This window comes from Streptomyces sp. NPDC103540, from assembly GCF_055584445.1.
This window is the reverse complement of the sequence record NZ_JBVJMA010000005.1, coordinates 57,672-169,916: the sequence shown is the minus strand read 5'-3', so window position 1 is coordinate 169,916 and position 112,245 is coordinate 57,672. Positions and strand designations below refer to the sequence as shown.

Annotated in this window: 106 protein-coding genes, 5 tRNA genes and 1 pseudogene (1 of these 112 cut by a window edge); 74 read left to right on the top strand and 38 right to left on the bottom strand. The window is 71.9% G+C overall.

All coding sequences use genetic code 11. The annotated features are described in order from the left end of the window. A protein-coding gene (cimA, locus tag ACZ6ZI_RS14150; protein WP_469519869.1) for a citramalate synthase crosses the window boundary here: on the top strand, positions 1-332 show its end. 1,291 nt of this gene lie to the left of the window's left edge; 332 of the gene's 1,623 nt are visible here — the last part of the coding sequence; its start codon lies beyond the left edge, outside the window; it ends in the stop codon at positions 330-332. Positions 333-407: 75 nt separating this feature from the next. Continuing rightward, complete coding sequence (locus ACZ6ZI_RS14145; protein WP_469519866.1) at positions 408-1,796, top strand: hypothetical protein; 1,389 nt, start codon at positions 408-410, stop codon at positions 1,794-1,796. A gap of 60 nt (positions 1,797-1,856) precedes the next feature. Here ACZ6ZI_RS14145 and ACZ6ZI_RS14140 read toward each other — a convergent pair whose 3' ends face one another. Continuing rightward, positions 1,857-2,471 carry a YceI family protein gene (locus ACZ6ZI_RS14140; RefSeq protein WP_469519863.1) on the bottom strand — a complete coding sequence of 205 codons (615 nt, stop codon included), beginning with the start codon at positions 2,469-2,471 and terminating at the stop codon, positions 1,857-1,859. A gap of 257 nt (positions 2,472-2,728) precedes the next feature. Here ACZ6ZI_RS14140 and ACZ6ZI_RS14135 point away from each other — a divergent pair, with 257 nt between their 5' ends. Both ACZ6ZI_RS14135 and ACZ6ZI_RS14130 read left to right on the top strand, forming a co-directional pair. After that, positions 2,729-4,312: an acyl-CoA carboxylase subunit beta gene (locus tag ACZ6ZI_RS14135; RefSeq protein WP_363063508.1), complete on the top strand. Its 1,584-nt coding sequence runs from the start codon at positions 2,729-2,731 to the stop codon at positions 4,310-4,312. Positions 4,313-4,335: 23 nt separating this feature from the next. Beyond that, complete coding sequence (locus ACZ6ZI_RS14130; RefSeq protein ID WP_363063510.1) at positions 4,336-4,527, top strand: acyl-CoA carboxylase subunit epsilon; 192 nt, start codon at positions 4,336-4,338, stop codon at positions 4,525-4,527. 223 nt (positions 4,528-4,750) lie between these two features. Here the strand turns inward: ACZ6ZI_RS14130 and ACZ6ZI_RS14125 are convergent, their stop codons facing one another. The 8 genes from ACZ6ZI_RS14125 to ACZ6ZI_RS14090 all read right to left on the bottom strand — a co-directional run bounded on the left by ACZ6ZI_RS14125 (position 4,751) and on the right by ACZ6ZI_RS14090 (position 15,169). Next, positions 4,751-5,335, bottom strand: coding sequence for a GTP-binding protein (locus ACZ6ZI_RS14125; protein ID WP_007266770.1), 585 nt, complete (start codon positions 5,333-5,335; stop codon positions 4,751-4,753). Next, positions 5,316-5,858 carry a DUF742 domain-containing protein gene (locus ACZ6ZI_RS14120; RefSeq protein ID WP_363063512.1) on the bottom strand — a complete coding sequence of 181 codons (543 nt, stop codon included), beginning with the start codon at positions 5,856-5,858 and terminating at the stop codon, positions 5,316-5,318. The genes ACZ6ZI_RS14125 and ACZ6ZI_RS14120 overlap by 20 nt, the downstream gene beginning before the upstream one ends. 93 nt (positions 5,859-5,951) lie before the next feature. Then, positions 5,952-6,365 carry a roadblock/LC7 domain-containing protein gene (locus ACZ6ZI_RS14115; RefSeq protein ID WP_030037347.1) on the bottom strand — a complete coding sequence of 138 codons (414 nt, stop codon included), beginning with the start codon at positions 6,363-6,365 and terminating at the stop codon, positions 5,952-5,954. A gap of 10 nt (positions 6,366-6,375) precedes the next feature. Next, on the bottom strand, positions 6,376-9,582 hold the full coding sequence (locus ACZ6ZI_RS14110; RefSeq protein WP_469519859.1) for a sensor histidine kinase: 3,207 nt from the start codon (positions 9,580-9,582) through the stop codon (positions 6,376-6,378). A gap of 291 nt (positions 9,583-9,873) precedes the next feature. Beyond that, positions 9,874-10,458, bottom strand: a complete 585-nt coding sequence (locus ACZ6ZI_RS14105; RefSeq protein ID WP_100660867.1) for a GTP-binding protein — start codon at positions 10,456-10,458, stop codon at positions 9,874-9,876. Then, positions 10,439-10,831: a DUF742 domain-containing protein gene (locus tag ACZ6ZI_RS14100; protein WP_267012008.1), complete on the bottom strand. Its 393-nt coding sequence runs from the start codon at positions 10,829-10,831 to the stop codon at positions 10,439-10,441. The genes ACZ6ZI_RS14105 and ACZ6ZI_RS14100 overlap by 20 nt, the downstream gene beginning before the upstream one ends. Positions 10,832-10,978: 147 nt before the next feature. Next, positions 10,979-11,392, bottom strand: coding sequence for a roadblock/LC7 domain-containing protein (locus ACZ6ZI_RS14095; RefSeq protein ID WP_008739864.1), 414 nt, complete (start codon positions 11,390-11,392; stop codon positions 10,979-10,981). 9 nt (positions 11,393-11,401) lie between these two features. After that, entirely contained in the window at positions 11,402-15,169 is a 3,768-nt protein-coding gene (locus ACZ6ZI_RS14090) for a nitrate- and nitrite sensing domain-containing protein (protein WP_469519857.1), read from the bottom strand. A 583-nt stretch (positions 15,170-15,752) separates the two neighbouring features. Between ACZ6ZI_RS14090 and ACZ6ZI_RS14085 the strand changes: the two genes are divergently transcribed. The 10 genes from ACZ6ZI_RS14085 to ACZ6ZI_RS14040 all read left to right on the top strand — a co-directional run bounded on the left by ACZ6ZI_RS14085 (position 15,753) and on the right by ACZ6ZI_RS14040 (position 20,428). Beyond that, on the top strand, positions 15,753-15,941 hold the full coding sequence (locus ACZ6ZI_RS14085; protein WP_363057598.1) for a hypothetical protein: 189 nt from the start codon (positions 15,753-15,755) through the stop codon (positions 15,939-15,941). A 98-nt stretch (positions 15,942-16,039) separates the two neighbouring features. Then, positions 16,040-16,846: a fumarylacetoacetate hydrolase family protein gene (locus ACZ6ZI_RS14080; RefSeq protein WP_363057596.1), complete on the top strand. Its 807-nt coding sequence runs from the start codon at positions 16,040-16,042 to the stop codon at positions 16,844-16,846. Next, complete coding sequence (gene gltX / locus ACZ6ZI_RS14075) at positions 16,839-18,314, top strand: glutamate--tRNA ligase (RefSeq protein ID WP_469519853.1); 1,476 nt, start codon at positions 16,839-16,841, stop codon at positions 18,312-18,314. The genes ACZ6ZI_RS14080 and gltX overlap by 8 nt, the downstream gene beginning before the upstream one ends. A gap of 122 nt (positions 18,315-18,436) precedes the next feature. Further along, positions 18,437-19,108, top strand: a complete 672-nt coding sequence (locus tag ACZ6ZI_RS14070) for a DUF4241 domain-containing protein (RefSeq protein WP_469519851.1) — start codon at positions 18,437-18,439, stop codon at positions 19,106-19,108. Positions 19,109-19,118: 10 nt separating this feature from the next. Next, the gene (locus ACZ6ZI_RS14065; RefSeq protein ID WP_469519849.1) at positions 19,119-19,847 is read left to right on the top strand and encodes an HAD family hydrolase; all 729 of its coding nucleotides are present in this window, start codon (positions 19,119-19,121) and stop codon (positions 19,845-19,847) included. An 85-nt stretch (positions 19,848-19,932) separates the two neighbouring features. Then, positions 19,933-20,004, top strand: a tRNA-Gln gene (locus ACZ6ZI_RS14060). A 27-nt stretch (positions 20,005-20,031) separates the two neighbouring features. Beyond that, a tRNA-Glu gene (locus ACZ6ZI_RS14055) sits at positions 20,032-20,104 on the top strand. Between the two features lie 61 nt (positions 20,105-20,165). Then, positions 20,166-20,238 (top strand) — tRNA-Glu (locus ACZ6ZI_RS14050). A 24-nt stretch (positions 20,239-20,262) separates the two neighbouring features. After that, a tRNA-Gln gene (locus ACZ6ZI_RS14045) sits at positions 20,263-20,334 on the top strand. A 21-nt stretch (positions 20,335-20,355) separates the two neighbouring features. Next, positions 20,356-20,428: transfer RNA gene (locus ACZ6ZI_RS14040), tRNA-Glu, on the top strand. A gap of 173 nt (positions 20,429-20,601) precedes the next feature. Here the strand turns inward: ACZ6ZI_RS14040 and ndgR are convergent. Continuing rightward, on the bottom strand, positions 20,602-21,318 hold the full coding sequence (gene ndgR, locus ACZ6ZI_RS14035) for an IclR family transcriptional regulator NdgR (protein ID WP_007266782.1): 717 nt from the start codon (positions 21,316-21,318) through the stop codon (positions 20,602-20,604). Between the two features lie 185 nt (positions 21,319-21,503). Between ndgR and leuC the strand changes: the two genes are divergently transcribed. The 4 genes from leuC (at position 21,504) to ACZ6ZI_RS14015 (ending at position 24,733) form a co-directional block, all read left to right on the top strand. Next, complete coding sequence (gene leuC, locus ACZ6ZI_RS14030; protein ID WP_363057588.1) at positions 21,504-22,928, top strand: 3-isopropylmalate dehydratase large subunit; 1,425 nt, start codon at positions 21,504-21,506, stop codon at positions 22,926-22,928. Between the two features lie 6 nt (positions 22,929-22,934). After that, positions 22,935-23,528, top strand: a complete 594-nt coding sequence (gene leuD, locus ACZ6ZI_RS14025; protein ID WP_363057586.1) for a 3-isopropylmalate dehydratase small subunit — start codon at positions 22,935-22,937, stop codon at positions 23,526-23,528. Between the two features lie 137 nt (positions 23,529-23,665). Then, positions 23,666-23,893: an SCO5555 family protein gene (locus ACZ6ZI_RS14020; RefSeq protein WP_008739877.1), complete on the top strand. Its 228-nt coding sequence runs from the start codon at positions 23,666-23,668 to the stop codon at positions 23,891-23,893. 144 nt (positions 23,894-24,037) lie between these two features. Beyond that, positions 24,038-24,733: an HU family DNA-binding protein gene (locus ACZ6ZI_RS14015; protein WP_469519844.1), complete on the top strand. Its 696-nt coding sequence runs from the start codon at positions 24,038-24,040 to the stop codon at positions 24,731-24,733. A gap of 306 nt (positions 24,734-25,039) precedes the next feature. On the opposite strand, the pseudogene cofC reads toward ACZ6ZI_RS14015, so the two are convergent. Continuing rightward, positions 25,040-25,726: pseudogene (gene cofC / locus ACZ6ZI_RS14010) on the bottom strand (2-phospho-L-lactate guanylyltransferase); the annotation flags it as partial. A 168-nt stretch (positions 25,727-25,894) separates the two neighbouring features. Between cofC and ACZ6ZI_RS14005 the strand changes: the two are divergent. Genes ACZ6ZI_RS14005 through ACZ6ZI_RS13995 form a run of 3 tightly spaced genes read left to right on the top strand, consistent with a single transcriptional unit; the run spans position 25,895 to position 28,851 of the window. Continuing rightward, a complete protein-coding gene (locus tag ACZ6ZI_RS14005; protein WP_469519841.1) occupies positions 25,895-26,647 on the top strand; it encodes a lysophospholipid acyltransferase family protein in 753 nt (250 codons plus the stop codon). Beyond that, on the top strand, positions 26,644-27,654 hold the full coding sequence (locus ACZ6ZI_RS14000; protein ID WP_469519839.1) for an NAD(P)H-dependent glycerol-3-phosphate dehydrogenase: 1,011 nt from the start codon (positions 26,644-26,646) through the stop codon (positions 27,652-27,654). The genes ACZ6ZI_RS14005 and ACZ6ZI_RS14000 overlap by 4 nt, the downstream gene beginning before the upstream one ends. A gap of 39 nt (positions 27,655-27,693) precedes the next feature. Beyond that, positions 27,694-28,851, top strand: coding sequence for a D-alanine--D-alanine ligase family protein (locus ACZ6ZI_RS13995; RefSeq protein ID WP_363057578.1), 1,158 nt, complete (start codon positions 27,694-27,696; stop codon positions 28,849-28,851). Between the two features lie 116 nt (positions 28,852-28,967). On the opposite strand, the gene ACZ6ZI_RS13990 is transcribed toward ACZ6ZI_RS13995, so the two are convergent. Both ACZ6ZI_RS13990 and ACZ6ZI_RS13985 read right to left on the bottom strand, forming a co-directional pair. Further along, positions 28,968-29,459 (bottom strand): DUF3515 domain-containing protein, encoded by a 492-nt coding sequence (locus tag ACZ6ZI_RS13990; protein ID WP_469520571.1) that lies wholly within the window; start codon positions 29,457-29,459, stop codon positions 28,968-28,970. A 23-nt stretch (positions 29,460-29,482) separates the two neighbouring features. Further along, positions 29,483-29,716, bottom strand: coding sequence for an Lrp/AsnC family transcriptional regulator (locus ACZ6ZI_RS13985; protein ID WP_363057574.1), 234 nt, complete (start codon positions 29,714-29,716; stop codon positions 29,483-29,485). A gap of 245 nt (positions 29,717-29,961) precedes the next feature. Between ACZ6ZI_RS13985 and ACZ6ZI_RS13980 the strand changes: the two genes are divergently transcribed. Next, positions 29,962-30,945 carry a thiamine-phosphate kinase gene (locus ACZ6ZI_RS13980; protein ID WP_363057572.1) on the top strand — a complete coding sequence of 328 codons (984 nt, stop codon included), beginning with the start codon at positions 29,962-29,964 and terminating at the stop codon, positions 30,943-30,945. A 95-nt stretch (positions 30,946-31,040) separates the two neighbouring features. After that, complete coding sequence (gene thiD, locus ACZ6ZI_RS13975; RefSeq protein WP_469520569.1) at positions 31,041-31,823, top strand: bifunctional hydroxymethylpyrimidine kinase/phosphomethylpyrimidine kinase; 783 nt, start codon at positions 31,041-31,043, stop codon at positions 31,821-31,823. A gap of 158 nt (positions 31,824-31,981) precedes the next feature. Here the strand turns inward: thiD and rpmB are convergent, their stop codons facing one another. Next, on the bottom strand, positions 31,982-32,167 hold the full coding sequence (gene rpmB / locus ACZ6ZI_RS13970; RefSeq protein WP_007266795.1) for a 50S ribosomal protein L28: 186 nt from the start codon (positions 32,165-32,167) through the stop codon (positions 31,982-31,984). Positions 32,168-32,409: 242 nt separating this feature from the next. Between rpmB and ACZ6ZI_RS13965 the strand changes: the two genes are divergently transcribed. The 9 genes from ACZ6ZI_RS13965 (at position 32,410) to mutM (ending at position 41,561) form a co-directional block, all read left to right on the top strand. Then, positions 32,410-34,086 (top strand): DAK2 domain-containing protein, encoded by a 1,677-nt coding sequence (locus tag ACZ6ZI_RS13965; protein WP_469519835.1) that lies wholly within the window; start codon positions 32,410-32,412, stop codon positions 34,084-34,086. 26 nt (positions 34,087-34,112) lie between these two features. After that, positions 34,113-36,305, top strand: a complete 2,193-nt coding sequence (recG, locus tag ACZ6ZI_RS13960; RefSeq protein WP_469519832.1) for an ATP-dependent DNA helicase RecG — start codon at positions 34,113-34,115, stop codon at positions 36,303-36,305. A 121-nt stretch (positions 36,306-36,426) separates the two neighbouring features. After that, positions 36,427-37,005 carry a 16S rRNA (guanine(966)-N(2))-methyltransferase RsmD gene (rsmD, locus tag ACZ6ZI_RS13955; RefSeq protein WP_469519830.1) on the top strand — a complete coding sequence of 193 codons (579 nt, stop codon included), beginning with the start codon at positions 36,427-36,429 and terminating at the stop codon, positions 37,003-37,005. Between the two features lie 29 nt (positions 37,006-37,034). Continuing rightward, on the top strand, positions 37,035-37,514 hold the full coding sequence (gene coaD, locus ACZ6ZI_RS13950; protein WP_363057618.1) for a pantetheine-phosphate adenylyltransferase: 480 nt from the start codon (positions 37,035-37,037) through the stop codon (positions 37,512-37,514). Positions 37,515-37,644: 130 nt separating this feature from the next. Continuing rightward, the gene (locus ACZ6ZI_RS13945; protein WP_469519827.1) at positions 37,645-38,787 is read left to right on the top strand and encodes an ATP synthase F0 subunit B; all 1,143 of its coding nucleotides are present in this window, start codon (positions 37,645-37,647) and stop codon (positions 38,785-38,787) included. Between the two features lie 142 nt (positions 38,788-38,929). After that, positions 38,930-39,577, top strand: a complete 648-nt coding sequence (locus ACZ6ZI_RS13940; RefSeq protein ID WP_363057616.1) for a YceD family protein — start codon at positions 38,930-38,932, stop codon at positions 39,575-39,577. A 2-nt stretch (positions 39,578-39,579) separates the two neighbouring features. Beyond that, complete coding sequence (rpmF, locus tag ACZ6ZI_RS13935; RefSeq protein ID WP_003965982.1) at positions 39,580-39,753, top strand: 50S ribosomal protein L32; 174 nt, start codon at positions 39,580-39,582, stop codon at positions 39,751-39,753. Positions 39,754-39,772: 19 nt separating this feature from the next. Beyond that, positions 39,773-40,597, top strand: coding sequence for a ribonuclease III (rnc, locus tag ACZ6ZI_RS13930; RefSeq protein WP_363057562.1), 825 nt, complete (start codon positions 39,773-39,775; stop codon positions 40,595-40,597). Between the two features lie 94 nt (positions 40,598-40,691). Next, positions 40,692-41,561, top strand: a complete 870-nt coding sequence (mutM, locus tag ACZ6ZI_RS13925; RefSeq protein WP_469519823.1) for a bifunctional DNA-formamidopyrimidine glycosylase/DNA-(apurinic or apyrimidinic site) lyase — start codon at positions 40,692-40,694, stop codon at positions 41,559-41,561. Here mutM and ACZ6ZI_RS13920 read toward each other — a convergent pair. Continuing rightward, positions 41,534-41,938: a winged helix-turn-helix transcriptional regulator gene (locus ACZ6ZI_RS13920; protein ID WP_469519819.1), complete on the bottom strand. Its 405-nt coding sequence runs from the start codon at positions 41,936-41,938 to the stop codon at positions 41,534-41,536. The two genes, mutM and ACZ6ZI_RS13920, sit on opposite strands and share 28 nt — an antisense overlap. A gap of 134 nt (positions 41,939-42,072) precedes the next feature. Here ACZ6ZI_RS13920 and ACZ6ZI_RS13915 point away from each other — a divergent pair, with 134 nt between their 5' ends. Beyond that, on the top strand, positions 42,073-42,684 hold the full coding sequence (locus ACZ6ZI_RS13915) for a flavodoxin family protein (protein ID WP_363057556.1): 612 nt from the start codon (positions 42,073-42,075) through the stop codon (positions 42,682-42,684). A 45-nt stretch (positions 42,685-42,729) separates the two neighbouring features. Here ACZ6ZI_RS13915 and ACZ6ZI_RS13910 read toward each other — a convergent pair whose 3' ends face one another. After that, positions 42,730-43,680, bottom strand: a complete 951-nt coding sequence (locus tag ACZ6ZI_RS13910; protein ID WP_469519816.1) for a CAP domain-containing protein — start codon at positions 43,678-43,680, stop codon at positions 42,730-42,732. Positions 43,681-43,810: 130 nt separating this feature from the next. On the opposite strand from ACZ6ZI_RS13910, the gene ACZ6ZI_RS13905 reads away from it, so the two are divergent. The 4 genes from ACZ6ZI_RS13905 to ACZ6ZI_RS13890 all read left to right on the top strand — a co-directional run bounded on the left by ACZ6ZI_RS13905 (position 43,811) and on the right by ACZ6ZI_RS13890 (position 50,139). Beyond that, a complete protein-coding gene (locus ACZ6ZI_RS13905) occupies positions 43,811-44,092 on the top strand; it encodes an acylphosphatase (protein WP_363057552.1) in 282 nt (93 codons plus the stop codon). A gap of 349 nt (positions 44,093-44,441) precedes the next feature. Then, the gene (locus tag ACZ6ZI_RS13900; RefSeq protein ID WP_030227372.1) at positions 44,442-44,657 is read left to right on the top strand and encodes a hypothetical protein; all 216 of its coding nucleotides are present in this window, start codon (positions 44,442-44,444) and stop codon (positions 44,655-44,657) included. A gap of 155 nt (positions 44,658-44,812) precedes the next feature. Next, positions 44,813-48,502 carry an AAA family ATPase gene (locus ACZ6ZI_RS13895; RefSeq protein ID WP_469519812.1) on the top strand — a complete coding sequence of 1,230 codons (3,690 nt, stop codon included), beginning with the start codon at positions 44,813-44,815 and terminating at the stop codon, positions 48,500-48,502. Positions 48,503-48,708: 206 nt separating this feature from the next. Next, positions 48,709-50,139 (top strand): sugar porter family MFS transporter, encoded by a 1,431-nt coding sequence (locus ACZ6ZI_RS13890; protein ID WP_469519810.1) that lies wholly within the window; start codon positions 48,709-48,711, stop codon positions 50,137-50,139. Positions 50,140-50,184: 45 nt separating this feature from the next. On the opposite strand, the gene ACZ6ZI_RS13885 is transcribed toward ACZ6ZI_RS13890, so the two are convergent. Further along, on the bottom strand, positions 50,185-51,171 hold the full coding sequence (locus tag ACZ6ZI_RS13885) for an LLM class flavin-dependent oxidoreductase (protein WP_363057546.1): 987 nt from the start codon (positions 51,169-51,171) through the stop codon (positions 50,185-50,187). A 61-nt stretch (positions 51,172-51,232) separates the two neighbouring features. After that, a complete protein-coding gene (locus ACZ6ZI_RS13880; RefSeq protein ID WP_469519807.1) occupies positions 51,233-52,732 on the bottom strand; it encodes a cytosine permease in 1,500 nt (499 codons plus the stop codon). Between the two features lie 132 nt (positions 52,733-52,864). Here ACZ6ZI_RS13880 and ftsY point away from each other — a divergent pair, with 132 nt between their 5' ends. After that, positions 52,865-54,082: a signal recognition particle-docking protein FtsY gene (gene ftsY / locus ACZ6ZI_RS13875; protein WP_363057542.1), complete on the top strand. Its 1,218-nt coding sequence runs from the start codon at positions 52,865-52,867 to the stop codon at positions 54,080-54,082. Positions 54,083-54,259: 177 nt separating this feature from the next. On the opposite strand, the gene ACZ6ZI_RS13870 is transcribed toward ftsY, so the two are convergent. Next, complete coding sequence (locus ACZ6ZI_RS13870; RefSeq protein ID WP_469519803.1) at positions 54,260-54,928, bottom strand: bifunctional DNA primase/polymerase; 669 nt, start codon at positions 54,926-54,928, stop codon at positions 54,260-54,262. Positions 54,929-55,334: 406 nt separating this feature from the next. On the opposite strand from ACZ6ZI_RS13870, the gene nsdA reads away from it, so the two are divergent. From nsdA to ftsH, 6 genes are all read left to right on the top strand, one after another. Further along, positions 55,335-56,834, top strand: coding sequence for a transcriptional repressor NsdA (gene nsdA / locus ACZ6ZI_RS13865; protein ID WP_363057538.1), 1,500 nt, complete (start codon positions 55,335-55,337; stop codon positions 56,832-56,834). A 255-nt stretch (positions 56,835-57,089) separates the two neighbouring features. Next, entirely contained in the window at positions 57,090-58,436 is a 1,347-nt protein-coding gene (locus ACZ6ZI_RS13860) for an ammonium transporter (RefSeq protein ID WP_469519800.1), read from the top strand. Next, positions 58,433-58,771 carry a P-II family nitrogen regulator gene (locus ACZ6ZI_RS13855; protein ID WP_249768000.1) on the top strand — a complete coding sequence of 113 codons (339 nt, stop codon included), beginning with the start codon at positions 58,433-58,435 and terminating at the stop codon, positions 58,769-58,771. Before ACZ6ZI_RS13860 ends, ACZ6ZI_RS13855 begins: the two co-directional genes overlap by 4 nt. A 17-nt stretch (positions 58,772-58,788) precedes the next feature. Next, positions 58,789-61,230 carry a [protein-PII] uridylyltransferase gene (locus ACZ6ZI_RS13850; RefSeq protein WP_469519797.1) on the top strand — a complete coding sequence of 814 codons (2,442 nt, stop codon included), beginning with the start codon at positions 58,789-58,791 and terminating at the stop codon, positions 61,228-61,230. Between the two features lie 137 nt (positions 61,231-61,367). Beyond that, positions 61,368-62,936 (top strand): signal recognition particle protein, encoded by a 1,569-nt coding sequence (ffh, locus tag ACZ6ZI_RS13845; protein WP_363057532.1) that lies wholly within the window; start codon positions 61,368-61,370, stop codon positions 62,934-62,936. A gap of 192 nt (positions 62,937-63,128) precedes the next feature. Then, on the top strand, positions 63,129-65,045 hold the full coding sequence (gene ftsH / locus ACZ6ZI_RS13840) for an ATP-dependent zinc metalloprotease FtsH (protein ID WP_469519794.1): 1,917 nt from the start codon (positions 63,129-63,131) through the stop codon (positions 65,043-65,045). 27 nt (positions 65,046-65,072) lie between these two features. Here the strand turns inward: ftsH and ACZ6ZI_RS13835 are convergent, their stop codons facing one another. Continuing rightward, entirely contained in the window at positions 65,073-65,762 is a 690-nt protein-coding gene (locus ACZ6ZI_RS13835; protein ID WP_363057531.1) for a methyltransferase type 11, read from the bottom strand. Positions 65,763-65,893: 131 nt separating this feature from the next. Here ACZ6ZI_RS13835 and proS point away from each other — a divergent pair, with 131 nt between their 5' ends. The 18 genes from proS to ACZ6ZI_RS13745 all read left to right on the top strand — a co-directional run bounded on the left by proS (position 65,894) and on the right by ACZ6ZI_RS13745 (position 80,850). After that, the gene (gene proS, locus ACZ6ZI_RS13830) at positions 65,894-67,306 is read left to right on the top strand and encodes a proline--tRNA ligase (RefSeq protein ID WP_469519791.1); all 1,413 of its coding nucleotides are present in this window, start codon (positions 65,894-65,896) and stop codon (positions 67,304-67,306) included. Positions 67,307-67,509: 203 nt separating this feature from the next. Continuing rightward, positions 67,510-68,106 (top strand): hypothetical protein, encoded by a 597-nt coding sequence (locus ACZ6ZI_RS13825; protein ID WP_363057527.1) that lies wholly within the window; start codon positions 67,510-67,512, stop codon positions 68,104-68,106. Between the two features lie 294 nt (positions 68,107-68,400). Next, positions 68,401-68,838, top strand: a complete 438-nt coding sequence (gene rpsP / locus ACZ6ZI_RS13820) for a 30S ribosomal protein S16 (RefSeq protein ID WP_363057525.1) — start codon at positions 68,401-68,403, stop codon at positions 68,836-68,838. 2 nt (positions 68,839-68,840) lie between these two features. After that, positions 68,841-69,080 carry an RNA-binding protein gene (locus ACZ6ZI_RS13815; protein WP_030011889.1) on the top strand — a complete coding sequence of 80 codons (240 nt, stop codon included), beginning with the start codon at positions 68,841-68,843 and terminating at the stop codon, positions 69,078-69,080. An 80-nt stretch (positions 69,081-69,160) separates the two neighbouring features. Further along, positions 69,161-69,754 carry a ribosome maturation factor RimM gene (rimM, locus tag ACZ6ZI_RS13810; RefSeq protein ID WP_469519786.1) on the top strand — a complete coding sequence of 198 codons (594 nt, stop codon included), beginning with the start codon at positions 69,161-69,163 and terminating at the stop codon, positions 69,752-69,754. Further along, positions 69,754-70,575, top strand: coding sequence for a tRNA (guanosine(37)-N1)-methyltransferase TrmD (gene trmD / locus ACZ6ZI_RS13805; protein ID WP_469519784.1), 822 nt, complete (start codon positions 69,754-69,756; stop codon positions 70,573-70,575). Before rimM ends, trmD begins: the two co-directional genes overlap by 1 nt. Before the next feature lie 133 nt (positions 70,576-70,708). Further along, on the top strand, positions 70,709-71,059 hold the full coding sequence (rplS, locus tag ACZ6ZI_RS13800) for a 50S ribosomal protein L19 (RefSeq protein ID WP_007266830.1): 351 nt from the start codon (positions 70,709-70,711) through the stop codon (positions 71,057-71,059). 44 nt (positions 71,060-71,103) lie between these two features. Beyond that, complete coding sequence (gene lepB, locus ACZ6ZI_RS13795; RefSeq protein WP_469519782.1) at positions 71,104-71,832, top strand: signal peptidase I; 729 nt, start codon at positions 71,104-71,106, stop codon at positions 71,830-71,832. A gap of 187 nt (positions 71,833-72,019) precedes the next feature. Then, entirely contained in the window at positions 72,020-72,916 is an 897-nt protein-coding gene (gene lepB / locus ACZ6ZI_RS13790) for a signal peptidase I (protein WP_469519780.1), read from the top strand. 115 nt (positions 72,917-73,031) lie between these two features. Further along, the gene (gene lepB, locus ACZ6ZI_RS13785) at positions 73,032-73,928 is read left to right on the top strand and encodes a signal peptidase I (RefSeq protein WP_363057612.1); all 897 of its coding nucleotides are present in this window, start codon (positions 73,032-73,034) and stop codon (positions 73,926-73,928) included. 44 nt (positions 73,929-73,972) lie between these two features. Next, on the top strand, positions 73,973-74,764 hold the full coding sequence (lepB, locus tag ACZ6ZI_RS13780) for a signal peptidase I (RefSeq protein ID WP_469519778.1): 792 nt from the start codon (positions 73,973-73,975) through the stop codon (positions 74,762-74,764). Positions 74,765-74,870: 106 nt separating this feature from the next. Beyond that, positions 74,871-75,452, top strand: a complete 582-nt coding sequence (locus tag ACZ6ZI_RS13775; RefSeq protein WP_469520565.1) for an NUDIX hydrolase — start codon at positions 74,871-74,873, stop codon at positions 75,450-75,452. A 55-nt stretch (positions 75,453-75,507) separates the two neighbouring features. Next, positions 75,508-75,816, top strand: a complete 309-nt coding sequence (locus ACZ6ZI_RS13770) for a DUF2469 domain-containing protein (RefSeq protein WP_003965949.1) — start codon at positions 75,508-75,510, stop codon at positions 75,814-75,816. A 153-nt stretch (positions 75,817-75,969) separates the two neighbouring features. Beyond that, positions 75,970-76,341 carry a YraN family protein gene (locus ACZ6ZI_RS13765; RefSeq protein ID WP_469519775.1) on the top strand — a complete coding sequence of 124 codons (372 nt, stop codon included), beginning with the start codon at positions 75,970-75,972 and terminating at the stop codon, positions 76,339-76,341. Continuing rightward, positions 76,341-77,966 (top strand): YifB family Mg chelatase-like AAA ATPase, encoded by a 1,626-nt coding sequence (locus tag ACZ6ZI_RS13760; RefSeq protein ID WP_469519773.1) that lies wholly within the window; start codon positions 76,341-76,343, stop codon positions 77,964-77,966. Before ACZ6ZI_RS13765 ends, ACZ6ZI_RS13760 begins: the two co-directional genes overlap by 1 nt. Then, complete coding sequence (gene dprA / locus ACZ6ZI_RS13755) at positions 77,963-79,156, top strand: DNA-processing protein DprA (RefSeq protein ID WP_469519771.1); 1,194 nt, start codon at positions 77,963-77,965, stop codon at positions 79,154-79,156. Before ACZ6ZI_RS13760 ends, dprA begins: the two co-directional genes overlap by 4 nt. A 209-nt stretch (positions 79,157-79,365) precedes the next feature. Then, a complete protein-coding gene (gene whiG / locus ACZ6ZI_RS13750) occupies positions 79,366-80,202 on the top strand; it encodes an RNA polymerase sigma factor WhiG (RefSeq protein ID WP_469519769.1) in 837 nt (278 codons plus the stop codon). A gap of 90 nt (positions 80,203-80,292) precedes the next feature. Continuing rightward, positions 80,293-80,850 (top strand): TetR/AcrR family transcriptional regulator, encoded by a 558-nt coding sequence (locus tag ACZ6ZI_RS13745; protein WP_469520562.1) that lies wholly within the window; start codon positions 80,293-80,295, stop codon positions 80,848-80,850. A gap of 13 nt (positions 80,851-80,863) precedes the next feature. Here the strand turns inward: ACZ6ZI_RS13745 and ACZ6ZI_RS13740 are convergent, their stop codons facing one another. Then, positions 80,864-81,484, bottom strand: coding sequence for a M23 family metallopeptidase (locus tag ACZ6ZI_RS13740; protein WP_469519767.1), 621 nt, complete (start codon positions 81,482-81,484; stop codon positions 80,864-80,866). Positions 81,485-81,735: 251 nt separating this feature from the next. On the opposite strand from ACZ6ZI_RS13740, the gene rpsB reads away from it, so the two are divergent. The 9 genes from rpsB (at position 81,736) to ACZ6ZI_RS13695 (ending at position 91,619) form a co-directional block, all read left to right on the top strand. Further along, positions 81,736-82,620, top strand: a complete 885-nt coding sequence (gene rpsB, locus ACZ6ZI_RS13735; RefSeq protein ID WP_469519765.1) for a 30S ribosomal protein S2 — start codon at positions 81,736-81,738, stop codon at positions 82,618-82,620. Positions 82,621-82,755: 135 nt separating this feature from the next. Beyond that, on the top strand, positions 82,756-83,592 hold the full coding sequence (gene tsf, locus ACZ6ZI_RS13730; RefSeq protein WP_469519762.1) for a translation elongation factor Ts: 837 nt from the start codon (positions 82,756-82,758) through the stop codon (positions 83,590-83,592). Between the two features lie 162 nt (positions 83,593-83,754). Next, positions 83,755-84,534: a UMP kinase gene (pyrH, locus tag ACZ6ZI_RS13725; RefSeq protein ID WP_363057501.1), complete on the top strand. Its 780-nt coding sequence runs from the start codon at positions 83,755-83,757 to the stop codon at positions 84,532-84,534. Positions 84,535-84,628: 94 nt separating this feature from the next. Next, positions 84,629-85,186: a ribosome recycling factor gene (gene frr, locus ACZ6ZI_RS13720; protein ID WP_363057499.1), complete on the top strand. Its 558-nt coding sequence runs from the start codon at positions 84,629-84,631 to the stop codon at positions 85,184-85,186. Further along, positions 85,186-86,262, top strand: coding sequence for a phosphatidate cytidylyltransferase (locus ACZ6ZI_RS13715; protein ID WP_469519758.1), 1,077 nt, complete (start codon positions 85,186-85,188; stop codon positions 86,260-86,262). The genes frr and ACZ6ZI_RS13715 overlap by 1 nt, the downstream gene beginning before the upstream one ends. Before the next feature lie 169 nt (positions 86,263-86,431). Then, a complete protein-coding gene (gene rlmN / locus ACZ6ZI_RS13710) occupies positions 86,432-87,547 on the top strand; it encodes a dual-specificity RNA methyltransferase RlmN (protein ID WP_363057495.1) in 1,116 nt (371 codons plus the stop codon). 252 nt (positions 87,548-87,799) lie between these two features. After that, the gene (locus ACZ6ZI_RS13705; RefSeq protein ID WP_363057493.1) at positions 87,800-88,900 is read left to right on the top strand and encodes a thiamine ABC transporter substrate-binding protein; all 1,101 of its coding nucleotides are present in this window, start codon (positions 87,800-87,802) and stop codon (positions 88,898-88,900) included. A gap of 59 nt (positions 88,901-88,959) precedes the next feature. Further along, positions 88,960-90,576 carry an ABC transporter permease gene (locus ACZ6ZI_RS13700; RefSeq protein WP_469520559.1) on the top strand — a complete coding sequence of 539 codons (1,617 nt, stop codon included), beginning with the start codon at positions 88,960-88,962 and terminating at the stop codon, positions 90,574-90,576. After that, on the top strand, positions 90,576-91,619 hold the full coding sequence (locus tag ACZ6ZI_RS13695) for an ABC transporter ATP-binding protein (protein WP_469519755.1): 1,044 nt from the start codon (positions 90,576-90,578) through the stop codon (positions 91,617-91,619). Before ACZ6ZI_RS13700 ends, ACZ6ZI_RS13695 begins: the two co-directional genes overlap by 1 nt. Before the next feature lie 126 nt (positions 91,620-91,745). On the opposite strand, the gene ACZ6ZI_RS13690 is transcribed toward ACZ6ZI_RS13695, so the two are convergent. The 10 genes from ACZ6ZI_RS13690 to ACZ6ZI_RS13645 all read right to left on the bottom strand — a co-directional run bounded on the left by ACZ6ZI_RS13690 (position 91,746) and on the right by ACZ6ZI_RS13645 (position 101,477). After that, positions 91,746-92,999 carry a cytochrome P450 gene (locus ACZ6ZI_RS13690; protein WP_469519754.1) on the bottom strand — a complete coding sequence of 418 codons (1,254 nt, stop codon included), beginning with the start codon at positions 92,997-92,999 and terminating at the stop codon, positions 91,746-91,748. Positions 93,000-93,008: 9 nt separating this feature from the next. After that, positions 93,009-94,403: an NAD(P)/FAD-dependent oxidoreductase gene (locus ACZ6ZI_RS13685; RefSeq protein WP_469519752.1), complete on the bottom strand. Its 1,395-nt coding sequence runs from the start codon at positions 94,401-94,403 to the stop codon at positions 93,009-93,011. Further along, positions 94,393-94,623 carry a ferredoxin gene (locus tag ACZ6ZI_RS13680; RefSeq protein ID WP_363057485.1) on the bottom strand — a complete coding sequence of 77 codons (231 nt, stop codon included), beginning with the start codon at positions 94,621-94,623 and terminating at the stop codon, positions 94,393-94,395. The genes ACZ6ZI_RS13685 and ACZ6ZI_RS13680 overlap by 11 nt, the downstream gene beginning before the upstream one ends. A 127-nt stretch (positions 94,624-94,750) precedes the next feature. Further along, on the bottom strand, positions 94,751-95,371 hold the full coding sequence (locus ACZ6ZI_RS13675; protein WP_469519748.1) for a hypothetical protein: 621 nt from the start codon (positions 95,369-95,371) through the stop codon (positions 94,751-94,753). 108 nt (positions 95,372-95,479) lie between these two features. Further along, a complete protein-coding gene (locus tag ACZ6ZI_RS13670) occupies positions 95,480-96,385 on the bottom strand; it encodes a DMT family protein (protein ID WP_469519746.1) in 906 nt (301 codons plus the stop codon). Between the two features lie 80 nt (positions 96,386-96,465). Further along, positions 96,466-97,560, bottom strand: coding sequence for an LOG family protein (locus ACZ6ZI_RS13665; RefSeq protein WP_469519743.1), 1,095 nt, complete (start codon positions 97,558-97,560; stop codon positions 96,466-96,468). A 26-nt stretch (positions 97,561-97,586) separates the two neighbouring features. Continuing rightward, complete coding sequence (locus ACZ6ZI_RS13660; RefSeq protein WP_469519739.1) at positions 97,587-98,657, bottom strand: hypothetical protein; 1,071 nt, start codon at positions 98,655-98,657, stop codon at positions 97,587-97,589. Next, positions 98,639-99,394, bottom strand: a complete 756-nt coding sequence (locus ACZ6ZI_RS13655) for an ABC transporter ATP-binding protein (RefSeq protein ID WP_469519737.1) — start codon at positions 99,392-99,394, stop codon at positions 98,639-98,641. The genes ACZ6ZI_RS13660 and ACZ6ZI_RS13655 overlap by 19 nt, the downstream gene beginning before the upstream one ends. Positions 99,395-99,608: 214 nt before the next feature. Beyond that, positions 99,609-100,970: an aspartate aminotransferase family protein gene (locus tag ACZ6ZI_RS13650; protein ID WP_361597958.1), complete on the bottom strand. Its 1,362-nt coding sequence runs from the start codon at positions 100,968-100,970 to the stop codon at positions 99,609-99,611. 3 nt (positions 100,971-100,973) lie between these two features. Further along, complete coding sequence (locus tag ACZ6ZI_RS13645) at positions 100,974-101,477, bottom strand: Lrp/AsnC family transcriptional regulator (protein ID WP_007266859.1); 504 nt, start codon at positions 101,475-101,477, stop codon at positions 100,974-100,976. A 170-nt stretch (positions 101,478-101,647) separates the two neighbouring features. Here ACZ6ZI_RS13645 and ACZ6ZI_RS13640 point away from each other — a divergent pair, with 170 nt between their 5' ends. Next, positions 101,648-103,087 (top strand): gamma-aminobutyraldehyde dehydrogenase, encoded by a 1,440-nt coding sequence (locus tag ACZ6ZI_RS13640; RefSeq protein WP_469520556.1) that lies wholly within the window; start codon positions 101,648-101,650, stop codon positions 103,085-103,087. A 94-nt stretch (positions 103,088-103,181) separates the two neighbouring features. Beyond that, positions 103,182-104,360 carry a polyamine ABC transporter substrate-binding protein gene (locus tag ACZ6ZI_RS13635; RefSeq protein WP_469519732.1) on the top strand — a complete coding sequence of 393 codons (1,179 nt, stop codon included), beginning with the start codon at positions 103,182-103,184 and terminating at the stop codon, positions 104,358-104,360. A gap of 19 nt (positions 104,361-104,379) precedes the next feature. On the opposite strand, the gene ACZ6ZI_RS13630 is transcribed toward ACZ6ZI_RS13635, so the two are convergent. The 7 genes from ACZ6ZI_RS13630 to ACZ6ZI_RS13600 all read right to left on the bottom strand — a co-directional run bounded on the left by ACZ6ZI_RS13630 (position 104,380) and on the right by ACZ6ZI_RS13600 (position 110,518). Then, entirely contained in the window at positions 104,380-105,588 is a 1,209-nt protein-coding gene (locus tag ACZ6ZI_RS13630) for a serine hydrolase domain-containing protein (RefSeq protein ID WP_469519729.1), read from the bottom strand. Between the two features lie 261 nt (positions 105,589-105,849). Then, the gene (locus ACZ6ZI_RS13625) at positions 105,850-106,527 is read right to left on the bottom strand and encodes a response regulator (protein WP_469519726.1); all 678 of its coding nucleotides are present in this window, start codon (positions 106,525-106,527) and stop codon (positions 105,850-105,852) included. Then, on the bottom strand, positions 106,524-107,693 hold the full coding sequence (locus ACZ6ZI_RS13620; RefSeq protein ID WP_469519723.1) for a sensor histidine kinase: 1,170 nt from the start codon (positions 107,691-107,693) through the stop codon (positions 106,524-106,526). Before ACZ6ZI_RS13620 ends, ACZ6ZI_RS13625 begins: the two co-directional genes overlap by 4 nt. After that, the gene (locus ACZ6ZI_RS13615) at positions 107,690-108,388 is read right to left on the bottom strand and encodes a glycerophosphodiester phosphodiesterase (RefSeq protein ID WP_469519720.1); all 699 of its coding nucleotides are present in this window, start codon (positions 108,386-108,388) and stop codon (positions 107,690-107,692) included. Before ACZ6ZI_RS13615 ends, ACZ6ZI_RS13620 begins: the two co-directional genes overlap by 4 nt. Positions 108,389-108,401: 13 nt before the next feature. Then, a complete protein-coding gene (locus tag ACZ6ZI_RS13610; RefSeq protein WP_469519716.1) occupies positions 108,402-109,427 on the bottom strand; it encodes an adenosine deaminase in 1,026 nt (341 codons plus the stop codon). A gap of 120 nt (positions 109,428-109,547) precedes the next feature. Further along, entirely contained in the window at positions 109,548-109,967 is a 420-nt protein-coding gene (locus tag ACZ6ZI_RS13605) for an NUDIX hydrolase (protein ID WP_469519714.1), read from the bottom strand. Next, positions 109,964-110,518: an NADAR family protein gene (locus ACZ6ZI_RS13600; RefSeq protein ID WP_469519711.1), complete on the bottom strand. Its 555-nt coding sequence runs from the start codon at positions 110,516-110,518 to the stop codon at positions 109,964-109,966. The genes ACZ6ZI_RS13605 and ACZ6ZI_RS13600 overlap by 4 nt, the downstream gene beginning before the upstream one ends. Positions 110,519-110,700: 182 nt before the next feature. On the opposite strand from ACZ6ZI_RS13600, the gene ACZ6ZI_RS13595 reads away from it, so the two are divergent. Next, complete coding sequence (locus ACZ6ZI_RS13595; RefSeq protein ID WP_469520553.1) at positions 110,701-112,218, top strand: gamma-aminobutyraldehyde dehydrogenase; 1,518 nt, start codon at positions 110,701-110,703, stop codon at positions 112,216-112,218. Positions 112,219-112,245 lie beyond the last annotated feature (27 nt).

Sequence of the window (112,245 nt, the reverse complement as noted above, 5' to 3'; positions counted from 1 at the left end):
CCACGGTCAAGCTGTGGGCCAAGGGCGAGCGGATCGTCGCCACGGCGGAGGGCAACGGCCCGGTCAACGCCCTCGACCGCGCGCTTCGGGTGGCCCTCGAACGCTTCTACCCCCAGCTGGCCAAGTTCGAGCTGGTGGACTACAAGGTCCGCATCCTGGAGGGCAAGCACGGCACGGAGTCCACGACCCGGGTGCTGATCTCCACGACGGACGGCACCGACGAGTGGAACACGGTCGGCGTGGCCCCGAACGTCATCGCGGCCTCCTGGCAGGCCCTGGAGGACGCCTTCACCTTCGGGCTCCTGCGCGCGGGCGTGGAGCCGGCCGAGTAGCGGGCCGAGTCGCGGGCCCGGCGGCTTTATGTCCGACTCGCACGGGAAAAGGGCGGTTCGGGTAGCGTCGTAGGCATGAGGACCAGGCTGATATCCACCCGCTTCCGCTCACTGTCGGCCGGTCTGCTGCTGGCCGTCTCGGCGTCGATGTCGGTGACCGCGTTCGCGGCCGCCCCGCGGGCGGTGGCCGCCGCGCCGGCCGCCACCGGGGTCGCCGCCGTGGGGGAGGCCCTCAAGAAGGGTCCCGTCTACGTCGACCCCGCGGCGCGGGACCAACTGTCGCCGGAGCGGGCCGAGGCGCTGGCCGAGAAGATCAAGGACGCCGGGAAGCCGGTCTTCGTCGCGGTGCTGCCCACCGGAGCGCAGTTCCCCCCGAAGGAGGTGCTCGGTGCCGTCCGCGCCCAGACCGGGATCACCGGCCTGTACGCGATCCGGCTCGGCGACGGCTTCTCGGCCGGCGCCGACCCGACCGTCATGCCGACGAACGCCGTGCGCAACCTCGCGGACGCCGTGAAGGTGGGCTCGCCCGACGCCGCCACCCAGCTCGACAACTTCGTCGACCAGGCCCTGAGTCAGGCCAAGGGATCGGCGCCCGCCTCCTGGGGCGGCGCCGCCTCGGACCGGGGCTCCTCCGCCGGCGCGCTGATCGGCCTCGGCGCGGTGGCGCTGATCGGCGGCGGTGGCGCGTACGCGCTGGTGCGCCGGGGACGCAGGAAGAAGGAGGAGGCCCGCCGCGAGGCGGTTGCCAAGCTCTCCGTCGTCGTCGACGAGGACATCACGGCCTTCGGCGAGGAGCTGGAGCGCCTGGACTTCCATCCCGGTGAGCCCGGCGCCGACGACGCGATGCGCGAGGACTACGCGCAGGGCCTCGACTCGTACGAGAAGGCCAAGCAGATCATGGGCTCCGTCCGGTACCCCCATGAGGTCCGGGGCGTCACCCAGGCGTTGGAGGACGGGCGCTTCGCCCTGGCCCGGCTGGACGCGCGTCGGCAGGGGCGGCCGCTGCCGGAGCGCCGTTCGCCCTGTTTCTTCGACCCGCGCCACGGGCCGAGCACCGAGGACGCGACCTGGGCACCGCCGGCGGGTGCGGCCCGTACCGTCCCGGTCTGCGCGGCGGACGCCGTACGGCTGCGCGAGGGCCTGGAGCCCGAGGTCCGTACGGTCGACACCGAACACGGTCGGCGCCCCTACTACGACGCCGGCCCGGCGTACGGTCCCTGGGCCGGCGGGTACTTCGGCGGCGGCATCCTCCCGGGGCTGCTGATGGGAACGATGCTCGGATCGATGATGTCCACCCCGGCCTACGCCTCCGACTTCGGTGCCGGAGCGATGGACGGGGGAGGCTTCGAGGGAGGAGAGGTCTCCGGGGCCGACTTCGACCCGTCGGCCTTCGGCGGCGGGGACTTCGGCGGGGGAGGCGGTTTCGACGGGGGTGGCGGGTTCGACGGCGGGGGCGGCTGGTGACCGCCCCCGGACTTCCGGTCGGGTCCGCTCGACGGGGCCCGCGCGCCGGCGGGCCCGCGGTCAGGCCTGCTTGATCGCCGAGATGTCGAAGGTCAGCTTCACCTTGTCGCCGACCATCACGCCGCCGGCCTCCAGGGCTGCGTTCCAGGTCAGGCCCCAGTCGGAGCGCAGGATGTGCGCGGAGCCCTCGAAGCCGACGCGCTCGTTGCCGTAGGCGTCGGTCGCGGAGCCGCCGAACTCCAGGTCGATGGAGAGCGGGCGGGTGACGTCCTTGATGGTCAGGTCGCCGGAGATGCGGTAGGTGTCGCCGCCGACGTGGGTCGCCGAGGTGGACCGGAAGGTCATCCGGGGGAAGGCCTCCGCGTCGAAGAAGTCGCCGCCGCGCAGGTGGGCGTCGCGGTCGGCGATGCCGGTGGAGATCGAGGCGATCGTGACGTCGATGGCGGCGGTCGAGCGCGAGGGGTCGCTCCCGTCGAGGTGGAGGGTGCCCTCGTGCTCGGTGAAGGCGCCGCGGACGTTGGTCACCATCGCGTGGCGCACGGTGAAGCCGATGCTGCTGTGGCTCGCGTCGATCACGTAGTCGCCGGTGAGCGCGGCGAGCGCCGGGTCCGCTTCGAGGGTGGCGACGGCGGCCGTGGTCGCGGTGTCCTGGTGACGGCGGGTGAACAGACCCATGACTTCCTCCTGGAGAAGAACCTGCTGCGAAGTGGTTGAAGCTTGAACAAGAATGACGGTAGACCCATTCCGTTCAATTTTCAACTTCCTTGGATCGTGTCGCAGGGTTTTGTAGGACTCGCACAAAGCCCCGTCGCCCCGACTGGGGGAGTCCGTACATCCCCCGGCGGTTCTGTCCGGGCCACACAGCGGAACGCGCCCGAGACTGTGTAGAACCAACGGAGGGTTTTGATGGCGCGACTTCGTAAGGTCGGTACATGACCGTTGTGGACCAGACCTCGAGCGAGCCGACGGACGCCCGCGGGCGCGTGGCCGAGCTGCACTCCCTCCGCGAGGACGCCCGGCGCGGCCCGAGCGACCGCGCCACCGAGGCGCAGCACGCCAAGGGCAAGCTGACCGCGCGTGAGCGCATCGCGCTCCTCCTCGACGAAGGTTCCTTCAAGGAGGTCGAGCAGCTGCGCCGGCACCGGGCCACCGGTTTCGGTCTGGAGGCGAAGAAGCCCTACACCGACGGTGTCATCACCGGTTGGGGCACCGTCGAGGGCCGCACGGTCTTCGTCTACGCGCACGACTTCCGCATCTTCGGCGGCGCGCTGGGCGAGGCCCACGCCACGAAGATCCACAAGATCATGGACATGGCCATCGCGGCCGGTGCCCCTCTGGTCTCCCTCAACGACGGTGCGGGCGCCCGCATCCAGGAGGGCGTCTCCGCCCTCGCCGGCTACGGCGGCATCTTCCAGCGCAACACCAAGGCCTCGGGCGTCATCCCGCAGATCTCGGTCATGCTCGGCCCCTGCGCCGGCGGCGCCGCGTACTCCCCGGCCCTGACCGACTTCGTGTTCATGGTCCGCGACACCTCGCAGATGTTCATCACCGGCCCGGACGTGGTCCGCGCGGTGACCGGCGAGGAGATCACCCAGAACGGCCTCGGCGGCGCGGACGTCCACGCCGAGACCTCCGGCGTCGCGCACTTCGCGTACGACGACGAGGAGACCTGCATCTCCGAGGTTCGCTACCTCATCACGATGCTCCCCTCCAACAACCGCGAGAACCCGCCGGTCCACGAGAGCGACGACCCCAAGGACCGCCGCTCCGACGTGCTGCTGGACCTGGTCCCGGCCGACGGCAACCGCCCCTACGACATGCTCAAGGTCATCGAGGAACTCGTCGACGACGGCGACGTCCTGGAGATCCACGAGCGCTGGGCCCGCAACATCATCTGCGCCCTGGCCCGCATGGACGGCCAGGTCATCGGCATCGTCGCCAACCAGCCCGGCCACCTCGCCGGCGTCCTGGACATCCACGCCTCCGAGAAGGCCGCGCGCTTCGTCCAGATGTGCGACGCCTTCAACATCCCGATCGTCACCCTCCTCGACGTCCCCGGCTTCCTGCCCGGCGTCGACCAGGAGCACGGCGGCATCATCCGCCACGGCGCCAAGCTGCTGTACGCGTACTGCAACGCCACCGTCCCGCGGATCTCGCTGATCCTGCGCAAGGCCTACGGCGGCGCCTACATCGTCATGGACTCCCAGTCCATCGGCGCCGACCTCACCTACGCCTGGCCCACCAACGAGATCGCAGTGATGGGCGCCGAGGGCGCGGCCAACGTCATCTTCCGCAAGCAGATCGCGGACGCCGAGGACCCCGAGGCGATGCGCGCCCGCATGGTCAAGGAATACAAGGCCGAGCTGATGCACCCGTACTACGCGGCCGAACGCGGCCTCGTGGACGACGTCATCGACCCCGCCGAGACGCGCGAGACGCTCATCAGCGCCCTCGCGATGCTCCGCACCAAGCACGCCGATCTGCCGTCTCGCAAGCACGGCAACCCGCCGCAGTAACGACCGAAGGAGACCTGCCAACGATGAGCACCGACACCCTGCTGAAGGTCGAGAAGGGCAACGCCGCGCCCGAGGAGCTGGCCGCGATCACCGCGATCCTGCTCGCCCGCGCCGCCGCCACCCCCGAGGCCGCCGCCAGCCCCCGCTCCACCGCCGGCTGGCGCCGTCTGGAGCGCAGCCGCGGCTTCCAGGCCCCCCACAGCTGGCAGGGCTGACCCGCCCCACCCCCGCACCACCTCCCACGGCCGCTCGGCCGATCCGGACCTCGACGCCCCGCGCGTCGGGGACCGGGTCCACCGGGCGGCCGCGGGCGTTCCCGCTCCCGGAGCGGGAGCGCCGGAGCGCCCGAACCCCGCGACGAGGTGACCCCGGAACGACGGAACGCCGGGAACCCTTACGGGATCCCGGCGTTCCGGTGTGGAGAGGGGGAGCGGTCCGCTACCGCAGGCGCGCCATCAGGGCGTGCTCGACGAGCGTGATGAGGGCGCTCTTGGCGTCCGCGCGGTGGCGGGCGTCGGTGGTGATGATGGGGGCGTCCGGGCCGATCTGCAGGGCCTCGCGGACCTCCTCCGGCGTGTACGGCTGGTGGCCGTCGAAGCCGTTGAGGGCGATCACGAACGGCAGACCGCTGTTCTCGAAGTAGTCGACCGCCGGGAAGCAGTCCGCGAGGCGGCGCGTGTCGACGAGGACCACGGCGCCGATGGCGCCGCGTACGAGGTCGTCCCACATGAACCAGAAGCGGTCCTGTCCGGGGGTACCGAAGAGGTACAGGATCAGGTCCTGGTCCAGGGTGATGCGGCCGAAGTCCATGGCGACCGTGGTGGTCGTCTTGTCACCGGTGTGGGTGAGGTCGTCGATCCCCGCGGAGGCGGAGGTCATGACGGCTTCGGTGCGCAGCGGGTTGATCTCGGAGACCGCGCCGACGAACGTGGTCTTGCCCACGCCGAAGCCGCCCGCCACCACGATCTTCGCGGAGGTGGTGGAGCGGGGAGCCGCTCCGCCGTTAGAGCTTGCGAAGTCCACTGAGCACCCTTTCGAGCAGTGTCACGTCTGGCTGGCCGCCGGCAGACTCGTCGCCGCCGGGCTGGTGAATGGCGACAAGGCCCGCCTCCGCCAGGTCGGCGACGAGGATGCGGGCGACACCAAGAGGAATGGAGAGGAGTGCCGAGATCTCCGCGACGGATTTGATCTCTTGGCACAGGCGGCAGATGCGCTGGTGCTCGGGCAACTGCCCTTGCAACCGCGCGGGATCGGCCGTGGTACTGACCAGCGCCTCGATGGCGAGCTGGTAGCGCGGCCGGGTACGGCCGCCGGTCATCGCGTACGGACGCACCAGCGGGTTGTGCGCCTTCGGGGCCTGCGGCTGCGAGGGGCGCGCGGGTCGGTAGGGCTGCTGGGGCTGCTGGGGTCGGCCGTACGACTGCTGCTGGTACGGGTCGTGCTCCGGCACGGGCCGGCTGGGAGTGGAGGGAAAGTTGAAGCGGTTCTGGTCGTGCCCACCCTGCGGCTGCTGGCCGCCATAAGGATGTCCTCCGGGTGTTGTCACGTTTCCTCCTCCGACTCCAAGAACGCAGTACTCCCTGTGGAACCGCGCCACCGCACCTTACGGTGCGATGACGCGAAACACACTGCCTGTCTGCTAGTTGAGAAGACTTCCCTGCAGTTCCGCGCGCAGATCCGGAGTCAGGACACTGCCGGCGCGATCCACGAGAAGGGCCATCTCATAGCCCACGAGACCGATGTCGCACTCGGGGTGCGCGAGCACCGCGAGGGAGGATCCATCGGACACCGACATGAGGAAGAGGAACCCTCGGTCCATCTCGACGACGGTCTGGTTGACGGCGCCACCCTCGAAGATGCGGGAGGCTCCGGCGGTGAGCGACGTCAAACCGGAGGCCACGGCCGCCAGCTGGTCGGCGCGGTCGCGCGGGAATCCGTCGGACATCGCCAGAAGAAGGCCGTCGGCGGAGACCACCACGGTGTGGGACACCCCGGGGGTGTTGTCCACGAAGTTGGTGATCAACCAGTTCAGGTTCTGTGCCGCCTGGCTCATCGGGCTCACACTAACGCTCCTGGTCATAGCTGTTACTTGACTGCTCGGAACCCGCGCTGCGTCCCTGCTGGACACCGCGTCGCAGGTTGCTCAACCTGCCACGGACGTCCTCCGGGGCGCGGGAGACCTGGGGGCCGCCCTGCGGGGTCGTCTCCGCAGCACCCTCGACCAGGTTGGCCTTGGGTACCCGCCGAGGGAGACCGGACGGGGTGACCCCGCCCGCCTTCGGCTCACGGAGCTTGGCGGCTTGCTGCCAGCGCTCGTCGTTGTTGGAGCGCCAGGCGTCGCCGCCTTCCTCGTCCCGCTCCGCGGCGGCGGGCTGCCGGCGCGGCGACCGCTGCTCGAAGAGGGATCCGGGGGACTCCGCTTCCTGCTGTGCCGGCTGCCACTGCTGCTGGCTGCCGCGTCGCGGCAGGCCCGCTCCGGTCATCTGGTGACCGGTGTCGGCAGCGGCGCCCGGACGGTCGAAGCCTACGCGTTCCTGGGCCGGTTCGGGAGCGGACTGCGGTTCCGATTCGGTCTGGTAGTCCTGCTGGTAGGTACCCGAGTACGTGTTCTGCTCGGGCCACCCGGCCTGCGGGGACTGCTCCTCGTAGCCGCTCTCGTACGTCTGAGCGGACTGCTGACCGTCCTGGTAGCCATCTTCCGGATAGGCATAGCCCTGCTCGGGGTACGCCTCGTAGGCCTGGGGCTGCGCCGGAGAATCGTACGCCCCTTCGTAAGAAGGTGCGGACGCCTGTTCGTATCCCTGGTACGGCTGGTATCCGTGTTCGGGCTGAGGTTCCGGATACTCCTGCGCCTGCGCGGGGTACTCGGCCATCGGGGCCGCCGGCTCCTGCTGGACCTGGGCCTCCAGCGCCGCCCGCCGGTCCTTCTGACCCAGCGAGCGGGCCATCGGGTCGAGCGGGGCGCCGTCGGGCCCCTGGCCGCCGGTGGCGTCCTTGCCGCCCTGGGCGTCGTAGCGGGAGTCGTCGAAGCCGAGCTCGGCGGCGGTGCGCAGCGGGGGCGCCTGCTGGGCCTGTTGCTGCGGGATGATCGAGGAGACCGTGAAGTCGTCGTCCGGGATGCCCTCGCCACCGCCACCGTGGGTGATGGCGTCGGGCAGCATCACCAGCGAGGTGGTGCCCGCGGCCTCGCCCGAGGGGCGCAGCTGGACGCGGATGCTGTGGCGGTCCGCCAGCCGGCCGACCACGAACAGACCCATGCGCTGCGAGATCGCGGCGTCCACGGTCGGCGGGTTGGCCAGCTTGTGGTTGATGTCCGCGAAGTCCTCGGCGGTGAGGCCGATGCCCTTGTCGTGGATCTCGACCATCACGCGGCCGTCGGGCAGACGGGTCGCGTTGACGCGGACCTTGGTCTGGGGGGAGGAGAACGTGGTGGCGTTCTCCAGCAGCTCGGCGAGCAGGTGCACGAGGTCGGTCACGGCCTGGCCGTGGATCTCGGCCTCGGAGACGCCCGCGAGTTCGATGCGCTCGTACTGCTCCACCTCGGAGGAGGCGGCGCGCAGGACGTCGACGAGGGGCACCGGCTGGTCCCAGCGGCGGCCCGGGTTCTCACCCGCGAGGATGAGCAGGTTCTCGCCGTTGCGGCGCATACGGGTGGCCAGGTGGTCCAGGCGGAAGAGGTTCTCCAGCTGGTCCGGGTCGGCCTCGTTGTTCTCCAGGTCGGTGATGAGGGTCAGCTGGCCCTCGATCAGCGACTGGTTGCGCATGGAGAGGTTCGTGAAGATCGCGTTGACGTTCCCTCGCAGGAGCGCCTGCTCGGCGGCGAGCCGGACCGCTTCCCGGTGGACCTGGTCGAAGGCGCGGGCGACCTCGCCGATCTCGTCCCGGGAGTTGATCGGGATCGGGGCGACACGGGTGTCGACCTTGCCCGGGTCGGTGCGCGAGAGCTGGTCGACGAGCATCGGCAGGCGCTGCTCGGCGACGTCGAAGGCGGAGGAGCGCAGGCGGCGCATCGAGCGGCTCATCTGGCGCGCCATCATCCCGGCCAGGATGAAGGCGGTCGACAGGGCCACGACGACGATGGCGCCGGTGATGATGGCGTCGTTGCGGGCCTCGTCGGAGACCTTCACGGCCTCGTTGACGGCCTTGTCGAGGAGGTCCTTCTCGATCTCGGCGTAACCGTCGAACTTGGCGGTGGCCGCGGCCTGCCAGGCCTGCGGGGTGGTGCCGTTCAGGGCGAGCTTGGTGTTCTTCTCGCCGCCGGCTATCGCCTCGGTCATGCCGGTGAGGGCGGAGCCGTTCACGACGGGCGGGGCCTTGAACGGCGTACCGGCCTGCTCGGAGGCCTGCTTGGCCTGGGCGAGCTTGGCGGCGCCCTCCTGGGACTTCTTGCCCATGACCTCCTTGAGCCGGTTCACGTCCTCGTCGGTGCCGGCGGCGACGTACTCGCCGATGGCTATCTCTTCGAGGTAGGCGTAGGAGGAGAAGGCGACGAGCTGGGCCTTGCGGGTGTCCTCGTTCTCGCTCGGGCGCACCAGCAGGTGCGTACCGACCGAGCGCTGGAGGGAGTTCGCGGCCTTGGCCAGCTCGACCGCGTAGACCATGCGGCCGTAGCTGGTGACGTTCCCGGTGCCCAGACCCAGTTCGTTGGAGAACTGCATGAGGTAGTGCTGGACCAGCACGTACCCCTCTTCGGTCGGGATGGGGCCGGCCTGCGCGGGGAGGTTCTTCTTGGGGGTCTCGGGGATGGCGTACGCCGTCTTGCGGACCTGTTCGAGCTTCGGTTCCTCCTGGCGGAAGAGCTCCAGGCGGCGCTCCAGGCCCTGCTTGGCCGGCAGGTCCTTCGCGGCGGTGGCGAACTTGGCCTTGGCGGCGTCGGTGGCGGCGTAGGCCTTGGCGACGGCGTCGTTGTTGCGGTCGCCCTTGAGGAGCGGCTCGGCCGTGAGGTCGCGCTCGTTGAGGAGGGCCTGGCCGTACTCGGCGGCCGCCTGCACGATCCGCGCGGTCTTCTCGGCGTCCTTCGCCTCGTTCCAGGTGTCGACCGAGCCCTTCACCTGGAAGCCGCCCATGACCAGTCCGACGAGGACGGGCACGAGGAGGATGGCGTTCAGGCGGGTCGGCACGCGCCAGTTGCGCGGCGAGAGCTTGCTGGTGCTGCCCCCGCCGGTGGACGGTTCCACGGGCACGTCGACGGGCGACGTGGCCCCGCGCGGCGGCGGGGTGAAGTTGCCGCGCGCGGGTTCATCCGCGGGGCTCGAGTTGCTTCGCCTCACTCGACCAACAACCTCTCGGCGGTGCTACTAGCTAGTTCGTTGAATTCCAGCACGGGCAGCGGCCGTGGTCCAAACAGTTGGAACCGGCCATTCCAAGAGCCTTACGCCCCACATAAAACGGACATAAAGAGCGAGCTGCGGCAAAAACGGGGCCAGTTGTGCGCACAGCGGCACCGCGCGAACGCGGGCCGTGTCCAACTGGCGGCAATTCTCTGTCGAAACGTTATGAACGACAGGGGCGGGCCGTGTCCGAAGACACAACCCGCCCCGACGAACCGATGGGGAGGACGGCTACTTGAGCCGCGCCATCAGGGCGTGCTCGACGAGCGTGATGAGGGCGCTCTTGGCGTCCGCGCGGTGGCGGGCGTCGGTGGTGATGATGGGGGCGTCCGGGCCGATCTGCAGGGCCTCGCGGACCTCCTCCGGCGTGTACGGCTGGTGCCCCTCGAAGCCGTTGAGGGCCACGACGAACGGCAGACCGCTGTTCTCGAAGTAGTCCACGGCGGGGAAGCAGTCGGCCAGCCGGCGCGTGTCGACCAGCACGATGGCGCCGATGGCGCCGCGTACGAGGTCGTCCCACATGAACCAGAAGCGGTCCTGTCCGGGGGTACCGAAGAGGTACAGGATCAGGTCCTGGTCCAGGGTGATGCGGCCGAAGTCCATGGCGACCGTGGTGGTCGTCTTGTCACCGGTGTGGGTGAGGTCGTCGATCCCCGCGGAGGCGGAGGTCATGACGGCTTCGGTGCGCAGCGGGTTGATCTCGGAGACCGCGCCGACGAACGTGGTCTTGCCGACACCGAAGCCGCCCGCCACCACGATCTTCGCGGAGGTGGTGGAGCGGGGAGCCGCTCCGGCGTCAGAGCTTGCGAAGTCCACTGAGAACCCTCTCGAGCAGCGTTACGTCCGGCGTTCCGCCGGCCTCTCCATTGCCCGGCTGGTGGATGGCCACCATTCCGGCCTCGGCCAGGTCGGCCACGAGGATCCGGGCGACACCGAGCGGCATCGACAACAGTGCGGAGACCTCCGCGACCGACTTCACCTCACGGCACAGCGTGCAGATGCGCTGGTGCTCGGGCAGGAGGTTGGACAGGTGCATCGGATCGGCCGTGGTGCTGACCAGGGCCTCTATGGCGAGCTGGTAGCGCGGCCGGGTGCGGCCGCCGGTCATCGCGTACGGACGCACCAGCGGCTGGTCGCCTTCCGAGTACGAGTCTCCGTACGCGTCGGGATAGGCGGGGGGCGGGGTCATTGATCCTCCGGGCTGGACAGCAGTGGTCAGCGTGCCGTCTGACGGGGCGGCCGGTGGGGGGACATGACGGCCTGTCGGGGGTACTGGAATCCGGGAGTGCGGTCCCGGACCCCCGGCCGGAAGTACCGTCCGGCCGGGGGGTGGGTGTCAGATGAGCAGGCTTCCCTGAAGCTCCGCGCGCAGGTCCGGGGTCAGGACGCTGCCGGCGCGGTCCACGAGGAGGGCCATCTCGTAGCCCACGAGGCCGATGTCGCACTCGGGGTGCGCCAGGACGGCCAGCGAGGAACCGTCGGAGACGGACATGAGGAAGAGGAATCCCCGGTCCATCTCCACGACGGTCTGGTTGACGGCGCCGCCCTCGAAGATCCGGGAGGCCCCGGCGGTCAACGAGGTCAGGCCGGAGGCCACGGCCGCCAGCTGGTCGGCGCGGTCACGGGGGAATCCTTCGGACATCGCCAGAAGGAGTCCGTCGGCGGAGACCACCACGGTGTGGGACACCCCGGGGGTGTTGTCCACGAAGTTGGTGATCAACCAGTTCAGGTTCTGTGCCGCCTGGCTCATCGAACTCAACTATCGCTCCTGCTGGTAAGTGGGGTCGATGTGGTAACTGCCGGTCGCGGGGCCGGTGGTGCCGGCCTGACGGCCCTGCTGGATACCGCGTCGGAGGTTGGTGAGACGACCGCGGACGTCGTCCGGGGCGCGCGAGACCTGCGGACCGGCCTGCGCTTCGGACTGCTGCTGCGCGGTGCCGGCCACGAGGTTCGCCCGCGGTACCCGGCGCGGCAGCCCCGAGGTGGTGATCCCGCCGGCGGCGGGCTGACGCACCCGTTCGGCCTGGCGCATCAGCTCGTCGTTCGGCGACGAGCGCCAGCTGACCGTCGGCGTGCTGCCCGTGACCGCCGCGGCGGGCTCGGCCGGACGCTCCTGGCCGCGCTGCGGCAGCGCGGGCTGGGGACCGGTCGGCTGCTGCGGAGCCGGGGCCTGCGGCTGCTGGGGCACGGACGGCGCCTGCGCGGCGGGCTGCTCGCCCTGCTGCGGGTACCAGTTCGACTCCAGCGTGTCGAAGATCGGGCTGCGCAGCTCGCCACCGGCCTGACGGTCCGGCGCCGGCGGCAGGGCCTCCGGCTGGTGCGCCTGCGGCAGTCGCGGAGCCTCGGCCCGCGGGGCCGGGGCGTACGAAGCCTGCGGGGGCTGCTGCTGACCGTAGCCCGCACCCACACCGGGCCCGCCCGGGCGGGCGAACTGGCCGGTCTGGGAGGGGTCCAGCGGACCGGCCGGCTGCGGGCGCTCGAACTGCCCGGTGGTCGACGGGTTCTGCGGGGCCTGCGGCTGCTGCGGGCGCTCGAACTGCCCGGTCGTGCTGTTGGCGGGGTGGCCGCCGGTGTTCTGCGGGGGCGGACCGTTGAAGTCCGGGCGGGCGAACTCCGCCGTGGACCCGGGGCCCGACAGCTCGTCGTGCCCGCGCGGGACGTCCTGGCCCTGGCCGGAGCCCCAGCTGGTGCCCTGCGGCAGCCCGGCGGGCGAGGCGCCCGTACCCGGGAGCTCCGCGAGCGGGGCGCCACCGCGCGCCGGCAGCTGCGGCCGACGACGCTTGACCGGCTGCTGCGGACCGCCCTGCGGGGACTGCCCGCCGGGACCGCCCTGCTGCGGCTGACCGGGCTGACCGGGCTGCCCCGGCTGCTGCGGACGCTCGAAGCCGTTGCCCTGCGGGAATCCGCCGGGGCCGGACGCGCCCGGCGCGGCCGTCGGCCGGGCCTGCGGCCCACCGCCGAGGAGGCCGCCCGACTGCTGCTGCGACTGCTGGCCGCGCGCCGGAAGCGGGGCGCCGGAGCCGAAGCCGCCCTGACCCGCCGCGGCACCGGGGCCGCCCTGCGGACGCTGCTGCCCACCGGGAGCACCGGGGCCGCCCGGCGCACCGGGACCGCCCTGGCCCGGCAGGGCCGGACGCTGGCCGCCGGAGACCTGGCCGCGCTGCTGGCCGGCGCCCACGGGAGGACGCGCGCCCGCACCGGGACCGCCCTGGCCGCCCTGGCCCACCTGGCCGCCGGGACCGGCCTGGCCGGCCGCGGGGCCGCCCTGACCGCCCTGGCCCGGCATCGGACCCGGCTTCTTGCCGCCCTGGGCGACGTCCACCGGCAGCATGACGAGGGCGGTCGTACCGCCCGAGTCGGAGGGGCGCAGCTGGATGCGGATGCCGTGTCGCAGGGACAGGCGGCCGACCACGAACAGACCCATGCGGCGGGAGACGGAGACGTCCACGGTCGGCGGCGACGCGAGTCGCTCGTTGATCGCGGCGAGGTCCTCGGGGGAGAGGCCGATGCCCGTGTCGTGGATCTCGACGAGCACGCGGCCGTCGGGCAGCGCGTGACCGGTGACCTTGACCTTGGTCTGCGGGGAGGAGAACGAGGTGGCGTTCTCCAGCAGCTCGGCGAGGAGGTGCACGAGGTCGTTGACGACGCGGCCGGCGACGTCGGTGCCGGGCACCGACGCGAGTTCGATGCGCTCGTACTGCTCCACCTCGGACGCCGCGGCGCGGAGCACGTCGACGAGCGGGACGGGGCGGGTCCACCGGCGACCCGGCTCCTCGCCCGCGAGGACGAGGAGGTTTTCGCCGTTACGGCGCATTCGGGTGGCGAGGTGGTCGAGCTTGAAGAGGGAGGACAGCTGGTCCGGGTCGGCCTCGCGCGACTCCAGTTCGGAGATGAGCGAGAGCTGACGCTGGATGAGGCCCTGGGAGCGGCGCGAGAGGTTGGTGAACATCGCGTTGACGTTGCCCCGCAGGAGGGCCTGCTCGGCGGCGAGGCGGACGGCCTCGCGGTGCACGTCGTCGAAGGCCGCGGCCACCTGGCCGATCTCGTCGCGGGTGTGCAGACCGACGGACTCCACGGAGGTGTCGACGTCCTGCGGGTCCGACTCCGAGAGCTGCTTGACGAGCTCGGGCAGACGGTCCTGGGCGACGCGCGTCGCGGTGTCCTGCAGGCGGCGCAGCGAGCGGATCATGGACCGGGCCATGACGAAGGCGCCGACGAGCGACACGCCGAGGACGAGGAGGATCAGGGCACCGTTGATGATGGCGTCCTGCTGCGACTCGTTCTTGAGCTCGCGGGCCTTCTGCTCCATGTCCTCGAGCAGGGTCAGCTCGATGACCTTCATCGCCTGGAGCTTGGTGTCGTCGGCGTCGTACCAGTCCATCCAGGACCGGTTCTTCTCCTTGGCGAACTGTCCCTGGGTGCTCAGCACGCGACGGGCGTAGTGGTCGGCGCTGCCGATCTCCGTGTTGCCGTCGCCGAGCGCCGCGAGGAGCTCCTCGGGCTTGCCCTGGTAGACGAGTTCGAAGGTCTTCTTCGCCTGGCTCTCGCCGCGGAGCGCGGAGAGGGCGTAGAGGCGGTCGTTCTCCTCCAGCTTGCCCGGCTTGTCGCCGCTCTCGGGGAGCGAGGCGGCGATGATCGCGCGCTGGATGGAGGCGTACTCCTTGGCGGAGGAGAACGCCGCCAGGGCACGGGTGCGCTTGATCATCTCGGGGCTGGAGGTGGCCTGGGCCATGTCCTGCGAGAGGGAGAGCAGCGAGACGATGAGGGCGTTGTACTCGGTGACGGTCTGCTGGGCGCCGTTCTGGTACGCCTTCTTGCGGATGTCCTCGATGCCGGTGAGCTGACGGCCGATCTGCAGGATGTTGTTGCGGATCGACTTGAGCGTCTCGTCCTTGTCCTCCGCGTTGTCGACCTTGTCGGTCGCGGCGGTGAAGGCGTTGGCGGCGGCGTCGGTCTGGTCGCGGACACCCTGGACGAGGCTGTTGGTCTTGCCGTCCTTGGCGATCGACATCGGACCGGCCGACTTGTCCCGCTCCTCCTGGAGCATGGCGGCCAGGTTGGTGGCCTGCCGGGTCATCGTCGTCAGCAGCTGCATGTGCTCCAGCTGCGCGATGTCGTTCATCGAGTCGTTGATGCGGAAGCCACCGAGCGTGGTGGCGGCGACGACCGGCAGGGTCAGCAGCGACACGAGTCGCGTGCTGATGCGCCAGTTCTGCATGGCGAGACGGGAACCGGGCCCACTGGGGGCCTTCGGTATCGCCTGTGCCTCGTCGGTCTCGATCGGCTCGGTCTTGCCCTTGGCCCGACCCGGCTTCGCGGCCTTGCCGGACTTCCCGCGGCCCTTGCCCTTCACCGGGGGAGCGGACTGGGGTCCGGTTCCCTCGATGGCCGGCCCGCGGTTCTGGGCGTGCTGGGCCGAGGGACCACGGTCGGTCCCGCCGCGCGGGTCCTGCTCCGCCGCGGCATCCCCACGTCCCTGGCGGGCCTGGGGAGACCCCTTGCCATCCCTCTTGAATCGTCCCTGCACTAGCGTCGCAACCTCTGGACCAGGCGTTCCGCCGTTGACCGGCGAAACGGTGTCGAGTCGTGGGGCACTGACGGCCCCATGGTGGTCGTCGGTGACCGGCGCGTCTCCCTCTCTTGCCACCGCGCTCGGCGCCTTCTGGCGCCCGCTGCGCGCCGGCTGATACCCGCGGCGGTCCCGCGAATTCCAGCACAGTGGGGGATCTCCAACAAGGTGCGCGTGTCGGCCCGGCGAGCCGGTCACGAGCCGTGACGGGGACGTCACGGGACGTGGAAGCACTATCGGGATGAATCGGACTTACGTCAATCAAAGCTTGCGTCTGGCAAGGTGTCCCAGTCGAGATGATCAGGAGCGGAATGGCGCATTCAGTGGCGCAATGTCCGTTTGGTCGGGCGGAATTGACCGCCTGTTATGTCCGGAATGCCGGCTGAGTGGTGAGCAAACTCACACGGTCGTGGCCATTACTTCCCGGTTCGGTCAGGGATTCAGATGTTTAGCCTTGCCCTTTGAAGGGTTGGGTGCCCGCCGCACGCGACGCGCACCCGACAGCCCCATCCACCGACCGAGCCGAGGGCCCGAAACTCCGATGAAGACGACGATGATGTTCCGCAACATAGCCAACCCCCGTCGCACCACCCTCGCGCACCTGAAGGACGCCGAGGAACTGCAGGCGGCGCCGGCCACCCCGGAGCACTCCGTCGACCTGCCGGCCCAGACCGCGAACCCGCGCCGCACCGTCCTCATGGACGCGCCGGTCGCCGCCGCCGCGCAGTAGGTCCGCGCGCCGCGGAGCGCGAGGCGTCGCCGCCCGCCGCGTTAGCCTGGAGTCCGCAGACTCCAGCAGCGGCAACACAAGAGGGGCAGACGCAACACGTGCGCATCGCCAGGTTCTCGATCGACGGCAACGTCGCGTTCGGCGCGGTCGAGGGCAGCAGCGCCCCCGGTGACGAGTCGACGCTCGTGCTCGACATCATCAAGGGCATCCCCTTCGCGGACTTCGAGCTCTCCGGCACGAAGGTCCCGCTGAGCAAGGTCCGCCTGCTCCCGCCCGTGCTCCCGAACAAGGTCGTGGCCGTCGGCCGCAACTACACGGAGCACGCGGCGGAGCTCGGGCACGAGATCGTCGACGAGCAGGGCCGCCCCGAGCCGCCCCTCGTCTTCTTCAAGCCCTCCACCTCGGTGGTGGGCCCCGGCGACCCCATCGCGTACCCGTCCTTCTCCCAGGAGCTGCACCACGAGGCGGAGCTCGCCGTGGTGATCGGGCGGATGTGCCGCGAGGTCCCGAAGGAGCGCGTCAAGGACGTCATCCTCGGCTACACCTGCGCCAACGACGTCACCGCGCGCGACATTCAGCGCCGCGAGAAGCAGTGGGCGCGGGCCAAGGGCTTCGACAGCTCCTGCCCCCTCGGCCCCTGGATCGAGACCGACCTCGACCCGAGCGACCTGACCGTCCAGTGCACCGTCAACGGCGAACAGCGCCAGCTCGGCCGCACCGGCGAGATGATCCGCTCCATCGAGGACCTGGTCGTGCACATCAGCGAGGCGATGACCCTCCTCCCGGGCGACGTCATCCTCACGGGGACCCCGGCCGGAGTCGGCCCCCTCAACGTCGGCGACGAGGTCGCCGTCACCATCGAAGGCATCGGCACTCTCACCAACAAGGTGATCAAGCGTGGTTAACGGACCTGTCCGCGTACGTTTCTGTCCCTCCCCGACCGGCAACCCCCACGTGGGCCTGGTCCGCACCGCCCTCTTCAACTGGGCGTTCGCGCGCCACCACGGCGGCACGTTCGTCTTCCGCATCGAGGACACCGACGCGGCCCGCGACTCCGAGGAGTCCTACGGCCAGCTGCTCGACTCGCTGCGCTGGCTCGGCTTCACCTGGGACGAGGGCCCCGAGGTCGGCGGCCCCCACGCCCCGTACCGCCAGTCCCAGCGCATGGACATCTACGCGGATGTCGCGAAGAAGCTCCAGGACGGCGGCTACGCCTACCACTGCTACTGCACCACCGAGGAGCTCGACCAGCGCCGCGAGGCCGCCCGCGCGGCCGGCAGGCCCTCCGGCTACGACGGCCAGTGCCGCGACCTCACCGACGCGCAGAAGGCCGCGTACGAGGAGGAGGGCCGCCCCTCCATCGTCCGCTTCCGGATGCCCGACGAGGCCATCACCTTCACCGACCTCGTCCGCGGCGAGCTGACCTTCACCCCGGAGAACGTGCCGGACTTCGGCATCCTGCGGGCCAACGGCGCCCCCCTCTACACGCTCGTCAACCCGGTCGACGACGCGCTGATGGAGATCACGCACGTGCTGCGCGGCGAGGACCTGCTGTCCTCCACCCCGCGCCAGATCGCCCTGTACAAGGCGCTCATCGAGCTGGGCGTGGCCAAGGGCATCCCCGAGTTCGGCCACCTGCCGTACGTGATGGGCGAGGGCAACAAGAAGCTCTCCAAGCGCGACCCCGAGTCCTCGCTCAACCTCTACCGCGAGCGCGGCTTCCTGCCCGAGGGCCTGCTGAACTACCTCTCGCTCCTCGGCTGGTCCTTCTCCAAGGACCAGGACATCTTCTCGATCGAGGAGATGGTGGCGAAGTTCGACATCCCGGACGTCAACGCCAACCCGGCCCGCTTCGACCTGAAGAAGTGCGAGGCGATCAACGCCGACCACATCCGACGCCTCGACCCCAAGGCCTTCGCGGACGCCTGCGCCCCCTGGCTGCGCGCCCCGCACGCCAACTGGGCGCCCGAGGACTTCGACGCCGACGCCTGGGACCGGATCGCCCCGCACGCCCAGACCCGCGTGACCGTCCTGTCGGACATCACCGCGAACGTCGACTTCCTCTTCCTCAAGAGCCCCGTCGAGGACCAGGCGTCCTGGGACAAGGCCATGAAGGGCGAGCCCGCGGCCCTGCTGACCACCGCCCGCGAGAAGCTCGACGCCGCCGACTGGTCGGACCCCGAGTCCCTCAAGCAGGCCGTCCTGACCGCCGGCGAGGCCCACGGCCTCAAGCTCGGCAAGGCCCAGGCCCCCGTCCGTGTCGCCGTCACCGGCCGCACGGTGGGTCTGCCGCTGTTCGAGTCCCTGGAGATCCTGGGCAAGGAGCGCTCGCTGGAGCGCATCGACGCGGCCCTGGCGAAGCTCTCCGCCTGACGACCCGCATCCCCCGAAGGGGCGGCCGCCGACCCGGCGGCCGCCCCTTCGGCGTTGTCGGCCCGACCCCCTAGGGTGCGTGCTGTCGATCAACCGTCCCCCTGCCCGTGGAAGGCCCCCGCATGCCCATGACCGCCCCCGACTACGCCCGCTACTTCACCCCGGGGCACTCCTTCACCTACGAGAGCGGCCGGCGCGGCACGCTCCACGTGGCCGTCGCCGGCGAGCTGTGGCTCCCCAGCGGCCAGGTCACCGCCTGCGACCCCTTCATCGGCCTCGGCTCGGGCGAGGCCGAACCCTTCACCGCCCGGGTGGCCCCGGGCCGCTACCGCGTCGAGACGGCCATAGCCACCCTGGTCACCCCGGGCGAACCGACCTCCGACACCCCGCACCTGCGCACGGCCGCGGCCCGTCTGGTGATCTCCGACACCGAGACGGTGAGCTGGGAGCAGGCGCTCCTGGCCGGCCAGGACGCGGCGGCCCTCGGGGAGGACGAGTACTACGGCTACGGCGTCGACGCGGGCGCGGGCTGCTTCTACGACGTGACCGCCGACGAGTCCTTCCCGCTGTGCGAGGGCGACGAGGGCCCCCTGTGGGACGCCTTCGAGGAGAACGACCACGGCCCCGGCCCCTACCTCGTCGCGGGTGAGCAAGGACACAACCTCGCCGCCTTCTCCTCCGGCTGGGGCGACGGCTCCTACCCGACCTGGGTCGGCCGCGACCGCGACGGCGCCGTCACCTGCTTCGTGACCGACTTCTTCGTCGTGCCCACCGAGGAGGACGGCGCGGCGTAGGCTCGGCCCCATGCCGATCCGCGCCGTGCTGTGGGACATCGACGACACCCTCTTCGACTACACGGGTGCCGACACGGCCGGACTCGCCCGCCACCTCGTCGACGAGGGCCTCGCGGAGCGCTACGGCTCCCCCGACGAGGCCCTCGCCCTGTGGCGCCGGCTCACCGAGCGCCACTGGGAGCGCTTCTCCGCCGGCGAGGTCACCTTCCCCGGTCAACGCCGCGACCGCGTACGGGAGTTCCTCGCGCTCCCCGACATGGCGGACCCGGACGTCGACGCCTGGTTCACGCGCTACGTCGCCCACTACGAGGCCGCCTGGACCCTCTTCCCGGACGTCCTGCCGGCCCTCGACGCCCTCGCCGGGCTCTACCGCCACGGGGTGCTCTCCAACTCCTCCGTCGCCAACCAGGACCCCAAGCTGCGCCGGCTCGGCGTACGCGAACGCTTCGAGGTGCTGGTGTGCGCCGCGGAGCTCGGGGTGAGCAAACCGGAAGCGGGAGCCTTCCTGGCCGCGTGCGAGGCGCTGGGCCTGCCGCCGCACGAGGTGGCCTACGTGGGCGACCAGCCGGAGATCGACGCGCGCGGGGCCCGGGACGCGGGCCTGACGGCCGTCTGGCTGGACCGGGACGGCCGGCGCGGCCCCGCCCCGACCGGGGTACACCGCATCGCGGGCCTTGACGGACTGCCGGAGCTGCTGGCCGCCGATACCCGTTTTGGAGCACGGTCAGGCATCCGGTAATGTTCTTTCTGCGCCGCCGAGCGGGCCGAAAGGCCGAAACGGAGGCGCTAACCAAACGAAAGCCCCCCAGGGGGTTGAAGTTCGGTGGGCTATAGTGTAATTGGCAACACGAGGGTTTCTGGTTCCCTTATTCTAGGTTCGAGTCCTGGTAGCCCAGCGCAGTGCAGCAGTAACGCAGTGCTTTGCCCCCGTTGTGTAGCGGCCTAGCACGCCGCCCTCTCAAGGCGGTAGCGCCGGTTCGAATCCGGTCGGGGGTACAGATCCTTCCCGCGAGATCTCCAGGGTCGCACCCGGACGTCTTGATGCAGGATCGCTAGGGCCCCCGTTGTGTAGCGGCCTAGCACGCCGCCCTCTCAAGGCGGTAGCGCCGGTTCGAATCCGGTCGGGGGTACTGTGTCTAGCAGGTCTAGACCTTTGGGCTATAGTGTAATTGGCAACACGAGGGTTTCTGGTTCCCTTATTCTAGGTTCGAGTCCTGGTAGCCCAGCGCAGTACCGCAGTAAAGCTAGCCCCCGTTGTGTAGCGGCCTAGCACGCCGCCCTCTCAAGGCGGTAGCGCCGGTTCGAATCCGGTCGGGGGTACGTAACAGGAGAGGCCCTCCGCGATCATCGCGGAGGGCCTCTTCCGTATGCCCGCGCGCGGAGGCGGGCAGTGCGGACAAGTGCGGGCCCGGCGGCGCGAGTTCGGACGTGTGCGGCGTCGTACGCGCCCCCGGGCCCGGGGGTGGATGGGGATCGAAGACCTGGGGCGCCGCTCAGCCGGAGCGGCGCAGCGCCTCCGTCAGTCGGGCGGCCGCGTCGATGACGGCCTGGGCGTGCATGCGCCCCGGGTGGCGCGTCAGGCGCTCGATCGGCCCGGAGACCGACACGGAGGCCACGACGCGGTTGGAGGGGCCGCGTACGGGCGCGGAGACGGACGCCACGCCGGGCTCCCGCTCGCCGATCGACTGGGCCCAGCCGCGGCGTCGTACGCCGGACAGGGCCGTGGCCGTGAAGCGCGCGCCCTGCAGACCGCGGTGGAGCCGCTCGGGCTCCTCCCAGGCCATCAGGATCTGCGCCGCCGAACCCGCCTTCATCGGGAGCGTGGAGCCCACGGGGACGGTGTCCCGCAGGCCCGACAGCCGCTCGGCGGCCGCCACGCAGATGCGCATGTCGCCCTGACGCCGGTAGAGCTGCGCACTCTCGCCGGTCACGTCACGGAGGTGTGTGAGCACCGGTCCGGCCGTTGCCAGCAGGCGGTCCTCGCCGGCCGCGGCGGCAAGCTCTGCCAACCGCGGGCCGAGGATGAACCGGCCCTGCATGTCCCTCGCCACCATCCGGTGGTGTTCCAGTGCCACGGCAAGGCGATGTGCCGTGGGTCGTGCGAGCCCTGTCGCCGCGACCAGCCCGGCGAGGGTGGCCGGACCGGACTCCAGTGCGCTCAATACCAGAGCTGCCTTGTCGAGAACGCCGACGCCGCTAGAGTTGTCCATGAAACGATATTCACGTCTCACACTGTGAAACGCAAGTTCAAATTTTCCAAGAACGAGCGAGTCTGTATGTGCGGGTCCACGAACCAATGGGTCCGAGCCGTCGTTTCGCAGGTGGGGTAGCGGGCGATCAGGCGCAACAGATCTCTAGGAAGCGCCGGTCCCACGGGCCGGCCGGAGGGAAAGCGATGGGTAGGACACTCGCGGAGAAGGTCTGGGACGACCATGTCGTCCGGCGCGCCGAGGGCGAGCCCGATCTCCTCTTCATTGATCTCCACCTGCTGCACGAGGTGACCAGCCCGCAGGCCTTCGACGGGCTGCGGCAGGCCGGCCGCAAGGTCCGGCGGCTGGACCTCACCATCGCGACCGAGGACCACAACACCCCCACCCTCGACATCGACAAGCCGATCGCGGACCCGGTCTCCCGGGCCCAGCTGGAGACGCTGCGCAAGAACTGCGCCGAGTTCGGTGTCCGCCTGCACTCCCTGGGCGACGTCGAGCAGGGTGTCGTCCACGTCGTGGGCCCCCAGCTGGGGCTGACCCAGCCGGGCACCACCGTGGTCTGCGGCGACTCGCACACCTCCACGCACGGCGCCTTCGGCGCGCTGGCGTTCGGCATCGGCACCAGCCAGGTCGAGCACGTGCTGGCCACCCAGACGCTGCCGCTGGCCCGCCCGAAGACGATGGCCATCACCGTCACCGGAGAGCTGGCCGAGGGCGTCACCGCCAAGGACCTGATCCTGGCGATCATCGCCCGGATCGGTACCGGCGGCGGCCAGGGCTACATCCTGGAGTACCGCGGCGAGGCCGTCGAGAAGCTCTCGATGGAAGCCCGCATGACCATCTGCAACATGTCGATCGAGGCCGGCGCCCGTGCGGGCATGATCGCCCCCGACCGGACCACCTTCGACTACCTCCAGGGCCGCGACCACGCCCCCGAGGGCGAGGACTGGGACGCGGCGGTCGCGTACTGGAAGACGCTGCGCACCGACGACGACGCGGTCTTCGACGCCGAGGTCGTCATCGACGGCTCCGAGCTGTCCCCGTTCGTCACCTGGGGCACCAACCCGGGCCAGGGCGCACCCCTGTCGGCGAACGTCCCCGACCCCGCTTCGTACGAGGACGCTTCGGAGCGCCTGGCCGCCGAAAAGGCCCTGGAGTACATGGGGTTGACCGCCGGGCAGCCGCTGCGCGAGATCAGGGTGGACACGGTCTTCGTAGGTTCCTGCACCAACGGCCGCATCGAGGACCTGCGCGCCGTCGCCGGGATCATCGAGGGCCGCAAAGTCGCCGACGGCGTACGGATGCTGGTCGTCCCCGGCTCGGTCCGCGTCGCGCTCCAGGCCGTGGAGGAGGGCCTGGACAAGGTCTTCAAGGAGGCCGGCGCCGAATGGCGGCACGCGGGCTGCTCGATGTGCCTGGGCATGAACCCGGACCAGTTGGCCCCCGGTGAGCGCTCCGCGTCCACCTCCAACCGCAACTTCGAGGGCCGCCAGGGCAAGGGCGGGCGCACCCACCTGGTCTCGCCGCAGGTGGCCGCAGCCACCGCGGTCCTGGGCCACCTGGCCTCGCCCGCCGACCTGTCCGACGCCCACGCGACCGCCGGAGTCTGATCACCCATGGAAGCCTTCACCACCCACACCGGCCGGGCCGTCCCGCTGCGCCGCAGCAACGTCGACACCGACCAGATCATCCCGGCCCACTGGCTGAAGAAGATCACCCGCGACGGGTTCGAGGACGGCCTGTTCGAGGCCTGGCGCAAGGACCCGGACTTCGTCACGAACCGCCCGGAGCGCGCCGGCGCGACCGTCCTGGTCGCGGGCCCCGACTTCGGTACGGGTTCCTCGCGCGAACACGCCGTCTGGGCCCTTCAGAACTTCGGGTTCAAGACGGTCATCTCCGCCCGCTTCGCCGACATCTTCCGCGGCAACTCGCTGAAGAACGGCCTGCTGACCGTCGTCCTGCCCCAGGAGACCGTCGATCGGCTGTGGGAACTGACCGAGGCCGACCCGACCGCCGAGATCACCGTCGACCTGGTCGACCGGAAGGTCCGAGCGGAAGGTGTCGAGGCGGAGTTCGAACTCGACGACAACGCCCGGTGGCGTCTGCTGGAGGGGCTGGACGACATCTCGCTCACCCTTCAGAACGAAGCCGACATCGACGCCTACGAAAGCACCCGCCCGGCCTTCAAGCCGCGAACGATTCGGGCTTGATTCCGGCCTGATCAGCGCTTATTCGCCTTCGGGTGATCACATCGGCAAGACTGTGCCCCCCGCCTTCCGGCGGGGGGCACAGCCGTATGTTGAGGCCCCGTGAGGCGACAACTCGCCCCAGATGGCACAATCTGTGCATGGAACGCGACAGTCAACTCGAGCTCTACGAACTCGTCGCGGACCGGTTGAAAGAAGCACACACAAGGGTGCGCACACTGCAAGTCCCGGAGGGCGTAAGGATGGCGCTGTCCCGGAAGCTGTTGGTCGTCACCGCCGCGGCGAAGCATGATCTCGCCGACGCGGCAAGGCGCCTGGACAGGTTGATGAAGGACCTCGACGAGGGTCGATTCCCTGAAGGCGACTGATGCGAAGGAACTCCGTAACGGCCTACATCGTTGCGGCACTAGGGTGATTAGCCCGTTTCGTGTTTGATTTGCGGTATATATCCGCCTAACGTGCGAAATAAGCTTGAACACATTCGTTCTGGCGATGTCTCCGAAGGGGAAGACGTGAACAAGGCGCAGCTCGTAGAAGCGATTGCCGACAAGCTCGGCGGCCGTCAGCAGGCCGCGGACGCTGTCGACGCGGTCCTGGACGCCATGGTCCGCGCGGTCGTCGCGGGCGACCGGGTCTCGGTCACCGGCTTCGGCTCGTTCGAGAAGGTCGACCGGCCGGCACGGTACGCCCGCAACCCGCAGACGGGTGAGCGCGTCCGGGTCAAGAAGACCTCCGTCCCCCGCTTCCGCGCGGGTCAGGGCTTCAAGGACCTGGTCAGCGGCACCAAGAAGCTCCCCAAGGGTGACGAGGTCGCCGTCAAGAAGGCCCCCAAGGGCAGCCTGACCGGCGGGGCTTCCGCCACCGTCAAGAAGGCCGCCGCGAAGAAGGCCACCACGGCCAAGAAGGCCGCCGCGAAGACCGCCGTGGCCAAGAAGGCCGCGGCCACCGCGAAGAAGACCACGGCGCGCAAGGCCGCCACGACGACCGTCAAGAAGACGGCCGCGAAGACCACCGTCGCGAAGAAGGCCGCGACGACGGCCAAGAAGGCGGCCCCGGCCAAGAAGGCCGCCACGACCGCCAAGAAGACCACCGCCACCGCGAAGAAGACCGCCCCGGCGGCCAAGAAGGCCACCGCGACGAAGGCGCCCGCCAAGAAGACGGCGACGCGCAAGGCCACCGCGAAGAAGACCACCGCCCGCAAGAAGTAACCACCAAGGGCACGAGTCACACACGCCGGGCCGGCTTCCCCCGTGGGGAAGCCGGCCCGCGGTGCGTTCTTCGCAGGTCAGAGCCCCTGTCGGCGCCCGCCCGTCGGAGGATCAGAAGGTCTGTAGGGTCACCAGGGTGATGCGCAGGGCCGCGCCCTCGCCGTCCGTCTCGACGCGCACCCGCTGCCCCGGGCGCAGCAGGCGCAGACCGCCCGCGTCGAAGGCCGCCGCCTCGAAGGGCACCGGGGTGCCGTCGTCGAGCAGCACACTGCCGCTGCGGGTCTGGGAGTCGTACGTGTACGCGGTCGCCTGCATACGCGCACTGTATCGGGCGGTGTGCCGCCCCACCCCGAGGGACAGCGCCCTGCGCAGGTCCGCTCCGGTGTCCACGTCCCGACGTACGCTCTCCACGTCCGACAGGGCGATTTCCACCGCTCCCGAGGCCGAATGGCGGGCGCGGGAGGGGCCTCCGAACGAGGGATCCAATTCCCTGCCCGGGCCCGCGGAAAGCAGGGTCGTCCCGATTCCGGCCGCATCCGCCAGAAATGCCCGAGGAAATGTCGAGGCGTTTTCGAGCACGCGTAGCAATTCCGACGGACGCAGCGCGGGCAGGTCCGCGTTCAGCGCGGCCACCGCGGCGCGGGGCCGCCCCGCCCGCACCGCCCGCGCACCGTGCTCCAGCGCGGCGTTCAACCCGGCGCCCGGGGTGTCCGCGAGGACCCGCGCCCCGAGCCTCGCCAGCTCCGCGCCGGCCGCCGCGTCGTCCGTGACGACCACCACATCCGCCACCGAAGCGCAGGCCAGAGCCCCTGCGACGGTGTCCTGGGCGAACGCCAGGGCCAAGGCGGGACGGGAGGCGCCCACCGCCGCCGCCAGCCGGCTCTTGGCCACGCCCAGCGGCTTCAGGGGGACCACCAGACTCCAGACGGCGTTCGTGACGGACCCCTTCCCTCCGGTGCGCTCGCGCACCCGCCCGGACCAACGGCAGGTCATGGCCCGGTCATCAGTCGGCCCATTGTCGCCCCCCGCCGGCTTCCGGGGGGACCGCCGGGGCGAGCGGGGCGTACGGTGTCCTCGACAGAGACCGGACCTGGGGCGACACTTGTCCGGCCGTAGACGGTGCCCAATGCCGCGCACCGGTCCTTAGAGGAAGGTGTCCGAGTGTCCCGCCGCAGAATCGGCTTCTGGTACCGCCTGGCGGCGGTCATCGCGAAACCGCCGCTGGTAGTGCTCTTCAAGCGGGACTGGCGGGGAATGGAGCACATTCCGGCCGACGGGGGATTTATCACCGCCGTCAATCACAACTCGTATCTGGACCCGCTGTCCTACGCGCACTTCCAGTACAACACCGGCCGGGTGCCCCGATTGCTCGCGAAGGCCGGCCTCTTCAAGGTGCCTTTCGTCGGCATGATCCTGCGCGGCTCCGGGCAGATCCCCGTCTACCGCGAGACCACGAACGCCCTGGACGCATTCCGGGCCGCCGTCGACGCCATCGAGCGCGGTGAATGCGTGGCCTTTTACCCGGAGGGCACCCTCACCCGCGATCCCGACATGTGGCCGATGGCCGGCAAGAGCGGCGCGGCCCGCGTGGCATTGATCACCAAGGCCCCCGTCATTCCGGTGGCCCAGTGGGGCGCGAACCTCGCGATGCCGCCCTACGCCAAGGAGAACAAGGTCCGCCTGTTGCCCCGCAAGACCCTCCAGGTGCTCGCGGGACCGCCCGTGGACCTCTCGGCGTACTACGACCGGGAACCCACGCCGGAGGTCCTCAAGGGCGCCACCGAGGCCATCATGGCCGACATCACCAAGCTCCTGGAGGAGCTGCGCGGCGAGAGCGCTCCCGCGCAGCCGTACGACCACCGCAAGGCCAGGGCACAGCAGCGGCGCGACGCCGCGGGGGAGGGCAAGAAGTGACGCGTCCCGTGAAGGCGGCCGTCTTCGGAACCGGCTCGTGGGGCACGGCGTTCGGCATGGTCCTCGCCGACGCCGGCTGCGAGGTGACCCTCTGGGGCCGGCGCCCCGAGGTGGCCGACGCCATCAACACCGGTCGGACCAACCCGGACTACTTCCCCGGCGTCGAACTGCCCGCGAACATGCGGGCCACCACGGACGCGGCCGAGGCCGCCCGGGACGCCGATTTCGCGGTCCTCGCCATCCCCTCCCAGACGCTGCGCGCCAACCTCGCCGCGTGGGCGCCGCTGCTGCCCGACCACGCCGTGCTGGTCTCCCTCATGAAGGGCATCGAACTCGGCACCGCCAAGCGGATGAGCGAGGTCATCGAGGAGGTGGCCAAGGTCCCCGCCGAGCGCGTCGCCGTCGTCACCGGCCCCAACCTGGCCCGCGAGATCGTCGCCCGCCAGCCCGCCGCCTCCGTCGTGGCCTGCGTGGACGAGTCCGTGGCCCGGCGCCTCCAGGCCGCCTGCCACACCCCGTACTTCCGCCCGTACACCAGCACCGACGTCATCGGCTGCGAGCTCGGCGGCGCCGTCAAGAACGTCATCGGCCTCGCCGTCGGCATCGCGGACGGCATGGGCCTGGGCGACAACACCAAGGGCTCACTCATCACCCGAGGCCTGGCCGAAGCCACCCGCCTGGGCCTCGCGATGGGGGCGGACCCCCTCACCTTCTCCGGCCTCGCGGGCCTCGGCGACCTCGTCGCGACCTGCTCCTCGCCGCTCTCCCGGAACCACACCTTCGGCACCAACCTGGGCCGCGGGATGACCCTGGAGGAGACCATCGCGGTGACCCGACAGACCGCCGAGGGCGTCAAGTCCTGCGAGTCGGTGGCGGATCTGGCACGGCGCCACGGGGTGGACATGCCCATCACGGACACCGTGGTCGACATCGTGCACCACGGCAAGCCGCCGCTGGTCGCCCTGAAGGAACTCATGGGGCGCAGTGCCAAACCGGAACGTCGCTGAGTCCTTTCCGGACGCTTGAGCGGGTACCCTCGTGGCGATATGAGCAGCGAGAACCTCCCCCAGACCCCTGAGCAGCAGGGCCGCAAGCCCCGCGTGGCCGTCGTGTTCGGCGGCCGCAGCTCGGAACACGCCATCTCGGTCGTCACGGCGGGCGCGGTCCTGCGCTCCATCGACCGCGCCAAGTACGAGGTGCTGCCCATCGGCATCACCACGGACGGCCGGTGGGCCCTGACGGCCGACGAACCCGAGCGCATGGCCATCGCCGACCGCGCCCTCCCGAACGTGGAGGCGCTCGCGGAGTCCCCGGACGGCACCGTCGTGCTGTCCGTGGACCCCGCCAGCCGCGAGGTCGTCTACACCGAGCCGGGCGCCGTCCCCAAGGCCCTGGGCGAGGTCGACGTCGTCTTCCCCGTGCTCCACGGCCCCTACGGCGAGGACGGCACCCTCCAGGGCCTCCTGGAGCTCTCCGGGATCCCCTACGTGGGCTCCGGCGTCCTGTCCTCGGCCGTCGGCCAGGACAAGGACTACATGAAGCGGGTGTTCACCTCCTTCGGTCTGAAGGTGGGCCCCTACCTCACCGTCCGCCCCCGCGAGTGGGACGCCGACCGTGAGGGCGCCCGCGGCCGGATCCTGGACTTCGCCGCCGAGCACGGCTGGCCGCTGTTCATCAAGCCCGCCCGCGCCGGCTCCTCCATCGGCATCACCAAGGTCGACGACGCCTCCGGCCTGGACGAGGCCATCCGCGAGGCCCGCCGCCACGACCCGAAGATCATCGTGGAGGCGCTGCTGCGCGGCCGCGAGATCGAGTGCGGCGTCCTGGAGTTCGAGGACGGGCCGCGCGCCAGCGTCCCCGCCGAGATCCCCCCGGTCTCCAGCCACGACTTCTACGACTTCGAGGCGAAGTACATCGACTCCGCCTCCGGGATCGTGCCCGCCCCGCTCACCGAGGAGCAGACGGCCGAGGTGCGCCGGCTCGCGATCGAGGCCTTCGAGGCGGCCTCCTGCGAGGGCCTGGTGCGCGCCGACTTCTTCCTCACCGAGGACGGCGAGTTCGTGATCAACGAGATCAACACCATGCCGGGGTTCACCCCGATCTCCATGTACCCGCGCATGTGGCAGGAGTCGGGCATCGAGTACCCGGAGCTGGTCGACCTCCTGATCCAGGCCGCCCTGCGCCGCCCGACCGGACTGCGCTAGACGGCCCGGCCCGGGTCCGCCCCGTACAGCCGACCGCCCGCCGACCCCGCCCGCGAGGGCGGCGCCGGCGGGCGGCGGTGTGAGCGGACGCGGTGCGCGCCGGTGCCCGGCGGGACTCAGTACGAGGAGATGCCGACGGGGACGGCCTTCGCCACGGCGGCGGACAGATCGACGAGCAGGCCCGCGTCCGTGGCATGCTCCTTGTCGACCCGGACCTCCGTGTACGCCAGCCGCGAGCCGGTGACGAACCGGAAGCCGCCGTCCGGCGCCTTCTGCAACAGCCAGCCGACGCCGTTCACCTCCACGCCCTCCTGCCGGGGATCCGCCATCTCGGGGGGCTTGGGGATACCGCACCGCAGTACGATCGCCGAGCCGCCCCACGCGGCGGTCAGGTCGGACGCCGGTTCGGTGGTGGTCCGCGCCAGCCCCGCCACCGACCGCGGGAGCTCCTCGTGCAGTGCGGCACAGAGCTTCGCGACCTCGGCGGGCGGAGCGGGCGGCGGTTCCACCCGGGCTTCGGAATCCCCCGGGGCGCAGCCCGCGAGGGCCACGAGGACCGGAGCGGCGGACAGGACCAGGAGACGGAACGGCCGGCGGTGCGAAGACATCACCGGCCAAGAGTAGACGGGGGCTACAGATGGACCACGGGGCAGGTCAAGGTGCGGGTGATGCCCTCCACCTGCTGGACCTTCGCCACGACCATGCGGCCGAGCTCGTCCACGGTGTCGGCCTGGGCGCGCACGATCACGTCGTACGGGCCCGTCACGTCCTCGGCCTGGATCACCCCCGGGATCTTGCTGATGGACTCGGCGACGAACGACGCCTTGCCCACCTCGGTCTGGATGAGGATGTACGCCTGTACCACGGAACCTCCAGGGCGGCCACGAGGATCATTTCCCCTAATCTTCGGGTGGGCCCGGGGACAGCGGGTGGGCCCGGGGAAGAAGGGACGCCACGGTACCGCGTCGTCGTGCGCCACGGGGAGACCCACGGGCCCGGCGCCACGCACAGCGGGGCGTACGCAGAGCAGAAGTTGACGTATCTGTTGACGGTACCCAGAGCTGTGACGGCTCGCGACCGCAAGCGGACTTGCCAAGAAGGGGCACAGCGATGAAGGGCACTGTGGGCGAGCTGGGGGAGTTCGGGCTCATTCGAGAGCTCACCTCACGGCTCACCACCACCCCGGCGGTCCGGCTCGGACCCGGTGACGACGCCGCCGTGGTCTCGGCCCCCGACCGGCGGGTCGTGGCGAGCACGGACATCCTCCTGGAGGGCCGGCACTTCCGCCGAGACTGGTCGACGGCGTACGACGTCGGCCGCAAGGCCGCCGCGCAGAACCTGGCGGACATCGCCGCCATGGGCGCGGTGCCGACCGCGCTCCTGCTCGGCCTGGTCGTACCGGCCGAACTGCCGGTGACCTGGCCCACCGAACTGATGGACGGCATCCGCGACGAGTGCCAGGTCGCCGGGGCCGCCGTGGTCGGCGGGGACGTGGTGCGCGGGGACGCCATCACCGTCGCCATCACCGCGCTCGGGGACCTGCGCAACCACGAACCCGTCCTGCGCTCCGGCGCCCGCCCCGGGGACGTCGTCGCGGTCACCGGATGGCTCGGCTGGTCCGCCGCCGGCTTCGCGGTGCTCTCGCGCGGCTTCCGCTCGCCGCGGGCGTTCGTCGAGGCGCACCGCCGCCCCGAGCCGCCCTACCACGCGGGCCCGGCGGCGGCCGGCCTCGGCGCCACCGCCATGACCGACGTCAGCGACGGACTGATCGCCGACCTCGGACACATCGCCGAGGCCAGCAAGGTCCGGATCGACGTGCGTTCGGGCGCCGTGGACATCCCGACGCAGATGCACGACATCGGGCAGGCCGTCGGCGTGGACCCGCTCCAGTGGGTGCTCACGGGGGGAGAGGACCACGCCATCGTGGCGACCTTCCCGCCCGACGTGAAGCTCCCGGCCCGCTGGAAGGTCATCGGCGAGGTCCAGCACCGCTCCGCGCTGCCCCAGGTGACCGTGGACGGCGCCCCGTGGACCAGCACCGGCGGCTGGGACCACTTCGGCGCCGATCCGGCCGTCGAGGAGACCACCCGGTGACCGCGCCGGTGAACGGGTCGGCGAGCGAGCCCGGGAGCGAGCCCGGGAGCGCGCCCGCGCACGACGCGGAGCGGCCCCCGGCGGCCCGGCCGCCGCTGTGCCTGACCGTCGCCGGATCCGACTCCGGCGGCGGTGCGGGCATCCAGGCCGACCTCAAGACGATGCTCGCCCTCGGCGTGCACGGCATGAGCGTGATCACGGCGGTGACCGCCCAGAACTCCCTCGGTGTGCGGGGGGCGTGGGAGCTCCCCGCCGAGGCCGTCACCGCCCAGTACCGGGCCGTGGTGGACGACATCGGGGTCGACGCCGTCAAGACCGGCATGCTCTCCTCCACCCCCCTGGTGGAGACGGTGGCCGCCCTGCTGGCCGACACCGCGGCCCCCGCGGTCGTGGACCCCGTCGGCGTCTCCAAGCACGGGGACGCCCTGCTGGCCGCCTCCGCGCTGGACGCCGTCCGCAAGGAACTGCTGCCCCGGGCGACGGTGGCCACGCCCAACCTCGACGAGGTGACGCAGCTGACGGGCCTCGTCGTGGAGAGCGAGGACGACATGCGGCGGGCCGCCGACGCGATCCTGGGCTACGGAGCGCGCTGGGCCCTCGTCAAGGGCGGACACCTCGACACCGGCGGGCCCGAGGCCGTCGACCTGCTCACCGACGGCGCCACCGAACTGTGGCTGCGCGCCCCCCGCCACGACAACCGCCACACCCACGGCACCGGCTGCACCCTCGCCAGCGCCGTCGCGGCCGGACTCGCCAGGGGCCTGCCCGTACCGGAGGCCGTCACCGAGGCCAAGGCGTACGTCACCGGCGCCATCGCCGCCGGCTTCGCGCTCGGCGGCGGCATCGGCCCCGTGGACCACGCCTGGCGCACGCGCTGACGACACCGGCCGCCCCCTCGGGGGCGGCCGGTGTCGGGTCCCGACCTCACGCGGACCTCACGCGCTCGCGGCTCCGGGAAAGGCAAAAGGCCGGTTCACCAGAGGTGAACCGGCCTTCTTGGCAACCGGAAAGGGCTGCGCTACGACGACGAGAGGCGTCAGCGCGAGACCTTGCCGGCCTTGATGCACGAGGTGCAGGCGTTGAGGCGCTTCGGCGTCCCATTGACCACGGCACGGACGCGCTGGATGTTCGGGTTCCAGCGACGCGAGGTGCGGCGGTGCGAGTGGGAGATGTTGTTGCCGAAGCTCGGCCCCTTGGCGCAAACGTCGCAGTTGGCAGCCACAGGTCACTCCAAAGACTTCAGATGCAATTACAGTGAAATCCGGCGCACCGGAATCAGAGATCTGAAGTGGCTTGCCGGATGAATGTCCCGACTCTCGACGGGCAACCTGAGCAGCATACAACGACTGCTTCGGTCCAAGAAAACTACCATGTCCGGACCGGGCTCCGCCCCGGGGTCCCGGCTCGGCCGGAACCCTTCGTTACCCTGCGGTGAACCCTGGCCCGCACAAGGAGGAACGCCCGGTGGCGCACGAGTCCGAGCCGCACACCCTCGACGCCGAAGCCGTGCGCACCTGGAGCTCGCTGGCCCTGGCCGCACTGGGCCGGGCCCGCGAGGACATCGACGCCATCAACGTCTACCCCGTCGCGGACTCCGACACCGGCACCAACCTCTACCTGACCGCCGAGGCCGCCGACCGCGCCCTGGCCGGCGCCTGCCGGGCCGCCGGGAGCGCCCCCCGGGCGACGGACTCCGTGACCGAGGACACAGCCGCGCCGCTCTCCCTCGCCGAGGCCGTACGGGCCTACGCGCACGGCGCGCTCATAGGCGCCCGGGGCAACTCCGGGACGATCCTCGCCCAGCTGCTGCGCGGCGTCGCCGACGTCCTCGGCTCCGCCCCCGGCGACCGCGCCCCCGGCCCGCTGCTGGCGCGGGCCCTGGAACGCGCCGCCGAGGAGGCCTACCGGGCCGTCGCACACCCCGTCGAGGGGACCATGCTCACCGTCGCCGGCGCCGCCGCCCGCGCCGCCGGGGCGGCGGACAGGGCCGCCGCCGGCGTCGCCGAGGTCGCCCACGCCGCCTACGAGGGGGCCCGTACGGCCCTCGCCGAGACCCCCGGACAGCTGGCCGCGCTGGGCCGGGCCGGCGTGGTCGACGCCGGCGGCTGCGGGCTGGTCGCCGTACTCGGGGCCCTGTGGCAGGCGCTGTCCGGGCGGGAGCCCGACGCGCGGGCCGTCCCCGGCCGCCTGGTGCCCGTACCGGGCGAGGGCCCGGCGTGCGCCGAGGACGAGGGCGGACCGGCGTACGAGGTCGTCTACCTGCTGGAGGCCGCCGAGGCCGCCGTCGACACCCTGCGCGAGACGCTCGACGGGCTCGGCGACTCCCTGGTGGTGGTCGGCGGCGACGGCCTGTGGAACGTCCACGTGCACGTCGACGACCCCGGCGCGGCCGTCGAGGCCGGGGTCGTCGCCGGGCGCCCCCACCGCATCCGCATCACCCACTTCGGCGACGAACGCCGCCGGACCGCGGCCCCGCGCGCCCAGCGGGCCGTCGTCGCCGTCGTCCCCGGCGAGGGACTGGCCGCGCTGTGCGGCGAGGCCGGCGCCACCACCGTCCTCGCCCGCCCCGGCGAGCCGCCCGCCGTCGCCGAACTGGTCGACGCCATCCACCGGGCGCACGCCCGCGAGGTGGCCCTGCTGCCCGGCTCCGCCGACCTGCGGGCCGCCGCCTCCGCCGCCGCCGAGAAGGCCCGCGCCGACGGCGTACGGGTCGCCGTGATCCCCACCCGCTCCGCCGTCCAGGGCCTCGCCGCGCTCGCCGTCCACGACCCCGACGCCAGCTTCGACGAGGACGTGGTCGCCATGACCGCCGCCGCCGGCGCCACCCGCTACGGGGAACTGGCCGTCGCCGAAAGGCAGTCCTTCACCTCCGCCGGCATCTGCCAGGCCGGGGACGTCCTCGGCCTCATCGACGGCGACGTCGCCGTCATCGGATCCGGCCTCCCCGAGACCGCCGAGGCCGTCCTGCGGCGCATGCTCGGCTCCGGCGGCGAACTGGTCACCCTCGTCCTCGGACCCGAGGTCCCCGACACCCTCGCCGGGCGCCTGGAGGCCTACGTCCAGCACGGCCACCTCGCCGTGGACACCGTCACCTACCGCGGCGGGCGCTACTCGGCCCCCCTGCTCATCGGGGTGGAATAGCGGGCTTGTCGGCGCCATGGTGTGCAATGGAACACGTGCCCGCGCTCGACGAAGACCTCAAGAAGACCCTCGGCCCCGCCACCGCCAAGGTGCTGGCCGAACAGCTCGGCCTGCACACGGCCCTGGACCTGCTCCACCACTACCCGCGGCGGTACGCGGAGCGCGGCGAGCTGACGCCGCTCGTCGAGCTCTCCGACCAGCTCGACGAGCACGTGACGGTCGTCGCCCAGGTCGCCGACGCCCGGATCCTGACCTTCAACGGCGGGCGCGGCAAACGCCTGGAGGTCACCATCACCGACGGCAACGGCCGCCTCCAGCTGGTCTTCTTCGGAGCGGGCGTCCACAAGCCGCACAAGGACCTGCTGCCCGGCACCCGCGCGATGTTCGCGGGCAAGGTGGGCATGTTCAACCGCAAGCTCCAGCTCTCGCACCCCGCCTACGAACTCCTCGGCGCGGACGCCTCCGACCGGGACGCGGCGGCGGCCTTCGCGAGCCAACTCATCCCGATCTACCCGGCCTGCGCCAAGCTGGAGTCCTGGAAGATCTCCAAGGCGGTCGACGCCGTACTGCCCTCCGCCCGGGAGACCGTGGACCCCCTGCCCCCCGCCCTGCGCGAGGGCCGGGGCCTGATCCCCCTCACCGAGGCCCTCCTCAAGATCCACCGCCCGGCCACGAAGGCCGACATCGAGGACGCCCGGCAACGCCTCAAGTGGGACGAGGCCTTCGTCCTCCAGGTCGCCCTCGCCCGCCGCCGCCACGCCGACTCCCAGCTGCCGGCCGTCCCCCGCCGCCCCGCCTCCGGCGGCATCCTCGACGCCTTCGACGCGAAGCTGCCCTTCACCCTCACCGAGGGCCAGCGCACCGTCTCGAAGGAGATCTTCGACGACCTCGCCACCAGCCACCCCATGCACCGCCTCCTCCAGGGGGAAGTCGGTTCGGGCAAGACGATGGTCGCGCTGCGGGCCATGCTCGCCGTCGTGGACTGCGGCGGACAGGCCGCCATGCTCGCGCCCACCGAGGTCCTCGCCCAACAGCACCACCGCTCGATCACGGAGATGATGGGCGAGCTCGCGGAGGGCGGGATGCTCGGCGGCGCCGACCGCGGCACCAAGGTGGTGCTTCTCACCGGCTCCATGGGGATGCCCGCCCGCCGCCAGGCCCTGCTCGACCTGGTCACCGGCGAGGCCGGCATCGTCATCGGCACCCACGCCCTCATCGAGGACAAGGTGCGCTTCCACGACCTCGGCCTGGTCGTGGTCGACGAACAGCACCGCTTCGGCGTCGAACAGCGCGACGCCCTGCGCTCCAAGGGCAAGCAGCCCCCGCACCTGCTCGTCATGACCGCCACCCCCATCCCGCGCACCGTGGCGATGACCGTCTTCGGCGACCTGGAGACCTCCGTCCTGGACCAGCTGCCCGCCGGCCGCTCCCCGATCGCCACCCACGTGGTCCCCGCCAAGGACAAGCCGCACTTCCTCGCCCGCGCCTGGGAACGGGTCCGCGAAGAGGTGGAGAACGGCCACCAGGCGTACGTCGTCTGCCCGCGCATCGGCGACGGCGAGGACGAGCCCAAGAAGAAGCAGGCCGAGGGCGACGACGACCGCAGGCCCCCGCTCGCCGTGCTGGAGATCGCCGAGCAGCTCGTGGGCGGCCCCCTCGCCGGGCTTTCCGTCGAGGTCCTGCACGGGCGGATGGACCCCTCCGACAAGGACGACGTCATGCGCCGCTTCGCCGCCGGCGAGGTCAAGGTGCTGGTGGCCACCACCGTCATCGAGGTCGGGGTGAACGTCCCCAACTCCACCGTCATGGTCATCATGGACGCCGACCGGTTCGGCGTCTCCCAGCTCCACCAGCTGCGCGGCCGCGTCGGCCGCGGCTCCGCCCCCGGCCTGTGCCTGCTGGTCAGCGAGATGCACGAGGCGAGCCCCGCCCGCGCCCGGCTCGCCGCGGTCGCCGCCACCCTCGACGGCTTCGAGCTCTCCCGCATCGACCTCGAACAGCGCCGCGAGGGCGACGTGCTCGGCCAGGCCCAGTCCGGCGTCCGCTCCTCCCTGCGCATGCTCGCCGTCATCGAGGACGAGGAGGTCATCACCCAGGCCCGCGAGGAGGCCACGCGCGTGGTCGCCGCCGATCCCGAACTGGAACACCTGCCCGGACTGCGCACCGCCCTCGACGCGCTGCTGGACACCGAGCGGGAGCAGTACCTGGAGAAGGGCTGAGCGGGGCGGGCGACGGGAGCGGGCGGGGCCGCCCCGGACGTTCCGGGGCGCGACGACCTATCGTTGGCCCGAGACCACCTCCGCGCGCCCCCGCGCGCCCCCACCCAGCGAAGGACCCCAGATGACCCGCGTGATCGCCGGCACCGCCGGCGGGCGGCGGCTGGCCGTGCCGCCCGGCACCGGCACCCGCCCGACCTCCGACCGGATGCGCGAAGGGCTCTTCTCCACCTGGGAGTCGCTGCACGGCGTGGCGGGCTCCCGCGTGCTCGACCTCTACGGGGGTTCCGGTGCAGTCGGGCTGGAGGCCCTCTCCCGCGGCGCCGACCACACCCTGCTGGTCGAGGCCGACGCCAAGGCCGCCAAGGCGATCCGCGACAACATCAGGACGCTCGGCCTGCCGGGCGCCGAATTCCGGGCCGGCAAGGCCGAACAGGTCGTGGCCGCGACCGCCCAGGGGGACCCGTACGACATCGTCTTCCTGGACCCGCCGTACGCCGTGGAGCACGCCGAACTGGGCGAGATCCTCCTCACACTCCGCTCCAATCGCTGGATCACGACGGACGCGCTCGTCACCGTGGAGCGCAGCACGAGGAGCGGTCCGTTCCCGTGGCCGGAGGGGTTCGAGCCGTTGCGGTCGCGCAAGTACGGCGAAGGCACCCTTTGGTACGGGCGCGCCGTCCACGGCCACGAAGAGTCATGATGCCCGCACGGGAGATCGAGGGAGTTCAGTTGCGCCGCGCCGTCTGTCCGGGGTCTTTCGACCCCATCACCAACGGGCACCTCGACATCATCGGTCGGGCCTCCAGGCTCTACGACGTCGTCCACGTCGCCGTGATGATCAACCAGTCCAAGAAGGGGCTGTTCACCGTCGAGGAGCGGATCGAACTGATCCGCGAGGCGACCGCCGACTACGGCAACGTGGAGGTCGAGTCCTTCCACGGCCTGCTCGTCGACTTCTGCAAGCAGCGGGACATCCCCGCCATCGTCAAGGGCCTGCGCGCCGTCAGCGACTTCGACTACGAACTCCAGATGGCCCAGATGAACATGGGTCTGTCCGGCGTCGAGACGCTGTTCGTGCCGACCAACCCGACCTACAGCTTCCTGTCCTCCTCCCTGGTCAAGGAGGTCGCGGCCTGGGGCGGGGACGTCGCCCACCTGCTGCCCGCGCACGTGCACGCGGCCCTGGTCGAGCGGCTCGGCGAGAGGTGATCCGACGGCGGTCCGGGTGAGCTTCGTTCGGACCGCCCCGCCGCCCCTCCCCGCGGCCCTACAGTCGTCCCCTCAGCCGTTGCGGCCGTCCCGGGAACCCCACCCGGGGGCAGGGAGAGTACGAGCGACTATGGACGTACAGAAGAAGCTCGACGGGATCGTCGCGGCCGTCGCCGGCGCCCGGTCCATGCCCATGTCGGCCTCCTGCGTCGTCAACCGCGCGGAGCTCCTCGAACGTCTCGAAGAGCTGCGCGAGGCCCTCCCCGGCTCCCTCGCCCAGGCGCGCGAGGTGATCGGCGGGCGGGAGCGGATGGTCGAGGAGGCCCGCCGCGAGGCGGACCGGATCATCGAGGACGCGCACGCCCGGCGCGGCTCGCTCGTCTCCGACACCGAGATCGCGCGGCGCTCGCGGGCCGAGGCGGACCGGATCCTGGAGGAGGCCCGTCGGGAGGCCGAGGGGATCCGGGCCGAGGCCGACGAGTACGTCGACAGCAAGCTCGCCAACTTCGAGGTCGTCCTCGGCAAGACCATCGGCTCCGTGGGCCGGGGCCGCGAGAAGCTCCTCGGGCGCGGCCCGGGCCTCGACGAGCAGGGCGTCCCCGACCCGCACGTCCCCGAGCGGAGCGAGGACCCGAGCGTGTTGCGGGAGCGGGCGGACGCCTACGTCGACACCAAGCTCGCGACCTTCGAGGCGGTGCTGACCAAGACCCTGGAGGCCGTCGGTCGGGGTCGGCTGAAGCTGCTGGGCCGGGTGCCCACCGACGACCTCGGCGCCGAGGCGGCCGGGAGCCGGGGGGCCCGTGCGGTCAGCGACGCGGACTTCCTGGCCGGCCTGGCCGAGCCGGATCCCGCCCCCGCGTTCCCCGCGGCCGGGGCCCCGTCGGCGTACGACCCCTACGACGTACACGCCCCGTACGCCGGGCAGCCGCAGCCCGTCGCCGCCGGGCAGGAGGTCTACGGCGGGCAGGAGACGTACGCGTACGCCGGCCAGGACCCGTACGCCGCCCAGAACCCCTACGCGGGCCCGACGTACGCCGGTCAGGGCTACGCGGACCACGCCCACGCCGGGCAGAACCACGCCGGGCAGGCCGGTCAGACCTACGACGGCCAGACCTACGCGGGTCAGGCCTACGGGCAGCAGCCCTACGGGGCGGGGTACCAGTCGGACCCGTACGCCGCCCCCCGGCCGGGGCCCGGGGCGGAGGAGACCGGCTTCTTCGACACGAGCATGATCGATCTGGAGCAGCTGCGCCGGTACGAGCAGGGGCGTTAGCCCGGATTGGGCGCAGGGCGCATCGCCGGGTATCCTGGCTCTTCGGTCGCGCGTATGCACCGCGATCCATGCTGCCCGTAAGCGGCCTTCGTTTGCGCGGCAGGTCTTTGATCTTCAGCGATCTGTGAAAGCAGGAACGGCCCTGAACACCCGCCTCGACCACCGCAACCCCCTCGTGTTCGACACGCACGAGCTGGGTCGGCGTCCTGGTGCCATGCAGCGGCTCTCCCGCGAGATCGACGCGCCGGCGGACCTCGGTATCGCCGGTGTCATCGGAGTGCCGGAAGGCACCCCGTTGAAGCTCAGCCTCCGCTTGGAGTCGGTCATGGAAGGGGTGCTCGTCACAGGCACCGTCCGTGGCTCGGCCGCCGGAGAGTGCGTAAGGTGTCTGGAGGCCGTCGAGCGTGAGCTCAAGGCGGACTTCCAGGAGATGTTCTCGTACCCTGACGCCGACGACCGGGGCCGCTCTCACGCGGAGCCGGCCGACGACGCCGAGGACGACGAGGACACGCTCTTCCTCGAGGACGGCTTGTTCGACCTCGAACCCGTGCTGCGCGATGTGGTGGTGCTCGCACTGCCCATGCAGCCGGTGTGCCGGGAGGACTGTCTCGGACTGTGCCCCGATTGCGGGCTCGGCCTGAACGACGACCCGGACCACCACCATGACGCCGTCGACATCCGTTGGGCGGCATTGCAAGGACTCGTCACCGATCAGGGCGTCGAGAAGGACAACATGAGCGGCACTGCGTCTGACGGAGTTCAGAGCGCCGCCGAGAAGCAGGAGAAGTAGCCGTGGCTGTTCCGAAGCGGAAGATGTCGCGCAGCAACACGCGCCACCGCCGGTCGCAGTGGAAGGCTGCGGTCCCCACCCTGGTTTCGTGTGAGCGTTGCCAGGAGCCGAAGCTCCAGCACATCGCGTGCCCGAGCTGCGGCACCTACAACAAGCGCCAGGTCCTCGAGGTCTGAGCGGCTGGTGAGAGGCGCAATGTCTGAGCTGTCCAACGCTGAGAAGCAGGCAGACAGTAACAACGCGGCCTCGTCCCACACGCTTCTGGAAGGGCGGCTCGGGTATCGACTCGAGTCCGCCCTTCTGGTGCGTGCGCTGACCCACCGTTCGTACGCGTACGAGAACGGCGGTCTGCCCACCAACGAACGCCTGGAGTTCCTCGGGGACTCCGTGCTGGGCCTGGTGGTCACGGACACGCTGTACACCACCCACCCCGACCTGCCGGAAGGCCAGCTGGCCAAACTGCGGGCCGCGGTGGTCAACTCGCGCGCGTTGGCGGAGGTCGGGCGCGGCCTCGAACTCGGCTCCTTCATCCGGCTGGGCCGGGGCGAAGAGGGCACGGGTGGCCGGGACAAGGCTTCCATCCTCGCCGACACCCTGGAAGCGGTGATCGGCGCGGTCTACCTCGACCAGGGCCTCGACGCGGCCTCGGAGCTGGTCCACCGGCTCTTCGACCCGCTCATCGAGAAGTCCTCCAACCTCGGTGCCGGCCTGGACTGGAAGACCAGTCTCCAGGAACTCACGGCCGCCGAAGGCCTCGGTGTTCCGGAGTACCTGGTCACCGAGACCGGTCCGGACCACGAGAAGACCTTCACCGCTGCCGCCCGCGTCGGTGGTGTCTCGTACGGCACCGGCACCGGCCGCAGCAAGAAGGAAGCGGAACAGCAGGCCGCGGAGTCCGCCTGGCGCGGGATCCGCGCCGCCGCGGACGAGCGGATCGCGGCGGCCTCCGCCGCGACCGAAGCCGCTCCGGCGGAGGGAGACGGGACGCCGACGCCCGCCGACCCGACTCCGGAAGCCTGATCGCTTTCTTTTACAGTGACCCCGTCGCACCCCGGTGCGGCGGGGTCTTCTGTTCCCCGCACCGCGTCCACTGCCATCCCCCCGGAGGAACACCGTGCCCGAGCTGCCCGAGGTCGAAGTGGTGCGCCGCGGACTGGAGCGGTGGGTGGCCGGTCGCACCGTCGCGTCCGTCGAGGTGCTCCACCCCCGGGCCGTACGCCGCCACCTCGCGGGCGGGGCCGACTTCGCGGACCGCCTGGCCGGGCAGACCATCGGCGTGCCGATGCGGCGCGGCAAGTACCTGTGGCTGCCGCTGGAGGGACGCGAGCTGTCCGTCCTCGGGCACCTCGGGATGAGCGGGCAGCTGCTGGTGCAGCCGGCCGGGGCCCCCGACGAGAAGCACCTGCGGATCAGGGTGCGCTTCGACGACGCCGCCGGGACCGAGCTGCGCTTCGTCGACCAGCGGACCTTCGGCGGGCTCTCGCTGCACGAGACGGTCCCCGGCAGCGCGGAGAACCTGCCCGACGTCATCGCGCACATCGCCCGCGACCCCCTGGACCCCCTGTTCGACGAGGGGGCCTACCACCTGGCGCTGCGGGCCCGGCGCACCACCGTCAAGCGGGCCCTCCTGGACCAGTCGCTGATTAGCGGCGTCGGCAACATCTACGCCGACGAGGCGCTGTGGCGCACCCGGCTGCACTACGAGCGGCCCACCGCCTCCCTCACCCGACCCAAGAGCGTGGAGCTGCTCACCCACGTGCGCGAGGTCATGACCGCGGCGCTGGACGTGGGCGGCACCAGCTTCGACAGCCTCTACGTGAACGTCAACGGCGAATCCGGGTACTTCGACCGGTCCCTCGACGCCTACGGGCGCGAGGGCGAGCCGTGCCGCCGCTGCGGGACCCCGATGCGGCGGCGGGCCTGGATGAACCGGTCCAGCTACTTCTGCCCGCGCTGTCAGCGGTCGCCGCGCGCGGCGTCGTAGGACCGCCGGGATTCCAGGACCTCGTCCATGCTGCCCTCCAGGAAGTGGATCAGGGCGAGCAGGCGGTCCGCGACCTCGCGGCCGAGCGGGGTCAGTTCGTAGTCGACGCGCGGCGGGTTCGTCTGCTGCGCCTCGCGCAGGACGATGCCGTCGCGCTCCAGCGCGTGCAGGGTCTGCGAGAGCATCTTCTCGCTCACGCCGTCCACGCGGCGGCGCAGCTCGTTGAAGCGGCAGGGCCCTTCGCGCAGGGCGCCGACGGTGAGGCTGCCCCAGCGGCCGGTGACGTGCTCCAGGGTCTCCCGCGAGGGACAGGCGCGCGCGAAGACGTCGAACGGCAGTTCGGGTGAGGGTGCTTCGGTGCGGACAGGGGTCTCCATGACGTCAAGCGTACCTCCGGGTAGCGCTAACCGTCTGCTTGCGCTTTCAAAAAGTTAGTGCTTCTCTTGGTCTCGTCGCCGCTCGGTTCGGCGACGCCACCCCACGCCTGGCACCACCCCTGAGGAGCACCACCATGTCCGCGACCACCCCCACCCCCGTCGTCTCGATCGCCTACCACTCGGGTTACGGGCACACCGCCGTCGTCGCCGAGGCCGTCCGGGCCGGCGCCGCGGCCACCGGGGCCACCGTTCACCTGATCAAGGTCGACGAGATCGACGAGGCCGGCTGGGCGCTGCTCGACGCCTCCGACGCGATCGTCTTCGGCTCCCCGACCTACATGGGCACCGCGTCCGGCGCTTTCCACGTCTTCGCCGAGGCCACCTCGAAGCGTTGGTTCGGCGACGTGTGGCAGGACAAGGTGGCCGCCGGGTTCACGAACTCCGGCTCGAAGAGCGGCGACAAGCTCCACACGCTCCAGTACTTCCAGACGCTGGCCGCGCAGCACTCCATGAGCTGGGTGAACCTGGGCCTGAAGCCGGGCTGGAACTCCAGCACCGGTTCCGAGGACGACCTCAACCGCCTGGGCTTCTTCTCCGGCGCCGCCGCCCAGACCGACTCCGACGGGGGTGTGGACGCGGTGCACGCGGCGGACGTCGCGACCGCCGAGCACCTGGGCCGCAGGGTCGCGGAGCACGCGCGCGTGCTCCTCGCCGGGCGCGCCGCGCTGTCGCTCGTCGCGGCCTGAGCGGGTCGATCGGCCGAGGCCGCCGAAGCAGGCGACCCGGGGCGATCAGAAGCCGAACTCCTGGGTCCACCAGGGGCCGCCGGCGCCGAAGTGGACGCCGACGCCCATGGTGCGGAATTCGCAGTTGAGTATGTTCGCCTTGTGGCCCGGGCTGTTCATCCAGGCCCGCATCACGGAGGCGGCGTCACCCTGACCGCGGGCGATGTTCTCGCCGCCCAGACCGCCGATGCCGGCGTTCTCGGCCCGCTTCCACGGGGTGTTCCCGTCCGGGTCGGTGTGGTCGAAGAAGCCCCGCGCCGCCATGTCCCGGCTGAAGGCCCCGGCCAGCGCGGCCAGCGGCGGGTTGGCCCGGACCGCGACGCAGCCCGCCTGGGCGCGCTCCTGGTTCACCAAGGCGAGGACGGCCGCCGCCTCGGCGGCCTGCCCGTCCGCGGGGGCGGACTCGGAGGCGGAGGGGGAGGGCTCGGGCGCCGGCGGCTTCGGGGCCGGCGGCCGGGGGGCCCGCGTCGTGGGGGGCCGCTCCGGCTCCTTGGCCGGCTCCTTGGTCGGCTCTTTGGCGACGGGGGAGGCGGCCGGGGCCGGCGAGGTCGCGGGGGAGGGCGATCCCGAGGCCGACGGGGAGGGTGAGGCCGACGGGGAGGGTGAGGCCGACGGGGAGGCGGTGGCGGAGGCGGACGCGGAGGCCGACGGGGCCTTCGAGGCCGACGGGCCGACCGGATTGGGGCCGCCCGACACCCGGCCGGACAGGTTGGCGAGGCCGCCCTGCTCCACCGGGGCCCGGTCCGCGGCGCTCGCCGAGGGCTTCGGTCGCGCCTGCGGCTCGCCCGCCGAGTCCGTGCCGACGTAGGGGAAGGAACCGCCGACCGGGACGAATCCGGTCGTGACGGCGGCCGTGCCGAGGGCCACGGCGACGGACACGCCGAGCAGGCCTCCCCGGACCACGGCGCGGCGCCTGCCGCCGCCGTGCGGCGGGGAGGGGAGTCGGTGGCGTCCCATCGGCGGCCGCCCTTTCCTGCGAAGTCGTTCTTTGCTCACCCGAACGGGCGATGTGCTGGTGGGGGACTGTAGCCCAATACGCCAGGGGGGCGATGATCCACGAATTCGTTTGCCCGGTTAGCGTTCACGCATGAATGAAGATGTCCGCATGACCGCGTGGGTGCGCGGTCGTGTACAGGGAGTGGGCTTCCGTTGGTTCACCAGGGCCAATGCCCTGGAGATCGGCGGGATGGTCGGCTTCGCGCTCAATCTCGACGACGGTCGAGTGCAGGTGGTCGCCGAAGGTCAACGTGAGAATTGCCACCGGTTGCTGGAGTGGCTGCGCTCCGGCGACACGCCCGGGAGGGTGGACGGGGTGACGGAGATCTGGGGGACGCCGCGCGGCGGCTACGACGGCTTCGCGATCCGGTGATCAATCGACCGATCATGAACTGATCGGATCGCGGGACGGTCCGCATGCGGTCGGAACTGCGCATTCACCGACGAGGCGTTGCCGTCCCGCTCGATCCGTGGAAGGCTCGGAGACGAGGATGATCTCTGCGCCCCTTGTGCGGGCCGGGCTGCCCGCCGATACGGGGCGTGATCGTGTTGACCGTCAAACTTTTTGGTGAGACGCTGGAAGCCCCGCGCACCTGAGCTGTTTGGCAGTGTTGGCAGTACCAAGCGCAGTGACTGACAGTCGCTGTCGGACATCCGCGGGTGCGATTCCCTCACGACCCACACCGCTTCGGTCGGTCACTCAGTGTGGAGGACCATCCATCATGGCAAAGGCGCTTCTCGGTTACGTCGGCGGTTCCGACCCGCGACTCCTCGCCGAGATGCGACGGCTTCAGCAGCGCGTCCAGGACCTCGAGTCCGAGCTCGGGCGAATCCAGTCCGAGAACGACGCACTGAACGCGGCCGCCGCTCAGCACGGAGACTCGCTGCTGGACAGCATCGACCTCGACGTACCCCAGGCGGAGCCTGCGCTCACCTGATCCGCGCGCATTCGTCACCCGATTCCAGCCCCGCTTGATCTGCAAGGGACGCTCCGGCGTCCCTTCGTTCTTTCGGGGGTTCCCTTTCCTTTGGCGTTTGGTGTGCCCTGCACCTTCACGGGCGAAACCGAACGCGAGAGGTAGAGTCCGGCGGCGTGCACCTCAAGTCCCTGACCCTGCGTGGCTTCAAATCCTTCGCTTCCGCGACGACCCTGCGCTTCGAACCGGGGATCACCTGTGTCGTGGGCCCGAACGGATCGGGCAAGTCCAACGTGGTGGACGCGCTCTCCTGGGTCATGGGGGAGCAGGGGGCCAAGACGTTGCGCGGCGGGAAGATGGAGGACGTCATCTTCGCGGGCACCACGGGCCGCCCGCCGCTGGGCCGCGCCGAGGTCTCCCTCACCATCGACAACTCCGACGGCGCGCTGCCCATCGAGTACGCCGAGGTCACCATCACGCGGATCATGTTCCGCGGCGGCAGCAGCGAGTACCAGATCAACGGGGACACCTGCCGGCTCCTCGACATCCAGGAACTCCTCTCCGACTCCGGCATCGGCCGCGAGATGCACGTCATCGTCGGGCAGGGCCGGCTCGACTCCGTGCTGCACGCCGATCCGCTGGGCCGCCGCGCCTTCATCGAGGAGGCTGCGGGCGTCCTCAAGCACCGCAAGCGCAAGGAGAAGGCCCTGCGCAAGCTCGACGCGATGCAGGCCAACCTCGCACGGGTGCAGGACCTCACCGACGAACTGCGACGCCAGTTGAAGCCGCTGGGGCGCCAGGCCGCGGTCGCCCGCCGCGCCGCCGTCATCCAGGCGGACCTGCGCGACGCCCGGTTGCGGCTGCTCGCCGACGACCTGGTGTCGCTGCGCACCGCCCTGGACGCGGAGATCGCCGACGAGGCGGCCCTCAAGGAGCGCAGGGAATCGGCGCAGCGCCGACTCGCGGAGGCCGCGCGGCGCGAAGCCGAGTTGGAGGAGACCGTACGGCGGCTCGCGCCCCGGCTCCAGCTGGCCCGACAGACCTGGTACGAACTCTCGCAGCTCGCCGAACGGGTCCGGGGCACCGAGTCCCTGGCCGAGGCGCGCGTCCGCAGCGCCTCGGCGCCGGTGGAGGAGGAGCGCCGGGGTCGCGACCCCGAGGACATGGAGCGCGAGGCGGCCCGGATCCGGGAGCAGGAGGCCGAACTGACGGCGGCCCTGGAGGCGGCCGGGCGGGCGCTGGAGGACACCTCCGGGCACCGCGCCGAGCTGGAGCGGGCCCTCGCCGAGGAGGAACGGCGCCTGCGGGACGCGGCCCGGGCCCTCGCCGACCGGCGCGAGGAGCTGGCCCGACTGACGGGGCGTCTGGGCGCGGCCCGCTCGCGGGCGGGCGCCGCGCAGGCGGAGATCGAGCGGCTCGTGGCGTCCCGGGACGAGGCCGAGGCCCGGGCGGTGGCGGCCCGCGAGGAGTACGAGGCGCTGGCCGAGGAGGTCGACGGCCTGGACGACCCCGACGCGGAGGGGGAGCACGAGCGGGCCCGCTCGGAGCTGGTCGAGGCGGAGGCGGTCCTCGGCGCGGCCCGGGAGGCGCTGGCCGGGGCGGAGCGATCCCGCGCGGCCGTCGCGGCGCGCAGGGACGCCCTGGCGCTCGGGCTGCGGCGCAAGGACGGTACGGGCGCGGTGCTCGCCGCGCGCGAACGGCTGGTCGGGCTGCTCGGTCCGGCGGCGGAGCGGCTGACGGTGGCCCCGGGCCACGAGGTCGCCGTGGCCGCCGCGCTGGGGGTCGCCGCCGACGCGGTGGCCGTGGCCTCGCCGGGGGCGGCCGCCGCGGCGATCCGCCACCTGCGGGACACGGACGCGGGGCGGGCCGGGTTCCTGGTCGCGCCGCCCGCGGCGCTGCTCCCGGGCCAGTCCTCGCCCGGGACGGCCGGTCGGGCCCCGGTCCCGGCGGCGGCCGGCGAGCCCGTGCCCGAGGACGCCGGGTCGCCCGCGCCGGCACGCGGCGCGGAGGCGGCGGCCGGCGCGGCGCACGCCGCCGCGCGCGGGTTCACCCGTACGGCGGTGGTGGGTCGGGAGGCCGCCTCGCTGGTCGGCGGGGACGCCGAGCTGTGCCGGGCCGTGGCCCGGTTGCTGCGCGACCACGTCGTGGTGGGCTCGCTGGAGGAGGCCGAGGCGCTGGTCGGCGAGGACCCCGGGCTGGTCGCGGTCACCGCAGACGGGGACGTGCTCGGCGCGCACTTCGCGCACGGCGGCTCCGCGGGCGCGCCCAGCCTCATCGAGGTCCGGGCCGCCGTCGACGAGGCCGCCGCGGAGCTGGAGCGACTGGAGGCCCGCTGCGGGGAACTGTCCGGGGCCGAGGAGGCGGCGCGGGAACACCGCGCCGCCTCGGCCGCCCGGGTCGAGGAGACGGCCGAGCGCCGCCGCGCCGGCGAGCGGGCCCGCGCGGGCGTGGCGCAGCGGCTCGGAGGGCTCTCCGGGCAGGCGAAGGGGGCCGCCGGCGAGGCCGAACGCGCGGCCCGGGCCGCGGCCTCGGCGCAGGAGACGCTGGAGCGGACGCGGATCGAGGTGGAGGAGTGCGCGGAGCGGCTCGCGGCGGTGGAGGAGATGCCCGTCGCCGAGGAGCCCGACGGCTCCGCGCGGGACCGGCTCGCGGCCGACGGGGCGAACGCCCGGCAGACGGAGATGGAGGCCCGGCTCCAACTGCGTACGCACGAGGAACGGGTCAAGGGCCTGGCCGGTCGGGCGGACGCGCTGGACCGGGGCGCGCGGGCCGAACGCGAGGCCCGGGCGCGGGCCGAGCGGCGGCGCCTGCGGCTGCGTCACGAGGCCGCGGTGGGCCGGGCCGTGGCCGACGGGGCGCGGCAGTTGCTGGCGCACCTCCAGGTGTCGCTCGGTCGGGCGGAAGGGGAGCGCGCGGCGGCGGAGTCCGCGCAGCAGGCGGGGGAGAAGGAGCTCGGCGAGGCCCGCGGGCAGGGGCGCGACCTGAAGGACGAGCTGGACAGGCTGACGGACTCGGTGCACCGCGGCGAGGTGCTGGGCGCCGAGAAGCGGCTGCGGATCGAGCAGTTGGAGACGCGGGCGCTGGAGGAGCTGGGGGTGGAGCCGGCCGCGCTCGTCGCGGAGTACGGCCCCGACCAGCCCGTTCCGCCGTCGCCCCCCGCCGAGGGGGAGGAGCTGCCGGAGGATCCGGAGCACCCGCGCAACCGGCCGGGCCCCTTCGTACGCGAACGGCAGGAGAAGCGGCTCCGGGCCGCGGAGCGCGCGTATCAGCAGCTCGGCAAGATCAATCCGCTCGCCCTGGAGGAGTTCGCGGCGCTGGAGGAGCGCCACCGCTTCCTCGGCGAGCAGCTGGACGACCTGCGCAAGACGCGGGCCGACCTCCTTCAGGTGGTGAAGGAGGTCGACCGGCGGGTGGAGGAGGTCTTCACCGAGGCCTACCGGGACACCGCCCGGGAGTTCGAGGGGGTGTTCTCGCGGCTGTTCCCCGGCGGCGAGGGCCGGCTCGTGCTCACCGACCCGGACGACATGCTGGCGACCGGGGTGGACGTCGAGGCCCGCCCGCCGGGCAAGAAGGTCAAGCGGCTGTCGCTGCTGTCGGGCGGCGAGCGCTCCCTGACGGCCGTGGCGCTGCTGGTCTCCATCTTCAAGGCCCGCCCCAGCCCCTTCTACGTGATGGACGAGGTCGAGGCCGCGCTCGACGACACCAACCTCCAGCGGCTGATCCGGCTGATGGTCGAGCTCCAGGAGAGCTCGCAGCTGATCGTCATCACGCACCAGAAGCGGACGATGGAGGTCGCGGACGCCCTGTACGGCGTCTCCATGCAGGGCGACGGGGTCTCGAAGGTCATCAGCCAGCGCCTGCGCTGACCCCCCGGACCGGCGCCTGCGCCCCTTCGGGTTCAAGAGCTGAACTCAATCACCGGAGAAGTCAGGTAACACGACCTTCTTACGAAGTATTGACTTCAGGAAATGAACGAATAGGCTCGCTCCGCTGTCTCCCGACTTCGAGTGGTGCCCGATCTTTACCTGTGCGCCACTAAGGAGAACGGACAAAACCCCCCACGGAGCTCACCTTGACCAGCAGCACAGCGCAGGTACCGCCCGGCGGCGGACGCGCGTCGCAGCCCGAACACCTCGGGCACGTCATCTTCATCACCGCTGCCGCCGCGATGGGCGGTTTCCTCTTCGGTTACGACAGCTCCGTCATCAACGGCGCCGTCGTCGCCATCCGGGACCGTTTCGACGTGGGCTCCTCGGCCCTCGCCCAGGTCATCGCCGCCGCGCTGATCGGCTGCGCCCTCGGCGCCGCCACCGCCGGCCGGCTCGCCGACCGGATCGGCCGCATCCGCTGCATGCAGATCGCCGCCGTCCTCTTCACCGCGAGCGCCATCGGCTCCGCCCTGCCCTTCGCCCTCTGGGACCTCGCCCTGTGGCGGGTCGTCGGCGGCTTCGGCATCGGCATGGCCTCCGTGATCGGCCCCGCCTACATCGCCGAGGTCTCCCCGCCCGCCTACCGCGGCCGGCTCGCCTCCTTCCAGCAGGCCGCGATCGTCATCGGCATCGCCGTCTCGCAGCTCGTCAACTGGGGCATCCTCAACCTCGCCGACGGCGACCAGCGCGGCGACCTCGCCGGCCTGGAGGCCTGGCAGTGGATGCTCGGCGTGATGGTCGTCCCCGCCGCCCTCTACGGCCTGCTGTCCTTCGCGATCCCGGAGTCCCCGCGCTTCCTGATCTCCGTCGGGCGCACCGCCGAGGCCAAGAAGGTCCTCACCGAGGTCGAGGGCACCGGCATCGACGTCGACGCCCGGGTCGCGGAGATCGACCACGCGATGCGCTCCGAGCACAAGTCCACCTTCAAGGACCTGCTCGGCGGCCGGTTCGGGCTGCTGCCCATCGTCTGGATCGGCATCGGCCTGTCGGTCTTCCAGCAGCTCGTCGGCATCAACGTGATCTTCTACTACAGCTCCTCGCTGTGGCAGTCGGTCGGCATCGACCCGAGCGCCTCGTTCCTGTACTCCTTCGAGACCTCCGTCGTGAACATCATCGGCACGGTGATCGCGATGGTGTTCGTGGACCGCCTCGGCCGCAAGCCCCTCGCCCTCATCGGCTCGGTGGGCATGGCCCTCTCCCTGGGCACCGCCGCGTGGGCGTTCTCCTTCACCACCGGCACCGGGGAGGACGTCACCCTGCCGCACACCCAGGGCATCGTCGCCCTGGTCGCGGCCAACCTCTTCGTCCTCTTCTTCGCCCTCTCCTGGGGCGTGGTGGTCTGGGTGCTGCTCGGCGAGATGTTCCCCGGCCGCATCCGCGCCGCCGCCCTCGGCGTGGCCGCGGCGGCCCAGTGGGTGGCCAACTGGCTGATCACCGTCAGCTTCCCGACCCTGGCCGACTGGAACCTGTCCGGCGCCTACGTCATCTACACCGTCTTCGCCGTGCTCTCGATCCCCTTCATCCTCAAATGGGTGCCGGAGACCAAGGGCAAGGCGTTGGAGGAGATGGGGTAACCATCCCCCGCCACCACCCCTCTCCTCCCCGGGTGCTGCCCCCGCTCAGTCCTTGAGCCGGGGCAGCACCTGTTCGCACAGCAGGCGCAGGCTGCGCCACCCCTCGTCGAGCGGCATGCCCCCGCACAGCGGGTGCAGCACCAGGTTCCCCGCCTCGCCCGCGCCCCGGGCGAACTCCACCGCCTGCTCCGGGGACAGGATCCGGTAGACGCCCTCCGCGCGCAGCTCCTCGACCGTGCGGGCGCCCGAGCGCACCGCGCTGCGGATGTCCTTCGACTGCCAGGAGGCGTACGTCGCCGCCTCGTGCAGGAAGTGCCGCCCGTAGAGCGCCCAGGCCCGGTCCGGGTCCTCCGCGACGTGCAGCAGCGGGGTCTCGGGGGCGGGCATCATGCAGAAGCCCTCCGTCCCGTACTCCGCCAGCCGTTCGACGTAGTACGCCTCCAGCTCCGGCAGGTGCGCGCTGGGGAAGAACGGCAGGCCGAGCCTGGCCGCCCGGCGGGCGGCGGCCTCGGAGCTGCCGCCGACCAGGAGCAGCGGATGCGGCCGGGTGAAGGGGCGCGGGGTCACCCGTACGGTCCTGCCGCGGAAGGTGAACGGCTCGCCGGTCCAGGCCGCCAGGAGGGTCTCCAGCAGCTCGTCCTGGAGCCGGCCGCGCCGACCCCACTCCACGCCGTGCTGCTCGTACTCCCGCGGCCGGTAGCCGATCCCCGCCACCGTGACCAGGCGCCCGCCGCTCAGCAGGTCCAGCACCGCGATGTCCTCGGCGACCTTCAGCGGGTCGTGCAGCGGGCCGATGATCGCCGAGACGGTGACCGCGATCCGGCGGGTGGCGCCGAAGACGGCGCCCGCGAAGGCGAACGGGGAGGGCATCCAGTTGTTGTCCGTCCCGTGGTGCTCCTCCGTCTGGACGGTGTCGATCCCGTGCTCGTCCGCGTAGCGCGTCATCTCCAGCGCCTCCCGGTAACGGGCCGAGAGGCTCTCGGGAGTGCCGTTCGGGTCGACGAGATTGAACCGGGCCACGGTGATGGGCATGGAGGAGTCCCCCTTCGCCGGAGGTGGTGGTGGGCGAAGGGGGACGTTAGCTGACGTAGCGTCAGTTGGACAGGGATCCGGCGGGCTCGCGGGCCGCGTCGCCCGCCGCGGCCGGCGCCGGCGGGGCGGGCGTGCGGGGGAGCACGGCGTACAGCAGGGCGGAGGTCAGGATGCCCGCGACCCAGCCCAGCCCGTTCTGCCCGATCCAGGTGGAGGCCAGCGGCCCGGTGAACCAGTCGACCTCGGTGAACAGGGTGCCCACCACCAGGGCCACGCCCCAGGCCGTCATCGCCTGCCAGGCGAAACCGCCCTTGTACCAGTAGGCGCTGGTCGGGGTGGTGTCGAGCAGCGCGGGGCCGTCGTAGGTCGTGCGGCGGAGCATGTCGACGCCGAAGACGCCGATCCACGCGGAGAAGGCCACCGCCAGCAGCGTCAGGAAGGAGATGAACGAGCCGAAGAAGCTGGTCGCCACCACCATCAGCAGGAAGCCGAAGACCAGGCTGATGACGGCGTTGACGCTGACGGCCCAGGCGCGCGGCACCTTGATGCCCAGGGTCTGCGCGGTGAAGCCGGCCGAGTACATGGACATCGAGTTGATCAGCAGCATGCCGACGAGCGCGATGAGCAGGTAGGGGACCGCGATCCAGGTCGGCAGCAGCTCGCCGATGAAGGAGACCGGGTCCTGGGCGGTGGCCAGGTCCGGGGTGCCGACGGCCATCACGGCGCCCATCAGCACCATGGGCAGGACGACCACGCCCGCGCCGCCGATCGTCGCGCCGACCATCGCCCTGGACGAGGCGGTGCGGGGCAGGTAGCGGGTGAAGTCCGGACCGGAGGGGACCCAGCTGATGCCGCCCGCCGCGATCGTGCCGATGCCGGCGATCATCATCGCCGTGGAACCGGCCGGCTTGTCGAGGACGGCGGCCCAGTCCGTGGTGAAGACCAGGTAGCCGAGCACGAGCACGCTGAAACCGCCGAAGAGGTACGTCGACCACGTGGAGCAGACGCGCAGCGCGTTGATCCCCAGCCCGGAGACCACGAACGTGCAGCCCACGAAGAAGAGCAGGGTGACGACGATCAGGGGGGTGTTGCTCTTGATCCCGAAGAGCAGGTCCAGCACCGTCAGCACGGCGTAGGCGCCGCTGACCGCGTTGATCGTCTCCCAGCCCCAGCGCGCCACCCAGATCAGCGACCCGGGGAAGAGGTTGCCGCGCTGCCCGAAGACGGCCCGTGACAGCGCCATGCCCGGAGACCCGCCGCGCTTGCCCGCGATGGAGATCAGCCCGACGATCCCGTACGAGAGCACGGGCGCCGCCAGCGCGACGACCAGCACCTGCCAGATGTTGAGCTTGTTGAAGATCACCAGACCCGCGCCCATGGTCAGCAGCAGCACGCTGATGTTCGCGGCGACCCAGGTGGGAACCAGCTCGCGGACCCGCCCGCCACGCTCTTCGTCGGGCACGGGCTCCAGCCCGCGGGTCTCGACGGCTTTCTCGGCGGTGTGGTCCACGGCACGGTCGAGGGCGGGCGATATCGCGCCTTCGGCGGGCTCGGCAGGCATGCGCTACTCCGTGGGGGAGGAAGGGGGAGTCGCCCATCATCGTAGATTCGCCCTGAAAACCACAAATAGAGGACTAATACCCTCCTGTGCTCCTCCGAAAGGTCGGTGGGGGTGGCCGATACTGGGAGCGTTATGGAAATCCTCATCCTTGCCGTAGTCATCGCCCTGGTCGCGGTCGGCGCGATCAGCGGGCTCGTGGTCAGCAGCCGCAAGAAGAAGCAGCTGCCCCCCACGGCGCCGCCGAGCACGCCGACCATCACTGCCCCGCCCGCCGAACCGCAGGTGGGGGAGGACGCCGCACCGACGGCGGAAGAACCCCGCCGCACGATCGAGGAGGTCGTCCTCCCCGAAGCGGAGGCTGCGGCTCCCGAGGCGCCCGCCGTCGCCGAACCCGAGGCCCCGGCCGCGCCCGAGATCGAGGTGCCCGAGCCCACCGCCGGCCGCCTGGTCCGGCTGCGCGCGCGCCTCGCCCGGTCCCAGAACTCGCTCGGCAAGGGGCTGCTCACGCTGCTCTCGCGCGAGCACCTCGACGAGGACACCTGGGAGGAGATCGAGGAGACCCTCCTCATCGCCGACGTCGGCGTCGCGCCGACCCAGGAACTGGTGGAGCGCCTGCGCGAGCGGGTCAAGGTGCTCGGCACCCGCACCCCCGCCGAGCTGCGCGCCCTGCTGAAGGAGGAGCTGGTCGCCCTCGTCGGCACCGACTTCGACCGCGCCGTGAAGACCGAGAGCGGCGTCGAGACCCCGGCCGTCGTGATGGTCGTCGGCGTCAACGGCACCGGCAAGACCACCACCACGGGCAAGCTGGCCCGCGTCCTGGTCGCCGACGGCCGCAGCGTGGTGCTCGGCGCCGCGGACACCTTCCGCGCCGCCGCCGCCGACCAGCTCCAGACCTGGGGCGAGCGCGTCGGCGCCCGCACCGTGCGCGGCCCGGAGGGCGGCGACCCCGCCTCCATCGCCTACGACGCGGTCAAGGAGGGCATCGCCGAGGGCGCGGACGTGGTCCTCATCGACACCGCCGGCCGCCTGCACACCAAGACCGGCCTCATGGACGAGCTCGGCAAGGTCAAGCGCGTCGTCGAGAAGCACGGCCCGCTGGACGAGGTCCTGCTCGTCCTCGACGCCACGACCGGCCAGAACGGCCTGACCCAGGCGCGCGTCTTCGCCGAGGTCGTGGACATCACCGGCATCGTGCTGACCAAGCTCGACGGCACGGCCAAGGGCGGCATCGTCGTCGCCGTCCAGCGCGAGCTCGGCGTCCCGGTCAAGCTCATCGGCCTCGGCGAGGGCCCGGACGACCTGGCCCCCTTCGAGCCGGAGGCGTTCGTCGACGCCCTCATCGGCGACTGAGCACCCCCGGGGAGACCGCCGGTACGTGTCCCCGCCCCGCCCGCTCCGACCGCCCCCGTACGCAGCCCCCGCCGACCCCCGCGCACCGACCCCCGCGCGCACCCGTGCCCCCGCCGTCCGATCCGGACGCGGGGGCACGGTGCAACACGGCGCCGTCGCGCCGCACGGGGCGGAAGTTCAGTGGCGGAACCGGTGGCAGATGTAGGCCAGGGTGCCGAGCAGCAGGCGGGCCTGCGGGGGACCGCCCGCGCGGTCCAGCGCGGGCGGGCGCAGCCATTCGGCCGGGCCCAGGCCCGCGTGGTCGCTGGGCGGGGCCGTCAGGAAGGCGCCCTGCCCCAGGGCCCGCAGGTCCAGATCGGCGTCGTCCCATCCCATGCGGTACAGCAGCCGGGGCAGTTCGGCGGCGGCCCCCGGGGCGACGAAGAACTGGGCGCGCCGGTCGGGGGTGACGGTGACCGGGCCCAGCGGCAGGCCCATCCGCTCCAGCCGGACCAGGGCCCGGCGGCCCGCCTCCGCGGAGACCTCGATGACGTCGAAGGAGCGGCCGACGGGCAACAGGATCGAGGCGCCCGGATACTCGCCCCAGACCTCCGCGACCTCGTCGAGTGTGGCGCCCGCGGGCACGGTCGGAGCGAAGTCCAGCGGATGCGCCCCCGGCGCACCGCAGTTCGTATGACCGCAGGAGCAGTCGCGGGCCGGAGCCGCGGCACGGGCCCCGGGGACCGCGTCCCAGCCCCAGAGTCCGGTGTACTCCGCCACCGCCGTGCACTCGGAGGTCCGTCCGCGGCGCCGGGCGCCGGAACGGAACTCCTTGGTGCTGCGGCTGCCGCCGATCGTGAAGCCCATGCCCATGCCCCCTCCAACGGGTCGGACGCGTCGGTGGTTACGACGTCGGCGAGACCTCCTCGGAGACCGGGTGCGGTGCGCCTTCCACCGGGGGGCGACGGCGCACTCCTCGCCGCGCGCGCCCCGGCGCACTCCCGTCCAACCGTTCCGTTTCGCCGTCGTGTCAAGTGAATCGCGCCTGGCCGGTGGCGAGTTCATTCGAAGGGGTGGCGAATGGTGGCGTTTCTGGAATCGACCTCGCCGACGGGGTGATCGTAGGATTACTTTCGGTGCACGAGCCCGAAGGGCTGGGCAGGCCGTGGGTATGCCGGAGGCAATCCGTGGAGGACCTGTGAAGGTCGCCGGCGGAGGTGGCCGTCCCGGCCAGGGTTTCGTGTGAAGACGCGATGCGGATGGGGGCGTTCCAGTGAGCGGCAGTGGCGCAAGCGGAACGAGCGGTACGAGCGGGGACCCGGCCGACCGCAACGACCAGCTGACCTCCTGGTTCGTCCGCAGCGGCTGGTCCAAGGGCGAACTCGCCCGTCAGGTGAACCGCCGGGCCCGCCAGATGGGCGCCCACCACATCAGCACCGACACCTCCCGCGTGCGTCGCTGGCTGGACGGCGAACAGCCCCGCGAACCGGTGCCCCGGATCCTGTCCGAACTGTTCTCCGAACGCTTCGGCTCCGTCGTCGCCATCGAACAGCTCGGCCTGCGCACCGCCCACCAGACGCCCTCCGTCTCCGGCGTCGACCTGCCCTGGGCCGGCCCGCAGACGGTGGAACTGCTCAGCGAGTTCTCCCGCAGCGACCTGATGCTCGCCCGCCGGGGCTTCCTCGGGACCTCGCTCGCCCTCTCCGCCGGCCCCGCCCTCATCGAACCCATGCAGCGCTGGCTCGTGCCGGTCCCCGTCGCCGACCCGGGGCTCCGCCCCGAGGGCGGGCCGACGGGCCTCGGAGGACACCGGCCGCCCCGGCTGTCCGAACCGGAACTCGACCTCCTCGAAGCCACCACCGTCATGTTCCGCCAGTGGGACGCCCAGTGCGGCGGCGGCCTGCGCCGCAAGGCCGTCGTCGGACAGCTCCACGAGGTCACCGACCTGCTCCAGGAGAACCACCCGGCGCCCGTGACGAAGCGCCTCTTCAAGGTCGCCGCCGAACTCGCCGAACTCGCCGGCTGGATGAGCTACGACATCGGCCTGCACCCCACCGCCCAGAAGTACTTCGTCCTCGCGCTGCACGCCGCCAAGGAGGCCGGGGACAAACCCCTGGGCTCGTACATCCTCTCCAACATGAGCCGCCAGATGATCCACCTCGGCCGGCCCGAGGACGCCCTGGAACTCATCCACCTCGCCCAGTACGGCAGCCGCGACTGCGCAGGCCCCCGTACCCAGGCCATGCTGTATGCGATGGAGGCCCGCGCCTACGCCAACATGGGCCAGCCCAGCCGCTGCAAGCGGGCCGTCCGGATGGCCGAGGACACCTTCTCCGACATCGTCTTCGCGGACGAGCCCGAGCCCGACTGGATCGGCTTCTTCTCCGAGGCCGAACTCAACGGGGAGAACTCCCACTCCTACCGCGACCTGGCCTACGTCGCCGGCCGCAGCCCCACCTACGCCTCGCTCGCCGAACCGGTCATGCAGAAGGCCGTCGACCTCTTCGCCAAGGACGAGGTGCACCAGCGCTCGTACGCCCTCAACCTCGTCGGGATGGCCACCGTCCACCTCCTCCAGCGCGAACCCGAGCAGGCCACCGTCCTCGTGGACCAGGCCCTCGACGTGGCGCGAAAGGTGCGCTCCGAACGGGTGAACACCCGCCTGCGCAAGACCGTCGACACCGCTGCCCGCGAATACGGCGACGTCGCCGAGGTCGTCCGCCTCACCGACCTCCTCGCCTCCCGCCTGCCCGAGGCCGCCGAGGCCGTGTAAGCCGTCCGGCCCGCGGGCCGGCGGATCCCGGACGGGGCGCGTCGCGCGCCCGGGCCCGTTCATGGACGCGTAACACGCCCGACCTCTTCGTCACCGCCGCGAAACAACCGGCGGCGCCGCCGGAAACCGGCCTGCGCGAATCTCATGGCCAATAACCGGCCGGCGCGGCCGGCCCACCCACAGGCCGCCCGCCCCCGCGCCGCCGAGGTTCCACGGTCGCCCGCACGCGAACGTACCGACGACGAGGAGACGCCGATGGCATCAGCCATCACGACCCTCGCGGCAGACGCGCCCACGCTCTCCGCCGCGAACACCGGGTTCATGCTCATCTGCTCCGCCCTGGTCATGCTGATGACCCCGGGACTCGCCTTCTTCTACGGGGGCATGGTCCGGGTCAAGAGCAGCCTCAACATGCTGATGATGAGCTTCGTCAGCCTGGGGATCGTCACGATCCTGTGGGTGCTCTACGGCTTCAGCCTCGCCTTCGGTACCGACATCGGCTCCGTCATCGGCTGGAACGCCGACTACGTCGGCCTCAGCGGCATCGGCCTGACCGAACTCTGGGACGGCTACACCATCCCGGTCTACGTCTTCGCCGTCTTCCAGCTCATGTTCGCCGTCATCACCCCCGCCCTGATCAGCGGCGCCCTCGCCGACCGCGTCAAGTTCGGCGCCTGGGTCCTGTTCACCGCCCTGTGGGTGACCGTCGTCTACTTCCCCGTCGCCCACTGGGTCTGGGGCGCCGGCGGCTGGCTCTTCGAACTCGGCGTGATCGACTTCGCCGGCGGCACCGCCGTCCACATCAACGCGGGCGCCGCCGCCCTCGGCGTCATCCTCGTCATCGGCAAGCGCGTCGGCTTCAAGAAGGACCCGATGCGCCCGCACAGCCTCCCGCTCGTGATGCTCGGCGCCGGCCTCCTGTGGTTCGGCTGGTTCGGCTTCAACGCCGGCTCCTGGCTGGGCAACGACGACGGCATCGGCGCCGTCATGTTCGTCAACACCCAGGTCGCCACCGCCGCCGCGATGCTCGCCTGGCTCGCCTACGAGAAGCTGCGCCACGGCTCCTTCACCACCCTCGGCGCCGCCTCCGGCGCGGTCGCCGGCCTCGTCGCCATCACCCCCGCCGGCGGCTCCGTCAGCCCGCTGGGCGCGATCGCGGTGGGCGCCATCGCCGGTGTGCTGTGCGCCATGGCCGTCGGCCTGAAGTACCGCTTCGGCTACGACGACTCCCTCGACGTGGTCGGCGTCCACCTCGTCGGCGGCATCGCCGGCTCGCTCCTCGTCGGCCTCTTCGCCACCGGCGGCGTCCAGTCCGACGCCGCGGGCCTCTTCTACGGCGGCGGCCTCGAACAGCTCGGCAAGCAGGCCATCGGCGTCTTCGCCGTCCTCGCCTACTCCCTGGTCGTCTCCGCCGTCCTCGCTTTGCTCCTCGACAAGACCATCGGCATGCGCGTCGACGAGGACGTCGAGGTCTCCGGCATCGACCAGGCCGAGCACGCCGAGACCGCCTACGACTTCAGCGGAGCCGGCGGCGGCGCCTCCCTCCGCTCCACCGCCGCTGCCGCCCCCGCACCCGCCGCGAGCAAGAAGGTCGACGCATGAAGCTGATCACCGCCATCGTCAAGCCCTACAAGCTGGACGAGATCAAGGAAGCCCTCCAGGCCTTCGGGGTGCAGGGCCTGACCGTCACCGAGGCCAGCGGCTACGGCCGCCAGCGCGGCCACACCGAGGTCTACCGGGGCGCCGAGTACACCGTGGACCTCGTCCCGAAGATCCGCATCGAGGTCCTCGTCGACGACGACGACGCCGAGGAACTGATCTCCGTGATCGTCAGCGCCGCAGCCACCGGCAAGATCGGCGACGGCAAGGTGTGGAGCGTCCCCGTGGACTCGGTCGTACGGGTCCGCACCGGCGAGCGCGGCGCCGACGCGCTCTAGGTGACGGGAGCTCCTGGGTGACGAGTGTCGAGAACACGACCACCGACCCGGTCGAAGGACCGGACGGCTCGGGAGCCGGCGGATACGCCGAGGCCCGGCTGCGACTCCTCGGGCAGGAGTCGCGGCCCGGGCCCGCCCGGCGTTCCGCCCTGTCCGGGCTCACCGACCGCTGGCTGACCGGACTGTTCGCACCGGCCGCCCGCGACAGCGGCGTACGGGGCGCGGCCCTCGTCGCCGTCGGCGGCTACGGCCGGGGCGAACTCTCCCCGCGCAGCGACCTGGACCTGCTGCTCCTGCACGACGGCAAGGCCGAGCCGGGCGCGCTGGCCGCGCTCGCCGACCGGCTCTGGTACCCGGTGTGGGACCTCGGCCTCGCGCTGGACCACTCCGTACGCACCCCCGCCGAGGCCCGCCGCACCGCCGCCGAGGACCTCAAGGCCCACCTCGGCCTGCTCGACGCGCGGCTCGTCGCCGGGGACGCCGGGCTCCTCGCCGGGCTGCGCACCTCGATCCTGGCCGACTGGCGCAACCAGGCCGCCAAGCGGCTGCCCGCGCTGCACGCCCTGTGCCGGGAGCGGGCCGAACGCTCCGGGGAACTGCGCTTCCTGCTGGAACCCGACCTCAAGGAGGCCCGCGGCGGCCTGCGGGACGTCACGGCGCTGCGGGCCGTCGCCGCGTCCTGGCTGGCCGACGCCCCGCGCGAGGGACTGGCCGAGGCCCGGCGGCGACTGCTCGACGCCCGGGACGCCCTGCACCTGGTGACGGGCCGGGCGACCGACCGGCTCGCCCTCCAGGAACAGGCCCAGGTCGCCGCCCGGCTCGGGATGCTCGACGCCGACGCCCTGCTGCGCGAGGTGTACGAGGCGGCGGGCGTCGTCGCGTACGCGGGCGACGTCACCTGGCGCGAGGTCGGTCGGGTCCTGCGGGCGCGGGCCGCCCGGCCGAGGCTGCGCGGGCTGCTGGGGACACGGGGGGTCCCGGCGGCCGAGCGCGCGCCCTTGGCCGAAGGGGTCGTCGAGTCCGACGGGGAGGCCGTCCTCGCCCTGGCCGCCCGCCCCGACCGGGACCCGGTCCTGCCCCTGCGCTTCGCCGCCGCCGCGGCGCAGGCGGGGCTGCCCGTCTCGCTCCACGCCGTACGCCGGCTCGCGGCGCAGGCCCGACCGCTGCCGCTGCCCTGGCCGGCGGAGGCCCGGGAACAGCTCGTCACCCTGCTGGGCGCGGGCGAGCCGACCGTCGGGGTGTGGGAGGCCCTGGAGGCCGAGGGGCTGATCGCCCGGCTGCTGCCCGACTGGGAACGCGTACGGTGCCGGCCGCAGCGCAACCCGGTGCACACCTGGACCGTGGACCGGCACCTGATCGAGACGGCCGTGCGGGCCTCGGCCCTGACCCGTCGGGTCGGCCGCCCGGACCTGCTGCTGATGGCGGCCCTGCTGCACGACATCGGCAAGGGATGGCCCGGCGACCACTCGGTGGCCGGCGAGACCATCGCCCGCGACGTCGCCGTCCGCCTCGGCTTCGACGCCGCCGACACCGCCGTCCTGGGCACGCTCGTACGCCGCCACCTGCTGCTCGTCGACACCGCCACGCGGCGGGACCTCGACGACCCCGCCACCGTCCGGGCCGTCGCCGAAGCCGTCGGGTCCACCGGCACGCTGGAGATCCTCCACGCCCTCACCGAGGCCGACGCCCTCGCCACCGGTCCGGCCGCCTGGAGCACCTGGCGGGCCTCCCTCGTCGCCGACCTCGTGGCGCGGGTGGCCGCCGTCCTCAGCGGGGCCCCGCCCGCCGCCCCGGAACCGGAGATTCCGACCACCGACCAGGAACGGCTCGCGGTGGAGGCGCTGCGCACCGGGGAGCCGGTCCTCGCGCTGCACGCCCGCAGGGAGGAGGACGAGGCCGTCGGGGTGGAACTCGTCGTCGCCGTCCCCGACCAACCCGGGGTGCTCCCGGCGGTGGCCGGGGTGCTGGCCCTGCACCGGCTGACCGTACGGGCGGCCGACCTGCGCTCCCTGGAGCTGTCCGACCTGCCGGGGGAGGTCCTCGTCCTGCGGTGGCGGGTCGCGGCGGAGTTCGGCGCCCTGCCGGAGGCCTCCCGGCTGCGCCGCGACCTCGTACGGGCCCTGGACGACTCCCTCGACGTCCCGGCGAAGCTGGCGGACCGCGAGGCGGCGTACCCGAGGCGGCGCGGGGTGGTTCCGCCGCCGCCCCGCGTCACGGCCGTCCCGGACGTCTCCTCGCTGGCCACCGTCCTGGAGGTGCGGGCCCCCGACGCGGTCGGCCTGTTGCACCGCATCGGGCGGGCCCTGGAATCGGCCGGCGTGCGGGTGCGCAGCGCGCACGTCTCCACGCTGGGCGCCGACGCCGTCGACACCCTCTACGTGGTGGACGCCGACGGCAAGCCCCTGCCCCCGCCCGAGGCCGGCGCCCTGGCCCGCAGGGTGCAGGAGGCCCTGGGCTGAGCGCCCCCGCCCGCCCGGACACCGCCCGGCGGGATCGCCCCCGTACCTTCTTCGCGACGGTCGGGGGCGGGCCCGCCCGGCGGCCCGATACCCTGGGGGCGACCACAACACCCCCGACCCGAGGAATCGCGACCACCGTGTTCGATACGCTCTCCGACCGCTTGGCGAATACCTTCAAGGGCCTGCGCGGCAAAGGCCGGCTGTCCGAGGCTGACATCGACACCGCGGCCCGGGAAATCCGTATCGCGCTCCTCGAGGCCGACGTCGCCCTTCCGGTCGTCCGTGCCTTCATCGCGAACGTCAAGGAACGCGCGCGCGGTGAAGAGGTCAGCAAGGCCCTGAACCCGGGCCAGCAGGTCCTCAAGATCGTGAACGACGAGCTCGTCACGATCCTGGGTGGCGAGACGCGGCGCCTGCGCTTCGCCAAGACCGCCCCCACCGTGATCATGCTCGCGGGTCTCCAGGGTGCCGGTAAGACCACCCTCGCGGGCAAGCTCGGCCTCTGGCTCAAGGGCCAGGGCCACACCCCGCTGCTCGTCGCCTGCGACCTCCAGCGCCCCAACGCCGTCAACCAGCTCTCGGTCGTCGCCGAGCGCGCGGGCGTCGCGGTCTACGCGCCGCAGCCCGGCAACGGCGTCGGCGACCCGGTCCAGGTGGCCAAGGACTCCGTCGAGTACGCCCGCACCAAGCAGCACGACATCGTCATCGTCGACACCGCCGGTCGCCTCGGCATCGACGCCGAGCTGATGCAGCAGGCCGCCGACATCCGCGACGCGGTCTCGCCCGACGAGATCCTCTTCGTCGTCGACGCCATGATCGGTCAGGACGCGGTCAACACGGCCGAGGCCTTCCGCGACGGCGTGGGCTTCGACGGCGTCGTGCTCTCCAAGCTCGACGGCGACGCCCGCGGTGGTGCCGCGCTCTCCATCGCGCACGTCACCGGCAAGCAGATCATGTTCGCCTCGAACGGCGAGAAGCTCGACGAGTTCGACGCGTTCCACCCCGACCGCATGGCGGGCCGGATCCTCGACATGGGTGACATGCTCACCCTGATCGAGCAGGCCGAGAAGACCTTCAGCCAGGCCGAGGCCGAGAAGATGGCGGCCAAGCTGGCGAAGGGGCCGAAGGAGTTCACGCTCGACGACTTCCTCGCCCAGATGGAGCAGGTCCGCAAGATGGGCTCCATCTCCAAGCTCCTCGGCATGCTGCCGGGCATGGGCCAGATCAAGGACCAGATCAACAACATCGACGAGCGCGACGTGGACCGCACGGCCGCGATCATCAAGTCGATGACCCCGGCCGAGCGCCAGGACCCGCACATCATCAACGGCTCGCGCCGCGCCCGTATCGCCAAGGGTTCCGGTGTCGAGGTCAGCGCCGTGAAGGCGCTCGTGGAGCGCTTCTTCGAGGCCCGCAAGATGATGTCCCGCATGGCCCAGGGCGGCGGCATGCCCGGCATGCCCGGCATCCCGGGCATGGGCGGCGGCCCCGGCCGGCAGAAGAAGCAGGTCAAGCAGGCCAAGGGCAAGCGCAAGAGCGGCAACCCGATGAAGCGCAAGGAAGAGGAGGCCGCGGCCGCGGCCCGGCGCGAGCAGGGTCCGCAGGCGATCGAGCCCGCCGGCAACCCGTTCGGCCTCCCGGCGGGCGGCGGTCAGCCGGGCCAGGACTTCGACCTGCCGGACGAGTTCAAGAAGTTCATGAAGTAGCAGGGGCGGGCGCACGTCGCGCGCGAGGGCCCCGGCCGGGGCGGTGACCGACACGGTCCCCCCGGTCGGGGCCCTCGGCCTTTCCCGGCCCTCCGTCCCCGGTGCGCGTCGGCCCCGGCCCTCCGTCCCCGCGCGGGCAGGCGGTCGATTTGTCGCTTATGGTCGGCCGGGAGGACGGCATAAGGAGGCCCCGTGCCCAGCCCCACCCCCGTACCGCCGCGCGACCGGGCCGACACCCCCTGGCGCTCGGAAGGCGCCCCGCCCGCCCCGCCGCCCAAGAAGAAGATGCCCGGCGGCTGGCGCGGACTGATCCTCACCGCCCTGATCGTCTACCTGATCACCAACGTCGTCCTGTCCTTCTTCAACGAGGGCGACGGACCCACGATCTCGTACACCGAATTCAGCAAACAGGTGACCGACGGCAACGTCTCCAAGATCTACTCCAAGGGCGACGCCATCCAGGGCGAGCTCAAGAGCGCGCGGCCCGTCCCCGGCGGCAAGGGCGACTACACCAAGTTCGTCACCCAGCGCCCCGCCTTCGCCGACGACCAGCTCTGGGCCGGCCTCACCTCCAAGGGCGTCACCGTCACCGCCTCCCCGGTCGTCGAACAGCGCAGCTTCCTCGCCAACCTGCTCATCTCGCTCGCCCCGATGCTGCTCCTGGTCGGCCTGTGGCTGCTCATCGCCCGCCGGATGGGATCCGCCATGGGCGGCGCCGGCGCGCTCGGCCGCAAGACCCCGCCCAAACCCGTCGAGCTGGAGGGCGGCAAGCGCACCACCTTCGAGGACGTGGCCGGCATCGACGAGGTGGAGGGCGAGCTGAGCGAGGTCGTCGACTTCCTCAAGAACCCGCAGCAGTACCACCGCATGGGCGCCCGGATGCCCGGCGGCGTCCTGCTCGCCGGCCCGCCCGGCACCGGCAAGACCCTGCTGGCGCGCGCCGTCGCGGGCGAGGCCGGGGTGCCGTTCTTCTCGGCCTCCGCCTCCGAGTTCATCGAGATGATCGTCGGCGTCGGCGCCTCCCGGGTCCGCGAACTCTTCTCCGAGGCGCGCAAGGTGGCCCCCGCGATCATCTTCATCGACGAGATCGACACCATCGGCCGGGCCCGCGGCGGTTCGGCGGCCATGGGCGGCCACGACGAACGCGAGCAGACCCTCAACCAGATCCTCACCGAGATGGACGGGTTCTCCGGCTCCGAGGGCGTCGTCGTCCTCGCCGCCACCAACCGCGCCGACGTCCTGGACCCCGCCCTCACCCGCCCCGGACGCTTCGACCGCACGGTCGCCGTCTCCCCGCCCGACAAGGCCGGCCGCGAGGCCATCCTGCGCATCCACACCCGCGACATCCCGCTCGGGCCCGACGTGGACCTCGCGCAGGTGTCCCGCACCACCCCCGGCATGACCGGCGCCGAACTCGCCAACCTGGCCAACGAGGCCGCCCTGCTGGCCGTCAAGCGCAAGCAGGACGCCGTCACCCAGGCCGACCTCTCCGACGCCCTGGAGAAGGTCCAGCTCGGCGCCGAACGCCCCCTGGTCATGCCCCTGGAGGAGCGCCGTCGCACCGCCTACCACGAGGGCGGCCACGCCCTGCTGGGCATGGTCCAGCCCGGCGCCGACCCCGTACGCAAGATCACCATCGTGCCCCGGGGCCGGGCGCTCGGCGTCACCCTGTCCACCCCGGACGCGGACCGCTACGCGTACACCGAGCCCTACCTGCGCGGACGGATCATCGGGGCCCTCGGCGGGATGGCCGCCGAGCACGTGGTCTACGACGTGATCACCACCGGCGCCGAGAGCGACCTCGAACAGGTCACCAACATCGCCCGCGGCATGGTCGGCCGTTGGGGCATGAGCGAGCGCATCGGCCGGCTCACGGCGATCCCCTCCGACGCCCAGAGCGCCTACGGGCTCTCCGCCGCACCCGCGACCCTCGACGCCGTGGACCACGAGATGCGGCGGATCGTCGACGAGTGCTACGAGGAGGCCTGCCGCCTCCTGCGCGAGCACCGCCCCAAACTCGACGCCCTCGCCGAGGCGCTCCTCGCCAACGAGACCCTGGACGAGCGGGCCGCGTACGAGGCCGCCGGCATCCCCCGCCTGATCAAGTAGCCCGGGCGGTCGACCGGTCCGGGCCCGTTACGCCACCCGGGCGACGACGTACCGGAAGATGTTCGGCAGCCAGACGGCGCCGTCGGTCCGCTCGTACGGGTGAAGCGCCTCCGCGAGCTCCTTCTCCGCCAGGGCCGGATCGGCCGCGCCGTCGTAGAGCCCCGTCGACAGCAGGCCCCGTACGGCGCTGTCCGCGTCGGCGTACCCGAACGGGCAGAACACCCGCCCCGAGCCGTCCGGCACCAGCCCGGCCCGTGCCACGGCCGCGTCCAGGTCCCGGGCCCGCGGGCCGCCGCCCAGCACCGCCGGGACCGTGCACCGCTCCGCCGGTCCCCAGTCGGCCAGTACCACCGCACCGCCCCGGCGCACCGTCGGCAGGGCCGCGGCCAGCGCCCCCGGGGCGGGCGAGAAGGCCAGCAGGACGTCGTAGGGGCGCGCTCCGGGCGCCGTGGGCACCGGGGGAGCCGCCACCACCTCCAACAGCCGCTCGCGCGCGAGGGCCCGGCGCGCCGGATCCGCCTCCACACCCGTGGCGGCGGCCCCGCGCCCGGCGGCCAGCAGCAGGGCCAGTCCGGCCCCGCAGTCCAAACCCAGCAGCCGGTCGCCCGGCCCGATCTCCAGCCGGTCGTAGACCGCCTCGTACAGCGGTACCAGCATCCGTTCCTGGATCTCCGCCCAGTCCCGGGCGACGAGCGTCGCCGTCGGCGTCGGTGTCATCGAAAGAGCGCTCCTGATTCCGTCTCGCCCCCTTGCCCCCGTTGCCAGAGAACTCCCCATTCGCCCCCGCGTCCATAGGAGCGCGCCACCCGATTCACGCTCGACGCGCCGGGCGCCGTACCATTCGCGCCATGGCAAAGGCACCCGTTCTCACCCCGCAGGCGGAGGATTTCCCCCGCTGGTACCAGGATCTGATCAACAAGGCCGAGCTGGCCGACAACGGTCCGGTCCGCGGCACCATGGTCATCCGACCGTACGGCTACGGCCTGTGGGAGCGGATGCAGCAGGAGATGGACGCCCGCATCAAGGACGTCGGCGCGCAGAACGCCTACTTCCCGCTGTTCATCCCGCAGTCCTACCTGACCCGTGAGGCGGAGCACGTCGAGGGCTTCGCGCCCGAGCTCGCGGTCGTCACGCACGGCGGCGGCAAGGAGCTGGAGGAGCCGGTCGTCGTCCGGCCCACCTCCGAGACGATCATCAACGACTACTTCTCCAAGTGGGTCCAGAGCTACCGCGACCTGCCCCTGCTGATCAACCAGTGGGCCAACGTGGTCCGCTGGGAGATGCGCCCCCGCGTCTTCCTGCGCACGAGCGAGTTCCTCTGGCAGGAGGGCCACACGGCCCACGCCACGTACGAGGACGCCCGCGACTACGCCGCGCGCATCCACACCGAGGTCTACGGCGACTTCATGAAGAACGTGCTCGGCATCGACGTCGTGCTCGGCCGCAAGACCGCCAAGGAGCGCTTCGCCGGCGCCATCAACACCCTCACCCTCGAGGGCATGATGGGCGACGGCAAGGCCCTCCAGATGGGCACCAGCCACGAGCTGGGCACCAACTTCGCCAAGGCCTTCAACACGCAGTACCTGTCGAAGGAGGGCAAGCAGGAGCTCGTCTGGCAGACCTCCTGGGGCGTCTCCACCCGCATGGTCGGCGGTCTGATCATGTCCCACGGCGACGACAACGGCCTGCGGGTCCCGCCGCGCCTGGCGCACGTCCAGGTCGTCGTCATGGCGATCAAGGGCGACGAGGCCGTGGCCAAGGTCCGCGAGCTGGGCGACCGCCTGAAGGCCGCCGGCCTGCGCGTGTTCGTCGACGACCGCGTCGACACCCCCTTCGGCCGCCGCGCCGTGGACTGGGAGCTCAAGGGCGTACCGGTCCGCATCGAGATCGGCCCCCGCGACCTGGAGGCCGGCACCGCGATGCTCGCCCGCCGCATCCCCGGCGGGAAGACCCCGGTCAACATCGACGAGCTCGCCGACCTGCTGCCCAAGGTCCTCGACGAGGACCAGGCGCAGCTGCTGCGCGAGTCCCGCGAGCGCCGCGAGTCCCGCACCTCGGACGTCGCGACCATCGAGGAGGCCGCCGAGGCCGCCGTCGCCGGCGGTTGGGCGCGCATCCCGTGGGCCGACCTGGGTCCCGAGGGCGAGGCCAAGCTGGCCGAGCAGGCCGTCTCCGTACGCTGCCTGATCGCCGAGGACGGGTCCGTGCCGACGGCCGACGACGCCCCCGGTACGCTCGCGATCGTCGCGCGCTCCTACTGATCGACACCGGCACCCCCGGCGCGCGGCGAACGGCCGCACGCCGGGGGGTCGGTTTTTGTCCGTCGGCGTTACGTACCGACTCCTCCTGGGATCGACGCACCCGTCCTCGTCAGGACGCATCAGAGTGAACTGACTGGTACGTGCAAAAAATTTGGAATGGCCCGGAATCGGAACACCGAGGCCCCTCGGCTCGTTGTCACGACGTGAGCACGACACCACCTGTTCTCGCCGCAGAGCTGGCGCAGGCGTGGGCCGACATTCAGCGGTACCACCCCGAGCTGCCTGACCTTGCCGCGCCCGAGTCCCTGATCGGAGAGTCCTCGTCCGCCTGTGGCGCGGCGCTCTCCTTCGAGCGACTGCTGCACGAGGCAGTCCACGGCATCGCCGCAGCCCGCGGCGTCCGGGACACCTCGCGAGCCGGCCGCTACCACAACCGCAGATTCCTCGCGATCGCCGAGGAGATGGGGCTGGACCACTCCGACGAGCCGCACGCCAGCAGCGGCTTCTCGCTGGTCACCCTCAACCCCGAGGCGAAGAAGCGCTACCGCCCCACCATGGAGCGGCTCCAGCGCGCCCTGAAGGCCCATACGGTCGCCACCGCGGCCGACACCAAGCGCAGCTTCCGCGGCCCGGCCGCCCGGCACGGATCCTCGGGCGGCGGCGTGCGCGTCAAGGCCGTCTGCGACTGCGGGCGCAACGTGCGCGTGGTCCCCTCCGTACTGGCCCAGGCGCCGATCGTGTGCGGCGGCTGCATGAAGCCCTTCCGGATCCCGGAGGTCGCCACCGCGGCGGCTTCCTGACGCCGCCGGCACGACGACGGGGCGCAGGGCCGTGAGGGCGATCGTGCCGCCGGGTCCGCGCGCCGCCGCGGGCCCGGGTGTCACCCGGACGCGGGGAGGTCCGCCCGGCCGGACCTCCCGACCCCGCGCGGGCGGGCGTGCCGTGGGCGTATGGCACAATGGACAGCTGTACTCGACAGTCGCATAGGACCCCTCTCTCCTCCGGCTGACGCGTCCATCGGGCATCCGAGTACCGCAACCCCACGTGGCATCTCAAAGTGCCCAACCACGTCAAGTTCAGGAGACACCACTCCAGTGGCAGTCAAGATCAAGCTCAAGCGCCTCGGCAAGATCCGCTCCCCGCACTACCGCATCGTCGTCGCCGACGCTCGCACCCGCCGGGACGGTCGCGCGATCGAGGAGATCGGCATCTACCAGCCGACCTACAACCCCTCGCGCATCGAGGTCAACGGCGAGCGCGCGCAGTACTGGCTGTCCGTCGGCGCCCAGCCGACCGAGGCCGTCCTCGCCATCCTGAAGCTCACCGGTGACTGGCAGGCCCACAAGGGTCTCCCGGCCCCCGCGCCGCTGCTCCAGCCGGCGACGAAGGAAGACAAGCGTCGTTCCTTCGACGAGTTCGCCAAGGCCCTCGAGGGCATCGGCGAGGCCAAGGGCGAGGCCATCACGCAGAAGAAGAAGGCCGACAAGAAGGCGGACGAGGCTGACGCCGCCGCCGAGTCGACCGAGGCCTGATCATGCTCGAGGAGGCTCTTGAGCACCTCGTAAAGGGCATTGTGGACAACCCCGACGAAGTGCAGGTCGCCTCGCGCAACCTGCGTCGCGGCCAGGTGCTCGAGGTCCGGGTCCACCCCGACGACCTCGGGAAGGTGATCGGCCGCAACGGCCGCACCGCGCGTGCGCTGCGTACCGTCGTGGGCGCCATCGGCGGCCGGGGGATCCGCGTCGACCTCGTCGACGTGGACCAGGTCCGCTGAGCAGTTGAATCACCGGCACGGGCCGGGGAGGGCACACGTTGCCCACCCCGGCCCGTCGTCGTCTGAACAGGAGAGAGACAGTGGAGCTGGTTGTCGCGCGGATCGGCCGCGCCCACGGGATCAAGGGTGAGGTCACCGTCGAGGTGCGTACGGACGAGCCGGAGCTGCGGCTCTCGCCCGGCGCCGTCCTGCGCACCGATCCGGCGTCGGCGGGTCCGCTGACCGTCGCGACGGGCCGGGTGCACAGCGGCCGGCTCCTGCTGCGCTTCGAGGGCGTCAAGGACCGCACCGGCGCCGAGGGGCTGCGCAACACCCTGCTGATCGCGGACGTGGACCCGACGGAGCTGCCGGAGGAGCCCGACGAGTACTACGACCACCAGCTGATGGACCTGGACGTGGTGCTGGAGGACGGCACCGAGGTCGGCCGGATCACCGAGATCTCGCACCTGCCCTCGCAGGACCTGTTCATCGTGGAGCGCCCGGACGGCACCGAGGTGATGATCCCCTTCGTGGAGGAGATCGTGGCCGAGATCGACCTGGAGGAGCAGCGGTGCGTCATCACGCCGCCGCCCGGTCTGATCGACGACCGCGCCGAGGTCGTCTCCACCCGTGACGCCGAGGCGGCGGACGCCCCCGACGCCGAGGCCGGCGCGCCGTCCGGGGACGAGGCCTGATGCGGCTCGACGTCGTCACCATCTTCCCCGAGTACCTGGAGCCGCTGAACGTCTCCCTCGTCGGCAAGGCGAGGGCGCGCGGGCAGCTCGACGTACACGTGCACGACCTGCGGGAGTGGACGTACGACCGGCACAACACCGTCGACGACACCCCCTACGGCGGCGGCCCCGGCATGGTCATGAAGACCGAGCCGTGGGGCGAGGCCCTGGACGCGGCCCTGGCCGACGGCTACGAGTCCGGCGCGCGCGGCCCCGTCATGGTCGTCCCCACCCCCAGCGGGCGGCCCTTCACCCAGGAACTGGCCGTCGAACTCTCCGAGCGGCCGTGGCTCATCTTCACGCCCGCGCGCTACGAGGGCATCGACCGCCGGGTCATGGACGAGTACGCGACGCGCATGCCGGTGTACGAGGTCTCCATCGGCGACTACGTGCTGGCGGGCGGCGAGGCCGCCGTCCTGGTGATCACCGAGGCCGTGGCCCGGCTGCTGCCCGGTGTCCTCGGCAACGCGGAATCGCACCGGGACGACTCCTTCGCCCCCGGCGAGATGGCCAACCTGCTCGAAGGCCCCGTCTACACCAAGCCCCCGCAGTGGCGCGGTCGGGGCATCCCCGAGGTGCTGCTCAGCGGGCACCACGGGAAGATCGCCCGTTGGCGCCGGGACGAGGCCTTCCGTCGGACGGCCCGCAACCGGCCCGACCTGATCGAGCGTTGCGAGGCCTCCGCGTTCGACAAGAAGGACCGGGAGATCCTGAGCATCCTGGGCTGGCGTCCGACCTCCGACGGCCGATTTTGGCGCAGGCCGCAGGCCGTGGAAGAATAGGCGGCTGCTGTGTGCTCGCGTGCGCCCCTGCCACAGGGGGACCGTCGCCCGCGACGTGACACGGCTCCCGAATTCTCTACGGAAATCCGCACCGGCGACCTGTGGCGTCGTGCGAAGAAAGCAGACGAACAACATGTCTCACCTGCTCGATGGCGTCAACGCCGCCTCCCTGCGCTCGGACGTCCCGGCGTTCCGTCCCGGTGACACGATCAACGTGCACGTCCGCGTGATCGAGGGCAACCGCTCCCGTATCCAGCAGTTCAAGGGCGTTGTCATCCGTCGCCAGGGCTCTGGCGTCTCCGAGACCTTCACCGTCCGCAAGGTCTCCTTCAGCGTCGGCGTGGAGCGCACCTTCCCGGTCCACTCCCCGATCTTCGAGAAGATCGAGCTCGTCACCCGCGGTGACGTGCGTCGCGCCAAGCTGTACTTCCTCCGTGAGCTCCGCGGCAAGGCCGCGAAGATCAAGGAGAAGCGCGACCGCTGATCTCCTCTCCGGATCCCGGAGGCGGCCGGATAGGCTCGCCCCCGATGGACACCGAAGCAGAGCTCACACAGCGCGGCCACTCCTCCCCCGAGAAGGGGGAGGGGAGGTCGCGTTTCGTGTTTTCCGGGTCCTGGCGGCGCGCGGGGCTGCTCGGCGGGGCGTGCGCCGTCTTCCTGTTGCTGCTGAGCAACTTCGTCGTCCAGCCGTTCCTGATCCCGAGCCGCTCGATGGAGCCGACGCTGAAGGTCGGCGACCGGGTCCTGGTGAACAAGCTGGCGTACCGTTTCGGCGACCGGCCCCAGCGCGGCGACGTGGTGGTCTTCGACGGCACCGGCTCCTTCGTGCGGGAGGGCGTCGGGGGCGATCCCGTCGGCGAGGCCCTGCACGGGGCGCTCTCGGCGCTCGGACTCGCGGAGCCCGCCGACACCGACTTCGTCAAGCGGGTCGTGGGGGTCGGCGGGGACGACGTGGTCTGCTGCGACACCGACGGCCGGATCCGCGTCAACGACGTCCCCGTGACGGAGTCCTACCTCTTCCCCGGGGACACCCCCTCGAAGGTGCCCTTCCGGATCCGCGTTCCGCTGGGCACCCTGTGGGTCATGGGAGACCACCGGTCCCAGTCCCGGGACTCGCGCGACCACCTGGGAGAGCCGGGCGGGGGGATGGTGCCGGTGGAGAAGGTCGTCGGGCGCGTCGACTGGTTGGGATGGCCGGTGTCGCGCTGGGGTTCGCTGCCCGAACCCGGTCCGGGGTCCGGGGGATCCCGTGGGTAGCCGGGGGCGTCCCCGGGGCGGACGCGGGCGCGGACCGGGGCAGGAGCCGGCGCGCGGGCCGGAGCGGAAGCCGGGCGCGGAGCCGGGCGCGGAGACGGGTGGGCCGCACGGGCGGGAGCCGGGCCGGGGCCGGGCCCCGGGCCCCGAGCGGCCGTCGGATCCGACGGCCGGGCGACCGTCCGGACGGGTGCGGGGGCGAGACGCGGACCGGGAGGCGGGTCGTCGGGACGCGGGCGGAGGTCCGGGCGGGAACCCCGGGGCCCCGGGCGCGGCCGGTTCCGGCGGTGACGACGCCGCCGTGGAGCCGGGCGGGCGGGCCGAGCGGCGCCGCACGGCACGCAAGGTGCGCCGGCGTCGACGTACCAGGCGGGTCGGCGAACTGCCCCTGCTCGTCGGAGTGGCGCTGTGCATCGCGCTCGTCCTCAAGACCTTCCTCGTCCAGGCCTTCTTCATCCCGTCGGGATCGATGGAGCAGACGATCCGGATCGGCGACCGCGTCCTGGTGGACAAGCTGACCCCCTGGTTCGGCTCCAAGGTCGAACGCGGCCAGGTCGTCGTCTTCCGCGATCCCGGGGGCTGGCTCAGGGGCGAGGCGGCCCATTCCGCCCCCGACCCCATCGGCGTCAAGCAGATCAAGCAGACGCTGACCTTCATCGGCCTGCTGCCCTCCGCCGACGAGCAGGACCTGATCAAGCGGGTCATCGGCATCGGCGGGGACACCGTCAAGTGCTGCGACGCCCGGGGCCGGGTCACCGTCAACGGAGCGCCGCTCGATGAGCCGTACGTGTCACCCGGCAACGCGCCCTCGGAGATCCGCTTCGAGGTCACCGTGCCGCAGGGCCGCCTCTTCGTGATGGGCGACCACCGCGCCGACTCGTCCGATTCCCGCTACCACCTCGACGAGGCGTTCGAGGGGACGATCGACGAGAATGGCGTGGTGGGACAGGCCGTGGTGATTGCCTGGCCGTTCGACCACTGGCGGAGGCTGGAACAGCCCGCGATCTTCCTCACCGTGCCCGATCCGGTACGGAACGGTCGGCGGCGCGAGGCCGGCCGGCGCCGTCGGGGCACGCCGTTCGCATAGTGTGTCCTGGGTCTCCCGCGCCTTAGGGAACTCCCGCTCGTTAAGGGAGGGGAGGGCCCTCGTCTGTTTCGGCGTGGGCGGCGATTTTTCCGAACGAGGAGTGGATGTGGGGGACGTGGCGGTGGGCGCGCGATCCGGACGCGACGAAGGCGAGGAGCGGCCGGACGATGCCGTCGATCACGAAACCGAGGAGGGCGAGGACGCCGAGGGCGCGCACCGCTCCTTCTGGAAGGAGCTTCCGCTCCTCATCGGTATCGCCCTGCTGCTCGCGCTGTTGATCAAGACCTTCCTGGTCCAGGCGTTCTCGATCCCGTCCGACTCGATGCAGAACACCCTGCAGCGCGGGGACCGCGTGCTGGTGGACAAGTTGACCCCCTGGTTCGGGTCGGAGCCCGAGCGCGGCGAGGTCGTCGTCTTCCACGACCCGGCGGGCTGGCTGGACGGGGAGCCCACCCCGGAGCCGAACCTCGCGCAGAAGGCCCTCAGCTGGATCGGCCTCATGCCGTCCGCCGAGGAGAAGGACCTGATCAAGCGCACGATCGCGATCGGTGGGGACACCATCGAGTGCAAGAAGGGCGGACCGGTCGTCGTCAACGGCAAGGCGCTCGACGAGCCGTACATCTTCCCCGGCAACACCCCGTGTGACGACGCCCCCTTCGGCCCCCTCACCGTGCCCAAGGGCAAGATCTGGGTGATGGGCGACCATCGCCAGAACTCCCGGGACTCGCGTTACCACATGCAGGACTCCACCCAGGGCTTCGTGCCGGTGGACAAGGTCGTCGGCCGTGCCGTCGTCGTCGCCTGGCCGGTCACCCGCTGGTCGACGCTGCCCGTCCCCGACACCTACGACCAGCCGGGCATCGGCAACCAGGTCAAGGCGGCCGCGCTGGGCCTGGACGCCGCCGGACTCGCGCCCGTCGGGCTCGGCCCGGCCGCCCTCGGACTGGCGGGCGCGGTGCCCGTGGTCCTGTGGCGCCGGCGGAGGCTGACCAAGGGACGTACCGCCGGGTAGGGTGCCGCCCAGGCCGACGATCTCCGAGGTGTGGGGGCGCTGCAATGGGCGGTACGCAGGCAAGAGGGACAAGCGGTAACAACTCCAGACGCGGTACCCGTGATGGCCGCGGCGGCCTCGGCAACGTCTTGTCGGGGATCGTCGTGGCCATCGGCTTCGCGCTGTTCGTCGGCGGATTCGCCTGGGGCGCCCTGCTGTACCAGCCGTACACGGTGCCGACGGACTCGATGGCGCCGACGGTGAACCCCGGGGACCGGGTACTGGCGCAGCGGATCGAGGGCTCCGAGGTCCGCCGCGGGGACGTGGTGGTCTTCACCGACGCCGCGTGGAGCGCCACACCGATGGTCAAGCGGGTCGTCGCAGTCGGCGGCGACCGGGTGGGCTGCTGCGGCCCGAACGGCAGGCTGACCGTGAACGGCACGGAGATCGACGAGCCGTACATCGCGCCGGCGGACACCACGACGCCGGGCAGGACCGCCGCCTCCGGCACCGTGTTCGAGGTGACCGTGCCCGAGGGGAACCTCTTCCTGCTCGGCGACCGGCGCGGGAACTCGCTCGACTCCCGCTCGCACCTCCAGGAGGCCGGACAGGGCACCGTGCCCCGCTCCGCGGTCGACGCCCGGGTCGACGCGCTGGCGTGGCCGGACGCGCGGATGCTGGACCGGCCGAAGGCCTTCGAGGCGCTGCCCGGCGGAACCTCCCGACCCGGTCCGCTGCGCCTCCAGGTGATCGCGGTGGTGGTCGGCGCCGCACTGGTCCTGCTGGGGGCCGCGTACGGGCCGCTCGCACGGGCCCTGGGCGGCGGACGACGACGGGAGCGCGCCGATGCCCGCTGAGCCGCACGAGGACGAGGAGGGCACCCCGATGGACGACGGGTCGCACGAGGTCGAGGGGGGCACCCCGATGGACGACGGGTCGCACGAGGTCGAGGGGGGCACCCCGATGGACGACGGGTCGCACGAGGTCGAGGGGGGCGCCGTGAGGGACGACGGGTTGCACGGGGTCGAGGGGAGCACCCTGACGGACGACGGGTCGACCGGCGCGGGCCGCCGCGAGGTGTCCCGGGTGATCCTGCTGGATCCCGAGGACCGGATCCTGCTGCTCCACGGCTTCGAACCGGACGATCCCGCCACCAGTTGGTGGTTCACGCCCGGCGGCGGGCTGGAGGGCGACGAGACGCACGAGCGGGCGGCGCTGCGCGAGCTCGCGGAGGAGACGGGGATCACGAAGGTGGACCTGGGGCCGGTGCTGTGGCACCGGTACTGCGCCTTCCCCTTCGACGGCAGGCGCTGGGAGCAGGACGAGCGGTACTTCCTCGCCCGGACCGAGCAGACCGCGACCGAGATGGGCGGCCTGACCGAGCTGGAACGGCGCAGCGTCACGGGGGCGAGATGGTGGACCTCCGAGGAACTGTCCGCGACGCGTGAGACGGTGTACCCGACCAGACTCGCCGAGCTGTTGCGCACACTGCTCGACGACGGTCCTCCGGGTGTTCCGGTGGTCCTCGCCCCGGAAATCGTTTAGGGGCGGGGGGCGCCGGCGCACAATAGGGGGACGCACGGCTGAAGGGGAACATGCCATGAGCGCCGAGGACCTCGAGAAGTACGAGACCGAGATGGAGCTGAAGCTCTATCGGGAGTACCGCGACGTCGTCGGGCTGTTCAAGTACGTGATCGAGACGGAACGTCGTTTCTACCTCACCAACGACTACGAGATGCAGGTGCACTCGGTCCAGGGAGAGGTCTTCTTCGAGGTCTCGATGGCGGACGCCTGGGTCTGGGACATGTACCGGCCCGCCCGCTTCGTGAAGCAGGTGAGGGTCCTGACCTTCAAGGACGTGAACATCGAGGAGCTCAACAAGAGCGACCTCGAACTGCCGGGCGGCTGAGCCGCCGGGCGGGCCCAGGGGGGAGCGGGCCGGGCGGCGCCCGGGCCCGCTCACCCGCACGGGTGAGCGGGTTGTCCACAACGCCCCGGTTGTCCACCAAGATCCACACGGTGGGCGGGGAAGCGGGACGGTCGGTGCCGGAGGTGGTGCCGAATGAACGCGAAGGGCGTGGCACGACAGGCGTTGGGCCGCTACGGCGAGGACCTCGCCGCACGCCGGCTGACCGAGGCCGGGATGACGGTGATCGCCAGGAACTGGCGCTGCCGGGCCGGTGAGATCGACATCCTGGCGCGCGACGGGGACGCCCTCGTCGTGTGCGAGGTCAAGACCCGCCGCGGCGGGCTCTTCGAACACCCCATGGCCGCCGTCCGGGAGGGCAAGGCCGAACGGCTGCGCCTGCTCGCCGCGCGCTGGCTCGCCGACCACGGGGGGCCGCCGCCGGGCGGGGTGCGGATCGACCTCGTCGGTGTCGTACTGCCCCGCCGGGGCGCGGCCCTCGTGGAGCACGCGCGGGGGGTGGCGTGATGGGCTTCGCGCGGGCCTGCTCGGTCGCCCTGGTGGGCGTCGACGGCGTACTGGTGGAGGTCCAGGCCGATCTGGAGCCGGGGGTCGCCGCCTTCACCCTGGTGGGACTGCCCGACAAGACCCTCGTGGAGAGCCGCGACCGGGTCCGGGCCGCGGTGGCGAACTCCGGCGCCGCGTGGCCGCAGAAGAAGCTCACCGTGGGGCTCAGCCCCGCCTCCGTGCCCAAGTCCGGAGCCCATTTCGACCTCGCCGTCGCCGCTGCCGTCCTGGGCGCCGCCGAGGTCGTCGACCCCGGGGCCATCGCCGACCTCGTCCTGATCGGGGAGCTCGGCCTCGACGGCAGCGTCCGCCCCGTGCGCGGCATCCTGCCCGCCGTCCTCGCCGCCGCGGAGGCCGGCTACCGGCAGGTGGTGGTGCCGCAGCAGTGCGCCGCCGAGGCCGCGCTCGTCCCCGACGTCTCGGTGCTCGGCGTACGCAGCCTGCGCCAGCTCATCGCGGTCCTGACCGACGGGGTGGTGCCCGAGGAGGAGCCGACCGGCCCGCGGGACGGGCCCGACCCGATGCTCGCGGGCCTCGCCGTCCCGGGAGCCGGTCTCGGTACGGGCCTGTCCCACGGCCGGGGCGAGAGCGGGGACTTCCCCGACCTGGCCGACGTCGCCGGCCAGGGGTACGCCCGGCGCGCCCTGGAGGTGGCGGCCGCCGGAGGCCACCACCTCCACCTCAGCGGACCCCCGGGCGCCGGCAAGACGATGCTCGCCGAGCGGCTGCCCTGGCTCCTGCCCCCGCTCGACCGGCGGGACTCCCTGGAGGTCTCCGCCGTCCACTCCGTGGCGGGCCTCCTGCCCCCCGGCGAACCCCTCGTCACCAGGCCCCCATACTGCGCCCCGCACCACTCGGCGACCACGCAGTCGTTGGTGGGCGGAGGGGCCGGGGTGCCCCGGCCCGGCGCGGTGTCCCTGGCCCACCGCGGCGTGCTCTTCCTCGACGAGGCCCCGGAGTTCGGACCGAGGACGCTGGACGCCCTGCGCCAGCCGCTGGAATCCGGGCACGTCGTCATCGCCCGCGCGGCGGGGGTGGTGCGGCTCCCGGCCCGGTTCCTGATGGTGCTGGCCGCGAACCCCTGCCCCTGCGGACGCCACACCCTGCACGGCACCGGCTGCGACTGCCCCGCCTCGGTGGTCCGCCGCTACCAGGCCCGGCTGTCGGGGCCGCTGCTCGACCGGGTGGACCTCCGGGTCGAGGTCGAGCCCGTCACCCGCTCCGACCTGCTGGGGCGCGGCGGCCGGGGAGAGGCCACCGCCGTCGTCGCGGACCGGGTCCGGGAAGCCCGCGAGCGCGCCGCCGCCCGGCTCGACGGCACCCCCTGGCGACTGAACTCCGAGGTCCCGGGCCACGAACTGCGCACCCGCAGGCCGGCCGGACCGGGGGCGTTGGCCCGGGCGGAGCGGGACATGGAGCGCGGTCTGCTCACCGCCCGGGGGCTCGACCGGGTGCTCCGCGTCGCCTGGACGGTGGCCGATCTGCGCGGGCGCGACCGGCCCGACGCGCAGGACGTGGCCGTCGCGTTGGAGCTGCGCACCGGGATCGCCCGCGGGACGCCCCTGGACCCCGGAGCGGCGGCATGAGCGCCGACGCGCGGGTGGATCCCGGGCCCGACCCCGCGTTCCTGGCCCGCGCCGCGCTGACCCGGGTACTGGAGCCGGGGGACGAGCACGGCGGGCGCTGGCTGCGCGAGTTCGGCGCCGAGGAGGTGATGCGCCGGCTCACCGCGGACGACCCGCGACCCGCCGGCCTGGACGGCGTGGGCCCGCAGAGGCTCGCCGGATACCGCAGGCGGGCCGCCCTCGCCGACCCCCGCCGCGACCTCGCGAGCGCCGCCGGGGCGGGCGGCCGGTTCGTCTGCCCCGGGTCCCCGGAGTGGCCGACCCAGCTCGACGACCTCGGCGACGCCCGCCCCGTCGGACTGTGGCTGCGGGGCACCCCGAACCTGCGGACCTGGGCGCTGCGTTCCGTCGCCGTGGTCGGAGCCCGCGCGTGTACTCCGTACGGGGCGCACATGGCGCAGACCCTCGCCGCCGGGCTCACCGAGCGGGGCTGGGTGGTGGTGTCCGGCGCCGCCTACGGGATCGACGCCGCGGCGCACCGCGGGGCCCTCGGAGCCGGGGGTGCGACCGCCGCGGTGCTCGCCTGCGGGGTGGACGTGGCCTACCCCCGGGGACACGCCGCGCTCCTCGACGGGATCGCCCGCCAGGGGCTGGTACTGGGCGAACTGCCGCCCGGCAGCCACCCCACCGCGAGCCGCTTCGTCCTGCGCAACCGCGTGATCGCCGCCCTGACCCGGGGGACGGTGGTAGTGGAGGCCGCCCACCGCAGCGGCTCCCTGGTGACCGCCCGCCGGGCCCAACGGCTGGGGCGCCTGACCATGGGCGTCCCCGGCCCCGCCACCAGCGGCCTCTCGACGGGGGTGCACGAGCTGCTGCGCGGCGAGGCCGCACTGGTCACGGACCCCGCCGAGATCATCGAACTGGTCGGTGAGATGGGGGAGTTGGCCCCCGATCGGCGCGGCCCCGTCCTGCCCCGCGACCTCCTGGGCCGGGAGTCCGCGCGGGTACTGGAGGCGCTCCCGGCCGGGCGGCCCGTCGACCTCGACGAGATCGCCCTCGCGGCCGGCACCGGAACCGATGAAGTCATCGGCAGACTGTACGAACTTCACTCTCTGGGGTTCGTCGAACGGCAGGGCGACGGCTGGCGGTTGACCAGGCCGGCGGCCGGAGCGGGGGTGCAATCCGCCGCCGCCCGGCGAGGCGCTCGTTGACCTGGGGCGTTCCGGTGAAAGAGTGAAGGCGATGAGAGACGCGGTCCTCCCGGTCACAGCCACCGGGACCGTGCGCGAGGCGCCGGTCCCGGGTCGTCCGCGCGAGCCGCGGCGCCCCGGGGCCCCCGCGCGATCCCGTACTCTTCGCGCACCGCGACACTTCCGTCACGCTACGCTCCCAAGGAATCCGGCTCCGGCAAAGGCGAAGCATGCCCCAGCACACCTCAGGGTCCGACCGCGCCGCGGTGCCCCCCGCTGCCCGTGGCAGCGAGCGGTCCACCGCGCCCTCGTCCCTGGAGGTCCTCTGGCGCTCATACAAGGAAACCGGTGACGAGCGGCTGCGGGAGCAGTTGATCCTGCACTACTCGCCCCTGGTGAAGTACGTGGCCGGCCGGGTCAGCGTGGGCCTTCCGCCCAACGTCGAACAGGCCGACTTCGTCTCCTCCGGCGTCTTCGGCCTGATCGACGCGATCGAGAAGTTCGACATCGAACGGTCCATCAAGTTCGAGACGTACGCCATCACCCGGATCCGCGGCGCGATGATCGACGAGCTGCGCGCCCTGGACTGGATCCCGCGTTCGGTGCGCCAGAAGGCGCGCTCCGTCGAACGGGCCTACGCCACCCTGGAGGCCCAGCTGCGGCGCACCCCGACCGAGAGCGAGGTGGCGGGCGAGATGGGCATCGGCGTGGAGGAACTCCACACCGTCTTCAGCCAGTTGTCCCTGGCGAACGTGGTCGCCCTGGAGGAGCTGCTCCACGTCGGCGGCGAGGGCGGGGACCGCCTCTCCCTGATGGACACCCTGGAGGACCACGCCGCCGACGATCCGGTGGAGGTGGCCGAGGACCGCGAGCTGCGCCGCCTCCTCGCCCGGGCCATCAACACCCTCCCCGAGCGGGAGAAGACCGTGGTCACCCTCTACTACTACGAGGGCCTGACCCTCGCCGAGATCGGCAACGTGCTGGGCGTCACCGAGAGCCGCGTCAGCCAGATCCACACCAAATCGGTCCTCCAGCTCCGGGCGAAACTTGCCGATGTCGGACGGTGAGCGGCCGACGCCGCGACCGACCTTGCGCACCCTCCGTACAGTGGTGACGTGCCCAGGATTCGAGCGGCCTCCGTGGCCGAGCACCGGTCGATGCAGCGTGGCGCCCTCTTGGACGCCGCACGCTCCCTGCTGTCCGAAGGCGGTACGGAGGCGCTGACCTTCCCCGCCCTCGCCGAGCGCACCGGGCTCGCCCGGTCGTCCGTCTACGAGTACTTCCGTTCCCGCGCGGCCGTCGTCGAAGAGCTGTGCGCCGTGGACTTCCCCGTGTGGGCGGCCGAGATCGAGGCGGCGATGGCGGCCGAGCCCTCGCCCGAGGGGAAGATCGAGGCGTACGTGCGCAGCCAGCTCGCCCTGGTCGGGGACCGCCGCCACCGCGCGGTCGTCGCGATCTCCGCCGGCGAGCTCGACGCGGGCGCCCGGGAGAAGATCCGCGCCGCGCACGGCGGCCTCGTGGCGATGATCGTCGAGGCCCTCGAAGCCCTGGGCCTGGCGCAGCCGAGGCTCTCCGCGATGCTGCTCCAGGGAGTCGTGGACGCCGCCGTGCGCCGTGTGGAGCTCGGCGCCGCCGAGGACCCGGACGTGATCATCGAGACCGCCGTCGCCATGGCCCTGCGGGGCGTGCGGGGCCAGGCCGACGACCGGGTCTGACCCGGCCCGCGACCTACCCCGAACCCTGCCCCGATCCCGGTCCGGGCCCCGATCCCGGCCCCGATTCCGGTCCGGGGTCCGGGGGCGGCTCGATCGGCAGCAGCCGGGGCGTGGGGCGTGCCAGCAGGCCCAGCGGGTCGCGGTAGTCGCGCTCGCCCGCCAGCAGCCCCCAGTGCAGGCACGGGGTCGCGCAGTGCGACCCGGGCGCGAGCACCGCCACCACCTGCCCGGCCGTGACGCTCTCGCCCTCCGCGACGAGCGGCCGCACCGGCTCGTACGTCGTCCGCAGGCCGCCGGGCAGGGTGAGCGAGAGGACGCCGCGCCCCGCGACCGGTCCGGCGTGGTGGACCCGGCCCGGGCCGACCGCCCGTAGCTCCGCGCCCACGGGGGCGGACAGGTCCACCCCGCGGTGGCCGGCGGCGTAGGGCGTCGGCGGCGGGTCCCACCACCGCGCGACGGACAGGGGAGCGGGCAGCGGGCGCACGGGGGCGCGGGCCGGAGCGCGGGCCGCGAGGAGGCGCGTGGCGGGATCGGCGGTGAGCACCGGTCCGGGCACCGCGGCGAGCCCCGGACCGAGGCCCGCGGCGAGCCCCGCGGTGAGCGTGAACAGCAGGATCGGCAGCAGTGTCGTCATGCACCACAGGGTCCCGCGCGGACCGCGCCCGCCGCCCGGACCTGTGGACGACGGGCGGGCTGTGGACAACGGCGTCACCCGGCATACCGCCGGGTCCCGTACACTTCTTGTGGCGATCCGGGTCACCGGGTCGACTTCGCACGCCCCAGCGCCGACCGGTTCCGGTCAGGTGAACAGCGTCTCTCGGTCCCTCCACGGGGCAGGGCGCGGCGGGGCGTCAGGAACCAAAACCGAGAAACAAGGAGATGGCCATGGCCGTCGTAACGATGCGGGAGCTGCTGGAAAGCGGCGTCCACTTCGGTCACCAGACCCGTCGCTGGAACCCGAAGATGAAGCGCTTCATCTTCACCGAGCGCAACGGCATCTACATCATCGACCTGCTCCAGTCGCTGTCGTACATCGACCGCGCCTACGAGTTCGTGAAGGAGACCGTCGCGCACGGTGGCTCCATCATGTTCGTCGGTACGAAGAAGCAGGCCCAGGAGGCCATCGCCGAGCAGGCGACGCGCGTCGGCATGCCGTACGTCAACCAGCGTTGGCTCGGTGGCATGCTCACCAACTTCTCCACCGTCTACAAGCGCCTCCAGCGTCTGAAGGAGCTTGAGGCGATCGACTTCGAGGACGTCGCCGCCTCGGGTCTCACCAAGAAGGAGCTCCTGGTCCTCTCCCGCGAGAAGACCAAGCTGGAGAAGACCCTCGGTGGTATCCGCGAGATGTCGAAGGTCCCCAGCGCCGTCTGGATCGTCGACACCAAGAAGGAGCACATCGCCGTCGGTGAGGCGCGCAAGCTCCACATCCCGGTCGTCGCGATCCTCGACACCAACTGCGACCCCGACGAGGTCGACTACAAGATCCCGGGCAACGACGACGCGATCCGCTCCGTCACCCTGCTCACCCGCGTGATCGCCGACGCCGTCGCCGAGGGCCTCATCGCCCGTTCCGGTGCCGCGACCGGTGACTCGAAGCCGGGCGAGAAGGCCGCCGCCGAGCCGCTCGCCGAGTGGGAGCGCGACCTGCTCGAGGGCGAGAAGAAGGCCGACGACGCCGAGGCCCCCGCGGCCGAGGCCCCGGCCGCCGAGGCCCCCGCCGCCGAGGCCGTCGTCGAGGCTCCGGCCGCCGACGCCGAGCAGGCCTGACCCACTGAGAGCGCCCGGCGTTCACCCGCCGGGCACTCCCAGCACGGACGATGACGGCGGGGGAGCCGCGCCACGAGCGCGGCGCCTCCGCCGTTCACCCGTAGATCTACGACTTCGAGAGAGAATCACAGACTCATGGCGAACTACACCGCCGCTGACGTCAAGAAGCTCCGCGAGCTCACCGGCGCCGGCATGCTGGACTGCAAGAACGCGCTCGTCGAGGCCGACGGTGACGTCACCAAGGCCAACGAGATCCTGCGCGTCAAGGGCCTGAAGGGTGTCGCCAAGCGCGAGGGCCGTTCCGCCGAGAACGGTGCCGTCACCTCCCTGATCGCCGCCGACGCCACCTCCGGTGTGCTGCTCGAGCTCAAGTGCGAGACCGACTTCGTCGCCAAGAGCGAGAAGTTCCTGGCCGTCGCCGACCAGCTCGCCGCCCACGTCGCCGCCACCACCCCGGCGGACATCGCGGCGCTGCTGGCGTCCGAGATCGAGGCCGGCAAGACCGTCCAGGCGTTCGTGGACGAGGCCAACGCCAACCTCGGCGAGAAGATCGTCCTCGACCGCTTCGCGCAGTACGAGGGTGCCTTCGTGGCCTCCTACATGCACCGCACCATGCCCGACCTGCCCCCGCAGATCGGTGTCCTGGTCGAGCTGGACAAGGCCGACGCCGACCTGGCCAAGGGCATCGCCCAGCACATCGCCGCGTTCGCGCCGAAGTACCTGACCGCCGAGGACGTTCCGGCCGAGGTCGTCGAGTCCGAGCGCCGCGTCGCCGAAGAGGTCACCCGCGCCGAGGGCAAGCCCGAGGCCGCGATCGCCAAGATCGTCGAGGGTCGCGTCAACGGCTTCTTCAAGGACGTCACGCTGCTCGGCCAGCCGTACGCGCTGGACAACAAGAAGTCCGTCCAGAAGGTTCTGGACGAGGCCGGTGTCACCCTGAAGCGCTTCACCCGCATCAAGGTCGGCATCTGAGTCCGTCCGTACGCGACGGACACCGGACCCCGGTAGGGTCTGAGGCAGTCGTCCGCGCTCGCGCGAGGCGACCGCAGATCTGACGAGGAGGCCATTGCCGTAGAGGGAACCGCGAGGACCCACCGGCAATGGCCTTCTTCGTATGTGCACGAGGAGATCTCCATGAATCAGGGCGTGGACCCCCACACCGCTTCCGACGACAAGAGCGACCACGAGAAGAAGGGTCGCCGCTTCATGCTGAAGCTCTCCGGCGAAGCCTTCTCCGGCGGCGGCGGGCTGGGTGTCGACCCCGACGTCGTGCACGCCATCGCCCGTGAGATCGCGGCCGTGGTCCGTGACGGCGCCGAGATCGCGATCGTCATCGGCGGCGGCAACTTCTTCCGCGGCGCCGAACTCCAGCAGCGCGGCATGGACCGGGCCCGGTCCGACTACATGGGCATGCTCGGCACCGTCATGAACTGCCTCGCCCTCCAGGACTTCCTGGAGAAGGAGGGCATCGACAGCCGGGTCCAGACCGCCATCACCATGGGCCAGGTCGCGGAGCCGTACATCCCGCTCCGCGCCGTGCGCCACCTGGAGAAGGGCCGCGTCGTGATCTTCGGCGCCGGCATGGGCATGCCCTACTTCTCCACCGACACCACGGCCGCCCAGCGCGCCCTGGAGATCGACGCCGAGGCCCTCCTCATGGGCAAGAACGGTGTCGACGGGGTCTACGACTCCGACCCGAAGACCAACCCGGACGCGGTGAAGTTCGACGCGCTGGAGTACAGCGAGGTGCTGTCCCGGGACCTCAAGGTCGCCGACGCCACGGCCATCACGCTGTGCCGTGACAACCAGCTCCCGATCCTGGTCTTCGAACTCCTCGCCGAGGGCAATATCGCCCGCGCCGTCAAGGGTGAGAAGATCGGCACGCTCGTGAGCGACCAGGGCACCCGGGTCTGAGCACTCCGACACCGGGCCCGAACGGGCCCGGTCCGGGCGGCTCGCCCCGCCCCGCCCGCCTGAACCATCCATATCTGACATGCAGGAGCACGTGGTGATCGAAGAAATCCTCCTCGAGGCCGAGGAGAAGATGGAGAAGGCCGTCGTCGTCGCCAAGGAAGACTTCGCCGCGATCCGCACCGGTCGTGCGCACCCGGCGATGTTCAACAAGATCGTGGCGGACTACTACGGTGCCATCACGCCCATCAACCAGCTGGCCTCCTTCGCGGTGCCCGAGCCGCGCATGGCGATCGTGACGCCGTTCGACGCGTCGGCCCTGCGCAACATCGAGCAGGCCATCCGCGACTCCGACCTCGGCGTCAACCCGAGCAACGACGGCCGCATCATCCGGGTGACCTTCCCCGAGCTGACGCAGGACCGCCGCAAGGAGTACATCAAGGTCGCGAAGAACAAGGCCGAGGACTCCAAGGTCTCCATCCGCTCCGTGCGCCGCAAGGCCAAGGACGCCCTTGACAAGCTCGTCAAGGACAAGGAGGCCGGCGAGGACGAGGTGCGTCGCGCCGAGAAGGAGCTGGACGACACCACCGCGAAGTACGTCACGCAGGTGGACGAGCTGCTCAAGCACAAGGAAGCCGAGCTCCTCGAGGTCTGATGAACGACTCTCCCTGGGCCGCCGAGCCGGCGGCGGCGGGTCCCGCATACGATGCGCTGGTGGGCCCGCAGACTCGGCCCATGTCCATCGTGCCCGATGCCGCCGGCCGTGACCTCGACGACCGGGAAGCACGCGTTCGGGGGGCCGCCTTCGCCGGCGGCCCCCCGCTCCGCGCCGAGACGCTGCCGCAGGAGCCCATGCCCAGCCCCCCGCCTCCGCCTTCGCAGGCACCGCAGAACTCCTCACCCCCGCCGCAGAAGAAGCGGGCGGGGCGGGACCTGCGGGCCGCCATAGGGGTCGGCGTCGGCCTCGGCGCGGTCATCTTCGCCTCCCTGTTCATCGTCAAGGCGGTCTTCGTCGGCGTCGTCGTCGTCGCGGTCGTCGTGGGCCTGTGGGAGCTGACCTCCCGGCTCCAGGAGAAGAAGGGCATCAAGGCTCCGCTGGTGCCCCTCGCGGTCGGCGGCGCGGCGATGGTCATCGCCGGCTACGTCCGCGGGGCCGAGGGCGCCTGGGTGGCCATGGCGCTCACCGCCCTGGCGGTCCTGGTGTGGCGGATGACGGAACCGCCCGAGGACTACCTCAAGGACGTCACGGCGGGCGTCTTCGCGGCGTTCTACGTGCCCTTCCTCGCGACGTTCGTCGCGATGCTGCTCACCGCCGACGACGGTCCGCAGCGCGTGGTCACCTTCCTGGTCCTGACGGTGGTCAGCGACACGGGCGCCTACGCGGTCGGCTGGCGCTTCGGCAAGACGAAGCTGGCCCCGCGCATCAGCCCCGGCAAGACCCGCGAGGGGCTCTTCGGAGCGGTGGCCTTCGCGATGGTGGCCGGCGCCCTGTGCATGGAGTTCCTGGTCGACGGGGGCGCCTGGTGGCAGGGGCTGCTGCTGGGCCTCGCGGTCGCGGTCAGCGCCACCCTGGGCGACCTCGGGGAGTCGATGATCAAGCGGGACCTCGGCATCAAGGACATGGGCACCCTGCTCCCCGGGCACGGCGGCATCATGGACCGGCTCGATTCGCTGCTGCCGACGGCCCCGGTCGTCTGGCTGCTGCTGGCCGCCTTCGTCGGCACCGGCTGATTCGGCCGGGCGGGTTATCCTGATAAGCGCGTCACCTCCGGGTGGCGCGCTTTCCCCGTTCGGCGGGGTGGACCCGTGAGGTCTCCGGGCACCGGTCGTGCCATCGACAATGCTCCGCAGCCGCGGAGGTCGCCCGCGCAAGGGCTCGTAACGCTGAGGAGTACCACCCATGGCCCCCCGCCCCGTTCCGGGAGAGCTGACGTTCGTCGCACCCCGTGGAGCCAAGAAGCCCCCGCGGCACCTCGCCGACCTGACCCCGGCCGAGCGCCGCGAGGCGGTGGCCGCGATCGGCGAGAAGCCGTTCCGGGCCAAGCAGCTCTCCCAGCACTACTTCGCCCGCTACGCGCACGACCCGGCCGAGTGGACCGACATCCCGGCCGCCTCGCGCGAGAAGCTCCGCGAGGAGCTGCTGCCGGACCTGATGAACGTGGTGCGGCACATCAGCTGCGACAACGACACCACCCGCAAGACCCTGTGGAAGCTGCACGACGGCACCCTCGTGGAGTCCGTGCTGATGCGCTATCCCGACCGGGTGACGATGTGCATCTCCTCGCAGGCCGGCTGCGGCATGAACTGCCCGTTCTGCGCCACCGGCCAGGCGGGGCTCGACCGCAATCTGTCGACCGCAGAGATCGTGCACCAGATCGTCGACGGCATGCGCGCCCTGCGCGACGGCGAGGTACCGGGCGGTCCGGCCCGCCTGTCCAACATCGTCTTCATGGGCATGGGCGAGCCGCTCGCCAACTACAAGCGCGTCGTCGGCGCCATCCGCCGCCTCACCGACCCGGAGCCCGACGGCCTCGGCCTGTCGCAGCGCGGCATCACCGTCTCCACCGTGGGCCTCGTCCCGGCCATGCTGCGCTTCGCCGACGAGGGCTTCAAGTGCCGCCTCGCGGTGTCGCTGCACGCCCCGGACGACGAGCTGCGCGACACCCTCGTCCCCGTGAACACCCGCTGGAAGGTCCGCGAGGTCCTCGACGCGGCCTGGGAGTACGCGGAGAAGTCCGGCCGCCGCATCTCCATCGAGTACGCCCTGATCCGCGACATCAACGACCAGGCCTGGCGCGGCGACCTCCTCGGCCGACTGCTCAAGGGCAAGCGCGTACACGTCAACCTGATCCCGCTGAACCCGACCCCGGGTTCGAAGTGGACCGCGTCGCGCCCCGAGGACGAGAAGGCGTTCGTGGAGGCCATCGCCCGCCACGGCGTGCCGGTGACCGTCCGCGACACCCGCGGTCAGGAGATCGACGGCGCCTGCGGTCAGCTCGCCGCCTCGGAGCGCTGATTTTCGGCCGCGAAGGCGCACTATCGGCCACGGGGTACCCTGTGGCCGAACCAATTTCATATTCCGACAGGGGAGCGCCACAGCGCTGAGAGTGCGGTAACCGTCATCCGCAGACCCTCTGAACCTCGCCCCGGTCATTCGGGGTAGGAAGTTCGGTCATCACTCAAGCTGTTGCGCCCTGCCCGGCGTCCGCTCCACGAGAGCGCCGGGCAGGGCCGCGTCTTCTCCTGGTCATCCAGGAGGAATACACCAGTGAGCACCAACAGGAAGATCGCGGGCGCCCTGCTCGCGGGCGCCCTCGGCGTCACCACCCTCAGCGCCTGCGGCGGCGGCGAGGCCAAGGACAAGTCGGCCGGCGCGAGCGACGCCCCGAAGTCCAAGACGGTCACGCTCGTCTCCCACGACTCCTTCAACGTCTCCGACGCGGTCCTGAAGGACTTCGAGCAGCAGAGCGGCTACACCGTCAAGGTCCTGAAGTCCGGGGACGCGGGCGCCGCCCTCAACCAGGAGATCCTCACCAAGGGCTCGCCGCGCGGCGACGTCTTCTTCGGCGTGGACAACACCCTGCTCTCGCGCGCCCTCGAGAACGGCATCTTCAACGCCTACGAGGCCAAGGGCCTGGACGCCGTCGCCTCCGAGTACGTGCTCGACAAGGGCCACCGCGTCACCCCGATCGACTCCGGTGACGTCTGCGTCAACTACGACAAGGCCTACTTCGCCGACAAGAAGATCGCCCCGCCGCAGACGCTGGACGACCTGATCAAGCCCGAGTACAAGAACCTCCTGGTCACCGAGAACGCCGCGACCTCCTCGCCCGGACTCGGTTTCCTCCTCGCCACCGTCGGCAAGTACGGCGAGGACGGCTGGAAGGACTACTGGAGCAAGCTCAAGGACAACGGCGTCGAGGTCGTCGACGGCTGGGAGCAGGCCTACAACGAGCGCTTCTCCGGTTCCGCCGGCGGCAAGAAGGCCAAGGGCGACCGCCCGCTGGTCGTCTCCTACGCCTCCAGCCCGCCGGTCGAGGTCATCTACGCCGAGCCGCAGCCGGCCGAGGCCCCCACGGGCGTCGCCACCGGGACCTGCTTCCGCCAGATCGAGTTCGCGGGCCTGCTGAAGGGTGCGAAGAACGAGGCGGGCGGCAAGGCCCTCATCGACTTCCTGGTCGGCAAGAAGTTCCAGGAGGACATGCCGCTCAACATGTTCGTGAACCCGGTCCTCAAGGGCGCGGCCCTGCCCGAGGCCTTCACGAAGCACGGCGTGGTCATCGAGAAGCCGGAGACGGTCGCCCCCGACGAGATCGCCAAGAACCGCGAGCAGTGGGTCAAGGCGTGGTCGTCGCTCGTCGTCAAGTAGAGCGATCCGTGAGGACCCCGAAGGAGAGCGGGCGGGCCACGGCCGTCCGGCTGGGCCTGATGGCCGTGCCGCTCGCCTTCTTCGGGCTGTTCTTCGCCTACCCCGTGGCCGCGATCGTCGGCCGCGGACTGAAGACCGACCAGGGGTGGCAGTTCGGCCGGATCGGCGAGGTCCTGGGCCGCCCGGACATCGCCGACGTGCTGTGGTTCACCACCTGGCAGGCGCTCGCCTCGACCGCGCTCACCCTGCTGGTGGCCCTGCCCGGCGCGTACGTCCTGGCCCGCTTCTCCTTCCCCGGCAAGCAGCTGCTGCGGGCGCTGGTGACGGTCCCGTTCGTGCTGCCGACCGTGGTCGTCGGCACGGCCTTCCTCGCGCTGGTCGGCCGGGGCGGGCTGCTCGACGAGGTGTGGGGGGTCCGCCTCGACACCACCGTCTGGGCGATCCTGCTCGCCCACGTCTTCTTCAACTACGCCGTGGTCGTCCGGACCGTCGGCGGGCTCTGGGCGCAGCTCGACCCGCGCCAGGAGGAGGCCGCCAGGGTGCTGGGCGCCGGGCGGTTCGCGGCGTGGCGGCGGGTGACGCTGCCCGCCCTCGGGCCGGCCGTGGCCGCCGCCGCGCTGATGGTGTTCCTGTTCACGTTCACCTCCTTCGGCGTCGTGCAGATCCTCGGCGGTCCGGCGTACTCCACGCTGGAGGTGGAGGTCTACCGGCAGACCGCGCAGCTGCTGGACCTGTCGACCGCCGCCGTGCTGACGATGGTGCAGTTCGTCGCCGTCGCCCTGATCCTCGCCGTCCACGCCTGGACGGTGCGCCGGCGCGAGACCGCGCTGCGGCTCGTGGACCCGGCGACGACCGCGCACCCGCCGCGCGGGTGGGCCCAGCGGGGCCTCTTGGGCGGGGTGCTGCTCACGGTGGCGCTGCTGATCGTGGCGCCGCTGGCCGTGCTGGTGGAACGGTCCTTCGACGCGCCCGGCGGATACGGGTTCGGTTTCTACCGGGCCCTCCAGGAGGTGGGCGCCGGGGGCGGGACCTTCCTGGTCCCGCCGCTGGAGGCGATCTGGAACTCGCTGGGGTACGCGCTGGCCGCCACCGCCATCGCCCTGGTCGTCGGCGGTCTCGCGGCCGCCGCGCTGACCCGGCGCGCGGGCCGCTTCGTACGGGGCTTCGACGCGCTGCTGATGCTGCCGCTCGGGGTGTCCGCGGTCACCGTGGGCTTCGGGTTCCTGATCACCCTGGACGAGCCGCCGCTGGACCTGCGGACCTCGTGGATCCTGGTGCCGTTGGCGCAGGCCCTCGTGGGCGTGCCCTTCGTCGTGCGGACCATGCTGCCGGTGCTGCGCGCCGTGGACGGCAGGCTGCGGGAGGCCGCGGCGGTGCTCGGCGCCTCCCCGTTGCGGGCGTGGCGCGAGGTGGACCTGCCGATGGTGCGGCGGGCGCTGCTGATCGCGGCCGGCTTCGCCTTCGCGGTCTCGCTGGGCGAGTTCGGGGCGACCGTCTTCATCGCGCGCCCCGACCATCCGACGCTGCCGGTGGCCGTGGCGCGGCTGCTGGGGCGGGCCGGCGAGATGAACTACGGCCAGGCCATGGCCCTGAGCACGATTTTGATGCTGGTGTGCGCGGTGTCCCTGCTGGTGCTGGAGCGACTGCGACCCGACAAGACCTCGGGAGAGTTCTGATGACCCTGCTCCGGCTCGAAGGGGTGTCGGTCGACTTCGGCGACCGGGCGGTCGTGGACGCGGTGGACCTGGAGGTCGCCGAGCACGAGACGGTGTGCGTGCTGGGGCCGAGCGGCAGCGGCAAGTCCACCCTGCTGCGCGTGGTGGCCGGGCTCCAGCGGGTGTCCCGGGGACGGGTGCTGCTCGCCGGCGCGGACCAGGCGGCGGTCCCCGTTCACCGGCGGGGCGTCGGCCTGATGTTCCAGGACCACCAGCTCTTCCCGCACCGCGACGTCGCCGGGAACGTCGCCTTCGGCCTGAGGATGCGCGGCTCCGCCCGGCGGGAGCAGGCGGAGCGGGTCGCGGAGCTCCTGGACCTCGTCGGGCTCCCGGGCGCGGGGGGCCGGGCCGTCGCCTCCCTGTCGGGGGGCGAACAGCAGCGGGTGGCCCTGGCCCGGGCACTGGCCCCCTCGCCCCGGCTGCTGATGCTGGACGAACCCCTCGGCCAGCTGGACCGCGGGCTGCGCGAGCGGCTCGTCGTCGAACTGAAGGAGCTGTTCACCCGGCTGGGCACCACCGTCCTCGCCGTCACCCACGACCAGGGCGAGGCCTTCGCGCTGGCCGACCGGGTGGTGGTCATGCGGGACGGGCGGATCGCCCAGACCGGCACCCCGCTGGAGGTGTGGAGCCGGCCCGCGTCGGAGTTCGTGGCCCGCTTCCTCGGCTTCGAGAACGTGGTCCCGGCGACGGTGACGGCGGACGGCCGCGCCGACACCCCGTGGGGATCGGTCCCGGTCCCGGCCGGCTCCCCGGCGGGGGAACAGCGGCTGCTGGTCCGCCCGGCCGGGGTCGTCGTCGGCGGGGAGGGCGGGCTGCGCTGCGAGGTGGCCTCGCGCACCTTCCGCGGCACGCACGTGGCCCTGCTCCTGCGGCCCGGGTCGGGTCCGGTGCTGGAGGCCGAGTGCGAACTCGCTGCCGCGCCCGCCGTGGGGGACCGGGTCGGGGTCACCTTCGCCCCGTCCCAGGTGGTGGTCCTGCCGGAGGTCGGGCCGCAGGCCCCGTAGGACCGGCGCCGTGCGGCACCGACCGGCCGGATGGTGCCGCACGGCCGATCAGCCAGCCGGACGGTGCCGCACGGCCGCACGGCCGCACGGCCGATCAGCCGCACGGCCGACCGGCCCGTCCCCGGCTCAGGCCGCCCGGATGCCGTCCACCGCGATCGGCAGGTGGCGCGGGCCGCGCAGGACCGCGTTCTGCCGGTAGGGGGGCGGGTCCGCCAGCAGGCGCGGGTTCTCCAGCCGGCGCGCCAGTTCGCTCAGCGCGAGCTGTGCCTCCTGCCGGGCCAGCGGGGCGCCGAAGCAGCTGTGGATCCCGCTGCCCAGGCCCAGGTGCTGGATGTCGGGCCGGTCCGGGTCGAAGCGGTCCGGGTCCTCGAAGCGCAGCGGGTCGCGGTTGCCGGCTGCCAGGACCAGCCACAGCGAGGCGCCCTTGGGGACGGTCACGCCGCGCACCTCGATGTCGGCCAGGGTGGTGCGCTGGGGGACCAGCTGCACCGGGGGCTCGTAGCGCAGCAGTTCCTCCACGAGCGGGACGGACAGCTCCGGGTCCTCGCGCAGCCGCTCCAGCACCTCCGGGTGGCGCAGCAGCGTCAGCATCCCGTTGGTGATCAGGTTGACGGTGGTCTCGTGACCGGCGATGAGCAGCAGCGCGGCGGTGCTCAGCACCTCCATCGTGGTCATGGTGCCGTCCGGCCCGTTGCCGGTGGCCAGCTCGGAGAGCATGTCGCCGGTCGGGTTCTTGCGCCGCTCCTCGATCAGCCCCGCGAGGTACATCCCGAGCTCCATGCGGGAGTCGTGCGTGCGCTTCTGGCGCTCCCGTGGGTCGGCGTCCGGGTCGGGGTCCAGGCTCGCCGCGAGGGTGTCGGCCCAGACGTGGAACTTCGGCTCGTCCTCGCTCGGCACGCCCAGCAGCCGGCAGATCACCGTCACCGGGAACGGGTACGAGAACTGCTCGACCAGGTCGATCTCCGACGCGTTGCCGGTCTCCTCGATCCGGTCGATCAGCCCCTTGACGATGCCGTGCAGCTCGCCGCGCATGTCGTGGACGCGGTGCGGGGAGTGCGGGGGTCCGAAGGGCCGGTTGGTCATGCGGCGCAGCCGGTCGTGCTCGGGCGGGTCGAGTTTCAGGAAGGACGGCGGCAGCGCCGTCTCCTCCTCCTCTTCCTCCTCCTCGGCCAGCGGGTCGTGGGCCGACGCGGCCAGGTTGCGGGCGTCGGAGCTGACCCGCGGGTCGTGGAGCAGACCCTCGATGTCGTAGAAGGTGCTGACGACGTACGGCCCGGAACCGTCGTGGTAGATCGGCGTCTTGCGGAGTTCCGTGTAGAGCGGGTACGGGTCGGCCCGGTTGGAGTAGTCCAGGATCTGCCGCAGGATGTCTTGGCTCATGGAGGATCCTCAGTGACGGGCGGGGGTGAAGGTGATGCGCCGGTCGGCCGGTGAATATCCCGAGAGCGTGATCGTCGGGCCGTGCGTGGGCACCGACGGGTCCGGGAAGTCGGCGGGCAGCGTCTTGTGGCCCTCGGGGCGCCGGTCCATCGTCGGGAACTCCGGCGGGAACGGGGCGGTCTCCTCGATCTGGCGCTGGTAGAACTCCAGCCAGCGACAGTTGTCGAAGGTCACCGCGCCGATGACCCGGCCCTGGTAGCCGTAGACGCCGGTGAAGCGCCGCTCGTCGCGGGAGCCCTGCGTGATGACGATCTCCGTGCCCATCGACGGGACCCCGACGGACTTGACGTTGATGCCGAACTGCGAGGACCAGAACGCCGGGACCCACAGGTGGGGACGCCGGTCCGCGCTCTCGCTGAGCATGTTGTGCGCGGCCGTCTCGGCCTGCGCCACGGCGTTGCCCCAGTGCTCCAGGGAGAGGAACTGGTAGCCGAACAGGGCGTGCGGGGAACGCGCCACGTCACCGGCCACGTAGATGTCGTCCGTGACGATGCCGCGGATGTCGAACGCCCGGCAGCCCGCGTCGCAGGCGATGCCCCGCGGCCCCGCCCCGAGGCCGGAGTCGGCCAGCCATTCGGTGTTGCGCATCGCGCCGAGCGAGACGATGACCACCTGGGCCTCGACGGTGCTGCCGTCGGACAGGTGCGCCGCGCGCACCCGCCCCGAGGAGTCGCCCTCCAGCCCGGTGACCATGACCCCCGTCCGCAGGTCCACGCCGTGCTCGCGGTGCAGCTCCGCCGCCACCTCGCCGATCACCCCGCCGAGGGCGCCGACCAGCGGGGCCGCGCCCCGTTCGGCGACGGTCACCGCGAGGTCGCGCTCCCGGCAGGCGGAGGCGATCTCCGAGCCCGTGAACCCGGCGCCGATCACCAGCACCCGGTCGGGGCGGGCCGCCAGCGCCCGCTCCAGCCCCACGGCGTCGTCGCGGGTGCGCAGGACGAAGACCCCGCCGAGCGCGGCCTGGTCCTCGTGCGGCCAGGGCCGGGCCCGTACGCCGGTCGCGATCAGCAGCCGGTCGTACTCCACCTCGTCGCCGTCGGCGAGCCGGACCCGCCGGGCCTTCATGTCCAGACCCGCGGCGGGCACCCCGAGGCGCCACCGCGCGTCGATGTCCCGGCGCCGGGGCAGGGCCGTCCGGTCGGCGGTGGCCTTGCCCAGCAGTACCTGCTTGGACAGCGGGGGACGGTCGTAGGGCTCGTACGGCTCGTCGCCGATCATGGTCAGCGACCCCGTGAACCCCCTGTCCCGCATGGTCTCGGCGGCCCGCAGGCCGGCCAGGGAGGCACCGACGACGACGATGCGCCCCTCGCGCTTGAGCCGCTCCAGTGCCGCGTCACCGCTCACTGTTCGCCTCCGGTGTCGCGAGGGCCCCGTTCATCGTGTCCATGAGGATGGCCCGGACGGGACAGGCGTGGACGGCGCGCACGACGTGGTCGTGCTGGTCGTCGTCAGGCTGCGGGTCGTAGAGCAGCGACTCGTCGCCGTGCATGGCGAAGACGTCGGGCGCGAGGAAAGCGCACTGCGCGTATCCCTGACAGCGGTTGAGGTCGACGACAAGCCTCATGAGGCATCAGCCCTTCCGTGACCCGATGACCCCCCGACCCCCGCCGTCCGCCCCGTTCTCCATCATGCGCGAGGGTGTCGTCCGCCGCCTGCCGAGCACGGAAGCGCTGTTCGGCGGGCCCGTGCGGCTACGCGGGTCGGCGCAGCTTGGCGCGCAGGATGTGCAGGCTGACGACCAGCACCCACACCGGGAAGATCATCTCGGACCAGGGGACGCCCGACCCGATCACGATCAGCACCAGGCCCGCCGCGTACCCGAAGAGGGCGAGCGGGCGGGGGAAGACACCGAGGCGCCGCCCGATCGTGGAGGTCGCGAAGACGAAGACGGCCGCCATCCGCATCGCGTAGGTGGTCAGCACCGTGTACGCGAAGGACCGGCCGAAGGACACGGAGGACGTGGCCTCCTGGAGGACCGTCCCGGCCGCGCCGGCGGCGACGAACAGGCTGGCCGTGAACACGAAGCCGCTGCCCAGGAACGCGGTGGCGACGAACCGGTCCTCCGCGTCGCCCGAGTGGTCGCGCAGCGAGCCCATGAACCACAGGAAGAAGATCCCGGCGAAGGGCACGATCTCCAGGGCCACCTGGACGGCCCAGCGTCGGCTCGGATCGATGGTCGCGCCCTGCGGGTCGCCGGCGGGTACCGCGAACCGCATCAGCACGATCGCCGCCGCCAGCAGCAGGGCGAAGGCGATGCCGGCCGCTCCGGCCGCCCGCGGGGTGCTCATCCGCCGCTCGGTGAGGGACTCCATGCCTCCAGCAGGCGCCGCGCGCCGCGGGCCCGCCAGTCACGGGGGACCGGCGGGGTGAACCGCCGCCCGACCGGCCCAGCGGAGGGGCCGGCCGGGCGACGGTCCGGTTCAGCCGACCGGTGTCGGCACCCGCTCCTCGCTCGGCTCCTCGGCCCCTTCGTGGTTGCCGAACCAGGCCACCGCCACCGCGCCGGCCACGGCCAGCACGAAGCCGACGACGGCCAGCCAGGCCAGGCCCGGCCGGGAGGCGTCACCGAGCCAGAGCACGCCGATCGCCCCGGGGAGCACGGTCTCGCCGACGACCAGCGCCGCCGTGGCGCCGTTCACGGAACCGATCTGCAGGGCGACGGTGTGCAGGTACATGCCGCCGAAGCCCGCCACGAGGACCGCGTACAGGGCCGGGTCCCCCAGCAGGGCGCCCAGGTCGAACGGGTCGATGCCGTTCAGGATGCGCACGCCGACGCCCAGCGCGCCGAAGGCCAGGCCCGACAGCAGACCGGCGAGGATCGCGGCCCGCGCGCCGAGGAACCGGACGGCGACGGTGCCGCCGACGATGATCAGCAGGGTCACCGCCAGGAGCCACCAGTGGGTGGACATCGGGGCGTGGTGGCCGCCCTCGTGCCCGGCCGCCGTCGCCAGCAGCACCAGCGCGGCGCAGACCACGCCGATCGAGGTCCACTCCTTGCGGGTGAGCCGGATCCCCAGCATCCGCACGCTGAGCACGGCGGTGATGACCAGGTTGGCGCTGATGACCGTCTGCGAGAGGAACAGCGGCAGCATCCGCGCCGCGAGCGCCCCCAGCCCGAAGCCGACGAAGTCCAGGATGGTGCCGACGATGAACTCCCAGGTCATCGCGGCCTTGGCGGTGGAGGTGAGGTTCGGGCCGCCGTGTGCGGTCACTCCGGCGGCGGCCGGTGACATGCGGGCGGCACGACGGGATCCCACGGCTTGCAGGACGGATCCCGTGCCGTAGCAGATGGATGCCGCGACAGCGGTCAGCAGGCCTATGAGCACAGAGGGCTCCGTTCACGTCTGGCAGGTTTCGCGTTACCTCTGCCAGACGTGAGAACGGCGCGGGAAGTTGCCTGTGGTCGTCAACCGATCGCGGCGAGTGCCGCCGGGACCTCGTCCACCGAGTCCACGAGCGCGATCCGCGACTCCATGGCCCGGCCGCGCGCCAGCGCCCGGAGCAGGGGCCAGGCCGGCAGGTGCTCCGTCCAGTGGGCCCGTCCCACCAGGACCATCGGGGTCGGCCGGCGCTCCGCCGAGTCGTAGAAGTTCGGCGTCGCGTTGTCGAAGACCTCCTGCACCGTGCCCGCCGCGCCCGGCAGGAACACCACGCCCGCGTTGGAGCGGGCCAGCAGGCCGTCCTCGCGGGTGGCGTTCGCGAAGTACTTGGCGACCTGACCGGCGAAGGCGTTCGGCGGCTCGTGCCCGTAGAACCAGGTGGGGATGCCCACCGAGTCCCCGCCGGCCGGCCAGCGCTCCCGTACGGCGAAGGCGGCGCGCGCCCAGTCGGAGATCGAGGGGGTGAAGGAGGGGACCTTGGCCAGCAGCTCCAGGGCTTCGGCGAGGGCCTCGTCGGCGGCCGGGGCCAGGTAGGCACCGAGGTTCGCGGCCTCCATGGCGCCCGGGCCGCCGCCGGTGGCGACGGTCAGCCCGGTCCGCGCCAGGGCCCGGCCCAGCCGTGCCGCGCCCTCGTACTCCCGGGTGCCGCGGGCCATGGCGTGGCCGCCCATGACGCCGATCACGCGCGCGCCGACGAGGTGTTCGTCGAGGGCGTCGGAGATCGCGTCGTCGTGGATGGAGCGCAGCATCGAGGAGAAGACGTCGCCGTCGGCCTTCGTCTCCCGGAACCAGGCGTACGCGCGGGCGTCGGGGGTGTCCTCGTAGCCCTCGGCCAGTCCGGCGAAGAGTTCGTCGGCCGTGTACAGCAGGCCCCGGTAGGGGTTGAACGGCAGGTCGGGGACGGGCGGGAAGACGAGCGCGCCGTCCGCGCGGACCTTCACCGAGGCGTCGGGTTCCATGGCGCAGCCGAGGAACACGGCCGATGAGGTGTCGGCCGACAGCAGGGCGAAGGTCCGCTCCAGCAGGTTGACCGACTGGACGCGGTAGCCGCTCAGCGAACCCCGGGCGGCGACCCGGTCGAATTCGGCGAGCGTCTCGATCTCGATGTCTGCGTTGACCATTCGGCCCACCCTAAGGGCCGCACCCGTCAGCGGGTCAACGCCAGGGACGTCAGCTGTGCCACACCCCACACGAGCGGCGCGCAACCGGCGAGCAGGGCGCCGGCCCGCAGGGTCGCGGCCGTACGCAGGACCGTGCCCGGGGCGCCGAGGTCGAGCAGGGCCGCCCGGGCGGCGGAACGGTCGTGGCGGGCTTCGAGGGTCGAGGTGAACAGGGTGGCGGCCGCGCAGAGCGCCACCAGCAGGGCGGCCGGTCCCGTCAGCGGGCCGAGCGGGGCGAGGGCGGGTCCGCGCAGGGCCACCACGGCGGCCGCGCCGATCGCGCACAGCACCCCGAGGGGGCGGCCCAGCCGGGGCGCCTCCTCCTGGAGGGCCCGCCCGGCCAGGAGCCGCAGGGCCCCGGGGCGCGCGAGCTGCACCAGGGTGCCGCAGGCGTAGGCGAGGCCCGGCCCGGCGAGGGCGAGTCCGACCGCGATCAGGGTCCAGCCGGCCGGTACCGCCGGGCCGCCGGGTCCCGCGTAGGCCAGGACGGCGAGCCCGCAGGCGGTGATCGCCACCCCCCAGGGCACCCCGCTCTGCGGGGTCAGGCCGTCGCGCGCGGGGCGGGGGCGCAGGGCGAGCGCCGTCACGAGCGAGGCCGTCAGGGGGGTCAGGGCCAGGAGGGTGAGGGCGGCGGCCACGGGCAGCGGCTGTTCGGCGTGGAGCATCCGGGCGCCCGCGCCGTCGAAGGGCAGTCCGGAGACGTCGCCCCGCAGGTGCAGGAACACGGCGAGGGCCACGACGCTGCCGAGCGTGCAGGCCACGGCGGTGGAGACGGCCGCGACCAGGCTGAGCGTGACGGGTCCCAGTCCGGCGGCGTCCATGCCCTCGCGGGGGCGCGTCGCCGGGTCGGTGCGGGCCACGGCGAGGGCGAGGTGGACGGTGGCGGCGAGCGGGACCAGGGCCCACAGCAGCCGGGGGAACGATCCGTCGGCTCCGGCGGTCGCCCCCGCGAGGACGTACAGCAGCAGGAATCCGCTGCCCGCCGCGGCGGCGGCGACCAGCAGTCGGCGCAGCTGGACCAGGGGGTGGGAGCCGCGTACTAGGCGGAGAGCGAGCACGCGGCCTGGTCCTCCGTGGTCCGGGGGGAGTCGGGGGCGGTCGCCGTCGAGGCCGGGCGGCCGTCGAGCAGGTCCAGCCGCCGGTCGGCCTCGCGGGCCGTCTCCTCGTCGTGGGTGGCGAGCACCACGGTGATGCCGTGCGAGCGGGCGGCCGTGGTCAGCGTACGGAGCAACAGCGCGCGCTCGGCGCGGTACAGCGGGGCGGTGGGCTCGTCGGCGAAGAGCACCGCGGGCTCGGCGACGAGGGCGCGGGCCAGGGAGATGCGCTGGGCCTCGGAGCGGGTGAGCGCGCCGGGGCGCTTGCGGGCGAAGGCGCCGAGGTCGAGGCGGTCGAGCCACTCGCCGGCGACGTGCCGCGCGGCGCGGTGGGAGGCGCCCGCGAGCAGCAGCGGCAGGGAGACGTTCTCCCAGACCTTGAGCTCGGGCAGCAGCAGCGGATCGGGGCCGATCCAGGCGAAGCGGTCGCGGCGCAGCCGCTCGCGGGCCGTCGCGCGCAGGGTGTGCAGGGGGAGGCCGTCGAACCAGACCTCGCCCTGTTCGGGGACGAGCCGGCCGGTCAGGCAGTGCAGCAGGGTGGTCTTCCCGCTGCCTCGGGGGCCCGTCACGGCGAGGATCTCTCCCTGCCGGACTCCGACGGAGACGCCGATCAGGCCGGGCGAGCCGCTGTGGGAGTAGTGAAGGGACCGTGCCCAGAGCACCTCGTCGGCAGGCGGGGCATTGTCCGGTGGAGCCACCATGGCGTACACCTCCGTCCGGGGGAACGAAGCGGAGCCCTTTCGGTCACTGGCGCCGCACTGAGATGTAAAGAGATGAACGTCTTGGATGGTGACAGCACACGGCCCGGACCCCCTCGTTCTCACTCGAACGGGGGATCCGGGCCAGGTGATCGGACTATCGCGACGGACGCGGGGCCGGGCGCTCACGCCCTCGCGGCTCGGTCCGCGGCGCGTCCTACAGCTTGGTCCACGCCTCGGTGAGCACCGAGCGCAGGATGCCTTCGATCTCGTCGAAGGTGCCCTGGTCGGCGATCAGCGGCGGGGCCAGCTGGATGACCGGGTCGCCACGGTCGTCGGCGCGGCAGTACAGGCCGTTGTCGAAGAGGGCCTTGGAGAGGAAGCCGTACAGCACGCGCTCGGTCTCCTCGTCCGTGAAGGACTCCTTGGTGACCTTGTCCTTCACGAGCTCGATGCCGTAGAAGAAGCCGTTGCCGCGGACGTCGCCGACGATCGGAAGGTCGTGCAGCTTCTTCAGGGTGTCGAAGAAGTTGCCCTCCTGGTCCAGCACGTGCTGGTTCAGGCCTTCCTTGTCGAAGATGTCGAGGTTGGCGATGGCGACCGCGGAGGACACCGGGTGTCCGCCGAAGGTGTAGCCGTGCAGGAAGGTGTTGTCGCCCTTGTAGAAGGGCTCCGCGATGCGGTCCGAGACGATGCAGGCGCCGATCGGGGAGTAGCCCGAGGTCATGCCCTTGGCGCAGGTGATCATGTCCGGCACGTAGCCGAACTTGTCACAGGCGAACATCGTGCCGAGGCGGCCGAAGGCGCAGATCGTCTCGTCGGAGACGAGCAGCACGTCGTAGGTGTCGCAGATCTCGCGGACGCGCTGGAAGTAGCCGGGCGGCGGCGGGAAGCAGCCACCGGCGTTCTGTACCGGCTCCAGGAAGACGGCGGCGACGGTGTCGGGGCCCTCGAAGAGGATCTGCTGCTCGATCTGGTCGGCGGCCCAGCGGCCGAAGGCCTCGGGGTCGTCGCCGTGGATCGGGGCGCGGTAGATGTTGGTGTTCGGCACCTTGTGCGCGCCGGGCACCAGCGGCTCGAAGGGGGCCTTCAGGGCCGGCAGGCCGGTGATGGACAGCGCGCCCTGCGGGGTGCCGTGGTAGGCGACCGCGCGGGAGATGACCTTGTACTTGGTGTGCTTGCCCTGCAGCTTGAAGTACTGCTTGGCGAGCTTCCAGGCCGTCTCGACGGCCTCGCCGCCGCCGGTGGTGAAGAAGACCTTGTTCAGGTCGCCCGGGGCGTAGTCGGCGAGGCGCTCGGCGAGCTCGACGGCCTTGGGGTGCGCGTACGACCACACGGGGAAGAACGCGAGCTCCTGGGCCTGCTTGTACGCGACCTCGGCCAGCTCCTTGCGGCCGTGACCCGCGTTGACCACGAACAGTCCCGCGAGACCGTCCAGGTAGCGCTTGCCCTTGTCGTCGAAGATGTAGGTGCCCTCACCCCGCACGATGGTGGGGACGGGCGCGTTCTCGTACGACGACATGCGGGTGAAGTGCATCCACAGGTGGTCGTAGGCGGTCTTGGAGAGGTCTTGGCTCACGGGCTATCGAGTTCCCCACATGTAGGTCTGCTTCTTCAGCTTCAGGTAAACGAAGCTTTCGGTTGATCGCACGCCGGGGAGCGTGCGGATCTTCTTGTTGATCGTTTCGAGCAGGTGGTCGTCGTCCTCGCAGACGATCTCCACCATCAGGTCGAACGACCCCGCGGTCATCACCACGTACTCGCACTCGGCCATGGCGGTGAGTGCGTCCGCCACCGGGTCGAGGTCTCCCTCGACGTTGATGCCGACCATGGCCTGGCGTCGCAGGCCCACGGTGAGCGGGTCGGTGACGGCGACGATCTGCATGACGCCCTGGTCAAGCAGCTTCTGCACGCGTTGGCGCACCGCCGCCTCGGACAGGCCGACGGCCTTGCCGATCGATGCATAGGGACGGCGGCCGTCCTCCTGCAGTTGCTCGATGATCGCCAGGGACACAGCATCGACCGAAGGGGACGGTTGTCTGTTCCTGGAATCTGCGCTTCGACTGACCACGACCTCACTGTGCACGAGGAGTCGTCTGTTCCGCAACCCGTAAGCGATGAAATCCGTCGTCGAGCGTCTTCGATTGCACGGATTTCGTAGTTGGCGGCATCTGGCCCTGTCGAAAGCGTCGCCGGAGGGGCTAGTCTTTGGTAGTCGTCTCAATCGTTGGACATGTGATCAGGAGAGTGGCTGTAGTGACCACCGAACTGCGTCGTCTGCGCAACTACATCGGCGGGGAGTTCAAGGACGCCGCCGACGGGCGGACCACCGACGTGGTCAACCCCGCCACCGGCGAGGTGTACGCGACCGCGCCGCTGTCCGGCCAGGCCGACGTGGACGCCGCCATGGCCGCGGCCGCCGCCGCCTTCCCGGGCTGGCGCGACACCACCCCCTCCGAGCGGCAGAAGGCCCTGCTCAAGATCGCGGACGCCTTCGAGGCGCGCGCCGACGAGCTGGTGGCCGCCGAGTCGGAGAACACCGGCAAGCCGCTGGGCCTCACGGCCAGCGAGGAGCTGCCGCCGATGGTGGACCAGATCCGCTTCTTCGCCGGCGCCGCACGCCTGCTCGAAGGCCGTTCGGCCGGCGAGTACATGGACGGCATGACCTCGATCATCCGCCGCGAGCCGGTCGGCGTCTGCGCCCAGGTCGCGCCGTGGAACTACCCGATGATGATGGCCGTGTGGAAGTTCGCGCCCGCCATCGCCGCGGGCAACACGGTCGTCCTCAAGCCCTCGGACACCACCCCGGCCTCCACCGTCCTGATGGCCGAGATCATCGACTCGATCCTGCCCAAGGGCGTCTTCAACGTCGTCTGCGGCGACCGCGAGACCGGCAAGGCCATGGTCGAGCACTCCACCCCGGCGATGGCCTCCATCACCGGTTCGGTGCGCGCCGGCATGCAGGTCGCCGAGAGCGCCTCCAAGGACGTCAAGCGCGTCCACCTGGAGCTCGGCGGCAAGGCCCCCGTCGTGGTCTTCGAGGACGCCGACCTCGCGAAGGCCGTCGAGGACATCGCCGTCGCCGGCTACTTCAACGCCGGCCAGGACTGCACCGCCGCCACCCGCGTGCTCGTCCACGAGTCGATCCACGACGAGTTCGTCGCGGCGCTGGCCAAGGCCGCCTCCGAGACGAAGACCGGCGCCCCGGACGACGAGGACGTGCTCTACGGCGCGCTGAACAACCCGAACCAGCTGAAGCAGGTCGCGGGCTTCATCGAGCGCCTCCCCGCCCACGCCAAGGTCGAGGCGGGCGGCCACCGCGTCGGCGACAAGGGCTACTTCTACGCCCCGACCGTCGTCTCCGGCCTCAAGCAGGACGACGAGATCATCCAGAACGAGGTCTTCGGCCCCGTCATCACCGTCCAGTCCTTCAGCGACGAGGCCCAGGCCCTGGAGTACGCGAACGGCGTCGAGTTCGCCCTCGCCTCCTCCGTCTGGACCAAGGACCACGGACGCGCCATGCGCATGTCCAAGAACCTCGACTTCGGCTGCGTGTGGATCAACACCCACATCCCGCTCGTCGCCGAGATGCCCCACGGCGGCTTCAAGAAGTCCGGCTACGGCAAGGACCTGTCCGCCTACGGCTTCGAGGACTACACCCGCATCAAGCACGTCATGACCTCGCTCGACGGCTGACCCTTCGGGGACTGACCACCACAGTTCCCGCCGGGGGCGGGCAGTAGACACCTTGTCTATTGCCCGCCCCTTCGCCGTGTTCGAGGCTGTGCCCATGCCTCAACTCGCCTTCTCCCGCCGCGCGGTGCTGCGCGGCCTCGGTGCCGCAGGCCTGGCCGCGGGCCTCGTCGGCTGCGGAGTTCCCGCCGCCTACGTTCCCGAGGGCCACCGGCGCGGACCGGACCGGTCGGCCGAGGACCGGAGCGTGGCCTTCTCCAACTGGCCCCTCTACATCGACACCGACGAGGACGACGAGGAGTCGCGCCCCACCCTGGAGGCCTTCTCGGAGCGCACCGGCATCGAGGTCCGCTACAGCGAGGAGATCAACGACAACGACGAGTTCTTCGGCAAGGTCAGCCCGGCCCTCATGAACCGCCAGGAGACCGGACACGACCTCGTCGTGGTCAGCGACTGGATGGCCGCCCGCTTCGTCCACCTGGGCTGGGCCCAGAAGATGGACCGCTCCGCACAGGCCAACGTCGCCCGCCACCTCGACCCCCAGCTGCGCTCACCCGCCTTCGACGAGGGCCGGCTGCACACCGTCCCCTGGCAGTCGGGCATCACCGGCATCGCCTACAACCGCAAGGCCCTGGGCCGCGAGATCCGCTCGGTCGCCGACCTGTGGCACCCGGACCTGGCGGGCAAGGTCACCCTCTTCTCGGGCCTGGACGAGTCCTTCGCCCTGCTGATGCAGGGCAACGGCGTGGACGTCACCCGCTGGACCGACTCCGACTTCCACCGGGTGTGCGACCAGGTGGCCGACCTCGTCCGGCGCGGGCACATCCGCCGCTTCACCGGCAACGACTACACCTCGGACCTGAGCAAGGGCGACGTCCTGGCCTGCCAGGCGTACTCCGGCGACGCCATCCAACTCCAGGCAGACAACCCCGACATCGAGTTCGTGGTGCCCGAGGAGGGCGCCGAACTCTGGGCGGAGAGCCTGCTGGTCCCCAACCTCGCCCGACACAAGGCCAACGCCGAGGCCCTCGTCGACCACTACTACGACCCCGAGGTGGCCGCCGAACTCGCCGCCGCCGTCAACTACGTCTGCCCCGTGCCCGCCGCCCGCGAGGTCCTCGCCGGCTCCCCGGACAAGGAGACCGCAGCGCTCGCCGAGCATCCGCTGATCTTCCCGGACGAGGCCATGCGCAAGCGGCTCGTGGTCGCCCGGGACATCTCCTCGGCCGAGCGCCCGTCCTTCGCCAAGCGCTGGAACTCCCTCGTCGGCCTGTGATCGCGCGACGCCCGCCCCGCTACTCGGCGAAGGCCGCCGACACGATGCCGAACGCCACCTTGTTCATGTCCCGCCCCTTGGCATCGGTGGAGTTCACCGAGTACACCAGCGTGCGGGACAGGTCGCGGGTGGCACCGATCGCGGTGTTGTAGCCGTGCCGACCGCCGGTCTTGCCCCAGGCCACCGTGCCGTCCGCCAGGACGAACCGCCTCAGCCCGGCGGTCTGATCGGCGGGCGCCCCGGTGGTGACGTCGGGGACGGCCGGAACGGTGAACATCTCCTCCAACTGCCGCGCCGGCACCACCCGTCCGCCGAACAGGGCCTTCGTGAACCGCTCCAGGTCGGCGGTGGTCGATATGAGGTCCCCGGCGGCCCACTCCCACGAGGAACCCCACACGCTCACGTCGACCAGCTTCCGCGTCCCGTCGGGCGAGGTCACCGCCTGGTAGCCGTGGTTGTGCGGGCCCGGGATCCGCGTCCGCGTCCGACCCGGCAGCGAGGTGTCGCGCAGCCCGAGGGGCTCCAGGATCCGCGCCGTCAGCGCCTTCTCGTACGAGGTGCCCGTCACCTTCTCGATGAGGACGCCCAGGACGGTGTAGTCGATGTTGAGGTAGTGCTGCCGGGTGCCCGGGTCGAACTCGGGCCCCTTGGCGACCGCGTTCGCGATCATCCGGCGCGGGTCCTCCACGTCGAAACGGTGGGCGTAGGCGTCCGCGAAGGTGTCACCCGGGCTGTCGGCCGGGCGGATGCCGCTCGTGTAGTTCAGCAACTGCCGCACGGTGACCGGCTTGAAGCTCGCCGGCAACAACCCCGGCAGGTACTCCTGCACCGTCCCCTCCAGCCGGATGCGGCCCTCGGCGACCAACTGGAGCACCACCGCGGCCGTGAACGTCTTCGTCACCGACCCGGCCCGGAAGCGGCCCTCCGCGATCGCCGCCCGACCCGTACGGACGTCCGCGACACCGGAGGAGCCCCGCCAGCTCCCGCCCGTACCGCCCACCCGCACCAGCGCGGCCGTCGCGTCCGCGTGATCGGCTCCCAAACCCGCGATGGCCTTCTCCAGCGCCGCCGCGTTCGGCGGGGTCACCACCGACGGCTGCGGCGCCGGCGCCGAGGCACCGGCCGGGAAGCCCGCCCTCCCGGACGCCGCCTGCGCCCCCGCCACCGGCCCCGCGCCGATGCCCAAGACCAGCGCGGCGGCGATCAGCGTGCGCGTCGTAGCCCTCATGACGTCCCCCTGTGAGATCCGCGGGGCCCGCTGCCCCGATGACTCCATGCTGCCGCCGGCGCGGCCGGCGCGGATCACCACCGAGAGGGGTCTTCACCGGTGTGACGAATAGCCGGCGCGAGGGAGTCGACACGCCGTCCCCTCCCTCTCCGGAGGGAGAAACCCGAGAGGGAGGAGGCGAGGGGAAGTCCCGCGGCGGGCACCGCCACGGTCTGCAGCCGGCACGGCCACGGGTCCGCGGCGGGCACCGCCACGGGTCCGCTACGACGACGCCGAACCCGCCGCGATCAACCCCGTCTCGTACGCGCAGATCACCGCCTGGATCCGGTCCCGCAGCCCCAGCTTCGCCAGCACGTTCCCCACGTGCGACTTCACCGTGTGCTCGCTCACCACCAACGCCGCCGCGATCTCCGCGTTCGACAGTCCCCGCCCCAGGTGCAGCAACGTCTCCCGCTCGCGCGCCGTCAACACCTCCAACCGGTCCGCCGCCAGGTCCGGGCCCGCCGGCGGCCGCGCCGTCACCGCCGTGTACTCCTCGATCAGCCGCCGCGCCACCGACGGCGCCAGCAGGGACTCGCCCGCCGCCACCACCCTCACCGCGTGCACCAGATCGTCCCGCCGCACGTCCTTCAGCAGGAAACCACTGGCCCCCGCGTGCAGCGCCTCGTACACGTACTCGTCCGAGTCGAAGGTCGTCAGCATCACCGTCCGGCACGCACCGCGCGCCGAGATCGCCCGACAGGCCTCGATCCCGTCCAGCACCGGCATCCGCACGTCCAACAGCGCCACGTCCGGGGCGAGCCGCTCCACGGCCGCCACCGCCGCCGCGCCGTCCCCGACCTCCGCCACGACCTCGATGTCCTCCTGGACGCCCAGGATCATCGCGAAGCCGCTGCGCACCAGCTCCTGGTCGTCGGCCACCACCACACGGATCGTCAATTCCCCACCCCCAGCGGCGAGGTTACAAGGGTGACCCGCACCGCGTACCCCCGCCCGTCCGGGCCCGGACCGCTCCACGCCGTCCCCGCGTGCGCCGCCGCCCGCTCCCGGATCCCGATCAGGCCATGCCCGCCGCCCGGGGCGCCGCCGGGGCCCCGGCCGTCGTCCGTCACCGTCACCGTGAGCTCGTCCGGCCCGTACGCGAGCGCCACCCGCGCCGAGGCGGCGCCGGCGTGCCGCACCACGTTCGTGAGGGCCTCCTGCACCACCCGGTACACCGTCGTCCCCAGTCCGGCCGACACCTCGCGCACCGCGCCGGTCCGCTCGTACGCCACCCGAAGACCGCCGGCCCGGACCCGGTCCAGCAGCTCCGGCAGCGCGGCGATCCCCGGCTGAGGGGTGCGCGGCGCCCCCGCGTCGGTGCGCAGCACGCCCAGCATCGCGCGCAGCTGGCCCATGGCGTCCCGTCCCGTCTCCGCGATCGCCTCGAAGGCGGCCTCCGCCCGCTCCGGCGCCCTGCGGACGGCCACGGGGCCCGCCTCCGCCTGCACGACCATGATGCTGACCGCGTGCGACAGGATGTCGTGCATCTCGCGGGCGATCCTGGCCCGTTCGCGCGCGGCGGCCTGTTCCGCCTCGATCCGGTTGACCCGTTCCAGTTCGGCGGCGCGGGCCTCGACGGCCTCGGTGTAGGCCTGCCGCGTGTACTGCAGGCGCCCCAGCGCGTAGGCCGCCCCCGAGACGAAGAGCGTGAACAGCAGCTCCCGCGCCGTCCCCGTCTCCCAGCCCACCGACAGCGCGACCGCCGCCGCGGTGCCCAGCCCCACGGCCGCGCGGACCCGCGGGGCGCACATCAGGGCGACGGTGTAGAAGGCGATCAGCCCCGCGTACGGCAGCGGTTGCCCGGGCCCCTCGAAGGCGACCTGGTAGACCCCTCCGAGGACCACGTTCGCGCACAGCACGGCCACCGGCGCCCGGCGCCGCCAGATCAGCGGCACCACGGCGGCCGTGGTCATCGCGTACGAGGTCCAGGTCGCGGCCGGGAGCTCGGGCGAGCGGGGCACCACGAACGGCATCGTGACGGCCACCTGCACCAGCAGGGCCAGCCCGAGGTCCCGCCGGCGGGGATCCGCCCCGAGGACCTCCTCCCGAAGGGCCCGTATCACCGCCCGAGTCCGGCTCTGACCTCGGCCAACGCGTCCACCCGGTTGGTGGTGACGGAGTCGGCGCCGGCCTTGACGACGGCGCGCATCGAGGCCTTCGTGTCGGGCGTCCACGCCGACACCAGCAGGCCGTCCCGGTGCAGCGCGTCGGTCAGTTCCCGGCTGACCAGCCCGAAGCGGTAGTTCAGCCAGCGCGGGGCCACCGCGTCGAGCAGCACCCGCCGCGGCGGCGACAGGGTGGTCCAGGTCAGCGCGATCTCCGCCCCCGGATCGGCGGCGCGGACCGCCAGCATGGTGTTCGGGCCGGCGCAGTAGTACGTACGGTCGCGCGCCCCGCACTCGCGCACCAGGTCGACGACGGTGCGCACCGACTCCGTCGAGGCGCCCAGCAGGTCGAGCATCACCCGGCCGGCGCCGGCCGCCATCAGCGCCTCGCGCAGGGTCGGGACCCCGCCCGCCGTCAGTTCCCGCAGCTGGGAGGAGGTCACCGCGTCCAGTCGTACGTCGTGCCCCCACAACCGCAGGAGGGTCTCGTCGTGGAGCAGGACCGGTACCCCGTCACGGGTCAGCCGTACGTCGAGCTCCACCGCGTCCGCTCCGCGCGCGAAGGCGGAGCGGACGGAGGCGAGGGTGTTCTCACGGAAGCGGTAGGGATCGCCGCGGTGGCCGACCGAGATAAGGGTGTTCATGCTCCCCATTCTCGGGGGGAGTTCAGCGGGCGAGCCAGGCGTCGGTGTACGTGTCGATCTCCGCGTTCAGCTTCGCCTTGCCGGCCTCGTCCAGGAAGGAGGCCTCGACGGCGTTCTTCGCGAGCCGGGCGAGACCGCGCTCGTCGAGGTCCAGGAGGCGGGCGGCGACCGCGTACTCGTTGTTGAGGTCGGAGCCGAACATCGGCGGGTCGTCGCTGTTGATGGTGACGAGCACGCCCGCGGCCACCATCTCCTTGACGGGGTGCCGGTCGAGGTCGGTGACGGCGCGCGTGGCGATGTTGGAGGTCGGGCAGACCTCCAGGGCGATCCGGTGCTCGGCGAGGTACTTCAGCAGCTCCGGGTCCTGCGTGGCGCTCGTGCCGTGACCGATGCGCTCGGCGCCCAGCTCGCGGATGGAGTCCCAGATCGTCTCCGGGCCGGTGGTCTCGCCGGCGTGCGGGACGCTGTGCAGGCCGGCGGCGCGGGCCCGGTCGAAGTAGGGCTTGAACTGCGGGCGCGGGACGCCGATCTCGGGGCCGCCCAGGCCGAAGGAGACGAGGCCCTCGGGGCGCAGGTCGACGGCGAGGCGCGCGGTCTCGGCGGCGGCCTCCAGTCCGGCCTCGCCGGGGATGTCGAAGCACCAGCGCAGGATGACGCCGAGTTCGGCCTCGGCGGCCACGCGGGCGTCCTCGATGGCGGCCATGAAGGCCTTCTCGTCGATGCCGCGGCGGGTGGAGGAGTACGGGGTGATGGTCAGCTCGGCGTACCGGATGTTCTGCCGGGCCATGTCGCGCGCGACCTCGAAGGTCAGGGTGCGGACGTCGTCGGGGGTGCGGACCAGGTCGACCACCGACAGGTAGACCTCGATGAAGTGGGCGAAGTCGGTGAAGGTGAAGTAGTCGGCCAGCGCCTCGGGGTCGGTGGGGACCTTCGAGTCGGGGTGGCGGGAGGCGAGTTCGGCCACGATGCGGGGGGAGGCGGAACCGACGTGGTGGACGTGGAGTTCGGCCTTGGGCAGCCCCGCGATGAAGGGGTGCAGGTCGGTCATGGGTGGGCCTCCGGGAGACGCGGGTGCGGGCGGTTCGTCCTCATCGTAGGCAGAGCCGTCACTGTCGGTGGCAGCACTCGGCACGGCCGTACGAAGAGGGGGCGCCGCATGGCCGCGGTGTCACCGCGGGGCGGCCTTGAGCAGCGTCGCCACCATGTACTCCCCGCCGGGCTCCGCGCGCGCCGCCGGAACCCAGACCAGCCCCACCATCCGGGGGCACGCGCACTCCAGGTCCGCGTCCACCCCGAGCCGCGGCTCCCCGGGGGCGACCTCCACCCGGTAGCAGGCGGTCCGGCCGGAGGGGTACGGCGCGTCGAACGCGTACCGCACCTCCAGGGCGCGCAGCCCCGTCTCCTCCGCCACCTCCCGCCGTACGGCCGCCTCCGGATCCTCGCCGGGCTCCACGCCGCCGCCCGGCAGGGTCCAGTACTCCTCCCCGTCGTGCAGCCCGGACGGGCCCCGGTGCCGCTCGCGCACCATCAGGACGCGGTCGTCGCGGACGATGACCGCGGCGACCCGGCGCCGCTCCGCGGGGTTCACGCGGCCTCGGCGCGCAGCCGTTCGCGGGCTTCCATCAGCGCGAAGCCGAGCAGGTTCAGCCCGCGCCAGCGGGCGGGGTCCAGTGCCCGGTCGTCGTCGGCGGCGAGGCCGATGCCCCAGATCCGGTCGAGCGGGCTCGCCTCGACCAGGACGCGCGAGCCCGTGCCCAGCAGGTAGGCGCGCAGGGCCGGGTCCGAGCCGAACTTGTGCACGCTGCCCTCCACGACCAGGGCGAACCGCTCCCGCTCCCAGACGGCGTCGTCGAAACCGCGGACCAGTCGGCCGGCGGTCTTGGCCGCCCCCGGGGTCTTCGCCTCCAGGGCCGCCCGCTCGGCCGCGGCGTCCCCGAAGAGGCGGGCCTTGCCCGCCATCATCCAGTGTTCCGCCGTGGCGTACCGGACCTCACCCACGGTGAAGGCGGAGGGCCACCACTGGCTGAGGCAGCTCGGGCCGAGCCGGCCGTCCGCCTGCGGTCGGTGCCCCCAGAAGGGCAGGAACTTCACCCGTTCACCCCGGCTGACCTGCCCGATCAACGTGTCGATCATCTCCATGCACGCGAGTCTGACAGCCACCACGGACACTTCGTACGGGATTTCGGTCGCGCCTCGACACATGGTCGACCGATTCCGTCGCGTAATCAAAAGGCAACAACGGAATCCCTTGGCTGAGGAGAACGCCTCTGCCAGGATCGGCACTCAATTCGAGCTGTAGCTACGGAGAGCGTGAGAGCGTGATGGGCAACCGCTTCCAGGTCAAGGACCGCTTCGCAGACGGCGCGCAGTACATCGACGGGCGCCTGAGGTCGGGTACCTCAGGACGTTCGCACACCGTGATCGATCCCGCCACCGGGGAGGAGGTCCTCACCTACGAACTGGCCGGCACGGCCGACGTGGACGAGGCCGTCGCCGCGGCCGCGCGGGCCTTCCCGGCCTGGTCGGCCGCCACCCCCGGGGAGCGCTCGGACGCGCTGCACCGGCTGGCCGGCGTACTGGCCGCGCAGGCGGAGGACTTCGCGTACGCCGAGTCCCTGCAGTGCGGCAAGCCGCTGAGGCTGACGACGGAGTTCGACGTACCGGGCACCATCGACAACACCGCCTTCTTCGCGGGCGCGGCCCGCCACCTCCAGGGACAGGCGGCCGGCGAGTACAGCGCGGACCACACCTCCTACGTGCGCCGCGAGGCGATCGGGGTCGTCGGCTCCATCGCCCCCTGGAACTACCCGCTCCAGATGGCCGCGTGGAAGATCCTCCCGGCCGTGGCCGCGGGCAACACGATCGTGCTGAAGCCGGCCGAACTCACCCCCCTGACCTCCCTGATGTTCGCCCAGGCGGCCAAGGAGGCGGGCCTGCCCGACGGTGTGATCAACATCGTCACCGGCGCGGGCCGCGACGCGGGGGAGCACCTGGTCGGCCATCCCGACGTGGTCATGACCTCCTTCACCGGCTCCACCGCCGTCGGCAAGCGGGTCGCGGAGATCGCCACCGCCACCGTGAAGCGGCTCCACCTCGAACTCGGCGGCAAGGCCCCCTTCGTGGTCTTCGACGACGCCGACCCGGAGGCCGCCGCCCACGGGGCCGTGGCCGCCTCCCTCATCAACACCGGACAGGACTGCACGGCCGCCACCCGCGCCTACGTCCAGCGCCCCCTCCACGACGCCTTCGTCGCGCGGGTGGCCGAGCTGATGGAGGGCGTCCGCGTCGGCGACCCGTTCGCCCCCGACACCGACCTCGGCCCGCTGGTCTCGCACGCCCAGCGCGACCGCGTCGCCGGGTTCGTCGAGCGGGCCCGCTCGTACGCCACCGTCGTCACCGGCGGTGAGGTCCCGGGCGGGGACCGGGCGGCGGGTGCCTTCTACCGCCCCACCCTCATCACCGGCGCGGCGCAGGACAGCGAGGTGGTCCAGTCCGAGATCTTCGGGCCGGTGCTGGTCGTGCTGCCCTTCGACACCGACGAGGAGGGGCTGGCGCTGGCCAACGACACCCCGTACGGGCTCGCCGCGTCCGCCTGGACCCGCGACCTCTACCGGGCGGGCCGCGCCACCCGGGAGCTGAAGGCGGGCTGCGTGTGGGTCAACGACCACATCCCGATCATCAGCGAGATGCCCCACGGCGGTTACAAGGCCAGTGGGTTCGGCAAGGACATGAGCGCCTACTCGTTCGAGGAGTACACGCAGGTCAAGCATGTGATGTTCGACAATACTGCGGTCGCCGCGAAGAACTGGCACCGCACGATCTTCGGGGACCGCACCTGACCGCACGCGGCTACCACCGCGTGGCCG

Bases quoted from the DNA above. Each gene is read 5' to 3' on its own strand.
- leuD (WP_363057586.1), top strand. From the start codon at position 22,935: ATGGAAGCCTTCACCACCCACACCGGCCGGGCCGTCCCGCTGCGCCGC.
- ACZ6ZI_RS13665 (WP_469519743.1), bottom strand. From the start codon at position 97,560: ATGGTCAACGCAGACATCGAGATCGAGACGCTCGCCGAATTCGACCGG.
- rsmD (WP_469519830.1), top strand. From the start codon at position 36,427: ATGACCCGCGTGATCGCCGGCACCGCCGGCGGGCGGCGGCTGGCCGTG.
- ACZ6ZI_RS13910 (WP_469519816.1), bottom strand. From the start codon at position 43,680: ATGGGACGCCACCGACTCCCCTCCCCGCCGCACGGCGGCGGCAGGCGC.
- ACZ6ZI_RS14145 (WP_469519866.1), top strand. From the start codon at position 408: ATGAGGACCAGGCTGATATCCACCCGCTTCCGCTCACTGTCGGCCGGT.
- proS (WP_469519791.1), top strand. From the start codon at position 65,894: ATGGCAAAGGCACCCGTTCTCACCCCGCAGGCGGAGGATTTCCCCCGC.
- ACZ6ZI_RS13770 (WP_003965949.1), top strand. From the start codon at position 75,508: ATGAGCGCCGAGGACCTCGAGAAGTACGAGACCGAGATGGAGCTGAAG.
- ACZ6ZI_RS13655 (WP_469519737.1), bottom strand. From the start codon at position 99,394: ATGGTGGCTCCACCGGACAATGCCCCGCCTGCCGACGAGGTGCTCTGG.
- ACZ6ZI_RS14115 (WP_030037347.1), bottom strand. From the start codon at position 6,365: ATGAGCCAGGCGGCACAGAACCTGAACTGGTTGATCACCAACTTCGTG.
- pyrH (WP_363057501.1), top strand. From the start codon at position 83,755: ATGAATCAGGGCGTGGACCCCCACACCGCTTCCGACGACAAGAGCGAC.
- ACZ6ZI_RS13855 (WP_249768000.1), top strand. From the start codon at position 58,433: ATGAAGCTGATCACCGCCATCGTCAAGCCCTACAAGCTGGACGAGATC.
- ACZ6ZI_RS13680 (WP_363057485.1), bottom strand. From the start codon at position 94,623: ATGAGGCTTGTCGTCGACCTCAACCGCTGTCAGGGATACGCGCAGTGC.
- ndgR (WP_007266782.1), bottom strand. From the start codon at position 21,318: ATGGACAACTCTAGCGGCGTCGGCGTTCTCGACAAGGCAGCTCTGGTA.
- ACZ6ZI_RS13835 (WP_363057531.1), bottom strand. From the start codon at position 65,762: ATGACACCGACGCCGACGGCGACGCTCGTCGCCCGGGACTGGGCGGAG.
- ACZ6ZI_RS14085 (WP_363057598.1), top strand. From the start codon at position 15,753: ATGAAGACGACGATGATGTTCCGCAACATAGCCAACCCCCGTCGCACC.
- ACZ6ZI_RS13920 (WP_469519819.1), bottom strand. From the start codon at position 41,938: ATGGAGACCCCTGTCCGCACCGAAGCACCCTCACCCGAACTGCCGTTC.
- ACZ6ZI_RS14065 (WP_469519849.1), top strand. From the start codon at position 19,119: ATGCCGATCCGCGCCGTGCTGTGGGACATCGACGACACCCTCTTCGAC.
- ACZ6ZI_RS13990 (WP_469520571.1), bottom strand. From the start codon at position 29,459: ATGTCTTCGCACCGCCGGCCGTTCCGTCTCCTGGTCCTGTCCGCCGCT.
- ACZ6ZI_RS13945 (WP_469519827.1), top strand. From the start codon at position 37,645: ATGGACGTACAGAAGAAGCTCGACGGGATCGTCGCGGCCGTCGCCGGC.
- ACZ6ZI_RS13690 (WP_469519754.1), bottom strand. From the start codon at position 92,999: ATGAGCCAAGACATCCTGCGGCAGATCCTGGACTACTCCAACCGGGCC.
- rnc (WP_363057562.1), top strand. From the start codon at position 39,773: ATGTCTGAGCTGTCCAACGCTGAGAAGCAGGCAGACAGTAACAACGCG.
- ACZ6ZI_RS13760 (WP_469519773.1), top strand. From the start codon at position 76,341: ATGGGCTTCGCGCGGGCCTGCTCGGTCGCCCTGGTGGGCGTCGACGGC.
- ACZ6ZI_RS13915 (WP_363057556.1), top strand. From the start codon at position 42,073: ATGTCCGCGACCACCCCCACCCCCGTCGTCTCGATCGCCTACCACTCG.
- ACZ6ZI_RS13900 (WP_030227372.1), top strand. From the start codon at position 44,442: ATGGCAAAGGCGCTTCTCGGTTACGTCGGCGGTTCCGACCCGCGACTC.
- tsf (WP_469519762.1), top strand. From the start codon at position 82,756: ATGGCGAACTACACCGCCGCTGACGTCAAGAAGCTCCGCGAGCTCACC.
- ACZ6ZI_RS13995 (WP_363057578.1), top strand. From the start codon at position 27,694: ATGAGCAGCGAGAACCTCCCCCAGACCCCTGAGCAGCAGGGCCGCAAG.
- ACZ6ZI_RS13860 (WP_469519800.1), top strand. From the start codon at position 57,090: ATGGCATCAGCCATCACGACCCTCGCGGCAGACGCGCCCACGCTCTCC.
- lepB (WP_469519778.1), top strand. From the start codon at position 73,973: ATGGGCGGTACGCAGGCAAGAGGGACAAGCGGTAACAACTCCAGACGC.
- rplS (WP_007266830.1), top strand. From the start codon at position 70,709: ATGTCTCACCTGCTCGATGGCGTCAACGCCGCCTCCCTGCGCTCGGAC.
- ACZ6ZI_RS13675 (WP_469519748.1), bottom strand. From the start codon at position 95,371: ATGGAGTCCCTCACCGAGCGGCGGATGAGCACCCCGCGGGCGGCCGGA.
- ACZ6ZI_RS13630 (WP_469519729.1), bottom strand. From the start codon at position 105,588: ATGAGGGCTACGACGCGCACGCTGATCGCCGCCGCGCTGGTCTTGGGC.
- ACZ6ZI_RS13600 (WP_469519711.1), bottom strand. From the start codon at position 110,518: ATGGAGATGATCGACACGTTGATCGGGCAGGTCAGCCGGGGTGAACGG.
- ACZ6ZI_RS14135 (WP_363063508.1), top strand. From the start codon at position 2,729: ATGACCGTTGTGGACCAGACCTCGAGCGAGCCGACGGACGCCCGCGGG.
- ACZ6ZI_RS13615 (WP_469519720.1), bottom strand. From the start codon at position 108,388: ATGGGGAGCATGAACACCCTTATCTCGGTCGGCCACCGCGGCGATCCC.
- ACZ6ZI_RS13880 (WP_469519807.1), bottom strand. From the start codon at position 52,732: ATGCCTGCCGAGCCCGCCGAAGGCGCGATATCGCCCGCCCTCGACCGT.
- ACZ6ZI_RS13905 (WP_363057552.1), top strand. From the start codon at position 43,811: ATGAATGAAGATGTCCGCATGACCGCGTGGGTGCGCGGTCGTGTACAG.
- ACZ6ZI_RS14100 (WP_267012008.1), bottom strand. From the start codon at position 10,831: ATGACCCCGCCCCCCGCCTATCCCGACGCGTACGGAGACTCGTACTCG.
- rpsB (WP_469519765.1), top strand. From the start codon at position 81,736: ATGGCCGTCGTAACGATGCGGGAGCTGCTGGAAAGCGGCGTCCACTTC.
- ACZ6ZI_RS14130 (WP_363063510.1), top strand. From the start codon at position 4,336: ATGAGCACCGACACCCTGCTGAAGGTCGAGAAGGGCAACGCCGCGCCC.
- ACZ6ZI_RS13635 (WP_469519732.1), top strand. From the start codon at position 103,182: ATGCCTCAACTCGCCTTCTCCCGCCGCGCGGTGCTGCGCGGCCTCGGT.
- ACZ6ZI_RS13700 (WP_469520559.1), top strand. From the start codon at position 88,960: ATGGCCGTGCCGCTCGCCTTCTTCGGGCTGTTCTTCGCCTACCCCGTG.
- ACZ6ZI_RS13695 (WP_469519755.1), top strand. From the start codon at position 90,576: ATGACCCTGCTCCGGCTCGAAGGGGTGTCGGTCGACTTCGGCGACCGG.
- ACZ6ZI_RS13885 (WP_363057546.1), bottom strand. From the start codon at position 51,171: ATGCCCATCACCGTGGCCCGGTTCAATCTCGTCGACCCGAACGGCACT.
- ACZ6ZI_RS13745 (WP_469520562.1), top strand. From the start codon at position 80,293: ATGCAGCGTGGCGCCCTCTTGGACGCCGCACGCTCCCTGCTGTCCGAA.
- ACZ6ZI_RS13815 (WP_030011889.1), top strand. From the start codon at position 68,841: ATGCTCGAGGAGGCTCTTGAGCACCTCGTAAAGGGCATTGTGGACAAC.
- ACZ6ZI_RS13595 (WP_469520553.1), top strand. From the start codon at position 110,701: ATGGGCAACCGCTTCCAGGTCAAGGACCGCTTCGCAGACGGCGCGCAG.
- ACZ6ZI_RS14070 (WP_469519851.1), top strand. From the start codon at position 18,437: ATGCCCATGACCGCCCCCGACTACGCCCGCTACTTCACCCCGGGGCAC.
- recG (WP_469519832.1), top strand. From the start codon at position 34,113: ATGGAACACGTGCCCGCGCTCGACGAAGACCTCAAGAAGACCCTCGGC.
- dprA (WP_469519771.1), top strand. From the start codon at position 77,963: ATGAGCGCCGACGCGCGGGTGGATCCCGGGCCCGACCCCGCGTTCCTG.
- ACZ6ZI_RS13740 (WP_469519767.1), bottom strand. From the start codon at position 81,484: ATGACGACACTGCTGCCGATCCTGCTGTTCACGCTCACCGCGGGGCTC.
- ACZ6ZI_RS14095 (WP_008739864.1), bottom strand. From the start codon at position 11,392: ATGAGCCAGGCGGCACAGAACCTGAACTGGTTGATCACCAACTTCGTG.
- ACZ6ZI_RS13765 (WP_469519775.1), top strand. From the start codon at position 75,970: ATGAACGCGAAGGGCGTGGCACGACAGGCGTTGGGCCGCTACGGCGAG.
- ACZ6ZI_RS14020 (WP_008739877.1), top strand. From the start codon at position 23,666: ATGGAACGCGACAGTCAACTCGAGCTCTACGAACTCGTCGCGGACCGG.
- leuC (WP_363057588.1), top strand. From the start codon at position 21,504: ATGGGTAGGACACTCGCGGAGAAGGTCTGGGACGACCATGTCGTCCGG.
- ACZ6ZI_RS13715 (WP_469519758.1), top strand. From the start codon at position 85,186: ATGAACGACTCTCCCTGGGCCGCCGAGCCGGCGGCGGCGGGTCCCGCA.
- whiG (WP_469519769.1), top strand. From the start codon at position 79,366: ATGCCCCAGCACACCTCAGGGTCCGACCGCGCCGCGGTGCCCCCCGCT.
- ACZ6ZI_RS14140 (WP_469519863.1), bottom strand. From the start codon at position 2,471: ATGGGTCTGTTCACCCGCCGTCACCAGGACACCGCGACCACGGCCGCC.
- ftsY (WP_363057542.1), top strand. From the start codon at position 52,865: ATGGAAATCCTCATCCTTGCCGTAGTCATCGCCCTGGTCGCGGTCGGC.
- trmD (WP_469519784.1), top strand. From the start codon at position 69,754: ATGCGGCTCGACGTCGTCACCATCTTCCCCGAGTACCTGGAGCCGCTG.
- ACZ6ZI_RS13775 (WP_469520565.1), top strand. From the start codon at position 74,871: ATGGACGACGGGTCGCACGAGGTCGAGGGGGGCGCCGTGAGGGACGAC.
- ACZ6ZI_RS13980 (WP_363057572.1), top strand. From the start codon at position 29,962: ATGAAGGGCACTGTGGGCGAGCTGGGGGAGTTCGGGCTCATTCGAGAG.
- ACZ6ZI_RS13610 (WP_469519716.1), bottom strand. From the start codon at position 109,427: ATGACCGACCTGCACCCCTTCATCGCGGGGCTGCCCAAGGCCGAACTC.
- rlmN (WP_363057495.1), top strand. From the start codon at position 86,432: ATGGCCCCCCGCCCCGTTCCGGGAGAGCTGACGTTCGTCGCACCCCGT.
- lepB (WP_469519782.1), top strand. From the start codon at position 71,104: ATGGACACCGAAGCAGAGCTCACACAGCGCGGCCACTCCTCCCCCGAG.
- ACZ6ZI_RS13870 (WP_469519803.1), bottom strand. From the start codon at position 54,928: ATGGGCTTCACGATCGGCGGCAGCCGCAGCACCAAGGAGTTCCGTTCC.